Genomic DNA, 115,343 nt, shown 5'->3' on the forward strand with positions numbered 1-115,343 from the left:
GGAATTTGTTGCGATTATGGGGGCATCAGGCTCCGGTAAAACCACGCTAATGAATATTTTAACGGGCTTAGATACCGCTAGCGAAGGGAAAGTCATTTTAGATGGCGTTGATGCTGCCCAATTAGATGAAGTCGGTCGCCAACGTTTTCGCGCTGAAAAAATCGGCTTAGTATTTCAACAATTCCATTTAATCCCTTATTTGACCGCACTTGAAAACGTGATGCTGGCACAACATTATCACAGCGTGATTGATGAAGCATCTGCCAAAGCAGTATTGGGACAAGTAGGCTTAGGCCATCGCATTGACCACCGCCCTAGCCAACTTTCAGGCGGTGAACAACAACGTGTTTGTATTGCGCGTGCGTTAGTGAATCAACCGCCCGTTATCTTTGCCGATGAACCAACGGGAAATTTAGATGAGCAAAACGAATCTTTAGTGCTAGATTTGCTCACAAAACTTAATCAACAAGGGCGCACTATTGTAATGGTGACGCATAATCCAGAGTTAGGTGAACTCACCGATCGTGTTATTTATTTACATCACGGAAAATTTGTAAAGGAAGAAAACCATGCGAACAAATAAACTATTGAAATTAGTTGCCATAAGTGCGGTTATTTTTGGCGCCGTTTCTTGTAAAGATGAAATTGCCTCAGTAGGGCAAAAAGCACCTGATATTGCCGCCTATGATCTTCAAGGCAATCCTGCAAACCTTGAGAATTGGAAAGGCACACGCTTACTTATTTTTTGGTCAGAAACTTGCGGACGTTGCATCGCAGAGTTAAAAGAATTTGAAAAACTCGCAGAAGAGAATCCTGGCAAAGTTTCACTGATTGCGATTAATGTGGATAGCGATAAAATGGACACCAAAGCCGTAGTGGCTAAACGTGAACTCAATTTGCCTGTAATTAAAGATCAAATGAAAATTACAGCTGAACGTTATCAACTTATCGGCACACCAACTTCATTTGTCATTAGCCCTGAAGGAAACATTCAAGCTAAATATGAAGGCAAAATTCCCGAAGACGATTTAACTAAATTATTTAAAGGATAATCTATGAAAAGAATTTACACTACTCTACTCTCTTTAAGTTTACTCACTGCCAGCCAATTTGTATTGGCTGATGTTAATACGGAACAAGCTGAAAATTTTTATAAACGAACCTGTGCGACTTGCCATGGAAAATCCGCTGATAAGTCAGCATTGGGACAATCCATAATTATCAATACGCTTAATTCAGAGGAAATTTACACCGCACTTTCCGATCGTAAAAGTGGAAAAATACAAGGTGCAGGTAACATGGTAAAAAGCAGATTGAGTGAAGAAGAGATAAAAATGCTGTCTGAATTTGTGCCGACATTAAAAAATAAGTAAACAAAAATGCGGTCAATATTGACCGCATTTTTATCACAACCCTACATTATCTTTAATCCGTTCAGCAAACATACCGATGCTCAACGCAAAATAATTAGATTTATTCCAATCCAAAATAGTACGGAAATTATTTGAAACTAAAAATGCTCTGCCCGCTTCGCGATCAGGGCGAACTAACCAAAGCTGAGCATTTTCAAGTGTACTTAATTTTGCTTGCTCCTGTGGATTGGCGCTTTTTAAAATTAGCCCCATCGCTTGCCAATCTTTTAAAGAACGAGCTTTATTGCTTTCTGTACCAGAATAACTCAAATCAATAGGTTGCGTAAGCATCACCTCTACGCCCCAAGGCAAACTATTATCCCAACCTACTGTATGCAAATAATTTGCAATAGAAGCAAAAGTATCAAACTGGTTTTTCCAAATATCTTTTACACCATCATTATTTCCATCAGCCGCATAACGTAAGAAAGTGCTTGGCATAAACTGAGTTTGTCCCATCGCGCCCGCCCACGAACCTAACATACGTTCACGTTGAATATGATCTTTTTCAAGCATTTTCATGGCTGAGATAAATTCTTTCGTAAATAATTTTTCTCTACGACCTTCAAAAGCCAAGGTTGCCACTGCAGAAAGTACATCATATTTGCCTTGATAATGCCCGAAGCTACTTTCCATTCCCCATAACGCAAGCAAATACTCCTGCTGAACACCATATTTTTGGCTTGCTTTTTGCAATGGGGCTTGCACTTCCCAATAACGCTCAGCCGCGACATTGACTTTATTTTGAATTAGCACCCTATTGAGATAATTGCTCGTGCCATTAGGATTAGCCACTGGAGGTGAGTTAGGATCTCTTTTACGAATTTTACCAGCTTGTTCACGATCTAAATCTACGGCCTTTTGCATATAGAGAATATTATTTTGAGCATTTAATACCGATAATGATACGCCTTCAGCGGCTGCTTTACCTTTTAAAAATTGAACATAATCATTAAAATTTTCTGGCGTTCTTTGCTTAGTATAACTGGCACTATTCACCACAGGCTTAATATCAGACGAACTAGAACAACCAACTAAAAAAAGTACGGTGGATAATGCAGAAATTTTAAATAACATATTCAATTTCATCGGATTTCCTATTTACGTAAAAAAGTTTGATAAAGGTTTTTCAATAACGAGGTTGGCAATAAACGAGAACCAAAACGCAATGCAAAAGTAAATAATCCAGATAACAATCCTTGAATTCCCAAACGATATTTTAATTTGAACAAACGCCATTCTGCTTTGGCTTGATTGACCCCACGGCGGCGACTCACCATGCCATTTCCTACTCGTGCATAAACTAAAATATCAGGCAAATTCGCCACATATAAACCTTGTGCAACAAGTTTGATCCACAAATAATAATCTTCTTGAAGATCTTCATATCCACCACAATTAATGACCGCACTTTTTTGATATGCCACCGTCATGTGATTAAACGGACAACGTTTTTGCGTGAATTTGATAATTTCTTGAGCCGACGTTGGCACATTACGATATGCCACAATATCATTTACATTTTCACCAAATTCAGCAATTTGTCCGCCAAAAATGATGGTTTCAGGATGCTGTTCAATAAACGCCACTTGCTTTTCAAAACGCTCAGGCACGCAAATATCATCGGTATCCATACGGAAAACCCAGTCATAAGCACAATGCAATAAACCTTCGTTCAAGGCTTTGCCTAAGCCTCGATTTTGCGGCAATTTAACTAATTTTAATGGCAGTTTTGTTTCAAACTCCGTCACAACAGATTCTAATTCTGGCGTTACTGCGCCATCAAATACCAAGACAATTTCATCTGCTTGACGAGTTTGTGCCACAAGACTTTCAAAACACTCCCGCAAGAATTGAGGATTTTCCTTAATATATAAGGACATAAGGACTGAAAATTTCATTTTATTTTCCTACATAAACCGTTTTAAATTAATGGCTAATTTTGGCGAAATTAAAATAACCAACGTAATAATAAATTGCTTAATGCTTTTTGTTTTCTTAAAAATATCAAAATAATATTTTGCCGCTTTACGCGATAAATTCATGATATGGGGATAAGCCAAAATATAGCTCGCGTTAATATCAAAATTACGAGCTTGCTCTACCGTTTGCACATAGTGCTCACGAATATAATCAATGGCTTTCTGCGTATTAGTGGTATCCGTAGACACACTTGAACGTTTGGTATGGAAAGTACAATAAGTTAGAGGTTCATTAATTTTATAAGGGGTAAAACTTGGCTCTTGTAGCAGTTTTAACAAGAAATCATAGTCTTCCAAAGAACGAAGTGCGATCGATAATCCGCCTATTTTTAAAAACATCTCTTTTTTAATCGCAACCATTGGCATGCCACCAATCTTATTGGCTAACAAAATACGTTCTGTCGAGATTTCTTGAGGTTCAATCGGTTGAGTCACATAAGTAAACCCTTCATTGACCATTTCACACTTAGCTGGATGATAAATAAAATTAATGCCTGGATTTTGCTCAATCACTTGTAATACTTTTTCACATTTTTCCGGCATAAAACGATCATCATCATCGAGAAAAAGCACCCAATCTCCCTTTGATGCACGCACACCAATATTACGACTTTCTGCTGCACCTTGATTCGTTTCATTACGAATAACTGTAACTGGAAAAGAATAGCGTTGCTCAACGACGACTTTTTCTTTTGAGCAATCATCCACAATAATCACTTCAAAATGAGTCGATGTTTGTTGAGTTAAACTTTCTAATAAAGCTGGCACTTCTGCTTTTCGATTATAAGAAGGCACAATAATGCTTAACATAATTCCTTCCTTTAATTAGCCAAATTTTTCTTAATCGCAAAGATTTTTTTCAATGGATATTTCATTAATTTTTTAAACAAATTATTGGATAAAGATCCACGAATACTTTCTAAATTGCTTATCAATACAGGATTTTCAATGACCATAAGAGGGCGAACCACTTTATTTCTTATATTAAAATCCTGTTCAAATAGTAAAAAATCATCCGCTAACCAAAACGGTTTGTTTTGAGAAATTTGCTGAATAAATCTTCTTGCAGCTGATTTTTTAATAAGATAGCCCACCGTTCCTGCAAAATAACTTTTATAAGGGAAAGCGTAATTTACATTGCCTGTTTTTTTGCATAAAAAAGAAAAGGTTATCGGATAATTAATTTCTAAATCAAAATCATTGAAATCATTAATTTTTGACTGCCCAACCAATACAATTTCAGACTCAAGTTTTTCTGCTAAAAGTGCGGTTAAATTTTGCTGAAAATCTGGGTGGAATAAAGCATCGTCTTCACAGACTAACGCATAGCTATCTTCAGCGATATCATTGTCTTCAACAATTTTTTGGTATACAGAAAGATGGCTTAAGGTACAGCCAATCTCGCCCTTAGTGACATTACGGCCATAATGTGCTTTAAATTTTTCAATATTAAAAATAGAGGCTAATTCATCCCAATCTTTTTTCATGGTATTAATGGCAGAAAAAACGTGGAAATCCTCAGTGTTTTTTTGAGAAAAGAATAATTCCCGACGTTGAATATCTTTATCTAAAGAGATCAAATATTTTTTTAACATACAATTATTCCTTATAAAATCGCTTTCCATTCTTCAATAATTTTCTCAATGCCATAATATTCACTCATTAAACAAGATTTGTCTGACATTTGTTGATAAAGTTCAGGATTATTCATTAATAAATCTAAACCATTAACCATTTCCTCAATATTATTTTGTTCACAAAGAAAACCATTTTCTTTATGTTCAACTAATTGCTTTACGCCCGGAGAACAATTAAAGGCAACAATAGGTAAGCCAAATGCCATCGCTTCAATAACGACTAAAGGTAAGCCTTCTGTTTGTGAAGGTAAACAATAAATTGAACTACTTTCATAATAAAAAGCCACATCATTGGTACGAGGAATAAAATTAACGGAATCTTCAATATCCAATGCTTTAGCAAGATTTTTTAAATTCTCTTCTTCCTCACCCGATCCCACTATTTTTAAATTCCAATCGGGATGATTTTTTGCTAAAACTTGCCAGGCTTTTAATAAATAATCAAAACCTTTATAAGAAAATAAATGCCCTACAGATAAAATAGTTTTATTTTCCCATTTTGCTAATTTATTCTTTGGCAAAAGCGTATTTGGATTAGCAATACTGATTATATTGTTCGTTTTAAATTTTTCTTGCCACAGCGTTTTTTCTGATTCGGTTAATGTAACGACTTTATCACATCTTGTTGAAGCTAAATATTTACCGAGTGTGCGAACTAGACGATTGCCGGTAAAGTTAAAAGAATAATGCTCCCATAAAATATGCTTTACATGTAAATTGACCAACGCCAAAGCAGAAAAAAGCATAATCGCACCATCAACCACAATTAAGGTATCCAGCTGTAATTCTTTAACCAATTCTCTTAATTTTTTTGTGATAGAAAAATAATCTTTTTTCAATGAATAGGGCAATTTATTCATTGCGTAAATATTAATTTTTTCATCGACTTGGAAAAAAGGCTTGTTACCGCCAATGCTAATAAAAGAAACATCATATCCCTGTTTAGCAAGAGCATTAGCAACATTAATGGAAACGCGCTCTGTTCCCCCCGCACTTTCGATATTCATAATAAAGAAACCAATTCTTTTCATCTTAAATTTCCTTATAAATCGTTAATCCAAGGTCTGGAAATGAATCATAACAGAATTGCCATCTTGGAATACTCGTTCTAATAAAACGAATTTCTACATTAGGATGACTTAATAAATTAAATGCAACAGAACTGAAGAACGTGTAAATAATCACCTTTTTATCCGATAAATTCTTAAAGACATAATCTTCAAAAATGAGTTCTGATTCAACATAATTTACCCCATCCACTCGGTAATCTTCTGCTGGATGAGGAAAATAATAGTCAAAAGGAATCTGATCTTTTAATTTTTTTATTAATGAGACGTTTTCCTCTTTTGTATTTAACAATGGTTGCCCAATAAAAAATGAGACCTCGCCATCTATCTCACCATCTACTTTATTATCCCATAAGGAAATAGGTTCAATATTGGGAACAATATTTTTATAATTAGGATAAACCGTATAATGTTTTTTTATTTTTTTAAATAATTTATGCACACTATATCTATCGCCAATAAAGGCTTTAATCAGTTTATATTTAAATGTATCAGGCTCTCTCAATAAATTAGGATGTGGGAAAATATTATCTGAACCATCATCAAAGGTATAAAGCTCTTTAAATGAAACATGACTAAGATAAGTTTGTAGCCATAATGAATTAAGATTGGCGAGAAAAACCTTATCAAAACCTTTGTGTGTAATTTTATTCTTAAGCTGGCGCATTAATTTTAGGGAATCGAAACCCTTTAGATCTTTTCCCGTATCAATGTTCATCGAATCACTACAAACCTCCGCTAATTTACTCGCGTACAAGGTTCTTTTTTTATCCCATACACCACCAAACATGACGCCAAAGAATTGCTCGTTAGGATGTAATTCAATGATTTTTCTCGCAATTAATACTTGCAATGGTGTGCAACAAAGAATGAGATTCATAGGGTTTTACTCACTTTAGATGTCATAAAATAAAGAATAGGAATAATGGAAAGCGAACCAATGATTCCAGCATAAGGGATATATTTAATTTCTGTAAAAGTTAAAGCTACAAGGCTTACTACATAAATGATTGTAGATAAAACCGAACATTGGGAAATAAGTTTATTTTTTCCATAATAGAAAAGATAATTAACTAAAATCAAATAAGGAATACTTAATGTGGTCGAAATTAAAAATAAAATAAAATAATATTTCGTTCCCACAAATTGGCTTCCTAAAATCCAAACGAGCACATCTTCAGGAATAATCCACATGACTAAAGCAGGAATAGGTATCAGCAAAAAGGAAAATAGCGCCCATTTATGTAACTGTTGAATCACTAATTTTTTTTGTTTTAAGGCTTCATAAAAATAGGGAATGATCGCTTTATTAAGTGCTTGAATAGCAATAGAAACGACCAAAGCAAGTTGAGCACCCATGGCATAAAGCCCTAAATCTGTTTCACTGAATTTATGATAAATAAAAATACGGTCTAACTGCCCTTTTAAGAAAAAACTCGCATGATGCAAAATGAGCGGCAATCCAAATCCTAAAATATAAAATAATGCAGATTGATAATGTTTAAATTGATATTTTTTAGATGTTGCACTCTTTCTATAAAGAAAATAAGAAAAAAACCAGACGACTAAATTACTCAATAAAATGGCCAAAATTCTTTTTTCAACAAGATCATTTTGATAATTCTCGAGCAATGCGACGGTAAACACCGCCCCAGTAACAGTGAGTGAAAATTGAATAAAAGCATAAGACCAAGCCTTTTTCTGGCATTGTCTTACACTTAGCTGAACATTTAAGAAAGATTGAAAAATTGAGGAAAGTGCTGCGTAAAATAATATTTCAGACTGGGCAATCCAACAACTAATTAAAATAATGCAGCCAATTATTGTGGTATAAGCATAGCCTGTATTCACCACTAAATTTAATGAACGTTTTCCGTAAAAATAAAAATAACGGGAAATTGCGCCTTCTTGAGTTAAAGAAACCACAATCAAAAATAAACTTAAAAAAGTTTGATAATAAGAAAGTGAGCCATACCCTTCTACGCCCAATTTACGCGATAAATAAGGCAAAAGTAAAAAAGGAACTAACTTTGACGATAATTCCCCAACAAGGTAAATGACACTGTCTTTAAAAACTTTCATAAATATAACCGCACTTTTGTGAATTCGAGCGTTTGTTTATCAAAAAATAAGGGGGCTTATTTTAACAAAATCAACATAGACAAGCTATGACTAATCATTATAATGAAACCGCTCTATATCAAGGATCTTATCTATGTTAGAACTAGGAAAACTTCTTACCGCACTTATCGCACCACCTCTCAATACCTTTGTATTACTGATTATTGCAGTAATTTTTTATCGTATTCATTTCAAAAAATTAGCCAAATTTATTGCGCTTATCAGTTTCACGTGGCTTTATGTCATGAGTGCGCCTTTTACTAGTTCATTTCTAACAGATAATGATGACACTCCAGCCCTTACCCTAGATGACTATAAACAAGCTCAAGCCATCGTTATATTAGGCGGTGGATCTTACCCAACCAAAGAACTGTATGCAGAAACGACTTCTGGCGCACCGCAACTAGAACGTTTACGTTATGCGGCATTTTTACAAAAAGAAACGGGCTTGCCTATTTTAACCACGGGCTATTCTTTGATAGGCATTTCTGAAGGTGACTTAATGGCAAAAGAACTTAACCAATTCTTTAATGTGCCAACGCAATGGATCGAAAATAAAGCCCGTAATACGGAAGAAAATGCCAGTTTCACTAAAAATATTTTAGTGAAAGATAATATTCAAAAAATCATTTTAGTAACAAATCAGTGGCATATGAAACGAGCCAAATATCTTTTTGAAAAACAAGGATTTGATGTTCTTCCAGCAGCAGCGGCAAACTATGGCAGCAAAGGAAATCTATCTGCAAAATCTTTTGTTCCTGACTTAGGTGCGTTAAATAGCAATATGGTTTTATTAAAAGAGTGGATTGGTTATTGGAAAGCCCATTACGCACAATAATTTGCTTATAAAAACGAATCTTCTTTGATGAAAATCACAGCTTGCACATATATTTTCGGTTACCATAAAAACCACTCAATTTGATGTAGAGAACAAGTTATGAACGGAATCGAATTACGCATTAAAGGCAAAGTGCAAGGTGTGGGATTTCGCCCTTTTGTGTGGTTATTAGCAAATGAATATGGCCTAAAGGGCGATGTAAATAATGATGGGCAAGGCGTATTAATTCGATTTGTAAATCCAGAAAAAGATGCGCTTACACATTTTTTAAAAGATTTACAAGAAAAATTACCGCCTTTAGCACTGATCACAGATATTCAACAATGTGAAAAACACTGGGAAAATCTACCGCACTTTGCTGAATTTGTCATTCGAGAAAGCGAAAACAATGCGATGGACACACAAATTGTGCCTGATGCCGCCACTTGTCCCGCTTGCGTAGAGGATTTATTCAATCCTGAAAATCGTCGTTATCACTATCCTTTCACTAATTGCACCCATTGCGGGCCTCGTTTTACGATCATCAAAAAAATTCCTTATGATCGTAAAAATACATCGATGTCGGATTTTCCTTTCTGCCCAGATTGTGAACATGAATATAAAAATCCAGCAGATCGTCGATTTCATGCCCAACCTAATGCCTGCCCAGTTTGCGGCCCGCATATTTGGTTACAAGACAGCGAACATCAACTTGCAACACATCAAACAGCCTTAAAACAAACCGCACTTTTGCTAAAAGAAGGAAAAATTTTAGCAATCAAAGGGCTCGGCGGTTTTCATTTAGCTTGCGATGCACAGAATTTCGATGCGGTTCAATTACTGCGAGATCGTAAACATCGACCAAGCAAACCTCTTGCCGTAATGGTGCCAGGTTTAGATTTTTTACAAAATTTAACAGAAACCGAAATCAAACTACTCACTAGCACAGCTGCACCAATCGTTTTGTTACAAAAAAATAAAGTGTCCAATCTCGCAGAAAATATCGCCCCGAATCTAAATGAAATTGGGGTGATGTTACCGAGTAATCCATTACAGCATTTGCTTTTACGTGAAATCAATCAACCGCTCGTCATGACATCTGCCAATCCTAGTGGCGAACCACCTGTTTTAGATAACGAAAGTGCGGTGAAAAAATTAAGTAATTTAGCAGATTTCTATCTTTGCCATAATCGCGATATTTTGCAGCGCGCTGATGATAGCCTAGTGAGAGCCTCTTTTGATGGTGTAGAAATGCTACGCAGAGCACGTGGCTACGTTCCAGATGAAATGCTATTGAAAACGGAAAATACAAAAAATATCTTAGCGTTGGGTTCTGATCTTAAAAATACATTTTGCCTACTAAAACAAAATAAAGCCGTTGTTAGCCAACATATTGGTGATACCGCCAATGAGCTTGTGCAACAACAATTAGAAAATAATATCGACTTATTTTGCCAAATTTATCAATTCAAACCGGATTTAATCACGGTGAATGCTCACTCAGGTTATTTTTCATCAAAAACGGGAAAAAACCTCGCACAAAAATTATCGGTACCTTATGTGGAAGTTTTACATCATCACTCACATATTGCGGCTGTATTAGCTGAACATCATTGTGATGAAAAAGTGATTGGTCTTGCTTTAGATGGAATTGGAATGGGGGCTAACGGGCAACTTTGGGGCGGTGAATGTTTATTAGTAGATGGCGAACAATCTCAACATTTAGGTGGATTACCTGCCGTTGCTTTGCCAGGAGGCGATCTTGCAGCCACCCAACCTTGGCGTAATTGGCTTGCTCATCTTCAAAAATTTGTACCCAATTGGCGTGAAATTGCGGCTAAAACTTGTTCCAAATTGCCTTGGGAGCCTCTTTCCAATGCCATTGAACGTAATCTTAATTCCCCTCTTATTTCATCGGCTGGTAGATTATTTGATGCCGTAGCTTATGGGTTAGGTATTGTGGGTGACAAACTCTCTTGGGAGGGGGAAGCAGCTTGTTATTTAGAAGCGCTAGCCACAAAATCTGATTTTATCAAAGATGAAAAAAGTGCGGTCAATATTCAGGTTAAAATGCCAATCAAAAATAATCAATTGGATTTAGCCACATTTTGGCAAAATTGGCTGGATTACGATGATTCCAAAGAAAACAAAGCATTTATTTTCCATTATGCGCTAGCAAAAGGTTTTGCTGAATTAGCTTGTCAGCAAGCCAAACGCCACAATTGCAAAACCATTGTACTTTCAGGCGGTGTAATGCATAACCAATTATTACGTCGTTTATTGAAACAAGAGCTTGTGGAGTTTAATGTGTTAAGCGCACATCAATATCCAATGGGAGATGGCGGATTAAGTCTAGGGCAAGCGATGATCGCATCAAGATTGTCTGCTAATGCCAAATTCATTTTAACAAATGTTGCTTATTAACATATAAAAAAACGATCGCAAGTTAAGCGATCGTTTTTATGAATGAAGGCAATTACAATCGAGTAATTTCTCCTAAATCGCCCCCATCCTTCAAAAATCCATAGAAAAATTCCACCGCACTTTTTACAGCTTCACTCATCGGAAAACCAAAGGAAACAAGATCGGGCTGGATACCAATAAAAATAACCTCAGGAATATCTTCCTCTAATTGCTCGATTAAAAAATTAAGTGGCAAATTATGCGTGCTGACGAAGAACATTTCTGCAATGAGTTCTTTATCGATAATACGAATTTTGCCAACGGGCAATTCCATTTCTGTTGCATCAAAGATAATTAAACGCTTTGGTTTCATGGCACGGATCTGATGCACAAGATTTTCCGGTGCAGAACCACCATCAAGTGCGGTCCAATTTGGCAACGGATTTTCACTACAAAGCTGAGCAAGATAAGGGCCAGCGCCGTCATCGCCCATCATTGTGTTACCAACAGTTAGGATTACATTTTCATTCATCACGGCGTTTCACCATAATATACATCACAGGTTCACGCTGAATGGAAGCAAGCGTATCCATTAAAATATCGACCCATTTTTGATGTTCAGGCGAAAAATTGGATCTATTTTCATCTAGTGCCTTAGCCAATAAATTCACATGACTTGAATCAATCACAATTTCACCAAATTTCATTAAGCCCGCAAATTTACGTTTTGCATCCCCTTCAGGGAAAGTATCTACAAAACGTTGGTAATCGGCATAATCACAAATTAGCAATTTTTTAAAACAGTCAATTACTCCAACGTGGTGGCCAATCGCAAGGGAATAATACATTACTTGCTTGGCTTGCTCTGGAACTTGCTCATCGTTTTCAACAAAACGCTCATTGAGTAAATAGAAAAAAACTTGGGTTGTCATGGTACGTCCTATAAAACTTGTAAAGTAATTTCTTCGCTAATCAATACTGCCAAATCTCCCCTTCCCCCTCTTTGCTAAAGAGGGGGATTCTTCTTTAGCAATAAAATGTCTTCTCTCTCATTTTAGTTTTCTGTTGTTAATGCAGAAAACTAGATTGAAATAGACCGCTCTTATTCCTCTATTTTTCCAAAGAGAGGATTCTTCTTTAGCAATAAAGTATCTTCTCTCTCATTTTAATTTTCTGTTGTTAATGCAGAAAACCAGATTGAAATTGACAGCTCTTATTACTCTCTTTTCCAAATAGAGAATTCTTCTTTAGCAATAAAGTATCTTCTCTCTCATTTTAATTTTCTGTTGTTAATGCAGAAAACCAGATTGAAATTGACAGCTCTTATTACTCTCTTTTCCAAATAGAGAATTCTTCTTTAGCAATAAAGTATCTTCTCTCTCATTTTAGTTTTCTGTTGTTAATGCAGAAAACCAAATTGAAATTGACCGCTCTTATTCCCCTCTTTAGCAAAGAGGGGTAAGGGGAGATTTGGCAGAAATCAAAACGGAGCTATTAGTTTATTTAGCAATCGTTAGACTATCCCGAAAACGGCATACTAATTGCATGTAATCGGTTTACGATTTCACTCAAACGAGGATCCGCTTCACGTTCCAAAAATTCGCCAAGACGAACACCAAATGGAACCTGATCTTTTTCAGACATCATACTCATAAATTGATTAGCAATGTCTCCACCTTGTCGATAACCAGCCAAACGACGCGCTTCACGTTCTAATTCCACGCGTAAATCTAATGGAATATTTGGGAAACGTAATTTAGCCTCTGCATTAGGATCGGCAATTTCTTGTTTACCTTTGAGTTTTTGATCAAGTAAACCAAGTGCCATTGCAAAACCATAAATAGTCGCGGCTGGAGTTGGAGGGCAACCAGGAATATACACATCAATTGGTACAATTTGATCGCTACCGCCCCACACGCAGTACAAGTCATGGAAAATACCGCCACCACAACCGCACGCTCCATAAGAAATACAGATTTTTGGATCGGGTGCAGCTTGATAAGCACGCATTGCAGGTGTACGCATTGCACGAGTTACCGCACCAGTAAATAATAAAATATCCGCATGGCGAGGAGAGGCAACAACCTTAATCCCAAAACGTTCTGCGTCAAAGGTTGGTGTAATGGTACTAAAAATTTCAATTTCACAACCATTACAACCGCCACAGTCAACACGGTAAACATAAGCGGAACGTTGAATATTTTTCAACAAAGTTTGTTTCATTTTCGCAATGTTTTCATCCACACTAAATGGCGTTGAAATACCATTCACGGGCATTGGGATTTGTGTGTTCATCTTGCAATCTCCCTAACGTGATCAAATAACGCCAATTTCACGCGCATATTGGATTCCATATCGGCGGTTTTTTCCAAACTGTTTTGGCGTTTACAGGTTGGGCAAGTATTGAGCACCGCTAATTTATGTTTTACCAGTTCATCGTTATCCAACGTTTGTTTGAATAAATCCACGGCATAATTGAGTTCTTTATGAGAAACAAAAGGTTGACCACATTGATGACAAATCGTTGTAGTAAAGGTTGTTTCTTGATAAAGATCCTGTTTATTGCTGACTGATAATTCAAAATCTTGGCTTAAACGAATGGCTTTTGTCGGACAAACTTCTTCACAACGGCCACAGAAAATGCAGCGGCCTAAAAATAATGACCAAGTACGTTCGCCTGTTTCAGGATCAGTACGCATGGTAAGCGCATTAGCTGGACATGCCATTGTACAGGCTGCACAAACAATACATTGATCAGAGTTCAGTTCTGGTTTACCACGGAAATCAGGATCAACTTCATAGGGTTTAAACGGATATTTAGTGGTAACATCCCCCGCATTTAATACGGTTTTAAGTAATTTAAACATTGTGCGCCCCCTATTTTAATGGTGAATTTTTACGTTCAATGCCGTAGCGTTCGATTTCTTTATAAGAAACCGTTTGAGCTTTGCGTTTACGTACATCCACCACCGTCACACGGTCAGTACAAGAATAGCAAGGGTCAAGGCTACCAATGATAAGTGGCGCATCTGATACCGTATTGCCACGCAACATATAACGTAAAGTTGGCCAGTTTGCATAAGTCGCTGCACGACAACGCCAGCGATATAATTTTTGGTTATCGCCAAGCATTGACCAGTGAATATCTTCACCACGCGGCGCTTCCGTGATACCTAAAGCAAAACGTCCAGGGGTGTAATTGAAACCTTCAGTGATAATCGCACCAGTTGGCAAGTTATCTACCATATAATCAATGATATTCATGGATTCAAACACTTCATTTACCCGCACTTTCACACGAGAAATGACATCACAACCATCTTCAGTGAAAACATTGAATGGCACATCGCCATAACCTGAGAATGGATGAACTTTACGCACATCACGGGCAAAACCAGAGGCACGAATTAATGGCCCAACAGGACTGAAATCACGTGCTACTTGGCGTTCTAATTTACCTACGCCCACAGTACGTTGTTCCATATTTGGCGTATTGAGTAAAATGTCCACCAATGTTTTGATTTCTTCACGCATTTCTGCAATAAGCTTAATGCATTGTTCACGTTGATGTTTCAACATATCACGACGCACACCACCGATAAGGTTAATACCATAGGTTTTACGTGCACCAGTTAGTACTTCAGCCAAGGTCATGGATTTTTCACGCACACGGAAGAATTGCATAAAGCCTGTATCAAAACCGGTAAAGTGGCTAGATAAACCTAAGTTCAATAAATGACTGTGCAAGCGTTCAACTTCCAACAAAATTGCACGAATCCATTGTGCACGTTCAGGAATTTGAATACCTAACGCATTTTCGACTGAGTTAGCATAAGCAACGCTATGAGTAAAACCACAGATACCGCACACACGGTCAGCCAAGAAATTGACTTGATCGTAATCCATTCGGGTTTCTGCCAATTTTTCCATACCACGGTGTACATAGAATAAACGATAGTCCGCATCAATGATATCTTCCCCATCCACGAATAAACGGAAATGTCCTGGTTCATCCGAAGTGATATGTAACGGGCCAAGTGGAACAATACGTGCTTCGCCTTTTTCGTTAATAAACTCATAGGTTTCCGTTGCCGTAGTTGGATCTGGACGCAAACGGTAGTCCATTGAATCTTTACGTAATGGGTAAAGATCATCTGGCCAGTCATCTGGTAACACTAAACGACGTTGATCGGGAAGACCGACGGCTTTTAAACCGTACATATCGAATAATTCACGTTCGCCCCACACCGCCGCTTTGACTTTCGGTGTCACGGAAGGAAATTCGAGTGTGACTGGATCTACGAGTGCTTTAATCGTCACAAAAGTTTTGACGACACCTTCCATAGAAAGCACATAATACACTGCATAATGACCATGAATTGAGCGTTCATCGTTACCAAAAACTAATGGCAACCAGCCTTCATGTTGATAGTAAAGATATTCCACCACATCAGGTAACATATTAGTTTTCACTGTTAAAGTCACTTGATTCGGTGTAGACCACTCCTCATCTAAAATGGTATTCGGAAATTTTGCATTAACGGCTTCAATATAATTTTTGCCGAGCATTTTTACCGGATCGACCGATGTATTTTTAGTTAATTCCATTTTTTCCCCCAGTTGTCGATCATTTCGCTAAACTTTGCCAAGGTAAAACTAGCATATCGCCAAAGGACACATGTTCAGATCCAAGCACAATTCCTACCGCACTTTTTAGTAACTGCAAGATTGGCTCTGCAATATGGATACCCATTACAAACATTAACAACAATAGTATGGCCATTGCCGCCAAAGAGACTTTACTGACTTCGCCTGCTTCCACATTATCAGGTTGTTTGCCAAGCACTGTTTTTAATAGCATTAAGGCAAGTCCTGCAAGCACGATAGTGAGTAAAATTAAGCATAAAATAACTAACCAAGTTTTACCCGCTGTAATCCCTGCAACCACAACACTAAATTCACTCACAAATACGTTAAATGGAGGGATACTACCCAATGCCAACGCACCACCTGCGAAAAGCACCGCACTCACTGGTGCAACACGCCATAATCCACGCACTTGATTCATATCACGAGTTTTATATTTCAATAGAATATTACCCGATGCACAGAATAATAAGGTTTTCGCAAGACTGTGGTTGATGGTGTGAAGTAAACCTGCAAATACCCCAATTGGGCCACCAAGACCGAAAGCGAAACTGATTAAGCCCATATTTTCGATACTTGAGTAAGCAAGCAAACGTTTAATATCAAATTGCACGATGATAAATAACGCCGCCACAAGCACTGAAAGTAAACCAAAGATCAACATTAAAGTTTGTGGAAACTCTGCGCCAACCGCTTTTGAAACTAATGTGTAGTAACGCAACACCACAAGCATTGCACAGTTTAATAACACCGCTGATAAAATTGCACTCACTGGGCTTGGTGCTTCACTGTGTGCGTCTGATAACCAAGTATGCATTGGAAATAGACCGCACTTCGTGCCGAAACCAATCAATACGAAAGCGAATGCGATATACATCAACATTGGGTTTAAACCTGTGGCTTGTTGATTCACTGCTGACCAGAAAATCGCTTGGCTTGGATCAGCAAGCACGCCATTTGCATTAGCAAAGGTTAAAAGTGTTCCGTATAAACCGAAAGCGACGCCAACAGAACAGATGATGATGTATTTCCACGCAGCTTCAAGGGATGTTTTTTGTTTGTAAGTACCGACCAAAAACGCAGAGCTTAATGTTGTCGCTTCAATGGCAACCCACATTAAAATTAAGTTATTGGTGATAACTGACACAATCATCGTAAAGAAGAATAAGTGTAAGAAGCCGTGGTAATGTGCATAGGTTTTAAAATCAATATGCCATTCTTCCAATTCTGTGTTCATATAACCGATGGAATACACTCCAGCAAGTGAACCCACGACAGCAATTAAACCTAAGAAAATGGCAGAAAGACTATCAACATACACCCAGTTGTTAAATGCACTGATATTGCCTTTTTCCAACACGCCAGAAATGACCTGTACAGAAAAGAACAACATCAAAATTAACCCAGTAATATGGAATGCGGTACAAACTGTCCGATTTTTTGTTCCGCGTAGTGCAAAGCTTTCAAAAGCGATGACTAAAGGTGCGACTAATAACGCAATTATCCATTGTTCATACATAGCGTTACCCCTTCAAACTCATAAGTTGTTTAGCATCAACAGTGTTGAAAGTGCGGTAAATTTTATTCACCAACACCACCATAATGATGACCGCAAAAATCGCATCGGTGGCAATGCCGATTTCAACTAATTCTGGCGCATTGTTGGCAAGTAAAGCCAACGTTAAATGCGCACCGTTTTCCATTAAACAATAACCGAAAACTTGTTTCACAATATTGCGTTGGCTCACAATACACACTAAACCTAAAAGGAAGTGGCTAAGTGAGACTGACAACGCTGGTTTTAAATGTTCAACTAACGGTAAGTTCACTGGAATGACAACAAAGTAACATAAGCAAACGATGATAGATGTGATCGGGATCAACCAAGCGACATTCATTCCTGCAGGAGTTTGACTTTCATCAATTTTTCGTAAAGAAAAGATTAAAATTCCTGGCACTAATAATACTTTCGTGATGAATGCACTAATGGACCACATATAAAGTTCGTGAGCTTGCATTTCAAATGCCAAATAAACGAATAACACCACCAATACAAGAGACTGTAAGCCATAGCATAACGCGGATTTTTTTGCGGTTTTTGCCATAATGACACAAAGCGATGTAATGATGAGCAAACTCGCTAATACATTGATCATTAACATAATTCTCTCCTTAACCCGCAAGGCCTAACCAATAGGCAGCGATAAAGCTAGAACACACAGACATCACCATTAAAATCACTAAAACAAATGTCATAGAGAATGGCAATGGTTGTGCATTTTGCACGTTTTCAGATGGTTTACCGATAACACATTGACCAAATTTATAAAGCAACCAAACAAACGTTGCAGTAGATTCAATCAACGCAATCACCATTAACCAAGTTACCCATGAATATTCTTGTCCAAGATCGAAACCTGCGGCAAATAATGGGAATTTACTGAAGAAACCGTTAAACGGCGGCACACCAGCAATAGCCAATGCAGCAATACCAAATCCAGTACCAACCACAGGCATGGTGCGCATAATCCCTTGTAAACGAGGCATTGAACGTGTGCCTGTGGCATAACTCAATGAACCTGCAACTAAGAAGAATAAACTTTTCGCAAAGGCGTGGTTAAAGATATAAGCAATCGCTGCAACAAAAGCTAATTTAGAACCTAATGCTGCAAGAGAAAGCCCGATGAAAATGTAAGAAAGTTGAGTAATAGTTGAATACGCAAGTAAGCGTTTTAAATCCGCTTGTGGCAAGTACATTAAGAAACCATAAATCAATGTAATCATTGCCATCACAGTTCCCACCTCACCCACAATGTGCGGAATTTCACCAGCAGACATCACGGAACGAGCGAAAATATAGACGCCCACTTTTACCATTGATGCGGCGTGCAAATACGCACTGACAGGTGTTGGCGCTTCCATCGCATTTGGTAACCAAATTTGCATTGGAAGTTGCGCTGATTTACCCCATGCAGCAAACATCACGCCAAATAACACGATAGTTTTCGCTTCTGGCGCAAGATGTTCTAACGCCGTGATAGAGAATGTGCCAGATTGGCTAAATAAATAAGCCGCGGCAAGATATAAACCTAATGAACCTACGTGAGTGATAATCAACGCTTTCATCGCAGCCGCCATTGCTTTTTGGCTTTGATAATAGCTGATTAATGCCCAAGAACATCCCCCTGTGATTTCAAAGAAAAGCAACTGACCCGCTAAAGTTGATGAATACACCAAGCCCGCCATTGCACCGATGAAGATCAATAAGAAAGCATAAAAACGAGGTAATCCGTTATGCGGATGTTCACGGTTTTTATCGGTTAAATAACCACAAGAATATAAGCAAATTAAGAAACCTAACCCCACAACGGCAAAGGCAATTAAAGTGCTCACTGCATCTAAGGTCACGCCGAAGATTGCGGTATCACCAAATTTAACTAAATCATAGGTGACAGATTGTACGCCATTTGCATACCACTGCCCTGCCACAGCCAGTGTGCCAAGGGTAGCAAGTGCGGCAAAAATTGTGGCAATTTTTGGGAAAGATTGTTTGTTCAACCCCACAATAAACGCACCGACAAACGGCAAAATGATTGTAATTAGTGCTAAACGTTCCATATTTCCTCCTTACAATCCTGTGAAGTAAAACACAAACGCCAACACTGAAATGCCGAAACCGACCACAGTTAAACGTCCTGTTAGCATAAAACGGGTACGTGCCAATGTGTTTTCAAATACACATGCGGCGATAAATACCACGAGTAATTTCACAAAGAAAGAAACGATGCCTAAAATGACCGCACTTACCGTGAACTCTTGTGCTGCACCGAATGGGAAAAGCACACTCACAAAGATAGAGGCAACCACCATTGATTTTAAACTCAAACCGACTTTCAATAAGGCGAAAGAAGGGCCTGAATATTCAGTAAGTGGGCCTTCTTGAAGTTCTTGTTCTGCTTCAGCTAAGTCAAATGGGATTTTGCCCATTTCAATAAAGATCGCAAAAGCAGCGGCAACTAAGGCAATTACTGTTGCAACGGGATATTGCCAAGGTTGGCTAGAAAGTGCGGTGCTAATCACTGCAAAATTTGTAGAACCTGCAATTAAAGCAATCACAATGAATGCCAACATTAAGATTGGTTCAACAAGTACGCCTAATGTCACTTCACGGCTTGCACCTAAACTTGAGAAAGTACTGTTAGAATCCAAACCCGCAATTGAGAAGAAAAAGCGGAACAACGCGAACAAATAAATAACGGTGATTAAATCACTGCCTGCCCCAAACGGTGAGTGATGAGTAAACATGGGTAAACTCATCGCAACCACCATGACTGTGCTAATTAACACATAAGGCATAACACGAGATACCCAACCCGCATTATCTGGCCAAATATTTTGACGCGTCATTAATTTAGCAATGTCGCGATAATCTTGTAACAAGCCCGGACCACGACGAGATTGAATACGAGCCCGAATCATCCGTGAAATGCCTGAAAAGAGTGGTGCCAAAGCGAGAAGAATTAACGCTTGCACAATGGCTAAAAGGAACATTCCAGCGGAAGTGGAAATTTGTGAAGGTAATGAAATCATAATTTCCTCCTACATCAACGCAATGGAAAGTAATAACACAACCAAGGCAATCACGAAGTACACGCAATAAACGCGGAAGTCGCCTTGTTGTAGCCATTGAATTTTACGACCTAACCATGGGATAAAATGCGCAATCGGCATTGTTACTTTTTCTTCCCAGAATGGTTCTGTTTTGGTCGCACCTGAAATTAATGCATTGATACCTTTTGCACCAGCAGGCGCAGGATCAAGCACTTGACGCAAGGTATAAAGTGGTTTGAAGATAATACGAAGCGGACGAGTAAAACTACCCGCAGATGCTGCCATATCCATTTCGTAAGCATAACCACAAGCCCAAGGGTTGCCTTTTGCACGATCTGCCATACGATTGCCTTTGGTATAAGCGTAATACATAAACGGCAACACAAAAAATGCAATCAACATAATGCTCACCATTGGTGTAGAAAGCACCGTATTCGGTGTATTGCTTGCTACCACTACGCCATTTTCTGCTAAATTAAGCATTTCATTATGAGAAAGTGCGGTTGCAATATTGGCAATAATTGGAGTTACCACAGAAGCGCCAACGCCCAAAAGTACACAGAATAATGCCAAGATTGCCATTGCAATCACCATTGGTTTTGGCACTTCACGTGCATGTGCTGCTTTTTCGCTGCGTGGTGCACCACCAAAGCTAATACCATACACTTTCACGAAACAAAGTGCGGCAAGCGCACCTGTTAAGGCAAGCATAATGATTGCAACAGGACCAGCGATACGTAATACCACATCATTGTGTTGGCTTAGGCTGAATAAAGATTGATAAGTAAACCATTCACTCACAAAACCATTAAACGGAGGTAATGCAGAAATTGCCATGGTACCAATCAAGAAACAGAAAGCAGTAAATGGCATTAATTTGCCAAGTCCGCCCATTAAATCCATATCTTTTGAATGTAAACGGTACATCACAGAACCAGCACCCAAGAACAATAAGCCTTTGAATACCGCATGGTTAAGTAAGTGATATAAACCGCCAAGTAAACCGACAATAGCAAGTACAGGATTATGGATTGCCATACCAATCATACCGACACCTACACCCATCATAATAATGCCTATGTTTTCTACGGTGTGATACGCCAAAAGTTTTTTGATGTCATGTTCTGCTAAGGCATAAAGTACGCCAAGCACAGAAGAAACTGCGCCAAAAGCAAGCACAATCACACCAAACCACATATTGTGTGCGCCAAGTAGATCAATACCAACTTTGATAATCCCGAAGATACCGATTTTAACCATCACACCAGACATCATTGCAGAAGCATGAGAAGGCGCAGCTGGGTGAGCTTTTGGTAACCAGCTATGCAATGGAATCATCCCTGCTTTTGCACCGAAACCAAGAAATGCCAAAATAAATACCGTAAAGGCTAAAGGCATTGAAAGCTCGGTGTGGCGGAAGGCTTCAAATTCAAAGCTACCTGCGTAGCAATAGAAAATAAAGAAAGCGATCATAATCAACACAGAACCAGCGTGAGCAATGAAGAAATACAACAAGCCCGCATTGGTTGCGTTGTCATCTTGTTCGGTTAGTACTAAGAAGTAAGATGCCAAAGACATCATTTCAAAGAACACTAAAAAGTAGAAAGCGTTATCGCTGGTGACTAAGGCAACCATTGAGGCGATAAACAAATTCATAAAGAAGCCCATCGTGCCAGCGCCTTTACCAATGTATTCTTTCACATAGGAAAAGGAATAAAGTGCGGTGATAATAACCATTAAAGAAATGACACACACCATAAACGCAGCTAATCCGTCAATGCGGATTGAAAATTGGGCGAAGTCGAAAGGGGTTGAAAACACATCAACGACCGTATCGTTGCTGATAAGCACGGGAATGCAGGCAACAATGCCTAACAAGCCACCAAGTACACCGGTCACGCCGGATATATTGATTGAAAGTTGTTCATTTTTTCGCACAGCGAGAGAAATAAACGCACCAACGACATAAATCAACAAGGACGTGATGAGCAAACTGATTGAAGAACTCATAATTTCACTCCATTGATTAACGAGTAAACAAACAATAAACTTTTATCTTGGCACGACAGGAGAACCCACCATTGCCATTTCGCGTTTTTTGCGATTTGCTTGTTCGATACTCTCATCACTAATTAAGAATAAAGTTTTTGTTGGGCAAGTTTGAATACAAGCAGGGCCATCTTCACGGAAATAGCAAAGGTCGCATTTCACTGCGATAGCTTTTACACCTGGTTCCCATGCAAGCATATTATGAACATCAGTATTATTCGGTGCGGTGCGAATATCACGTTTTACCGCATCAGTGAAAGAGAAACTGTCGTAGTGGTTTGGTGCGTCTAATGGCGCGCTACCGTGTTGAGTAATCGCCCCGAATGGACAAGCAATGGCGCAAAGCTTACAGCCAATACACAAACCTTCGTTTAATTGAATAGTGTCATTTTCGTGCTTAATTGCATGCACAGGGCATACCGTAGCACAAGGTGAATCATCACAATGACGACATAAGATCGGCACAGTAATATCGTCGTTACGCATTACTTGTAACCGCGGAAAGGATTGTAATCCAAAAGCTTTGTGTACTTCGCTGCAAGCAGCCATACAGGTATTGCATCCAATGCAATCTTTCGGATCACCTATAACAAAACGGTTCATATTTTCCCCCAAAGTATGTATAGATAGAAACAGAAAGTAGGTGGAAGGCATTACACCAATACATCACAATAACCACTCTGGAAATAAGGATACTCCTTCAGAGTTACCCAGACTAGAGTAAAACGATTGTTTTATTGACTGAGATCATAAATTTTTTTGTTTTTATCGAAGGGAAAATTTGGTATTGAGATTGACTCTCAATTCAATTTGTTAAGATTGTAAGTAATTGAAACTATTAAACTAATTATTGAAAAACAATTGCTAATGCAATGTTAAAATCCTGTTGGCATTTTCTCATTTAGCACAAAAGTGCGGTAGATTTCTCGCAAGTTTTGGAGACTATTTTTAAGTGGATTTTCATCATAAAAATCCTCTTTTCTAAATGAGAATAAATAAAAAAGACATAAAAAACACCGCACTTTGCGGTGTTTTTTCATTATGTTTTCGCTACCAGCTGATTACCATTGGTAACCTACGCGAGCTGCAAGACCATTTTGCCCCTGATAGTTACCAGCTGCAATACCAACTAAGCTCTTACCTCGTGTATAAGCTTTCGGAATAGTTGCATCCTTTAAATGACCTACTGCATTCGTGATCGCATAACCATCATATATCTAATACATTTATCGTTAAAGGCACTGAAGATTTGCCTATCGGGGTGATTGTCAAGCCTGAGCCATTAATGACAGTCATATCTCCTATCGCATTGCTAAACGTAGCGCTAGCTAACCCCCAGCTAAATTGTTAGCTAATTTAAATCATAATGTTCCCTCATTTTTATAATTAACAACAATATTATTATCTGACAATTCTATTGCGGCCCCCTCTAGAAGGTTTAAACGACTCTCTTCCATACATCTTGACTCAATTTTTTAATACTGCATCAATCTTTTCTTAGCAAAATTATCACTTATAACTGTGGCCGCAACAGAATTGTCTCCCCCATATAGAAAAATTATCTCCAAAATTAGATTCTTTATCACACCATATAACTGTGATCCATTAATAACGTCTGTAAAAGAACTACAATAGCTACCGAATTATATCTCGTTGCAGTAGCACCACTCCTAATAACAATACTATTAACCTTATTAACACTTGAACTTGTATCAAGAGAAAAAGAAAGATCTCCTACTTGCACTTTTACTCCAGTAACTATATGCGGAAAATAAAAGGAAGTTAGAGTAAAAATTAGCTCAATTGTATCGATGCTAATATAAAATTTAAGTAAAAAAGCGGGTAATTTAGAGGAAGTTTTTAAGATTAAAGATTCTACACATTACAAATCAAATGAAACATGAATTGGTATAAATAAAATATTTAGCACAATAAAAAATCTGCCCTTAATCAGCTAGAATTTAAACTAACTTTTCAGGGCAGATGATTAAAGTGCGGTCTTTTTTATCAAGTTTTTTAATTATTCTTCGATAGAACGTAATAATTCGTTAATGCCTACTTTACCTAAAGTTTTTGCATCCACTTTTTTCACGATTACGGCGCAGTATAAGCTGTATTTTCCACATTTGGATGGAAGGCTACCAGATACCACCACAGAACCTGCTGGTACACGGCCGTAGTGAATTTCACCAGTCTCACGATCATAAATTTTGGTTGATTGACCGATGAATACGCCCATTGAAATAACACAGCCATCTTCCACAATAACGCCTTCTACCACTTCTGAACGAGCACCGATAAAGCAGTTATCACCGATAATGGTTGGGTTAGCTTGTAATGGTTCTAATACGCCGCCGATGCCTACACCACCAGATAAGTGAACGTTTTTACCGATTTGTGCGCATGAACCTACCGTTGCCCATGTATCGACCATGGTACCTTCACCAACGTAAGCACCAATATTTACATAAGATGGCATTAATACGCAGTTTTTAGAAATGTATGCACCTTTACGCACCGTTGCAGAAGGCACAACACGGAAACCTTCTTGAGCAAAACGTTCTTCAGTGTAATCCGCAAATTTTAATGCCACTTTGTCGTAATATTTTGTTTCTGCACCATCAATGATTTGGTTGTCATTAATACGGAATGAAAGTAAAACCGCTTTTTTTAACCATTGATGTGTTACCCATTCGCCATCAATTTTTTCTGCAACACGGTATTTACCAGAATCTAATCCTTCGATCACTTCTTCAATCGCTGCACGCGTTTCTGCATCAACGATTTTCGGTGTAATTTCTGCACGTTTCTCAAATGCAGCTTCAATAATTGCTTGTAAGTTTGACATTGTATTTCCTATGTTTTGTGTGAATAAGATGGAATCTGTTTTACCATATTTTCGCTTGCTGCGCAAAAACACCTAAAAAAATCACCGCACTTTGTATTAAAACAAACTGCGGTGATCCTAAAACATAATTGATTAAAAAATTGAAAGCGCTAAACCACAAACGACTGACATACTCAATACAACTGCAATCATTGCATAACCAAAATCACTCATGTTTTTCTCCTCACTAAAAATGGTGCCATATTGTAACAAGATTGTTTTAAGAAAATCACCTCTTTTACAAAAAAATTTCAATAAAAGTAACGAAATTTTTTACAAACCTTTATAATAGGCAAAAATTTTTGGGGATCGAAATATGGCAACAATTAAAGATGTCGCAAAAATGGCTGGCGTGTCCACCACAACCGTATCTCATGTTATTAATAAAACTCGCTTCGTTGCAAAAGATACGGAAGAAGCGGTGTTATTAGCAATTAAGCAGCTTAACTATTCACCCAGCGCTGTAGCGCGCAGTTTGAAAGTCAATACCACGAAATCCATTGGGATGATTGTGACGACCAGTGAAGCGCCGTATTTTGCCGAAATCATTCATTCTGTTGAAGAACATTGCTATCGACAAGGTTATTCTTTGTTCTTGTGTAATACACAAAATAAACCTGAAAAAGTCAAAAACCATTTGGAAATGTTGGCGAAAAAACGGGTAGATGGTTTGCTTGTAATGTGTTCTGAATATACGCAAGATTCATTGGATTTGCTTTCGTCATTTTCTAGTATTCCAATGGTTGTAATGGATTGGGGCCCAAATGCGAATACCGATGTAATTGATGATCATAGTTTTGATGGAGGTTATTTAGCAACCCAACACCTCATTGAGTGCGGCCATAAAAAAATCGGGATTATCTGCGGTGAACTCAATAAAACTACGGCAAAAACTCGTTATGAAGGCTTTTTAAAAGCAATGGCTGATGCGAATCTTGAAGTGCATAAACCTTGGATTTTCGAAGGGGCATTTGAGCCTGAAGACGGTTATGAATGTATGAATCGTTTACTGGCTCAAGAGGAATTACCAACTGCCCTATTCTGTTGTAACGATGTGATGGCACTTGGTGCAATTTCTGCACTGACAGAAAAAGGATTGCGCGTGCCCGATGATATGTCTGTTATCGGCTATGATGATATTCATGCTTCACGTTTCTATGCGCCTCCATTAACCACCATTCACCAATCGAAGCTACGATTAGGCAGACAGGCGGTGAATATTTTGTTAGAAAGAATCAGTCAAAAAGATCAAGGCGTTCAGCAATATAGCCGTATTGACATTGGCCCTGAGCTTATTATTCGAAAATCCGTTAAATCAATTTTATAAAACTTATTAAAAATAAACCGCACTTTTTAAATAATCTATAAAAAGTGCGGTTCTTTTTTATCTATTTTTTAGCTTTTCTTGATTATCTTCAAGGTTTCCTTGAATAGCATTTGCCCTATCTTCCGTTTTTAGCTATATCTATCGCCAACTTACGAATTTTATTTTTTACTTTTAGGAGTTCCTATGACACAAGAGTACCGCACTCTGCGCAATAACATTAGTATGTTAGGGCGTTTTCTCGGAGAAACTATCAACGATGCCCAAGGTGCCGATATTCTCGAATTAATCGAAAATATTCGTAAACTTTCTCGTAATTCTCGTGCGGGTGATGATAAAGCAAGACAAGAATTGCTCGACACGCTCGGTAGTATTTCTAATGAAAATATTATTCCTGTCGCACGTGCTTTCAGCCAATTTTTAAACCTCACGAACATTGCAGAACAATATCAAACAATTTCGCGTGAACATTCTCTAGCACAAAGTTCTTCTCAATCCTTAAGCGAACTTTTCAAACGCTTAAAAGAACAAAATGCCTCAGTGGAAGACGTGCATAAAACAGTCGAAAAATTATTAATTGAGCTTGTTCTTACCGCACATCCAACAGAAACAACACGTCGTTCACTCATTCATAAACACATTGAAATCAATAAATGTTTAAGCAAGCTAGAACATCATGATTTAACTGAAAAAGAACGCAATATTATTGAACGTCTATTACTTCGCTTAATCGCTGAAGCATGGCATACCAACGAAATTCGTACTGTTCGCCCAACGCCATTTGATGAAGCAAAATGGGGCTTTGCTATGTTGGAAAACAGTTTGTGGCAAGCTGTGCCAGAATTTTTACGTCAACTAAACGAAACTGCCCGTGAATTTTTAGGTTACGATTTGCCAGTAGGATTAAAACCCGTACGCATTTCCTCTTGGATGGGCGGCGATCGTGATGGAAATCCATTTGTTACCGCACAAATTACCAAAAAAGTGCTTTATTTTGCCCGTTGGAAAGCTGCTGATTTATTCTTACAAGACATCAGCAAATTAGCTGATGAACTTTCAATGGTGAAATGTAGCGATGAATTTCGTGCTAAATACGGCGAGCATTTAGAACCCTATCGCTTTGTGGTGAAAAATTTACGCAATCAGCTTACGGCAACATTAGCTTATTTTGATGATCACCTATCAGATCGCACACCGCGAGTATCCGAAAGCGAGATTATTTTAGAAGATAATCAACTTTGGGAACCGCTTTACGATTGTTATCAATCTTTAATTCAATGCGGCATGCGCATTATTGCAAATGGTTCATTGTTGAATATTTTGCACCGTATTAGCTGTTTTGGCGTGACACTTTCTCAAATGGATATTCGCCAAGAAAGCACACGTCATACCAATGCCATTGCAGAAATCACGCGCTATATTGGTTTAGGAGATTATTCTCAATGGACGGAAGACGATAAACAGGCTTTCTTAATTCGCGAATTAAGCTCTCGCCGTCCATTAATTCCGCAAAACTGGACACCATCGCCAGAAACCAAAGAAATTTTAGATACTTGCAAAGTCATTGCACAACAAAAACAAGGCGTAATAGCTTGTTATGTCATTTCAATGGCACGCAGTGCATCTGATGTTTTAGCCGTTCATTTACTCTTAAAAGAAGCGGGCGTGCCATATCATATTCCTGTCGTGCCATTATTTGAAACCTTAGACGATTTAGATGCAGCCGAAAAAGTGATGACTCAACTTTTCAATGTGGGTTGGTATCGTGGCGTGATCAATAATCGTCAAATGGTGATGATTGGCTATTCGGATTCGGCAAAAGATGCGGGAATGATGGCTGCCTCTTGGGCGCAATATCGTGCACAAGAAGCCTTAGTGAATTTAACAGAAAAGCTTGGCATTGAACTCACTTTATTCCATGGACGTGGTGGCACGATTGGTCGTGGCGGTGCGCCAGCACATGCGGCATTACTTTCTCAACCACCTCGTTCACTAAAAAATGGTTTACGTGTAACAGAACAAGGCGAAATGATTCGCTTTAAACTAGGTTTACCTGCAGTTGCAGTAGAAACCTTTGATCTCTACGCCAGCGCCATTTTAGAAGCAAATCTTTTACCGCCACCAGAACCGAAACCAGAATGGCGCACTATAATGGATGAGCTTTCCACTATTTCTTGCGATATTTATCGTGGCGTAGTTCGTGGTGATAAAGATTTTGTTCCTTATTTCCGTAGTGCGACACCAGAACAAGAGCTATCCAAACTGCCACTTGGCTCTCGCCCAGCAAAACGCAATCCAAATGGCGGCGTGGAAAGTTTACGCGCCATTCCTTGGATTTTTGCCTGGATGCAAAATCGCTTAATGCTACCCGCTTGGTTAGGCGCTGGAGCATCTATCCGTCAAATTATTGAACAAGGCAAAGGCGATATCATTCATGAAATGTGCGAAAACTGGCCGTTCTTTTCAACGCGAATCGGTATGTTGGAAATGGTATTTAGTAAATCAGATACTTGGCTTTCCCAACAATATGATCAACGATTAGTGAAAAAAGAACTTTGGTATTTAGGCAAAAATTTACGTAAGCAACTTGAAGATGATATTCAAACTGTGCTTTCACTTTCTCACCAAAGTGAATTGATGTCTGATTTACCTTGGATTGCAGATTCAATTGCATTGCGTAATATCTACACGGATCCACTCAATCTACTGCAAGTAGAATTGCTTCACCGTTTCCGTGAAAATCCAGAGCAAGTCAATCCCGATGTGGAACAAGCATTGATGATTACCATCACAGGTATCGCAGCTGGGATGCGCAATACGGGCTAGAAAGATGAAAAAAGTGCGGAAAATCTTCCGCACTTTTTTATTCAAATCGATCACTTAATAAAAATTGTAAAACCGCATCCATTCTCAAATGAGGAATACTCTCCCCTTGTTCTAAAGGCTGAGGTTCAAAACTATCGAAATCAAAGTGCGGTTGTTTTTGCCAAAATTCTGTTCTTGGTAATTTGCTCGGCACCGTTCCTGGATAAAGCGTAATCAGTTGTTTATCAATAGAACGAATCCCTTGAATTGCTTTAATTTCTTTTCCTTGCTGATTCACAATCACTTGCTTTGTGGTACGAACTGCCGCAATGGCGGTATATTCCGTATCGATTCCTTCAAATTCTACATGGCGACCGCCCTCTTGCACAATTTGACGCATTAAACTCACTAAATTAGGAATTTGATCACGAGTAATATGATCCGCCTTCGTTGCAATAAACATTAATCGATCAATTCGCGGAGAAAACAAACGATGAAGAAAATTTCTGCTGCCATAATGGAAATTATTAAATAACTGATTTAAGCCCATTTGCATATCTAAAAAGGCTTGCTGACTGTGATTTAAAGGCGTTAAACAATCCGCCAAAATAACTTGGCGATCAAAGGTAGAAAAATAATTTTCGTAAAAACCTTTCACAATTTTATTGCGATAATAATCATACCGTTTTGTCAGCACGGCAAAATAGCTATTCGATTTGGCTGTTTTTTTCAAGGTTTGCCATTGTTCTTCTGAAAGATGAATCAATGGGAAAAATTGCAATGCTGGCGCGCCCTCTAAATCACTCGGCAATACAAATCGCCCTGGCTGAATAAATTGCATACCTTGCGACTTACATTGGTGTAAATAATCCGTATAGCTTTTCGCAACCTTGGCTAAAACATCTTCATTTGCGACCGCACTTAAATCCAAATCCTGCAACATGGAAAACCAATTCTGCGCCAATTCTTCTCGAATGCCAGTTGTAACCTTGATTTGCTCTTGTGACCATTGTTGAAAATCTAGATTTAACAACGGCAAATCGAGCAGCCATTCACCCGGATAATCAAAAATATCCAGATAAAGCGTACCGCGTTCTTTCAAATGACGCAGCAAGCCAGATTGACGTTGAAAACGAATTGCTAAACGTGTTTCACTCACGCCACGAGTAGACTGAAACCATTGAGGCGGATTTTGTGACAAATCATTTAAATTACTTTCATAATCAAAACGTGGCACACTGAGATCTTGTTGGGATACGCGTTTCACCGCCAAGAGCGCACCATTTCTAGCCGCTTCAAACAAGGGCAAATGCTGTGATGAATTTTGATTAATGGAGAGAAGTTGATTGATTAAACTTGTAATAAACGCCGTTTTTCCACTCCGACTTAACCCTGTTACCGCTAAACGCAAAGTGCGGTCAAAACCACGATTAATAATTTGATTGATTTCGTTTTGAACCCTATTAAACATTCAATATCCTAGCCATTTTTACTAATATGCCTTACAATTTGGCACATAATTTATCACAATGCATTTGTTATGTTACGCAAAAATATTACGTTTTTCTGTTTTCTATTTGGTATTGGCTTGAATTCTCAACTTCAAGCAGCTCCGCGCGTACCAGAACACCTAACAGAAAACGGACTAACTTATTGTACTAATGCCTCTGGTTTTTCTTTTAATCCACAAACTGCAGATGCAGGCACCAGTATGAATGTCGTCACAGAACAAATTTATAACAAACTTTTTGAAATCAAAAACCATAGCGCAAATGTTACGCCTGTGCTTGCGCAATCCTATTCAATTTCACCAGATAACAAAGAAATTTTAATTAATTTACGCCGTGGGGTGAAATTTCATCATACGCCTTGGTTTACCCCAACTCGTGATTTTAATGCGGAAGATGTGGTGTTTTCAATTAATCGTGTATTGGGTCATGATACTTACTTGCCAACCTTAGCAGAAACAGCAATTACCTATAAAAATCCACAATATAAAGTGTTTCACGAGCAAGCAAGAAAAGTTCGCTTTCCTTATTTTGATAGCATTAAGCTTAATGAAAAAATTAAATCAGTGACCGCACTTTCACCTTATCAAGTGAAAATTGAATTGTTTGAGCCTGATTCATCGATCTTGTCGCATCTTGCCAGCCAATATGCCATTATTTTTTCACAAGAATATGCCTATCAATTAAGCGCTGACGATAATCTCACTCAATTAGATACTCACCCCGTGGGCACTGGGCCTTATCAAGTAAAGGATTATGTGTATAACCAATATGTTCGCTTAATGCGTAACGAAAACTATTGGAAAAAAGAAGCAAAAATTGAAAATATTATCGTGGATTTATCTACTGATAGAAACGGGCGACTCGTCAAATTTTTCAATAATGAATGTCAAATAGCCTCTTATCCTGAAGTGAGCCAAATTGGCTTATTAAAGAGCAACGATAAGCACTACTATATGCAATCTACTGACGGAATGAATTTGGCATATCTTGCCTTCAATTTTGAAAAACCATTGATGCAGGATCGCACCATTCGAGAAGCTATCTCACAAAGTTTGAACCGCGCACGTATTATTCACAACATCTATCACAATACTGCAACAGTAGCGAATAATATTATTCCTGAAATATCTTGGGCTTCTAGCGTAAACACGCCAGAATTTGACTTTGATTACAGTCCAAAAGTCGCGAAGAAAAAATTAGAAAATAAACATCTTTCGCTCAATTTATGGGTGATTAATGAAGAACAAATGTATAACCCCGCACCTTTTAAAATGGCGGAAATGATTAAATCTGATTTGGATCAAGTCGGCGTGAAAGTGAAAGTGCGGACAGTGACACGCACATTTTTGAGTGAGCAACTTCGCAATAAATCAGAAAACTACGATTTAATTTTAGCAGGATGGTTAGCAGGAAATCTTGATCCTGACGGATTTATGCGCCCTATTTTGAGCTGTAATACGCAAAATGAAATCACAAATTTATCTAACTGGTGTAACGAAGAATTTAATAATTTAATGGATCGCGCGATTGCCACCTCTAATTTATCTGAACGGGCTCGCGCTTATAATGACGCTCAAGAACTTATTCTACATGAATTGCCGATTATCCCTATCGCGAATGTAAAACGCATTTTGGTGGCAAATAGCATAGTAAAAGGCGTGGAAATGACACCTTTTGGTAGTCTTAACTTTTCTGACTTACGCTTACACAAGGAGAAACCCTAATGTTGTGGTCTGTTATTCGCCATACCCTTTGGATAACCTTGCTTTTGCTTGTGTTATCTTTGCTAAGTTTCGTGATTTTATTGCGAGATCCGCTTAATGCAGATCTCGTCACTCACAATATTTACACCAGTTATTTTAATTATTTAAGCACCTTATTACATGGCGATTTTGGGATTACTTATAACGGTGGAAAATCTCTGATAGATTTGATTCTAACGGTACTTCCACCTACATTAGAGCTCTGTTTTACCGCACTTTTATTGGCGTTCATTCTCGGCGTGCCGCTTGGCATTATAAGTGCGGTAAATTCTCAGCATATTTTTGCAAAGAGCTTAAAAAGCTTATCTTATCTAGGCTTATCAATCCCAATATTTTGGCTTGCACCTATTTTACTTTATGTGGCGGCGGTAAATCATTGGGAAATCGCTTCTATTGGGCAATACAATTTACTCTATGAAATAAAACCTATTACTGGTTTTCCAGTCATTGATGTTTGGTTTATAGATGTGCCTTATCGCACCAAAATTGTACAAAATGTTTTGCAACATTTAGCCTTACCGACATTAGTGCTTTGCATTTTGCCAACAATGGAAATTATCCGAATTATTCAACAACGAGCAGAATATGTTTTGAACCAAAATTTTGCCAAAGTTACCACAACACGGGGTTGGTCAAAATGGAAAATTCTCCATCAATATGTATTCCGTAATACATTTCCTTTGCTTATTCCACAAGTACCGCGCGTATTTACCCTAGTATTAACTCAATGTATGTTGGTAGAAACCGCTTTGGGTTGGCCTGGAATTGGTCGCTGGCTGATCGATGCCGTAACACAACAAGATTACAATAGTATTTCTGCGGGTGTGGTTGTCATTGGCGTTTGCATTATTTTGATCGACACATTTATTAAAGCGCTTACTTTCGTGCTCGATCCATTTAAAAAGAAAGGTTGGTATGCAAGATAAAGAACCTGAAGAATTTCGAGAAAATACCTCAATATTCCAAATATGGCTACTGTTTCGCAAAAATACCGTTGCGTTGTTCAGCTTTTATTTATTAACGTTGTTAATTCTAACCGCACTTTTCAGCGGTTGGATCGCACCTTATGCTCATAATATGCAGTTTGTCGGGCAAGAATTAATGCCACCATCTTGGGTCGAAAAAGGGCAAATCGCCTTTTTCTTTGGTACTGATGATTTAGGTCGTGATGTGCTGAGTAGATTAATTATGGGCACAAGTTATACGATTGGATCATCATTGCTAGTCGTACTTGCAGTTGCCTTAATTGGTGGAACGCTTGGCATTGTTGCGGGGATGTTGAAGGGCTTAAAAGCGCGTTTTGTCGGCCATATTTTCGATGCCTTTTTATCGCTCCCTATTTTGCTCATTGCCATCGTGATTTCCACTCTGATGGAACCGAGTTTATTGAATGCAATGTTCGCAACACTTTTAGCGATATTGCCGTATTTCATCCATGCAATTTATCGAGCTATTCAACAAGAATTGAAAAAAGATTATGTGCTCATGTTAAAACTTGAAGGCATTTCTAACTGGGAATTATTAAAAAGTACGATTTTGCCAAATATCACCGTAATCTATGTTCAAGAAATTGCACGAGCATTTGTTGTCGCCATATTGGATATTAGCGCCTTGAGTTTTATTTCCCTTGGCGCACAACGACCAACCCCAGAATGGGGCGCAATGATTCGAGATTCTTTAGAACTCCTCTATCTTGCACCTTGGACAGTATTACTCCCTGGCTTTGCAATTATTTTTACTATTTTATTAAGCATTATTTTTAGCAATGGCTTAACTAAAGCTATCAACCAATATTACGAATAATTTATGGCACTACTAGACATCCGTAACCTAAATATCGAAATACAAACCTCAAACGGTCTCGTTAAGATTGTGGACGGCGTAAACTTATCGATTAATGAAGGCGAAATTTGTGGGCTTGTTGGTGAATCAGGTTCTGGTAAAAGTTTAATCGCCAAAGTAATTTGTAATGCCATCAAAGAAAACTGGATTATTACCGCAGATCGCTTTCGCTTTCATGATGTAGAGTTACTAAAACTCAGTCCCAATAAACGCCGGAAATTGGTGGGAAAAGAAATATCCATGATTTTCCAAGATCCCCTTTCTTGTCTTGATCCAAGTCGGAAAATTGGTAAACAATTAATCCAAAATATCCCGAATTGGACATTTAAAGGCAAATGGTGGCAATGGTTTGGTTGGAAAAAACGCCGTGCCATTGAATTATTGCATCGTGTAGGGATAAAAGAACACAAAGACATCATGGCAAGCTATCCTAATGAATTAACGGAAGGTGAAGGACAAAAAGTCATGATTGCTATCGCAGTGGCAAATCAGCCCCGCTTGCTCATTGCCGATGAACCGACTAATGCATTAGAAGCAACAACAGCATTACAGGTATTTCGATTACTTTCTAGTATGAACCAAAACCAAGGCACAACCGTTTTATTGGCTAGCAATGACATCAGAAGTATTAGTGAATGGTGCGATCAGATTTCTGTACTCTATTGCGGGCAAAATACGGAATCAGGCCCAACGCAAATGTTGCTTGAAAGTCCTCATCATCCTTACACGCAAGCATTGATTAATGCCGTGCCTGATTTTACGCAGCCTTTGGGATTTAAAAGCAAACTAAGCACCTTAGAAGGTACAGTGCCAATTTTAGAACAAATGCCTATTGGTTGCCGTCTTGGTCCTCGTTGTCCTTTTGCACAGAAAAAATGTATTGAAAAACCAACTCGATTCAAAATAAAACAACATGAATTTTCTTGCCATTATCCAATTAATTTACGCGAGAAAACCTTCAAAGAAAAAGCAATGAGCGCACCATTAACACTTGCAAGCAAAGGAAATGAATAATGCCGTTATTACAAGTAGAAGATTTGACTAAAACCTTTAAAGGTCGCAAGCGTTTATTTGGTACGGGTGACTTTAATGCGGTAGAAAACGTAAGTTTTTCTCTTGAGCGCCAACAAACTTTGGCGATTATCGGCAAAAATGGTTCTGGGAAATCAACGTTAGTAAAAATGATCGCGGGCATTACACAGCCCACTTCTGGCAGAATTTTATTTGATGATCATGAATTGCAATTCGAGGATTTTCAATACCGCGCGCAACATATTCGAATGGTGTTCCAAGATGCTAATTCAGCGTTTAATCCTCGCTTAAATATCGGTGAGGCATTAGATGCGCCGCTACGTTTAGCAACAGATTGGGATGAAGAACGTCGCAATCAAAAAATCTTTGAAACACTGTTACTTGTGGGGCTTTACCCTGATTACACTAATCTAAAAATCAAAAATCTTTCTATCAGCCAAAAACAGCGTGTTGCTTTGGCACGTGCCCTGATTTTAGAACCTGAAATAATTATTATAGATGATGCACTTGGTAATTTAGATGCCTCGGTGCGCATTCAATTGCTAAATTTAACCCTTGATCTGCAACAACGTTTAGGCATCTCTTACATTTATGTAGGGCAAGACCTCGGCGTGATTAAACATATTGCAGACACCGTCATCGTGATGGATAAAGGGAAAATGATCAAGAGCGGTACGCCTAAAACGCTATTTACCGATCCACAAACAGGTGTAACTGGCCGTTTAGTGGAAAGTTATTTTGGAAAAATTTTGGATGAAAGTGCCTGGGTGAAGGAAACTCATACTAATTAAGGAAAGAAAAAATGAACACTCGTCCCTTTTATTTCGGACTTATATTTATCGCGATTATCGCTGTACTTGCCAGCTACTTAGGGAGTACCGACTTTTCTCATCACTATCATATCAGTTCCTTAATTATTGCCATTTTTCTGGGAATGGCAATCGGCAATACCATTTATCCTCAATTTTCTGCACAAGTGGAAAAAGGTGTATTATTTGCGAAAGGCGCCCTTCTTCGCACCGGCATTGTGCTGTATGGTTTTCGACTCACCTTTAGCGATATCGCCGATGTTGGATTAAATTCTGTCGTCACTGATGCAATCATGCTAATTTCAACGTTCTTTTTTACCGCACTTTTGGGCATTCGTTATCTAAAAATGGATAAACAATTGGTTTATCTGACTGGGGCTGGATGTAGTATTTGTGGTGCGGCAGCGGTTATGGCGACAGAGCCTGTTACCAAAGCAGAATCTCATAAAGTTTCAGTGGCGATTGCCGTAGTGGTCATTTTCGGGACGCTTTCTATTTTTACTTATCCATTTTTCTACACCTGGTCACAAGATTTAATTAACGCTCATCAATTCGGCATTTATGTTGGCTCTAGCGTGCATGAAGTGGCTCAAGTTTATGCGATTGGGGGAAATATTGATCCTATCGTGGCGAATACCGCCGTCATTACCAAAATGATCAGAGTGATGATGCTCGCACCATTTTTATTAATGCTTTCTTGGTTATTAACGCGTAGTAATACAGTATCAGAAAATACGCCACACAAAATTACAATTCCTTGGTTTGCTGTACTTTTTATTGGCGTTGCTATTTTTAATTCTTTTGATTTATTACCAAAAGAACTCGTGAAATTATTAGTTGAAATCGATTCTTTCTTATTAATTTCAGCGATGTCTGCGCTTGGCTTAACTACGCAAGCAAGCGCAATCAAGAAAGCAGGACTAAAACCTCTGATTTTAGGGATACTGATTTATTTATGGCTAGTGGTTGGGGGATTTTTAGTGAACTATGGAATATCAAAATTAATATAAAATTCACTTAAGATTGACCGCACTTTTAAAGTGCGGTCTTTTTTTATGAAGAATATTTTCAGATATGGTGATTTAAAATATGAAATTACGCTTTATTTTAAAGTGCGATTTAATAAACCATCCTCTAAAAATAAAGGACCAATTGGGCGTTTAGGAATATCAAACTTTTGTGGATAAATCACATCCACCAAATACAATCCATCGGGTTTTGCTGTTGGTGCGGCAAGCTGACGATTTTTCTGCTCAAGTAGCCATTGCATCCATTCAATCGGCTGATTTCCAGCACCGACCTCCATCAAACTTCCCACAATATTGCGCACCATATGATGCACAAAAGCATTCGCCTGAATATCCACAATAATATATTTTCTGATACGAGACACATTCAAATGATGCACATTACGCCAAGGCGTATGAGACTGGCATTGTGCAGCGCGGAAAGAGGAAAAATCATGTTCCCCTAATAAACATTGCCCTGCCTGATGCATTGTTTCGGCATCTAAATCTAAATGACAATGAGTCATTCCTCCCGCTAAAATAGCAGAGCGTAATTTATTACAATAAAGAATATAGCGGTAACGGCGTGCTGTTGCAGAAAATCTCGCATGGAATTCATCATCGACTTGTTTTGCCCAAGTCACTGCAATGTCATCAGGTAAATGAGCATTCGTACCAAAAGCCCAAGCCTTCTCTGGACGAATCGCATTGGTTTCAAAATGAACAACCTGCCCCGTTCCACTCACACCAGAATCCGTTCTGCCTGCACAAAATATTTCAATTTTTTCATTCGCAATACAAGAAAGCGCCTTTTCTAATTCTTCTTGTACACTACGGACTTTTTCTTGTCTCTGCCAACCATAATAATTTTGCCCGTTATACTCAATACCTAATGCGATTTTCATTTTTTACCTTTTGGCTTAATAAAGTGCGGTTATGGTAGCTCAAGTTTATTTGGAGCGCAAATTCACAAAATCGCTCCAGAATTAATTAACAAATAAGTGATAGCTTCTAAAAATCACAGCAATAAATGTGAAATTTTTGTGATAAAGATCTCATTCTGATAATCTATCATTAGAGTTTACACTCCAAATTCCCTATAATTAATCAACGAATTATGAGAAACTAAAAGGAAAATTATGAAAACATTGAGTGAATTTATCGTTGAACGCCAAGCAGAATACCCAAATGCAAAAGGGGAATTGAGTGGTATTTTGTCGTCAATTCGTCTTTTAGCGAAAATTATTCACCGAGATATTAATAAAGCAGGCTTAACAAATATTCTCGGCCAATCAGGTGTTGAAAACGTACAAGGTGAAAGTCAAATGAAACTTGATTTATTCGCCCATAACACGATGAAAGCCGCATTAATGGCACGTGAAGAAGTGGCTGGGTTTGCATCTGAAGAAGAAGAAAGTTTTATCGCATTTGATACGGAACGTGGACGCAATGCAAAATACATTATTTTAACGGATCCCCTTGATGGCTCTTCAAATATTGATGTAAACGTATCCGTCGGTACAATTTTCTCTATTTACCGTCGCGTATCTCCAATTGGCACACCGGTCACCTTAGAAGATTTCTTACAACCAGGGAATAAACAAGTTGCCGCGGGTTATATTGTTTACGGTTCATCAACTATGTTGGTATATACCACTGGTCATGGGGTTAACGGTTTTACTTATGATCCATCAATCGGAACATTCTGTCTGTCACACGAAAATATGCAAATGCCAAAAACTGGCCGTATTTATTCCATCAATGAAGGGCAATACCTCAAATTCCCACAAGGTGTGAAAAAATATATTAAATATTGCCAGGAAGAAGATAAAGCTACTAATCGTCCTTACGCCTCTCGCTATATTGGTTCACTTGTAGCAGACTTCCACCGCAACTTATTAAAAGGCGGCATTTATATTTATCCAAGTGCAACCAACTATCCAAATGGAAAACTCCGTTTATTATATGAAGGCAATCCAATTGCATTTTTAGCGGAGCAAGCTGGTGGTGTCGCAACAGATGGTTATCGTCGAATTTTAGATATCGAACCAACCGCACTTCATGAGCGCGTTCCACTATTTGTTGGTTCTGAAGATATGGTGAAAAAAGCGCAAGAAATGATGGAAGAATTTAAAGAATAATAAAAATCCCCTCGACTAAAAGAGGGGATTTTTTATCAATAAACTGATCAAAAAAACCGAACTTAATGTTCGGTTTTCTTTTTCATTACATGATACGACGCGATTGAGTGTAAGTTCTAGCCCAGTATTCTTCATCAAGGGAACTTATCGTCACACCTTGCCCTGTACTTGCGTGCATAAATTGGTTGTTACCAATATAAACACCGACATGGTTATTTTTACGGAAGAATACTAAATCGCCTTTTTTCAACTCTGATTTACTAATTTGTTTACCTAAATAACGCTGTTCAGCCGTAGAACGAGGCAATTCAATACCAAATGCTTCAGAAAAAGTTGTTTGCATAAATGCAGAACAATCAATACCACGTTTAGTTGTACCGCCCATACGATAACTAGTGCCTACCCATTCATTATAAACACCTGCTAAAGCCTTATCGCCCATCAATGCAGATGAACGGTTTGTTCTCACTTTGTGGAAAATACCTGCGCGATTACCTTTTTCTAAATGACCAATCAAACCAGTTAATTGAGCATCATCACTTTCTGAAATAACTTGCTGATTTGCCGTTCGAGGACCATTAGAACAAGCGGTTGCAAGCGTCGCTAAACCGATAATAACTAAAATTCTTTTCAACATAATTTAAAATAATTAAAAGATATAAAAATATAATTCTGCCTGAGACTATCAAAATTTGAATGAAATTGCCAGTAAAAATCCAATTTTAATGGGATTTTTGTGATCTTTTGTGCAATTTTATGTTTAATTTGTACCACCAACAGTAATTTCATCAATTTTTAGTGCGGGCTGTCCAACACCGACTGGTACACTTTGCCCCTCTTTACCACAAACTCCTATACCTAAATCAAGTTCGGATTTATCCGCAACCATAGAAATCTTTTGCATCACTCCAATGCCACTGCCAATTAAAGTTGCGCCCTTCACAGGTTTCGTAATTTTTCCTTTTTCAATTAAATAAGCTTCTGAAGTGGAAAATACAAATTTACCAGACGTAATATCCACTTGCCCGCCACCAAAGTGCGGTGCATAAATCCCCTGTTCTACAGAAGCAATCAAATCATCAAACTGACTTTGGCCAGCAAGCATATAGGTGTTGGTCATTCTAGGCATTGGTAAATGAGCATAAGACTCACGTCGTCCATTTCCCGTTGGAGCCACGCCCATCAAACGGGCATTCATTTTATCTTGCATGTAACCTTGCAAAATCCCGTCTTTGATGAGTACATTGCACTGGCTTGGCACACCTTCATCATCAATAGTTAATGAACCTCGACGATTTTCAATCGTACCATCATCCACAATCGTACATAACGGTGAAGTCACTTGCTCACCAATCTTACCTGTGAAAAGTGAACTTTCTTTACGATTAAAATCCCCTTCTAAACCGTGCCCTACAGCCTCGTGTAACAACACACCAGGCCAACCAGCACCTAATACAACTGGCATTAATCCTGCAGGTGCTGCAACTGCACTAAGGTTTACTAAAGCTTGACGAACCGCTTCTTTAGCAAATCGTACTGCTCTAGTATCGCCATCAATCACTTCAAAGAACCAATCTAAACCGAAACGCCCACCAGAACCACAACTGCCTCGTTCACGTTTGCCATTTTCCTCTACTAACACAGAAATAGATAAGCGAACTAAAGGGCGAATATCTGCTGCTAGCGTACCATCCGTCGCCATGACTAATACTTCTTCATAAACGGAACTAAGACTTGCTGATACGCGGGTTACGCGATGATCTTCTGCGCGTGCTGTACGATCAACTAAATGTAATAGCTCAATTTTTTTCTCTTTAGTCAAACTTTCCAAAGGATTAATCGCCGCATAACGAGCAATAGGATTTACAACATTAAAAGCGGATGGCGAAATCAAATTCCCCTGTTTGACTTGCGCGATTCCCTTTACCGCCTCCGCACATTGCTGCAAAGAAGCAAGATTAATTTGATCGGCATAAGCAAACCCCGTTTTTTCGCCAGAAACTGCCCGCACACCAACGCCACGATCAATATGAAAACCGCCTTCTTTTATAATGCCGTCTTCTAATACCCAACTTTCATCTTGGCTAAGTTGAAAATACAGATCGGCATAATCAATATTACGATGCGACATCATGTCGAAAATATTGAGCAATGCTTTAGTTGAAAGATTACTTGGTGTCAGTAATGTATTTGAAACTTGGTTTAACATATTTTTTCCAGTCTAAAAGTAAATATCTTGTAAGAGCTTGTGTCCGTTTGGGTCAACCGCACAGATTAAAATCGCATTAATAAAGTGCGGTTGATTTTGAGGTTATTTTTCCAAATGCGCTAATCCAAATTGATACAAAGCATTCTTCTTATAACCATACAACTCAGCAACAATAGCCGCCGCTTTTTTTAGCGGTAATTCCTCTGCAATTAATTCAAGCGCCTTCACCGCTTGTGGGGAGATTTCATCGTTATTGTCAGACTTTGGTTTGCCTTCAACAATCAAAACCATCTCGCCTTTTGTACGATTGAGATCTTCTAAAAGCCATTCTCGTAAATTTTTAATCCTATTACCCGTAATCGTTTCCCAAGTTTTAGTAATTTCGCGGGATAACACAATATATCGTTCTTCCCCTAGCACCAATTGCATATCTTCTAGCGTATCTAAAATACGGTGAGTGGATTCATAAAAAATCAAAGTGCGGTCTTCTTCTGCGATATTTTCTAATTTATCTCTGCGGGCTTTACTTTTCGCAGGTAAAAAACCCTCAAAACAAAATCTATCAGAAGCAATCCCCGATGCGCAAAGTGCGGTAATTGCCGCACACGCCCCGGGCAAAGGAACAACGCGGATTCTAGCCTCACGACATTGGCGCACTAAATGAAAACCAGGATCACTAATTAATGGCGTCCCCGCATCAGAAATCAAAGCAATATTGCTACCTTGCTTGAGTTTTTCCACCAAAATATGGGCTTTTTCTTGTTCATTGTGATCATGCAAAGCAAAAAAGGGCTTCTTAATGCCGTAATGGCTCAATAAAAGGCCACTATGGCGAGTATCTTCTGCTGCAATTAAATCCACTTGAGCAAAAGTATCTAAAGCACGCTGGGTAATATCCTGTAAATTGCCAATCGGCGTGGCAACAATGTATAAAATTCCGGTTAAATCAGTCATTTTTGTTTGCTTTTAAGTTATGAGATAAGTAAGATCTGCCACAACTATTGTCTGTTCATGATGGAGCAAGAATGTCTATTCTATTACAAGGCGGACGTTTTAAAAAACGTTTAATGCCAATTTTATTGTCAATGGCCTTAGCTGGCTGTTCAAATCTACTTGGCAGCAGTTTTACGCAAACTTTACAACAAGATGCGAATGCAAGTTCTGAATTTTATATGAATAAATTAGGACAAGCACAAGAACTTGAAGATCAACAAACCTATAAATTGCTCGCGGCTCGCGTGTTAATCAGTGAAAATAAAGTTGAACAATCAGAAGCTTTATTAAGTGAATTAGGTGAATTAAATGATGCGCAAAAATTAGATCGTGCATTAATTGAAGCGAGAATTTCTGCTGCAAAAAATGCTAATGACGTCGCGCAAAATCAATTACGTGCATTGGATTTAAATAAATTGAGCCCTTCACAAAAATCTCGTTATTACGAAACCTTAGCTATTGTTGCTGAAAACCGTAAAGACATCATTGAATCCGTAAAAGCGCGGGTAAAAATTGATGAGAATTTAACGGATGTACAACGTCGCCAAGATAATGTTGATAAAACTTGGGCATTGTTACGTTCAGCAAATACTGGTGTAATCAATAATTCTTCAGATGAAGGCAACGCGGCTTTAGGTGGTTGGTTAAACTTAATCAAAACCTACAATGATTATATTCGTCAACCAGTTCAATTAAGCCAAGCATTGCAAAGTTGGAAAAATTCTTACCCAAATCATGCTGCCGCAACGTTGTTCCCAAAAGAATTGCTTACATTGCTTAATTTCCAACAAACGAATGTGTCACAAATTGGTTTACTATTACCATTAAGTGGAGATGGACAAATTCTTGGTACAACCATTCAATCCGGTTTCAACGACGCTAAAGGTAACTCAACCATTCCAGTGCAAGTATTTGATACCTCAATGAACTCTGTACAAGATATCATTGCGCAAGCAAAACAAGCGGGGATTAAAACGTTAGTGGGTCCATTACTAAAACAAAATCTTGATGTGATTTTAGCGGATCCAGCACAAATTCAAGGTATGGATGTGCTTGCGTTAAATGCGACACCAAATTCTCGTGCAATTGGGCAACTTTGCTATTATGGACTTTCACCAGAAGATGAAGCAGAATCCGCTGCAAATAAAATGTGGAATGATGGAATTCGTAGTCCACTGGTTGCAATGCCGCAAAATGATTTAGGACAACGAGTTGGTAATGCCTTTAATGTACGTTGGCAACAATTAGCGGGCACCGATGCGAATATTCGTTACTATAATTTACCTGCGGATGTTACTTATTTCCTTCAAGAAAATGGTTCAAATTCAACCGCACTTTATGTGGTCGCTAATCCAGATGAATTGGTTGAAATGAAAGGCTATTTAACGAATAGCGCACCAAATTTACGTATTTATGCAAGCTCACGCTCAAGCTCCAATACAGCAAGCAGCAATCCTGAGTTTGTCGCTCAAATGAATGGTGTTCAATTTAGTGATATTCCATTTTTTAAAGAAACCAATTCACCACAATATCAAAAATTAGCCAAAACAACTGGCGGTGAATATCAATTAATGCGTTTATACGCAATGGGTGCGGATGCTTGGTTACTCATCAACCAATTTAATGAATTACGCCAAGTACCGGGATATCGCTTAAGTGGCTTAACTGGTATTTTAAGTGCGGGTACAAATTGTAATGTTGAACGCGATATGACTTGGTATCAATATCAAGATGGTGCGGTTGTACCGGTCGCAAACTAATGTTTTCTTTAAAACGTCAACAAGGGGCGAGCTTTGAGCATCAAGCTCGCCTTTTTTTAGAATCAAAAGGCTTAAAATTTATTGCGGCCAATCAAAATTTCAAATGTGGTGAACTTGATCTTATTATGAGTGACAAAGGAACCATCGTTTTTGTTGAAGTTCGCCAACGTTCTCATAATACCTTTGGCTCGGCAATAGAAAGCGTAGATTGGCAAAAACAACAAAAATGGTTAGATGCTGCAAATTTATGGCTAATGAAACAAAACATGAGTTTAGAAGACGCTGATTGTCGTTTTGATTTAATCGCCTTTGGCAAAACGCCCCAAGATATTCAATGGATTCCTAATTTTCTCGATTAATGGCTTTTTATGATGTTACAAAAAGTAAAAGATATTTATAGCGAAAGTATTCAAATTCAAATTGCTGCGTCTAGCATGCTTTCGGAAAATATTGCTAACGCCACTCAAATGGTGATGCAATGTTTGCTAGGCGGCAATAAGGTGATCGCTTGTGGCGTCTCGCGTTCTTATGCCAATGCACAGTTTCTCGTATCTAACTTACTTAATCGATATGATTTAGCAAGACCGAGTTTTCCCTCTGTTCTATTAAGTTTAGAAAGTGCGGTGGGTTCTTCTCTTGTTTTTGAACACTCGCCTGAGGAATTGTATTGTCACCAATTTAATACCGTTGCCAAACCTGGTGACTTACTTATCGCTTTTGCGCCTTTAGGAACAGAGAAAATCGTGCTAAACACTATTTCTCATGCAGTAAATAAAGAAGTTAATGTCATTGCACTCACTGGCTCTAATAACGATGCAATTCAAGGAATTTTAGCAGATAGTGATTTAGAAATATCAATTCCAGCGACAAAAGAAAGCCGAGTCCTAGAAAACCATCTTTTTGTTATCAATGCCCTTTGTGAATTAGTTGACCATACATTGTTCCCAAGTGCTTGACAGCAAAATCAATCAATCTCAAACTAGCGGTAATTTAATCTCAAAAGGAGTTAATTATGACATTATCCCCGTTAAAAAAACTGGCTATCGTGCTTAGCACAACATTCTTTTTACAAGGCTGCATCGTTGCTGCTCTTGGTGGTGGCGCCGCAGCAGCTAAAGTAGGCACCGATCCTCGAACTGCTGGCACACAAGTAGACGACGAAACACTCGAATTCAAAGTAGAAAATGCCGTTGAAAAAGATGCCCAAATCAAAACTGAAGGTCGTGTAAATGCCGTGTCTTACAATGGTCGAGTACTTTTAATCGGTCAAGTGCCTAATAGTGGTGTAAAAGACACTGCCGCAGATCTTGCAAAAGGCGTTGAAGGTGTCAATGACATTTATAACGAACTGACTGTTGGCCCGAAAATTTCTTTTGCACAAATCAGCAAAGATAGTTGGATTACCACTCAGGTCAAATCAAAAATGTTAGTCGATGGTCGAGTTAAAGCAACCGATGTTAAAGTTATTAGCGAAAATGGAGAAGTTTTCCTACTCGGTACATTGACTCATGCCCAAGCTGATGCAGCCGCAGATATTGCGAGCAAAATCAGTGGCGTGAAAAAAGTAATTAAAGTTTTTAAATATCTCAACTAATCTTTAAAGTGCGGTAAAAATTCAACGAATTTCAACCGCACTTTTCTCATTTTTACAAGTAAAAAATTTGATTTTTTGCTCTTTCGAAAAAACCATTTATTTTTAAATAAGTTACCTATTGTCAATAATTCAAGCAAAAAATTTATTGCTTGATCTCAAGCAAAAAACACATTACCTTGTGCGTAATTTTATTACAAACACTATATCTTGTGTTTAACATCGCCATAATAACAAGGGTCGTACAATGAATAAAAGCTTAATGGTAACCAAGCGTGATGGCACGCAGGAACAAATCAATCTTGATAAAATCCACCGTGTTATTACATGGGCAGCAGAAGGTCTAGACAATGTATCTGTTTCCCAAGTTGAGCTTCGCTCACACATTCAATTTTATGAAGGCATTCGTACTTCTGACATTCACGAAACCATTATTAAAGCAGCCGCAGATTTAATCAGTAAAGATACGCCTGATTATCAATTTTTAGCTGCTCGCTTAGCGGTTTTCCATTTACGCAAAAAAGCCTACGGTCATTTCGATCCCCCTCGTTTATACGATCACGTCAAAAAATTAGTACGCATGGGAAAATATGATCATGCCTTATTGGATGATTACACCCGTGAAGAATGGGACACAATGGACGGATTCATCGACCATTGGCGTGATATGACGTTCTCTTATGCTGCAGTGAAACAATTAGAAGGTAAGTATTTAGTTCAAAACCGTGTGACTGGAGAAATCTACGAGTCTGCACAATTCCTCTATTTACTGGTTGCCGCAAGTTTATTCTCTAAATATCCAAAAGAAACGCGTTTAGATTATGTAAAACGTTTCTACGATGCAACATCTACCTTCAAAATATCCTTACCAACACCAATTATGGCGGGAGTGCGCACACCTACTCGTCAGTTCAGCTCTTGCGTATTAATTGAATGTGATGATAGCTTAGATTCAATCAATGCAACGGCATCCGCTATTGTGAAATATGTTTCACAACGCGCGGGAATTGGTATTAATGCAGGTGCAATTCGTGCATTAGGTAGTGAAATTCGTGGCGGTGAAGCATTCCATACAGGATGTATTCCATTCTATAAATATTTCCAAACCGCGGTGAAATCTTGCTCACAGGGTGGTGTTCGTGGCGGTGCTGCGACACTTTATTACCCTATTTGGCACTTAGAAGCAGAAAGCTTACTTGTGTTAAAAAATAACCGAGGTGTAGAAGACAACCGCGTTCGTCATATGGATTATGGCGTCCAATTAAATAAATTGATGTATCAACGTTTAATTAAAGGTGGTGAGATTACTTTATTTAGTCCATCTGATGTACCTGGACTGTATGAAGCATTCTTTGCCGATCAAGATAAATTTGAAGAACTTTACGTAAAATACGAACAAGATCCAACTATCCGTAAACGCACCGTTAAAGCCGTTGAGATTTTCTCTTTATTAATGCAAGAACGTGCATCAACAGGCCGTATCTACATTCAAAACGTAGACCACTGTAATACCCACTCTCCGTTTGATCCACAAGTAGCACCAGTTCGCCAATCTAACTTATGTTTAGAAATCGCGTTACCGACGAAGCCGCTTGAACACATTAATGATGAAAATGGAGAAATCGCACTTTGTACGCTTTCCGCATTTAACTTAGGTAAGATTGAAAACTTAGATGAATTAGAAGAACTTGCCGATCTTGCAGTGCGTTCACTTGATGCATTATTAGATTATCAAGATTATCCTGTTGTGGCGGCAAAACGTAGTTCACTTGCTCGTCGCGCATTAGGTATCGGTGTCATTAACTATGCTTATTACCTTGCGAAAAATGGTGTTCGTTATTCTGATGGTTCAGCTAACGATTTAACTCACCGCACTTTTGAAGCCATTCAATATTATTTATTGAAAGCCTCTATGAACTTAGCAAAAGAGCAAGGTGCTTGCGAATACTTCAATGAAACCACTTATGCAAAAGGCATTTTACCTATTGATACCTATAAGAAAGATTTAGATGCCTTAACACAAGAGCCTCTACATTATGATTGGGAAAGCTTGCGTAAAGATATTCAAGAATTTGGTTTACGTAACTCAACATTAACCGCCTTAATGCCATCAGAAACATCATCGCAAATTTCAAATGCGACTAATGGTATCGAGCCGCCGCGTGGTCATGTAAGTATTAAAGCGTCAAAAGATGGCATCCTAAAACAAGTTGTACCTGAGTACGAAAACTTAAGCGACAACTACGAATTACTTTGGGATATCCCAAGCAATGATGGCTACTTACACCTAGTCGGTATTATGCAAAAATTCGTAGACCAAGCGATCTCCGCCAACACCAACTACGATCCAAAACGTTTTGAAGATGGTAAAGTGCCAATGAAAGTGTTGTTAAAAGATCTTTTAACCGCTTATAAATATGGCTTAAAAACCCTTTACTATCAAAACACTCGCGATGGCGCTGAAGATGCTCAAGAAGATCTTGATGACGGCTGTGCTGGTGGGGCTTGTAAAATCTAACTATTTACTTTCAAATTATTAGCGGGCTTTAGTCCGCTACTTGTAACCTATTAATTACTATTGGCAAAATTAAGGTTGCCAAAACGGGGAACAATATATGGCATACACCACTTTCTCACAAACCAAAAACGACCAATTAAAAGAACCAATGTTCTTTGGTCAAAACGTTAACGTTGCGCGTTACGATCAACAAAAATATGAGACGTTTGAAAAGCTCATTGAAAAACAACTTTCTTTCTTCTGGCGTCCGGAAGAAGTAGATGTGTCGCAAGACCGTATCGACTATGCCGCGTTACCTGAGCATGAAAAACACATTTTCATCAGTAACTTAAAATATCAAACCCTATTAGATTCTATTCAAGGCCGTAGCCCGAACGTTGCATTATTGCCGTTAGTGTCTATTCCTGAATTAGAAACTTGGATTGAGACTTGGACCTTCTCTGAAACCATCCACTCTCGCTCTTACACCCACATTATTCGTAATATCGTGAACGATCCATCTATTGTATTTGATGACATCGTGACCAACGAAGAAATCATCAAACGTGCGCGCGATATTTCTTCTTACTACGATGATTTAATCCGTGACAGCCAACTTTACAGCCTATATGGTGAAGGCACTTACACTGTAGATGGTAAAGAATGTGTGGTGACATTACGCAACTTGAAAAAACAACTTTATCTTTGCTTGATGAGTGTGAACGCACTTGAAGCGATTCGTTTTTATGTATCCTTTGCTTGCTCCTTTGCCTTTGCGGAGCGTCAATTAATGGAAGGTAATGCGAAAATCATTAAATTTATCGCACGTGATGAAGCGTTACACTTAACGGGTACGCAGCATATTTTAAATATTATGGCTGCAGGTCAAGATGATCCTGAAATGGCAGAGATTGCAGAAGAATGTAAACAAGAAGCCTATGATTTATTCTTAGCGGCTGCAGAACAAGAAAAAGACTGGGCTGATTATTTGTTCAAAGACGGTTCTATGATTGGTTTGAACAAAGACATTTTGGTGCAATACGTGGAATATATCACCAATATCCGTATGCAAGCGGTCGGTCTTCCATTGCCATTTGGTGCTCGTTCTAACCCGATTCCATGGATTAACGCATGGCTTGTTTCTGACAACGTACAAGTGGCACCACAAGAAGTGGAAGTGAGTTCTTACCTTGTTGGTCAAATTGACTCAAAAGTTGATACGAATGATTTTGGGGATTTCGATCTCTAATTAAAAACACACAAGAAAATAACCGCACTTTGGAATATTCTTTTTAAATATTTAAAGTGCGGTTAATTTTTTGTTCATTTTAAAAGGCTTTCTAACACAGAAAGCCTTTTATTTCTTAGATTTCCAATAATAATCTTGTTGGATCTTCCAATAATTCTTTAATCGTTACCAAGAAACCAACAGATTCACGACCGTCAATTAAACGATGATCGTAAGATAAAGCAAGATACATCATCGGGCGAATCACCACTTGACCATTAAGCGCAATCGGGCGTTCTTTAATAGCATGCATTCCTAAAATTGCACTTTGTGGTGGATTGATAATTGGGGTGGACATAAGAGAACCAAACACGCCGCCATTTGTAATGGTAAAATTGCCGCCAGTGAGATCTTCTACAGTCAATTTGCCATCACGACCTTTTTCAGCTAATGCTTTAATTTGTTTTTCGATCTCTGCCATACTGAGCTTATCGCAATCGCGAAGCACTGGAGTGACTAATCCACGAGGAGTCGAAACCGCAATACTAATATCAAAATAGTTATGGTAAACAACATCATCGCCATCAATGGAAGCATTCACTTCAGGATAACGTTTTAATGCTTCCACAACCGCTTTGATATAAAAAGACATAAATCCTAAACGAACACCATGCTGTTTTTCAAATTTTTCGCCGTAGGTTTTACGCAAAGTCATTATCGGTTGCATATCCACTTCATTGAAAGTAGTAAGCATTGCTGTACTATTTTTGGCTTCCAGTAAACGTTCAGCAATACGTTTACGCAAACGGGTCATTGGCACACGTTTTTCTGAACGTGCACTATAAGCTACCGTACTAATTGTATTTTGCTCAGTGGCAACTTCTTGTTTCGCTTGCAGTGCTTGTCTTTTTGCGATTTCACGTTCAATGTCTTCACGCGTTAAACGGCCGCCAACACCCGAACCTTGAATTTGATCTGCTTGTAAATCATGTTCTGCTAATAAACGACGAATAGCAGGTCCCTGATCCGCATTATGATTATGACTATTTTCAATTTCTGCATGTTGACGATCAGATGGTGTAGGTTCATTCGTTGCTTTTAACGTCTCTGAACTAACATCCCCTTCTTGAGCCGTAGAAATTTTGCCTAGCAACTGTTTACTCACCACAGTTTCGCCCTCAGCTTGAACAACTTCTGCCAGTACACCATCAGAAAGTGCGGGTACTTCTAGCACGACTTTATCCGTTTCAATTTCTACAATAACTTCATCACGTTTAACGGTATCACCTACTTTTTTATGCCAAGTAGCAACGGTTGCATCTGCAACTGATTCAGGTAGGTCTGGAACAAGAATTTCAATGGTCATTTTATTTTTCCTTATCTCTTAACTTAAAGTGCAACTTATTGCACTAAATTACTCTTTTACTTTTTATCCAGGATGCAACAAGTACACCTGTAAATTTATAAAAATATCTTAATTTCTAACCGCACTTTATAGGGTTAAGGCATCTTCCACTAACTGTTTTTGCTGTTTAGTGTGAAGCGACATATAACCCACAGCAGGCGAAGCTGAAGCTGGACGCCCTGCATATTTGAGTTTAACGGATTCTGGAATTGCTGATTCAAAATTATGTTTGCTGCAATACCAAGCCCCTTGGTTAAGTGGTTCTTCTTGGCACCATACATAATCCGTGACATGCGCATAAGGCTCAAGCACTTTCTTCACATCCTCATGCGGGAATGGATAAAGCTGCTCAATGCGGATAATCGCGACATCTTTCTGATTATTCGCACGACGTTGTTCAAGTAAATCGTAATAAACTTTACCTGAACACATTACCACACGTTTTACACCTTTAGGATCAAGCTCGTCAATTTCTCCAATTACCGTTTGGAAAGCTCCATTAATCAACTCATCTAAACTGGATACAGCCAATGGGTGACGTAGCAAAGATTTTGGAGAAATGGCAATCAATGGACGACGCATTTTACGTAACGACTGACGGCGCAACATGTGATACACCTGTGCTGGCGTTGATGGCACGCAGACTTGCATATTTTGTTCAGCACAAAGTTGCAAATAACGTTCAAGACGAGCAGAAGAATGTTCTGGCCCCTGTCCCTCATAGCCATGAGGCAATAACATAACTAAACCACACATTCTGCCCCATTTTTGTTCGCCAGAGCTAATAAATTGGTCGATAACAATTTGTGCACCATTAGCAAAATCGCCAAATTGCGCTTCCCAAATGGTTAACGTTTTTGGATCTGTTGTTGCGTAGCCATATTCAAAAGCGAGTACTGACTCTTCTGAAAGTACAGAATCCCATACTTCAAAACGACCTTGATTGGCGTGCAAATGTGTTAATGGTACATACCCCGTACCATCATTTTGATTATGCACAACGGCATGACGATGGAAAAAGGTTCCACGCCCCGCATCTTCACCTGATAAACGAACATTAACACCTTCATCAAGTAAGGTTGCATAAGCCATGGTTTCAGCCATACCCCAGTCGAGCAATTTCTCGCCTTGATACATTGCTTTACGATCATTATAAATTTTTTCTACACGAGGATGCGCACGTAAACTTTCTGGATATTCACATACACGTTTAGCAAGGGTTAAAAAACGCTCCTGTGAAAATTTACTTTCATACGGCGCAGTCCAATCATAGTTGAGATATTGCAACCAATCCATTTTTGCCGTATCCATTTCTCGCCATTCTGATACGACTCGATCACCGTTATCTAGCGCATCGCGATAATCATTCGCCATCTCGGTAACTTGTTCTTCAGTCATCACGCCTTCTGAAACTAAGCGATCTGCATAAACTTTACGAGGTGTAGGATGTTTTTTGATGATGCTATACATCATTGGCTGAGTAGCTAATGGCTCATCAGCTTCGTTATGACCATGACGACGATAAGAAATCAAATCAATAAAAATATCTCGTTTAAATAAATTACGATATTCCACAGCCATACGCGCAGCAAAAGCAACAGCTTCAGGATCATCACCATTAACGTGAATAATCGGCGCTTGAATCATTTTCGCGATATCAGTGCAATACTCTGTGGAACGTGTGTCATTCGGATTAGATGTCGTAAAACCAATTTGGTTATTAATCACAATACGAATCGTGCCGCCCACACTGTAACCTCGAGCATTTGACATATTCAATGTTTCTTGAACAACACCCTGCCCTGCTACAGCGGAATCACCATGTACTGTAATCGCTAAAACTTGACTACGCGTTGTATCATTAATACGAGTCTGTCTTGAACGTACAGATCCCACCACTACTGGGCTTACAATTTCCAAATGAGATGGATTAAATGCCAAAGTTAAGTGAACTCGCTTATCATCCACTGCAAAATCAGAAGAAAAACCTTGATGGTATTTCACATCTCCCGTACGTTCACTAGAATGTTTACCCGCAAATTCATCAAATAAATCCTCAGGCTTTTTACCTAATACATTCACGAGCATATTCAAACGCCCACGGTGTGCCATTCCCATTACCACATCATTTACCCCTTGGCGGCTGGCATGACGTATAATTTCTTTCATTAATGGAATAAATGCATCACTTCCTTCTAAAGAAAAGCGTTTCGCCCCTGGGAATTTTGCCCCTAGATAGCGCTCTAAACCGTCCGCAGCGGTAAGTTCACGAAGAAAATTAACACGTTCTTCAGATGTAAAAAGCGGTTTATCTAACACGCTTTCCATTTTACTCTGGAGCCAAGTTTTCTGTGCCATATCCTGCACATGCATAAACTCTAAGCCAATTGAGCCACAATATGTCTCTTTCAACATTTGAGCTAACTCACCAAGTTTAATGGTATCGCGTTTGTAAACGTAATGATTAATATTGAAGGTTTCATTGAGATCTTGTTCAATAAAACCATGATGACGATAATCTAATTCAGGGACGGAAGATACTTTCCAACGATAATAATTGAGGGGATCGAGATTAGCCTCTAAATGGCCACGAAAACGATAGGCATTGATAAATTGTAGAATTTTCACCAATTTTGCACCAGCAGCAGGATCTATTACTGTCACTGCTTCATTATGATTTTCTCGCGCCAAACGACGAAAATAATCTCGTACTGGTGTATGAGGCTGTTCAAGTGCGGTCATTTTTGGTAAAGAATCAAAAGTGGCTCGCCAGCTTTCCTCCACCGACTGAGGATCACTCAAATAGCTTTCATAAAGCTCTTCTATATAAGATTGATTTGCACCGCCTAATGCTGTGCTAGCTAACCAATCATCAAATGCCTTGTTTTGCTGCATAATTACCTCTTTATTATGATTATTTGGAACGATATTTTTCGCTCCGTTTTTTATGCATTATACATAGGATTGAAAAGGAAATAAGCCTCTTATCAGAAATTGTTACAGATTTGTGATCTGACTCAAACTCTTTCCTTTTTCAGATAAAAAAAGCCAATAAAAAATCAGCTCTTTTAGAAAATAAGAATAAAATTTACCACACTTTTAACTTTAACGATTTAAAAATGGGTTTGTCTGCTTTTCTCGGCCAATGGTTGTATAAGGTCCATGCCCAGCAATAATAATCAGATCATCATTCAAGGGTAATAGTTTTGTTCGAATTGAAGAAATCAATGTTTCATAATCCCCGCGAGGGAAATCGGTACGACCAATTCCACCTTGAAATAATACATCGCCCGTAAATGCCACTTTTTTCTCATGTTCAATAAAACCAATATGCCCTGGTGTGTGCCCCGGTAAATGTAAAATCTCGAAATTAAAGCCATCTAATTTTAAAATTTCACCTTCTTGATTAAACCAACGATCAGGTAAAAAGGCTTCTATATTTGGTAAACCAAAACGTTGAGCTTGTTCTAGCAAACTCTCAAATAAAAATTTATCTTCTTCATGAGAGCCCCAAATTTCAACACCAAAATGTTGTTTTAATTGCATGGCTGCGCCAACATGATCTAAATGACCGTGGGTAAGCAAAATCACTTTAAGATTTAGATCTAGTTCTTCTATACGCTGAATTAGGCGTTCGGCTTCGCCGCCCGGATCAATGATTGCTGCATTGTTGTCGTCATCCCAAATTAAAGAACAATTTTGTTGAAATGAGGTGACTGGGATAATTTCGATATTCATGTTTGCTCCTTATAATCGATAAAATTGTTGAGTATTCAAAAGCATTTTCTCTTGAACATAATGTAATGGCAAAGATTTTAATTCCGCTACTTTCTTCGATACTGCAAATAATTGCTCAGAAATGACCGCACTTTCAAATCCTACATGTGGCCAAGGACTATCCGTTTCAATCATCAAACGGTTTAATGACAAATGTTGAGCAACATATTGCGTTTTAGGATTCCATAAAATATCAGGCGTTAGGCTCGCAAAATATGGTGTAGATAAAAATTTATGAAAAGATTTTTCATCTGTCTTAAACCAATGAAAATGAGCTCGTTGGATATTATGTTTCTGTAATAATTCAAGGGCAATATCCACATCATTATGCACAATATGTAAATTTAACGGCAAATCCCATTTTTTCGCTATCAGAATAAATCGTTCCAGTAATTCAATGTAAGGTGCGTCATCCAAATTTGAATTTTCACGTTTAGAATAATGTGGCAATCCCACCTCGCCAATCGCAGAAATTAAAGAATAATGGTCATCAATCCATTGAAATAATTCTTCTTGCTCTTCTAAATTGAGCAAAGGCTGTTCAGGATGAAAACCAGCTGCAATATAAAGTTTCTCGGGATAAGCCTTTTTTAAATTCAATAGCTTTTTAGCACTTTTTAGATTCGTACTTACCGCAAGCATACCTGTAATCTTTGAATCCCCAAGTGTTTTCTGGATATTCTCATCAGAGAGTTGATCTAAATGAAGATGACTGTCAAATAACATAGTATTTTCCAATGAAAAACCGCACAAAAGTGCGGTCAATTTTAAATTTATTTTATACCCCTTTCCAGGTTCTAACAGGGCCTGTATCCACATGAATAAAATTACTTGTTGGATAATAACCTACACCACCATTTCGAAGACTTTCTGCGGAAGATTTCACTTTAATCAAAGGTACACCCGCAATACGGAAATCAATTGCTTTTCCTTTAATGTGATAACTATTACTTGCTACGCCTTTACTTTGACGATGGCGCATCGCATTTGTTGCAGCGGAACGATACCCACAAATAATTTCAATTTCAGCATTGCGTATCCCCAAATTACTTTGAATGTTATAAAACTTGTGGAATAAATTTGGATCCATTCTACGAACTTGATTTGTTCGTTTATCGCGCATAAAATGATCTAATTTTTTTAATATTGCACTTGAGAAACCTTTTTGTGCAAAAAATTCACCACTTAATCGCTCTCCCGTATTAATGTTACGGAACGTCAAGATACGAGGCTTAGGTGTTGAAACCACTGCTAATACAGAATTTGGTAAAACTGATGCACCTAAAACAATTCCACCGAGCGACAGCCATTTACGTTTCTGTTTATCAACCTTGTTCATCATCTCTCCTTTCTATATTTTGATGGATTATTAGAGATATTTTTTGACGACATTCCAATTAATGTCACTGAAATTCATCAATCCATCGTATTTATAAATATCTGGCAATACTTGAATTTTTCCATCATCAACCCAGGATGTTACATAGTATATAAACACTGGGTTTTCTGAACGAATTGGGGCAGAAACAGTTTTTTTACTCTCTAAAACATTCTTTTTACGTTCATCAGACCACCCCGCTTCTTTTAATAAAATACTAGCAAGTTGATCGGACTTTTCCACACGCACGCAACCAGAGCTTAATGCACGATCTTTACGACTAAATAATCCATGATTTGGCGTATCATGTAAATAAATCGCATCTGAGCTTGGCATATTAAATTTATAATTACCCAATGCGCTATCGCCCGCGGCTTGTCGAACTCGATAAGGGAATTTATTACCAATAGATGCCCAATCAATAGAAGCTGGATCAACAACATTTCCCTGACTATCTAAAATTGAATAATTATGTTCTGCAATATAATTTGGATCCGCTTTCATTTTTGGCAATAAATCTTCATTAATTAAGCGAGTAGGGGCATTCCAAGGTGGATTAACAACAACATTACTCAATTTGCTATACATCACTGGCGTACGCCGTTGATCCTTACCAACAATAACACGAGACTCCAAAATTAAATTACCATCACGATAATACTGCAATTTATAACTTGGAATATTTACAAAGATGCCATTATGAAAATCAGGAATTACTCGTAAACGCTGTGCATTAATTGCAAGTTTCTGCCCAACCTCTGATAAGCCTGATGCTGATACCATTGATGATAACGCTTTAACAGTTTGATGATATAAGTGATTATCACCCGATAAACTTTGTACAAAACCTAAAAGTTGACCATTTTCTACCGCACTTAACCAACGTTGAATATGTTCATCTGCAGGTTGTTGGACTTTATAAGCACTAGGCGAATACAGCCAACGTTGAGCTTGAACTCCAACATTTTGAGTATAATACAAATAATCTAGCAATATATCGCTCAATAAAACATCATAAGCTAATCCGCCTTCTTGCTCGATCAATTCAAAGGATTCTAAGGATTTTGCTGAACGTTTAGAAATACCGCTAGCCACCATAGCTGCATAATCCTGTAATAATTGGCGAGCCGCAGCATTATCTTTCCATAATGGTGTATATTTACGTTCTGCATATAAACGAGCTAACAAAGGCTTAAACTGTAAAGCATGCTCGCCTATTTCATGGGTTAGCGACATCTCTAAAATCGATTGCTTTTCCTGTAATAAGCGCGCTTGATCTAATTTAATTTCTTCTTCTAGCTTTTGTTTTTCTTCTGGAGATAAATGCGAAACATCAATTCCATGAGTTTGCGCAGATTTCCCATTGTTTGCAAAATCTGCTAAAGCGCATCCTGATGTCATCATTGACAATGACAACACAAATACTGAGAGCTTTGCAGTGCTTTTAAACATAGCCATTCCTTAAACATTTCCTAAAAACAACCGCACTTTATCTAAATTCTAAAACAAAGTGCGGTTAACATAATTTTATTTTTTCTCTTCTACTTTTTCTGTTGGTTTCTGAGCTTCTTTACCAACATCTTGCGCACTTGAATTCAACATGACAAAATCCGCAGCCATCTTTTCCGCCTCTTTTAAGAAGAAATCTGGCGCTTCATAATCTTTCGGTAAATCATCAATATCATTTAATGCTTTTTTACCTTCTCGTTTAAAACGATCATTAATATCTTTTAAACGTCTTGCATCATCTTTATCGTTTTCAGCTTTACGCGTTTGATAATTCAACGATAAGAATTTGCGATCGCGGCGCTCATTACGGATTTTTAAATCTTCATTCAATGCAATAAACTCAGGATCTTTAGCTATACGCTCAAGATGTTTTTTATTTAATACATCAACGTCTTTGCGCGCATTACCAACTTCTTTATAAGTTGCAGATGGAATTTTATCCCACGGCAATGCATTATCTTCTTTATCTTCACCGTATTCTTTCGCATCGATAATTTCAGGGAAATTAATATCTGCTGCGACACCTTTTAATTGTGTTGAACCGCCATTAATTCGATAGAATTTTTGGATAGTATATTGCAATAAACCTAACGGCGTCTGATCCAAATCATACACAAAATTTAAAGGACGACTTTGCTGAACGGTACCTTTACCGTAAGTATTTTGTCCAATAACAATACCGCGATTGTAATCCTGCATTGCCGCTGCAAAAATTTCTGATGCCGAAGCGCTGTAACGGTTAATCATCACAAACAAAGGACCTTTATATTGTTGCTCGGCATCATCGTCTTCATGTACACGAATTCGTTGATAGGCATCACGTACTTGCACAACAGGACCATTCGTAATAAACAAACCACTTAAAGCAACCGCTTCTGTTAATGCGCCACCACCATTCTCACGCAAATCAATAATTAACGCATCGGCTTTTTGTTTCTCTGCTTTAACCAATAATTTTTTAACATCATCAGTTAAACCAATATAAAAACTTGGCACTTTGATTACCGCAATATTTTTACCATTGGCTTTATCCATGGTTAATTTTGCAGCTTGATCTTCAATACGCACTTTATCGCGAACTAAAGTAATAATACGGGATTTTCCACCTTTAGACGGCTCAATTTCTAACCGCACTTTTGTGCCTTTTTTACCTTTGATTTTCTCAACGATATCTTCTAAACGCCAGCCTACGATATCTTCAATCTCGCCTGTTGCTTGTCCCACACCGATAATTTTATCTCCGGGATGTAATTTTTTACTTTTCTCCGCAGGTGCGCCAGGAACAAGTGACTTAATACTTGTTTCATCATCTTCTGATTGTAACGTTGCCCCAATCCCCTCAAGAGAAAGATTCATGCTTTCATTAAAACTTTTCGCAGTTCTTGGTGCAAGATAGCTTGTATGTGGATCAATTTCACGAGCAAATGCATTCAAATAGGTTTGCAGAATGTCATCTGCCTTTGTTTGAGTTAAACGGCGAATTGCCAAATTATAACGTTTAGTGAGTTTTGTTTTAATTTCTGACCATTTTTTATCTTTTAATTTAAGATTGATAATGTCATTTTTTACTCGTTCTTCCCAAAGTTTGTTGGCTTCCTCTTCATTTTTCGGAAATGCCGCTTTTTCACGATCAATTTCAATTTGATCCTGGCCATTCAAATTAGGCTCTTTATCTAATAAAGACAAGGCATAGGCATAACGTTCATAACGACGCTTCATCATTACATCATAAATATCAAAAGCAGCAGAAAGATCACCTTGATTTAACTGGTCATCCAACTTAGCACCATATTTTTGACGAAGTTCATCTACATCAGATTGCAAAAAGGTGTTATGGCTAAAATCAATATTTTTAATATAACGATCAAAAATCTTTTCAGAAAAAGCATCATCCAATGAGATCTTTCGATAATGCGATTGGGTTAATCGAGTCGTTGCACGCTTAGTCGCCAACTGATTCTCTTCGCTTGCTGTTGGAATAGTAATATCGCTCAGTTTTAATTTAGGCTGCACAGCCAAAGCAGGCACAGAGCCGATTAACAATGCCGATAACAATGCGCTAGTAATCACATTTTTTGAAATATTAGATCTCATAACCTTTCCCGAGTAGAATTAAATCATTATGCAAATAAACGATCTGCAGCTACGCTCATAACCAAACCGTTTTCAAGCTCAACACGAGCTGAATCTTTTAGAACTTCCACTACTGTTGCTTTTTTCGCATGATCACCAGCTTTCACTTTCACCACAGAACCAACAGAAATTTGTGAAAAATCAACCGCACTTAATGACGGCTTATTGAAATGTTTAGCATTTTTATTTGCAGGTTTACGTGGACGTTGTTTTTGTTGAGCTTTTTTCGCTGCAGCTTCGGCTTTACGTTTTTCAGCAACGCGTGCTTTAGCTTCAGCAAGCTGTTGAGCTGCATGGGCTACATGCTCCGCTTCTAATACTCCGGCTGGATTACCGTGTAAATCTACGCGCACTGCGCCTTCGCGACAGCCATGTAAATAACGCCAATTTGATGTGTATTGACGAAGAGCCTGACGCAACTGAGTTTTGCTTACATGCTCATCATCTTGTAATGCTTCCGCTAAATCTTGGAACAGACCAATTTTTAATGGTTTTGCTTCGCCTTCTAAAATAAAGCAAAGAGGGAATTTTTCAGCCAAATACGCAATAATATCTTTTGTATTGGTTAGTTTTTGTGAATTTACTTGCGCATCAGTAGCCTGAACGCCAGATTGAGAATCAGTCATATTAGTTATCCTAGGGTAAATATAAACCGACTTAGTTTATCGCACTTTTTACAAAATTTACAATGAATCAAAACATTGTGAATAAATTTCGCACAAAAATAGTCAAGATCACTTCCCATATATACTTAAACAAGGCTAAAATGCGCCGTTTTTAACAACCGAATAAAAGATAATCTTTCGTGCAAGAATCAAACCTCACACAAAAATCATTTCAAATTATAAAATGCGAAGAATGTGATGCTAGCGTAGAAACACCTTTGATATTAAATAAAGATGAACAAGCTGAATGTCCACGTTGTCATCACCATTTAGCGACAGGTGGGCGTTGGTCAGTGCATCGTTGCGCTATGGTTGCTTTATCGATTCTTATTTTGATGCCATTTGCCTTGGGGTATCCCCTATTAAGTCTTCATTTATTAGGTGTAAAAATTGATGCTTCTATTTGGGAAGGTATTTGGAAAATGTCAGTGGCAGGCTATGAATACACTGCTTTTATGGTGTTTATCTGTGCCGTTGTCATGCCAATTACCTTTGCAATTTTAGTCATCATGCTCTGGATTGCAAAAATTTTGCATATTAAACCTCGTAGTGTTTTGCTTTTTTTAGGTTATATAAAACCTTGGGTTATGTTTGATGTATATTTAGTCGCGCTAGGTGTGACGATGTTCAAAGTACGTGAATATGCAACACTGGAAATTAATGTTTATTTAATTCCTTTCATTTTCACCGCACTTTTGACAACCTTACTTTTTATAAAATTAAACCTTAAAGCATTGTGGAAAGAGTTTTATCCAGAAAATGAACCAGCTTATGATGCAAAAAACATTGAATTATGTGATGCTTGTAACTATACATTTTCAAAAAATGGTATTCATCACGATAAAAAGAACACCCCACGATGTCCTCGCTGTTTATCGCCTGTTCATATTTCAGATAATATTAAGTTACAACGCACTTGGGCAAGTTTAATTGCTGGGATTATTATGCTTTTCCCAGCAAATTTATTACCCATATCAGGCATTTATTTAACAGGCGCGCTCTCTGAAGATACATTGATATCTGGTGTAATTTCTTTTGTTAATATGGGCAGTTATTTTGTTGCTTTCGTGGTATTCTTTGCGAGTATTTTTGTCCCAATCAGTAAAGCTGTAATTCTACTTTATTTACTAAGTTGTGTTCATTTTAAATGGCGACACTCTATAAAATGGCAAATACGTTTATTGCATATTGTGCATTTCGTTGGGCGCTGGTCGATGCTCGATTTATTTGTATTAGCCTTAATGATGTCACTAGTAACACGCGGTGAAATTATTAATTTTACCGTTGGCCCTGGCGCATTTTACTTCGGCGCTGCCGTATTTTGCAGCATGATTTCAACCTCACAATTTGATAGTCGATTAATTTGGAAAATTTATGACAGAGAAAAATAGTTCTTCAATGAAAGATCAACATACAGAAATGACTGCGGCAGTACGAAAAACTCGTCGTATTTCTCCATTTTGGTTACTTCCCTTTATTGCATTATGTATTGGGGCAATTTTATTCTTCCAAATTGTTAAGGAACGTGGCACAAGCATCACGATTACCTTTACCAATGGTTCAGGTATTGTTGCGGATAAAACACAAGTTCGCTACCAAGGTTTGCAAATTGGTGTAGTAAAGAAAGTAAATTTCACAGATAACCTGCAAAAAGTGGAAGTTGTAGCCAATATCAATCCTGAAGCATCAAGTATTTTGCGTGAAAATACAAAATTCTGGCTTGTTCAACCAAATGTTTCACTTGCAGGCATTTCAGGTTTAGATTCTCTCGTATCAGGCAATTACATCACTCTTCAACCGGGTGATGGCGATCGCGAAGATGAATTTATTGCAGAAGAACAAGGCCCCATTGCCCAAGTTTCTCCTGGAGATTTATTGATTCACTTAATTTCTGATGATTTAGGCTCAATTTCTATTGGTGCATCCGTATATTTTAAAAAACTACCTGTAGGAAAAATTTACGATTACCGCATTAATAAAGACAATAAAGTACAAATAGACGTGGTGATTGATAAAGCCTATGCACAGTTTGTGAAAAAAGATTCACGTTTTTGGAACATAAGCGGCATTAACGCCAACATTAGCCCGTCAGGCTTAAATCTAAATGTAGAAAGTTTAAATGCGGTTGTACAAGGTGCTGTTTCTTTTGACTCTCCAGCTGACAGCCCAAAAGCAGATGAAAATAGTCACTTCACCCTGTATACCAATTTAAAAGCCGCAAAACGTGGGATTGAAGTCAACGTAAATATTCCCGCATCCGCTGGTCTCGTTGCAGGACAGACCGAAGTTTATTCTCAAGATAATCCTATTGGGATTCTTTCTAAAATAAGTGCGGTTGAAAATAACGATGAAATTTTAGAAGGCAGTTTATTGATAGATCCAAACCAAACCTCTTTATTTAAAGCGAATAGCAAAATCGTACTTCGCAATAAAAAAACGGATCTTGGTAATTTAGCAGATCCCAAAAAATTCTTTCGTGGCGAATATTTTGATGTCATTGCTGGAGATGGTGAAACTAAGCATCAGTTTGATGTCATTAAAGAAAATGAGTTATTACTCAATGCACCTAATACATTAGTTTTAACACTCACCGCACCAGAAAATTACGGTGTAAGTGAAGGTCAAAATGTGTTTTATAACAACATGCCAATCGGACAAATTGTTTCACAAAAAGTGGATGTAAATGGCGTGCAATTTAAAGCAGCAATTGCATCCGAATATCGCAATTTAATTCACGAAAACACACAATTTGTCGCAGCAACAAATTTTGATATCAGCGTTGGATTAGACGGATTGCGTTTTGAATCCGCGACACCAGAAAAATGGTTACAAGGTGGCGTAAGGGTATTAACGAAACAAGGTCAGGGAAAAGCTAAAGATAGCTATCCGCTTTATCAAAATATCAGCAATGCTGAACATGGCATCATAGGAAATATTCTTACGCCAACGATAACCTTACATACCCAAACGTTACCAAGCATTGATAAAGGTTCTCTCGTACTATATCGTCAATTTGAAGTGGGGAAAATTTTAAATATTAAACCTAAAACTAATAGCTTTGATATAGAGGTTTATATTTATCCCGCCTATCAACATTTGCTGACCGATAAAAGCCGATTTTGGGTGGAAAGTGCGGCAAAAATTGATATCACACCTAAAGGAATTAGCATTCAAGCGACACCTCTTGCGCGTTCCTTAAAAGGTGCGATTAGCTTTGATAATAGTGGTTCGGGCAATAATCGAACACTTTACGCAAATGAAAGTTATGCAAAATCCATCGGGCTTGCAATCACCTTAATGGCAGATGATGCAAGCAATCTGAGCAAAGGAATGAGTCTGCGCTATTTGGGTTTAGACATAGGGCAAATTGACAGTATTCAGCTTGATGCAAAATCTAAACGCATCACTGCAAAAGCGTTAATAAACCCGAACTATATGAATATAATTGCAAAAGAAGGTTCTAACTTTACGATTATCTCACCACAAATTTCAGCCGGTGGAATAGATAATCTTGATAGCTTATTACAGCCTTATATCGATATTGAAATTGGGAATGGTAAACCAAAAACACAATTCAATTTAGCTCAAACAGCGCCACAACGTAATAAATTTAGTAATGGTACACCATTTATTTTAGAAACACGTGATGCCATGAATTTAAGTGAAGGTTCACCAATTCTTTATCGAGGCGTAGAAGTGGGTACCGTGAAAAAATTTGAGCTTAACAGTCTTGGTGATCGCGTCTTAGTGCATATTGCAATTATGCCGAAATATAGTCATCTTGTTCGACAAAATACAGAATTTTGGATTGCATCAGGCTATGACTTTACCTTAGGCTGGAAAGGTGCAGCATTTAATACAGGAAGTGTTCAACAGTTGCTAAAAGGTGGTATTTCTTTCTCCACACCAGCAGAAAAAGAAATTCAACCACAGGCGCAGTCAAACAAACGTTTCTTACTTCAGATAAAGCGTCCTGAAGAAGTGCAAACTTGGGGAAGCGGCGCATTACCACAATAAATAAAAAATGGATTAAACGGTAAAAGGTTTAATCCATTTTTTATTATCGATTTAAATAGTCCAATAAGTTTTTCCACTGTAATAGCATATCTTTTATACCCAACTCATACATTGCTTGCAATTTATTGGGATCTTTTTCAATACGCTTAATCTTCAAATCAACAGAAGGTCGAATAACAAAAATATCGCCTTTTTCTGCTAGCTTAATCACATTTTCAACTTGTCGATTGTACATGGCATAACGCTGATTTACTGCATCGGAAAAATGTGGATAACGTCGATAAAACCATTTGGCAACCCAAGTCATTGGCTTAGATTTTCTATAATATAAAGTGCGGGTAAGAATGACAATGATTTTATCGTATCCTAACTTCTGCATTTGTTCGACAGGAATAGAGTCAGCAATAGCGCCATCCAAATAAGGAATTCCGTGTATATCGACAGGACGAGAAACATAAGGCATCGCAGAAGTAGCACGCAACACCTCCATTTGCGCCAAAGGATCTATTAATTTGACATATTCCGCTTGAGCGGTTTGTAAATTAGTCACAGCCACATAAAAATCAATATCTGATTCTTTAAATGTTTTATTATCAAACACATCATATTTGAAAGGTACTTCATAAAAAGCAAAATCTTTATTCACGATATTGCCCGTACTCACCAAACTTTTAAAACTGATATAACGCTTATCTGATATAAATTTCTTATTATAACGAATTGTCCGCCCTTTTTGCCGAGAAGGATAATTAACACCAAACAATGCACCTGCAGAAACAGAAATGATACCATCAACCCAAAAATCTTTATCTAAGAAGGTATCTAGCACACCTGCGGTGTACATGCCTCGCATCGCCCCACCTTCTAATACTAAGCCAATTTTCATTGATTTTTTAACTTCTTCCATTTGAAAACAACACATAAAAATATTGCGTGCCATTTCTGAACACGCAATTATTTGAACAATCTGGATTAATCCCGTTTCCGACTCAGCAACCACCAAATCATCACAATAAATAGCAAACTTGGCATTAGCGCACCGAAAACAGCAGGCATGTTATAAACAACGCTCATTTGCCCGAAAATTTCATTTACTACATAAAATAAAAAGCCAAAACAGATGCCCGTTACAATTCTAGCGCCCGCTGTCACACTGCGTAGCGATCCAAAAATAAAAGATAATGCCAATAACATCATCACACCAACAGACACCGGTTGGAAAATTTTCCGCCAGAATGTAAGTTCAAAGCGACTCACATCCTGACCTGTTTCACGTAAAAATGAAATGTAACTATACAAACCTGAAATAGACAGTGATGTAGGACGTAAAGAAACCGCGCCTAATTTATCTGGAGTTAAATTTGTTTCCCATTTTTCCGATAAGCGATTACTTGTCGTGATTTCATCTTTGCTAATCATAGAATGGTTCACTTGACGTAAAGTCCATTTACTTTCATCTTCCGAATAACTTGCTTGGTTAGCATGTTTCAACTCCGTCAAATTACGATGCTGATCAAAAGTATAAATATAAATATCGTTTAATTTTGCGTCATCCGTCACACGTCGAACAAACACAAAATTATTACCATCTTTTGCCCAAACCCCATTTTTCATGGAAAGCATTGAACCACCAGAAAGTGCTCGAGCACGCATATCACGTGCGAACTGTTCTGTTTGCGGAATCCCCCACTCACCAATCACCATGGTTAACAACACTAATGGTAATGCGGTTTTCATCACTGCCATACCAATTTTAAAACGAGAAAATCCAGCAGCTTGCATCACAACGAGTTCGCTTCGACTTGCAAGATTACCTAAAGCCATTAGGGCACCAAGTAATGCCGCCATAGGAAAGAAAGTTTCAATATCTTTTGGAATGGTTAACCCAGTAAAAGCCACCGCTTGCCAAATATCATAAGTACCTTTACCCACACTACGAAATTGTTCCACAAATTTGATAATGGCAGAAAGCCCAACCAATGTAAGCAAAGTAGCAAAAATTGAGCCAAGAATACTTTTTCCAATATAACGATCGAGGGTATTCATCATTTTGCTTATCCTTTTCTACTGAATAAATGGCGGAATTTATACATCGCAGCGCTATCCCAACCGTTTAACACGATACCAAGCAACAAAAAGCCAATATTAACAAGAGGCATAAAAATAGCCGCATCTAATTTTCCTGCAGCCCCTGCAGATTTAAAGGAACTTTGTAATAAAAAATAAATTAAATAGAGTAAAAGTGCGGGTAAAATTTTGGCAAATCGACCTTGTCGAGGATTTACACGACTTAATGGCACAGCAATTAACGCCATTAATGGAACTGCCAGAATTAATGTAATACGCCAATGCAATTCAGACTTCGCAGAAGATGAATCTAAACCGATAAGTTGAGGCAATGTTAATTCTGCGACTTCATCATTCGTATTTTCTGTTTCCTGATGCCCCAAATAGGCTTGATATTCATCAAAATGCGTAATGCGGAAATCTGGCAAAACAGACGTGCCTTCAACTCGTTGAGTATTTTGTAAATTCAGAATTTGATCGCCATTTGGCAGCGCTTTTAATTCGCCTTTTTCAGCAGTCACAACTGATGGTTTCGTTTGTCCTTTTGGTGCCGTTTGGAACAAATACACGTCATTAATTTGATTTCCCTTAATACTATCAATAAATAAAACAAAATTGTTGTTATTCGTTGCTATAAACTGACCAGAAGCAAGCGCCCCCATTGTTGGATTCGCTTTGGCATCTTCCACAATTGCCGCTTGTTTTTGAATTGACCAAGGCGAAAGCCACAAGACGTTATAAGCAGCAAGTCCCGCAGTAATCAATGAAAGCATTAACGCCACACGCACTAAAACACGCTGTCCGACACCACAAGCACGCATCACCGTTATTTCACTTTCCGCATAAAGACGACCAAAAGTGAGTAAAATCGCAATAAACAAACATAATGGCAACATTAATTGCGCCATAGCAGGCATGCCTAGCCCAAGCAAGGAAAATACCAAATCAGCTGGCACTTTACCATTAGCCGCAGATCCCAGTACGCGCACTAACTGCTGAGAGAAAAATATCAGCAATAAAATGAACAAAATAGCGACTTGGCTCTTAAATACTTCTTTCGTTAAATATCGAATTAAAATCATCTTATTTCGTTTGTTTTTCTAAATCTAAAACGGGGGAAAACTGGATAAAATCGGTCGCGTATGATACCTTATTTTCGCTGAATTAAACAGAAATTTAAGGATATCAAATGAAATATCAAGCAAAAAACACCGCACTTTCTCAAGCAGCTGATTCCATTGTTTTAGGCGTATATGAGAACAATGAATTTTCAAAAAGTTTCCATGAAATCGATCAATTAACCCAAGGCTATTTAAACGATTTAGTGAAATCAGGTGAGCTAACTGGCAAATTAGCCCAAACCGTTTTACTTCGTGATCTTCAAGGTTTATCTGCTAAACGCGTATTAATCGTTGGCTGTGGGAAAAAAGGAGAACTCACGGAGCGTCAATATAAACAAATCATCCAAGCTGTATTAAAAACACTAAAAGAAACCAACACGCGTGAAGTTGTTTCTTATTTAACTGAAATTGAATTAAAAGATCGCGATCTTTATTGGAATATCCGCTTTGCCATTGAAACGATTGAACACACCAATTATCAATTTGATCATTTCAAATCTCAAAAAGCAGAAGCCTCCGTTTTAGAATCCTTCATCTTTAATACGGATTGTGATCAAGCACAACAAGCCATTGCTCATGCCAATGCGATTAGCTCAGGTATAAAAGCAGCACGCGACATCGCAAATATGCCACCCAATATCTGCAACCCCGCTTATCTTGCTGAACAAGCAAAAAATTTAGCAGAAAATTCTACCGCACTTTCTTTGAAAGTTGTGGATGAAGAAGAAATGTCAAAACTTGGAATGAATGCTTATCTTGCCGTCTCAAAAGGCTCTGAAAACCGTGCTTATATGTCTATTTTGACATTCAACAATGCGCCAGATAAAAACGCCAAACCCATTGTACTTGTAGGCAAAGGATTAACCTTTGATGCAGGCGGTATTTCACTTAAACCTGCTGCTGACATGGATGAAATGAAATATGACATGTGTGGTGCTGCCTCTGTCTTCGGCACAATGAAAGCCATTGCAGAGTTGAACTTGCCATTAAACGTTATTGGTGTTTTAGCTGGTTGTGAAAATCTGCCTGATGGCAATGCTTATCGCCCAGGTGATATTCTCACTACCATGAACGGTTTAACCGTAGAAGTGCTCAACACCGATGCGGAAGGTCGCTTAGTCCTTTGTGATGCACTTACTTATGTTGAACGTTTTGAACCTGAGCTTGTTATTGATGTTGCAACCTTGACTGGTGCTTGTGTGGTTGCCCTTGGCCAACACAATAGCGGCTTAGTTTCTACAGATAACGAGCTTGCCAATGCACTACTTCAAGCCGCAACAGAAACCACTGATAAAGCGTGGCGTTTACCATTAAGCGAAGAATATCAAGAGCAACTGAAATCACCTTTCGCCGATCTTGCCAACATTGGCGGTCGCTGGGGTGGCGCAATTACTGCTGGCGCATTTTTGTCTAACTTCACGAAAAAATATCGCTGGGCACATTTAGACATTGCTGGTACAGCTTGGTTACAAGGCGCAAATAAAGGCGCAACTGGCCGCCCTGTTTCTTTATTAACACAATTTTTGATTAATCAGGTTAAATAACCACAAAACTGGCACACGTTGCACCTTTAAATCGATTACTCTGCTAGTTCGGTTTGCTCGTGTGCCATCAGTTCCTGACCCACATCATCAAGCAAACTTAGATAACGTTCATATTGTTTCAACATATCGGCAATCAATTCATCTTGATCCATATATTGAACATCGTAACCGACTCGTCCATCAAAGAAATAAGTGTAAGGCTCGTAAGTAACACTATGCTGAATGTGCGGTAGATTTTCATCGTTAATTAATTGCTCTGACACTTCTCGCCCAACAGATTTAATACCATACATAAAATCTCGCATTGATTCTTTATGAATTACCAATTCCAAAGCTGGCTCTTCTTGTTCAAATAATGTGTTGATTTCTACACTTAAATTATATTTTCCTGTTAATTCTTGACGTAATTCTCGCATAGCGGGTAACGCCGTATTTTTAAGGAAACGTAAAATATCTTTCTCTTGAGTTTGGTTCATCATTTGCTCTAAATGTGATTTCCATTTATCGCCGCTCCAGAAAATACTAGTTGGATTGACTTTAGTAGAAAAATATTTTTTATCCGCAATTAAGCCTTTCCATAAACTAAAACACATTACCAACATCAATAAAGCAAAAGGCAAGGCAACAATTAATGTCATTGTTTGCAAATTAGCAAGTCCACCAGATTGCATAAGAACAATCGCGACAACTGACATCAAAGTTCCCCACATTATCGCTTGCCATGCAGGCGAGGCTAAACTTTTATCTCGAGATGCAATGTTATTTAACACATAAATACCTGAATCCGCCGAAGTGATAAAAAACAATGAAATCACTAATAAGCTCACAAAGCCTGTTATTGTTGGTAAAGGCAGATAATTTAAAAATTTAAATAATAAAATTTCTGGGGAAGAAATAAATTCGCTAAGCCCGCCCGCAGCAATGCCATCATTTAGCCATACTGCTGTATTACCAAAAACAGTAAACCATAAAATACCAAATAAACTTGGAATAACTAACACCCCAAAGATAAATTCACGAATAGTTCGCCCTTTAGAAATACGCGCAATAAATAAACCCACAAACGGAGCCCAAGAGCACCACCATGCCCAATAAAGAATCGTCCATCCACTAAACCAACTTGTGTGTTCTTGCTCATAAGCATAAGTTTTAAAGCTGAGTTGCACTAAATTACTAAAATAATTACCAATGTTGTCGCTAAATGCAGATAAAAGATATAACGTAGGCCCTGCAATTAAAACAAAAAGAAGTAAACAAAATGCTAAAGTTAAGTTAATTTCACTTAATATTTTCACGCCTTTTCCAACACCAGAAATAGCAGAAAAAACAGCTAAACTCATCACTACAATTATTATTCCAACTTGTAAAGTAAAGTTATTTTTGCTTACCCATCCCATTTGCTCCAAACCAGCGCCAAGCTGTGATGACCCAAAACCTAGCGTAGTAATGATCCCAAATAATGTTGCAAGTAACGCCATAATATCAATCATATCGCCGATTTTTCCATTAATACGATCTTTTAATAACGGATAAAAGCAAGAACGTAACGATAAAGGTAATTTATAACGAAACCCAAAATAAGCTAATGCTAAAGCAATGGTGCCATATACTGCCCAAGCGTGAATACCCCAGTGGAACAGGGTGTGAAGTAAAGCTTCTTGTTGTTTATGTTCGGCTGGACCCGTTGTAATATCAGAAAGATAATGGGTTAATGGTTCTGCTACGCCAAAAAACATCAGCCCAACCCCCATTCCAGCGGCAAATAACATCGCAAGCCAAGATAAGAAACTAAATTCAGGTTCTTCTTCATCCTGCCCTAGTTTTATATTGCCAAGACTACTTACTGATAAAATTAATAAAAATCCTAAAAACACTGAAAAAGTGAGAACATAAAACCAACTAAAATTGGCAAAAATGCTAGTTTTAGCTTGATTCAATAATGCTTGAGTTTGTGCTGGGACAATTAAAATCATCACCATAAGTAACAACACAAAAAATAATGTAACGCCAATTACCAAAGGATTAAATGACGTTCGCTTTGTCATAAATTGAAATAAAGACAAACTTTTCCCCTTAACGATTAAGTGAATAGATTAAAAAATAGATTTAATAAACATTGCCTAGAGGCAAAAATGTGTAATGGAACCACTACAAATGACAGCACATAGAAGTGCGATTTTGAAGGAAACGTTCAGTAGGAATTGAAGGTTTGTTTCCTAAAAGCCAATATATAATAGCAAAATGCAGTTATTATTTCAAATTAGTGAAGATTTGTTTAAAAGTGCGGTGAAAAATCAAATATTTTTCTTTATATAATTTTCTAAAATAAATCTTGATAAAGAGAAGGTGGGATGAACTTTATTAAAATAGAATATTTATTTAATAAAAACCGCACTTGGAGAAAAACAAAGTGCGGTCATTTTTACTACATCACCGACACCGCTTTAATTTGAACATAGACATCTTGCCCAATAGAAAAACGCAGTTCATTTTGCGCCCATTTACTGATACTTGCCCAAATCTTATGTCCATCCACCAGCACCGCAATATCCACTCGAGAATCTTGTATCTCAATTTGTGCAACTTGGCCACGTAAAATATTACGAATACTTGTTTGTTCTGGCTTTTGCAGTGTGATAGAAACATCTGAACTATAAATACAAACTCGCACTCGCTCGCCTACATTTGCAGGCACTTGATGAATCCAAAGTGCTTGTTTGCCTAGGGAAAGTGCGGTCATTTTATAAGGAGGATTATGCAAATAAACGGGCAAGGCAAGTACACTACTCTGTTCGCTTTCCCCTTTCCAAGGGGCAAAAATAGGACTATTCCAAATTTTTTCTACGCTGTCATAGGCTTTCACGATGCCGTTTTCCATCAGTACGACCCGATCAGCTAAACGTAACAGTTCGTCCAAGCTATGTGTAACATATAAAATCGGGATATTAATTTCTTTAGAAAGACGTTCCAAATATTGCATTAGCTCGCGTTTGCGGGGAACATCAAGGGCAGAAAGTGGTTCGTCCATCAGTAAAATGTCGGGCTCAGCCAACAATGCTCGACCGATTGCGACACGCTGCTTCTCACCACCAGAAAGCGTGAGCGGATAACGCTTTAATAAATGAGTAATACCGAGAAGATCGACAATATAATTAAAATCATCTTGCGAGACATTTTTCATGCCATATCGCAAATTACCTTTCACGGTATAGTGAGGAAATAAACGCGCATCTTGGAATACATAGCCAATTTTACGCAAGTGGGTCGGCAATGATTCTTGCGTTTCCATATTCACTAAAGTGCGGTCATTTAAACGGATGAATCCTTCGTCTGGTTGTATCAAGCCACTGACGAGATTAATCAGCGATGTTTTGCCTGAACCAGACAAACCGAAAATGGCTGTCACACCTTGATCTGGCACTTGTATATTCGCTTGCAAGGCGAGTTGCCCTAGCTGTTTTTTTACATTAATCTGCAACATTTCCTTGTCCTAATTTTTTCTGCATTCGCTTACTCAACCATTCAGACAGTAATAAAGAAATCAATGAAAGAATGATAGCAAATAAACATAAGCGAGCGGTTTGTTCTTCTGCACCGGGTGTTTGAATAAAAGAATACATCGCAAGTGGAATCGTTTGAGTTTCGCCTGCAATGTTTGATACAAAGGTAATAGTCGCGCCAAATTCTCCCAACGATCGTGCAAAACCAAGAACGAGTCCAGCTAAAACCCCTGGTAAAGAAAGTGGCAAGGTTATTGTAAAAAATACACGCCAAGCGGAAGCGCCCAATGTTTGCGCCGCTTGCTCCAATTTAATATCAATATTTTCTAAAGAAAGTCGAATCGCGCGAACAACCAATGGAAAGGCAACCACTGCAGAGGAAAGCACCGCCCCCTTCCAACTAAAACCAAAAGATAAGCCAAACCACTGATATAAATACTTACCAATGAAACCATTGCGCCCCATTGCCACAAGCAATAGATAACCAATAACCACAGGTGGCAACACTAAAGGCAAATGAATTACGCCAGTAATAAGGGATTTGCCATAGAAGTTTTTACGCGCTAAGAGCCACGCCACAAAAATGGCTAACGGCAAACTCCAAAGCATAGAACTGACTGCAACACTCAGGCTTAAATTAATCGCTGAGATTTCCATTGGAGTCAGATTGAAAAATGAAAAAATTTGGGTAAGCAAAATGAATCCTTATACAAATAGCCTCTCTTTAAATCCCTTGTTTATGGGAATATCCCACATTGATGAGAAGTAAGATGCTCTATAATAACAAAAGGGCAGAAATATCCGCCCTTCATGACTATTAAGATTCTATCTTATTTTGCAGAAAAACCATACCCTACAAGCACTTTCTTCGCAGCATCTGATTCTAAATATTTCAAGAAATCACGAGAATCCGCATTATCATGACCTTTTACAATAGAAACGGGATAAACAACCGGTTTATGACTATCTGCCGGGAACACTGCAACCGTTTTAACTTGTTGGCTAATTTTTGCATCAGTACTGTACACTATACCGTAAGGTGCTTCTGCACGTTCAACTAAAGCTAATGCGCCACGAACATCTTTAGCACGCGCTAAATGATCTTGCACTTTATCCCATAAATTTAATTTGGTTAATGCTTCTTCTGCGTATTGACCAGCAGGTACGTGCGCAGGATCGCCTACAGATAAATAGCTATCTTTTAATGCATTGATCCATTCACCTTTAGCAATATCCACAGAATTTACCGCACTTTTTGCTGGTGCGATTAATACTAAATCATTACCCACTAAAACTTTTTCGGTTTCTTTTACGGTTAAATCTTTTTCAGAAAGATATTTCATCCATTTATTGCTTGCAGAAACAAAAATATCTGCTGGTGCACCTTCTTCAACTTGTTTTGCTAAAGTTGAAGAAGAAGCGAAAGAAAATACTACTTCATTTTTCGGATTTTGTTTTGTGTAATCTTTTGCAACTTGTTGTAAAGCATCTGTCATTGAAGCCGCTGCAAATACAGTCACTTTAGCGGATGCTGCAAAAGAAAAGCCCAATCCTGCGATTAGAAGTGCGGTTGAAATTTTAGTTAATTTTTTCATGAATCATCTCCTATGGTAGAACGTTATTTACTTTATTATATATCAATAAAAGTATATAAAGAAAGTGTGAAACATAAAAAAGAACTACCCATTTTTAGTAAAAACCTATTAAACAATGAGATGATTTTGCTTTTAAAAGATCGTCATAGCGAATCTTAATATTAGTTCCAGAAGAAATTTTATCTCATTCTATTTTTCCAGTAGAATACTCGAATCATCACTGGGGAGAACCGAAATGAAAAACACCGAAATTTTACTCACCATTAAACTTCAACAAGCACTTTTTATCGATCCAAAACGAGTGCGTTTACTCAAAGAAATTCAACAATGCGGTTCGATTAATCAAGCAGCGAAAAATGCAAAAGTGAGCTATAAAAGTGCGTGGGATCATTTAGAAGCGATGAATAAAATCAGCCCTCGCCCATTGCTTGAACGAAATACAGGTGGAAAAAATGGCGGAGGCACGGCGCTTACCACTTATGCCGAGCGTTTGCTCCAACTCTACGATTTATTAGAACGTACGCAAGAACACGCTTTTCATATCCTACAAGATGAATCTGTGCCGTTAGATAGTTTGCTCACGGCAACCGCACGTTTTTCTTTACAAAGTAGCGCACGCAATCAATTTTTTGGGCGAGTGGCACAACAACGAATCATTGACTCTCGTTGTGTTGTGGATGTGAATGTACAAGGATTACCAACGCCGTTGCAAGTTTCTATTACCACAAAAAGCTCTGCTCGTTTGAAACTGATTACAGAAAAAGAAGTGATGCTGATGTTCAAAGCGCCGTGGGTGAAAATTAGTGAAAAACCACTGGAGAATCAATCTAATCAGTTCCCTGTAAATATCAAATCACTAAATGAAGAGGAAGCGATCCTTCAATTTGCTGAAAGCGATATTGAATTTTGTGCCACAGTCCACCAGCCGAATCAATGGCAAATCGGACAACAAGTTTGGATTCACATTGATCAAGAGCAAATTATTTTAGCAACGCTGGGCTAATTCCAAAGTGCGGTAAATGTTGGAAGAACATTTTAATCTCATAAAAAAACAGGCTTGATGCCTGTTTTTTCTTATCGAATAAAACCCAAAACTAATTAGAAAGATTTTTTACAATCAGCGTAATCCCATCCACACGTTCAACTTCAATCAATGCGCCAACAGTGAGATTATCGCCTTGAATACGCCAAGTTGTGTCACCAAAAGCGCCTCTACCAATTCCATTCGCGCCAAGTTCTTGAACAATGCCTTGTTTACCAAGTAAGGCATGATCGCGTTGATTTAATGTTGAATGAGATTGATCATGGCGATCTTTGCCATGTTGATATTTCCACCAAATCACAGAAAGTATACAAGCTAATAGCGCGTAAAAAATAGCAAGTGAGACAAGAGAAAGGCTTGGAAAAAGAAATTGCACAAATGCCGTCACTAAAGCCGCTAATCCCCACCATAGCAAAAATATCCCTGGTGTAAGCACTTCACCAATAAGCAAAATAAAGCCTAAAATCAGCCAGTGCCAAAGTGTCCAATTTATTAGCCAATCCGCCATAGATTCTCCTATTTGTTGTAAAGGCTTTTTATTACAAAAGTGCGGTGATAAGCGATTAAAAAAATCGGTATTATGTAGCAGTTGCACAAAGATTTAATTTGTTGTTTCTGCTACATTTTCTTATCTTTTATGTACGAAAGGTAAGAATAGTCAATGACAAAACAAAAATCAACTTTGGAAAATGCGCTTGAAGAAGCGATTGAAGAAATTGAAACCGAAAAGAAAGAAATTGTAGCGCAAATCAAGCAACTCCATAAAGAATTAAAAGATCTTGATCGGAAGATTTCAGACTATCGTGTAGCATTAAATCACGCAAAAGGTCGGGAAGAACCGCCTTTACCGTCAAACCCCAAATTTAGAAATCTTCGTTTCCAAACTTCTCCTCAACAGTTGATTGCTCAGGTACTAAAACAAGAGCCTTCAAAATGGTTAAGTGTGAAGGAGATTACATATCTGGCGATGAAGTTAGATGGGCAAGAGATTGAAGAAGTCATACCGTATAAACAATCACAAACGATTGCTTGTACATTAAACTATTTAAAGTATAAATCGTTAGTGGAAAAATGCTTAATAGATAACTCACAACATTGGCGATTGAGAACACTTGAGCAAGGATAGTAAATAGCGGTAGAAATACCGCTATTTTTGTTTCCATTGCCAGTGAACCTCATTTCGGTTGATTTGAACTCTATTAATCCATTCCCTTTTATAAAACTCATTCAGTTGTTTACGCACGAAATCAAGATGCTTTTCAGACGGTGTATCAGGATTTTGTTCAATATCAAAAATGCGCTGCGTAAACTCGGCAATTGTAAAGGTTTTATCTGGTGCTTCTCGCATCATTTGTACGATGTATTTACGAATTTTCCCTTTAAAGAGCTTATATTTGGAACGATACACAAAGTTGTCCGTATTATAAAGGGCTACATCAGTTTCCTGTTGAGTAAGCTCAATAGCACGTTTTAATGTGGCAATGTTCGCATCAAGTAACGCAAGATGATGTAATACTTGTTTACGCTCAAATTCAAACTCTTTGAGCTTCTTATCTAGGTTGTATGCCATATATCTATTGCCAAATCACTTCTTGATGAATAATTTTTCGTTGCCAATAACCGCACCATTCATTGTTATCGTTGGTGGTTTTCAAACATCGGCTTAATACATCAATAAACTGCGCTTTATTTGAGGTACGGCGATTGTCCTCACGGTAGGCAATTTCATTAGCATAGTTAAGTAAGTATTCATTGCCGATACGGTGAACTTGTCCGTAGTACATACGTTTGAAGCGACTGAATAAACTTTCTGCCTGATTGTTCGTTACGCCCAAATCACTGCGATATTCTTCCTTATGGTTTACAGTTCTCAAGTTATAGTAAGGCAACAAGACATCATAAGCAGTGCTTTCATCGGTATTGATTTGCGTATTCGGTTTAATAAATTTATCGGCAAAACTTTTCACTACCGATTGCGATTCCGTATGCGCCACAAAAACGTGAGAGCGTTTTGCCCCACAATGCAGCACATTACTGGCTTTTTCTTCTGGTGAATAATGCTCACGTGCAACCATTACACAACGTTTATCAGGATTCTGATTTTCCTTTAAACGATAGTCAATGCGGTCAGATTTCTTATTTGCTTTACGTGGTGCAGGATGAACATAAGTGCCGTCCATATCCACTACGCCTGAAAGGGGTTTCATATCACGACTTTCTAATAATGCTTTACGGAATTTATGCGATAAAACAAATGCCGTGCGAGGATTAAGTTTTGCATTACGAGCTAATTGAAGGGAAGATAAGCCTTTGACTGCATTTACCCATTCCATTAAAGCATAGAGATAAACCTTAATCGGTTTCTTGCGATTGGCAAAAATGGTGCCTGAAGTGACACTAAAAGTGTGATTACAATGTTTGCAGCGCCATTGTTTACGTGTAGAAATATAATAAGGCTTGTGTTGTACCCCACATTTAGGGCAAGTGATGAACTCTTTTCCACCCCATCTTAATTCACAAAGCAAATCATACGCTTCTTCTTCCGAGAGTTGTGCAATCTCGTAGGAAGAAAGCGTGCGAGCTTTGCTAGAAAGTAAGAAATGCTGAGTCATCGTCTTGTTTAAAATTTATGTTAATAGAGATTTTAAATATGCTCAAACGTGATAAAATGCGTTTAAACTAAAAACAAATATACGCTCATTTGCGTAATTTGTCAATTGTAAATTGAAAATGGAACGCTCAAATGTGCATATCAGAAAGATTAAGACAAGTTTGTGAGGCTAAAAATTGGAAAATTACGGACTTCGCAGAACAAACAGGAATAGCCTATCGTACGATGCAAGGTTATATCGGTGGTGAACGTGAACCCAATGCAGAAGGAATGTCAGGCATTGCTAAAGCAGGAGTGAATTTGAATTGGCTCGTGAGTGGTGAAGGTGAGATGTTTCAAGCTGTAACGCCAAAAAATACTATCTCAGAGCAAGAAGAAAAACTGATTGCAGACTATCGTACTATGCCTGAAAATTTAAAGGATGCCTTTGCTATTTCTTTTAAAGAAATATCAGAAAAACAATAAATACTAATTTGACACTAACTCAATAAGGAACAAAAATGTCTATACAAGCCTACAAGCCTACAAGCCTACAAGCCTACAAGCCTACAAGCCTACAAGCCTACAAGCCTACAAGCCTAGTTTAATCTTGTCTTTTCAAACTTCCAACATTTTTTTTGGGAGTTTGAAATGTTAAAAAATACTTCTGCCAAAAACAACAATCTTCATGCGGCAAAACGCGGCAAAAATGACGAGTTTTACACGCAACTTTCTGATATTGAGCGCGAACTGCAACACTACACCGGTCATTTCAAAGACAAAGTGGTTTATTGCAACTGCGATGACCCACGAGTAAGCAATTTCTTTCATTATTTTTCCTACAATTTTGAACGCTTGGGGCTGAAAAAACTGATTGCCACATGCTACAAAAACCAGCATTCCGATGTATTCAGCCGAAACGACAGCGAGCAAGCCGTTTATTTGATTTACGAGGGCGACAAAGATGGCAACCGTGTTCCATCGCCCGATGAAGTTGAAGTGAAACCCTTACAGGGCGACGGCGATTTCCGCAGCGCGGAATGTATCAATCTGCTGAAACAAGCGGATATTGTGGTTACCAATCCGCCGTTTTCGCTGTTTCGGGAATATGTGGCGCAATTGGTTGAATATGATAAGAAATTCATCATTATCGGCAATCAAAACGCGATTACTTACAAAGAAATTTTTTCGTTAATCAAAGAAAATAAAATTTGGCTCGGTTACAAAAGCGGCGATATGGCATTTCAAGTGCCTGATTATTATGAAATGCGCGAAACACGCAGTTGGCGTGATGAAAACGGTAAAAATTGGCGCAGTTTGGGCAATGCTTGTTGGTTTACCAATTTAGACCATTCTAAACGCCATGAACCATTGATTTTATGGAAAACCTATACGTCCGAAGAATATCCGCATTACGATAATTATGATGCGATTAACGTTAATAAAGTTATAGATATTCCGATTGATTTTGACGGTGCAATGGGTGTGCCGGTTACATTTTTGGATAAATACAATCCTGAACAATTTGAGATTGTTGGACTTGACCGTTATGTTGAAGATAATCCCAATTATGGAAAACGGTTTACTTTAAATGGAAAAGAAACCTATGCTCGCATTCTTATTAAACACAAACATCCCAAAAAAGGCTAAATCATGAAAATCCAATTAAAAGAAATCTCCATCCGCGAATTAACACAAGATTATCAAGATAATGATGAACAGGGTGTATTCGGTTTTTCAGGCTGCCTGAATATCCGTCCGCCGTATCAGCGCGAATTTGTTTATAAAGACAAACAGCGTGATGAAGTGATTCGCACGATTATGAAAGGTTTTCCCTTAAATGTGATGTATTGGGCGGTGGGCGAAAATGGCGAATTTGAATTGATTGATGGACAACAACGCACAATATCTATTTGCCAATTTAGCCAAAGTCTGTTTTCGGTAGAGTTTGAAAAAGACAAACCACTTAATTTTGGTAATTTAACCGATGACCAACAAAATAAGTTTTTGGATTATAAATTGCAGGTTTATCAATGCACTGGCACAGATAGTGAAAAATTAGATTGGTTCAAAACCATCAATATTGCTGGCGAAAAATTAACCGAACAAGAATTGAGAAATGCGATTTATTCTGGTTCGTGGGTTTCGGCTGCAAAAAAATATTTCAGCAAGCGAAATTGTGTGGTTCAACAGCAATTTGGTGATTATTTGAAAGGCACGGCAGAACGCCAAGAGTTTTTGGAAACGGCGATTTCGTGGATTGCAGCGCGTGAAGATAAAACGATTGAGCAATACATGAGCGACCATCAAAAAGATGAAAGTGCAAGCGAATTGTATCAATACTTTCAAGAAGTTTTTGCGTGGGTAAAACGAATTTTCAGTAATCACAGCAAAGAACGTGTGAAACTAATGAAAGGGCAAGAATGGGGCATTTGGTATAACAAATACAAGGATAAACCATTTAATGCTGAAGAATTGGAACGAAAAATTATTGATTTGATTGACAATGATGAAGTGCAGAAAAAGAGTGGTATTTATCATTATCTATTGTCAGGTCAAGAAAAGCATTTGAATTTACGCGCATTTAGTGACAAAGATAAACAGAAAATGTACCAAAAACAAAATGGTGTATGTCCGCATTGCCAACAAAAATTTGAATTGTCGCAAATGGACGCAGACCATATTGTGCCGTGGTCGCAAGGTGGTAAAACCATATTAGAGAACGGACAAATGCTGTGTAAGCCATGCAATCAAACCAAATCTAATAAGTAGTTCAACATACTGCCATAAACTCATTTGGAACAAATAAAAAGTAGAAAGCCACCCATAATGGCTTTTTAAAATATAATCAACACATCGTTAAAACACAGCCAAACAAATAAAATATAAAATGAATAATGATATTTTATCTATCTTATAAAGAATAACTTTCTATACATATAAGCAATCTCGAAAGAGGTTGCTTTTTTCTTCTTGCAAATCGATCAAACTTTGATCTAAAATCCTCCCGTTTTTAAGCAAATCTTCTCGTTTGCTTTTTTTATATTTAATTTGTTCAACCAATTTAACAAGAGAAACGCGACTTATTGGGCATAAAGCAATAAGTCAGGAGCTAATTATGAATGTTGAACAAATAAATGAAAAAGATGCAAACGCCACCACAATTACTTTCTGCCTATCGCAATTTATCTATCTCTGCGATTTATGATTTATCTGATAGTGAAGCCCTTATCTTTCTGAAAAATGCTCGTTGGGGAAATTCTCACTGTTTTCATACGGTTGAGTGTCCTCGTTGTCAGATTACGCATAAAGCCTATTTTATTTCCTCTCGTAAGCAATGGCAGTGCAAGCATTGCCAACATCGTTTTTCCGTAAAAAGCGGCACGATTTTTCAGCACACCAAACTTTCCCTAAGAAAGCTACTGTTATCGGTTTATTATTTCACTATCAATAGTAAAGGGATTTCTGCGCTTAACTTATCTCGTCATATTGGCGTGCAATATAAAACGTCATGGGCATTACTACATAAATTTCGTGAAGCAGTTGAAAAAACGCAAGATTACACACCACTCACGGGCATTATTCATATTGATGGTTGTTATGTGAATAACTACCTTCGCCCCAAAAATTTTAAACATAAGCGAATTGATAGACGTAAGAGATGTCACCAACGTAAAGATAAATCCTGCGTTATGGTTTTTCGTCAACAAGCTGCAAATCAGGAGATAATAAAAGGAGCCGACCGCACTCTCGTTGCATTAGTTAAAGAGGAAAATGCTGATGATATGCTTGCTTTAACACATCGCTTAGTCGCACCAAAATCTACAATTTGTGCTGATGAAAATCCTGCTTATGATGGCTTGGCATTTCACTATGATTTATGCCGAGTAAACCATTCGCAAGAATATTGCTCGATTGACGGCACCACCAATAACCTAGCTGAATCCTTCTTTGCAAGATTTAGAAGAATGATTATGGGTGTGTATCATAAGATGGGAAATAATTACATGATGCACTATGCGAATGAAACCGCATGGCGTGAGGATTTTCGTTACCAGTCAGATAAAGACAAATTTGACAACGTACTAAAACGCTGTTTGAAAGCCAGACCTTCACGAGATTTAACTGGCTACTGGCAGGGAAATAAGAAACCTGCGGCAAAATTCGGATTGGAAAGTTTATGTTTAGAAGCCTCAAACGATAACCAATATTTAGCCGTAGCCTAAATAATTTAAAGCAACACAAGGAGCAATAATGGAAACCATGACACACACTCCACTTAACGTGGATTTAAAAAAGATGGACTATGAAACATTCAAAACTTTTATGCGAGAACTGGCTCAGATGTATTCAAACGTAAAAGATGATGCCTATCTGTTGTTCTATCACAATTTGCGAGATCTTGCGAAAGAAGTCGGTACTTTACCCCGTAATCCGCTGATATTTTATGGAGCCTATGAAATCGCTAATAATCAGGTAGTTGTAGCAATATTTGAAATGCAATTTACCGATGAAGTGTTTGAAACCGAAGATGGGAAACCTTATCAGATGCTTTCTATTATTAGTAGTTTTGCAGAAGATAAAATCTATCTACGTTGCCCGACTAAAATTAGAGAACACTTAACCCAACCTGAATACGTTGCTCTCTGCGAACAGGCTTACCCTGCAATGATGGAACAAATGCTGCTAGAGGAGCAACGAGAAAGACTGTTTAGAAGAAAACGGAAAAGTGAGTAACGTAAAAATAAGTAGAATTCTGTAAAATACATTTATAAAAAATAATGCCCTTATCGAAATAAGGGCATTTTTGTATAGTTTTGTTTAAATTTTGGTCTTTGTGCAACTGCTACATAATACCGAAAAAAATCACCGCACTTTATCTAAATTAAGATTTTTTATCGCCCTTTAATAACTCCGCAATACCAGCAACAGAACCAATTAAATTGCCAGCTTCTAATGGCATAAGCACGACTTTACTGTTTCCTGAACTACCAATTTCTTTCAATGCTTCTGTGTATTTTTGTGCAATAAAGTAGTTAATCGCTTTGGTATCACCACTGGTAATGGCTTCTGATACCATCTGCGTTGCTTTTGCTTCAGCTTCCGCTGCACGTTCTCGAGCTTCAGCTTGTAAAAAGGCTTCTTGTCGCTCCCCTTCTGCTTTTAGAATTCTAGCTTGTTTTTCACCTTCAGCACGGAGAATCTGAGCTTGGCGAATCCCTTCAGCCTCTAATACTTCAGCACGTTTATTTCGTTCTGCTTTCATTTGAGCATTCATTGAATCAATCAGTTCACGAGGCGGACGAACATCACGAATTTCAATACGCGTTACTTTAATCCCCCATGGATTTGTCGCTTCATCCACAATAGCCAATAATCGACTATTAATAGAATCACGTTGGGAAAGCATTTCATCAAGCTCCATCGAGCCGAGCACTGTTCGAATATTTGTCATGGTTAAATTGATGATAGCTTGTTCCAAATGGTTTACTTCATAAGCCGCACTTCGAGCATCAATCACCTGCACAAAACAAACCGCATCAATAGAAACATTGGCGTTATCTTTAGAAATCACTTCTTGTGAAGGAATGTCTAAAACTTGTTCCATCATATTAATTTTACGACCAATACGATCAACAAAAGGCACCACTAAATTTAACCCTGGCATTAATGTTCTTGTGTAACGACCGAAACGTTCGATTGTCCAGTTATAACCTTGTGGTACAGTTTTCACTGTAGAAAACAAAATTAATGCGACTAATATCACAAAAATTAATGTGGAAATAGCGAATCCATCAAGCATATTTTTTCTCCTTTATTAGGGTAGATTTAATGAAAAAAGTCTATCAAATCCACCCGCACTTTTATAGCCTATTTTGTATAAAATTAAGGCAATTTTGCCACCACTGCATAGCCTTCAATTAAGCCTTCCACTTCATAAGAAGCACCTGCGGTAATGAAAGCTGCCTCACCTTGCTTCAAAGAAAGTGCGGTCGTTTCTGAGCGTAAATTTAACTGGCCATTCATCACCAATAAAATACTCGCACTTTGTGCTTTTAAATGATGAGTTTCACCACATTCATATTGAATATTTTGCAAAGCGAAATCTTGCGCCGGCGTAGCATAAGTAAATATACGCGCGTCTTGAGGTGCCGACGGGATAATTTTAGGCTCCACTTCACGACAATCGACAATTTTAAGCAATTCTGGAAGATCGACATATTTAGGCGTTAAACCACCGCGAATTACATTATCTGAACAAGCCATCAGTTCAATATTTTGCCCTCGCAAATAAGCGTGCGGAATGCCAGCATCTTGGTAAATTCCCTCGCCTTTTTTGAGGTGCACAATATTAAACAAATAGAAGCAAATTAAACCTGCATCTAATTTATCTAAAGAAATATTCATTGCATCAATGGTGTAAAGCACCCAATAATCTGGATTAGTTAAATCCAGATTATTAGCCTCATAATCTACTTGATTCGCCAACAGAATTGGGGAAAGCCATTGGTGTAATTGGGCCTGTTTTGCTTGCATAATATCGGCATAGAAAGCATGTAAATCTTGTTCATGCAATTTTTTTGCAAGCGGGACTAAAGATGATCGTGCCTCTAAAGTTTCGATAATATCTGATTTATTTTTAAAACCATGCAACAACCAGAAATCAGATAAAGCAATCATCATTTCAGGTTTATGATTGTTATCTTTATAAGTTCGTGTTGATGCTTTTAACTCAATGCCTTTCGCATTTTCTTCCGCAAAACCTATTTCAGCTTGCGTTTTTGTTGGATGAAGTTGAATGGAAAGAGGTTGGGCGACATCAAGAATTTTTAATAAATAGGGTAATTCATTACCAAAACTGGCTCGGCTTTGTGTGCCAAGTGCGGTAGGATTTTTCTGTAAAAATTCAGTAAGTAATACATTTTTACCATCGACTCCAATGGTTGAAGGCGCAGAATGATGTGCACCTAACCACCATTCAGCATAATATTGATTTTCTTCTGCAGGAATATTCAGTAATTGAGGAATATATTGATGCCCTCCCCATACATAATTTTGGAGTGAGCCAGTAAGTTTATAGATCATTTTTAATTTTTCCGTTGAATCCTATCTACACCACAGTTTTATTTACATAAATAAAAAATCCGCACAAAGGCGGACTTTTTTATCGTAAAGAAATTATTTAGTTAAGCTTAATACCACTGACTCTCCAGCGACCACTTCACCTGATTTTTTCACGATGCAAGAAACTTCATCCATATTGGAAATAACAACGGGTGTTAATACAGATTTTGCTTTTGATTCTAATAAAGGAAGATCAAATTCAATCACAGTATCTCCACGTTTAACTGATTGACCTTCTTGCGCAATACGAGTAAAGCCTTCACCTTTCAGCTCAACGGTATCAATACCAAAGTGTACAAATAATTCTACACCTTCTTTTGATTCCATTGAGAAAGCATGGTTGGTTTCAAAAATTTTACCAATCACACCATCAACTGGCGCAACGATTTTGTTACCAGTAGGGCGAATAGCAACACCATCACCCACGATTTTTTCAGAAAAAACCACATCGGGAACATCTTCAATATTTACAATATCACCAGAGATAGGTGCATAAATTTCAACTTCCACAGATTTGTTTTCTTTTGAACCGAATAACTTGTCAAATAAGCCCATTTTAATCTCCTATCAATTCATAGATGGCTGTTATTTTAACGTAAAATCAAACAATTTTGTTTAATTTAATGCATTTTCCGCCAAAAATTCTTCGATTAACTGCTCAATTTCCGAAGCGGTCGGTTTTTGTAATGCGGCATTAGCAAGGGCTTTTGCATCTTGGAAATTCACATTACGGATTAATTTTTTAATTCGAGGTACAGAAATAGCACTCATACTAAATTCATCTAATCCCATACCAAGTAACAATAAGGTTGCACGTTCATCACCAGCTAATTCACCGCACATTCCCGTCCATTTGCCCTCTGCGTGAGAAGCATCAATTACTTGTTTAATTAAACCAAGCACAGATGGCTGCATTGGATTATAAAGATGTGAAATTAACTCATTGCCTCGATCCACTGCTAAAGTATATTGGGTTAAATCGTTAGTTCCAATACTGAAGAAATCTACTTCTTTTGCTAAGAATTTTGCATTTACGGCAGCGGATGGCGTTTCAACCATTACCCCCACTTGGATATATTCATCAAACGCTTTACCTTCTGCACGCAATTCCGCTTTTAATGTTTCAATAACCGATTTTAATTCTCTAATTTCTTCTACGGAAATAATCATCGGGAACATCACTGCCAATTTGCCAAATGCCGAAGCACGCAACACCGCGCGTAATTGTGCATTTAAAATTTCACGGCGATCTAACGCAATGCGAATCGCACGCCATCCCAAGAATGGATTCATTTCTTTTGGTAAATCTAAATATGGAAGCTCTTTATCACCACCAATATCCATAGTACGAAGCACGGTTAAACGCCCGTTCATTGCTTCTACGACTTCTTTGTAGGCGATGAATTGTTCTTCTTCCGTCGGAAGTTGTTCACGATCCATAAATAAGAATTCAGTTCGGTATAAACCAATACCTTCTGCACCATTACGATCTGCCCCTTCACAATCACGGATTGTCCCGATATTGGCAACCACATCAACTTTATGTCCATCCAAGGTGATCGCTGGAAGATCTTTTAATTTAGCTAACTCTGCTTTTTCCTGAGAAATTTTAGCTTCAAGTGTTTTTAATTCATCAATCTGAGATTGTGTTGGATTAATATAAACTTGATTATTTATCGCATCTAAAATTAAGTAATCACCTGTATTGACTAATTCGGTCACATTATTTGTGCCTACAATCGCTGGTAATTCTAAAGAACGCGCCATAATAGAAGTATGAGATGTTCTACCACCAATATCAGTGACAACCCCTAATACTTTTTCAAGATTAAGTTGGGCGGTTTCTGATGGGGTCAGATCATAAGCAACAAGAATTGATTCTTCTTGAATATCGCCAAGATCTACTATGTACATGCCCAAAATATTTTTAATTAAACGGTTACCAATATCACGAATATCGCCAGCACGCTCTTTTAAATATTCATCATCGATCTCCGACAACATTGTGACTTGTTGATCAATAATTTTGCTCGCTGCAACTGCGGCATTGACTTTATTTGAACGAAGATAATCAAGAATTTCTTCTTCTAATTCTTCATCCTCAAGAATCATCAAGTGGCCTTCAAAGATCGCGGCTTTTTCTTCACCTAAAGAAATTAATGCGCGCTCTCTGATTGAATTAAGTTGTTCCACCGCCAATGCACGACCTTCATAAAATCGAGCGACTTCTGCGTCAATTTGATCATCAGTAATTTTTTGCGTATCAAGAACAATCTTTTCTTCTTTAAGAACAAGTGCCTTACCAAAGGCAATACCAGGTGATGCGAGAATACCAGAAATCATAGATACCTTCCGAAATAATTAAAAAGGAATAGATAAACAATAGCCATAAAATTTCACAATTTTATGGCTAAGTAAGAATTATTCTAAAGTTGGAATCAAAGCGACTAAATGCTCAACTGCCTGCTGCTCATCTTCGCCTTCAGCAGAAATGGTAATCACTGTTCCCTGTGTTAAACCTAGTGTTTGTAACTTAAACAAGCTTTTTGCACTTGCGCTCTTACCGGCAGATGTTACTGTGATATCGGAAGAAAATGCTTTCGCTTCTTTCACAAATTGTGCTGCTGGACGAGTGTGTAAACCGTTTGGCGCAGTGATTTCAACATCTTTTGAGTACATAATGCTACCTCTCTACTAAATAATAGTTAAAAAATACAAAGATAAAATCTGCCTTAGTATCCTTGTTCAAAAGCGAATAATCAAGAATAAACACTAAAAAAATTGAATTAGATCATAAAAAAACTCAGGATTTGTTTATTTATCATCCAGCTTGCGCAATCGTTAAACTGCTGAAAAATGACGTTGTGATTTTGTTTCACTTAAACTTTCAATTAATCGGTGATAATTATCATAACGAACAGGCGAAATTTTTCCTTGCTCCACTGCTTCACGCAACGCACACCCAGGATCGCTCAAATGTTTACAATCACGGAATTTACAGGTTCCCAAAACATATTGAAATTCTCGATACCCTTTTGTGATTTGCTCGGCATCTAAATGCCAAAGCCCAAATTCTCTAATCCCTGGCGAATCAATTAAATTACCACCTTGCGGCAAATGGTAAAGACGTGATGATGTCGTCGTATGCTGCCCTAAGCCTGATGTTTCGCTCACATCCCCTACTTGAGCGTTTACTCTAGGCAAAATATGATTAATTAAACTCGATTTACCAACACCAGATTGCCCAACAAAAATCGCCGTGCCTTGTGCCAAAAGTGCGGTTAATTTTTCCATATTTTCACCGCTCTTTGCTGAAATCATTAAAATCTCATAGCCAATATCTTGGTAAATTTTAAGATCTTTTTCAACTTCTTGACGCTGTTCTTGTGACAATAAATCCACTTTATTCAAAACAATGAGAGGCGTAATCCCCGCGATTTCACACACAACAAGATAACGATCGATAATATTTAAGGAAAGCGTTGGCAATACTGCTGATACAATAATAATACGATCAATATTCGCCGCAATGGGTTTCAAACCATCATAATAGTCAGGGCGGGAAATTTCATTTTCTCGGGGGTGAATTGCCTCAATCACGCCGCTCACACCTTGTAATTGTTCATTGCCTTTACGCCAAACAACTTTATCTCCCACCACCAAACTCGACAAGGTACGACGCAAATTACAACGATAAATTTCGCCTTGTTCATTTTCGACATCTGCATGAATCGAATAACGCGTGACCACAACACCTTCTTGTGATTCACCAAGCATTTCATCTGACCATTCAATCTCTTTTTTCTTATGGCGATGTAATGTTTTCGCATTATTCGATTGAATTCTTCTAGTTTGGTTCTGAGTTAATTTACGTTTAGCCATAAAAGTGAGGTCGTTTTTTCCCTTGTTTTTGGTAAAATGAAAAAAATTTTTGCATAGGATACCTGATATTATGTCATTCGATAAACAAAATCTTATTTGGATTGATTTAGAAATGACCGGTTTAGATCCGGAAAAAGAACGTATTATTGAAATTGCGACTATTGTGACAGATAAAAATTTAAATATTTTGGCAGAGGGCCCAGTATTGGCTGTTCATCAGTCTAATGAATTACTCAATAAAATGAATGATTGGTGCCAAAAAACACATAGTGAAAATGGCTTAATTGAACGCGTAAAAACCAGCAAACTCACCGAACGTGCAGCAGAATTACAAACCTTAGACTTTTTAAAAAAATGGGTTCCCAAAGGTGCGTCGCCAATTTGCGGTAACAGTATTGCCCAAGATAAACGATTCTTAGTGAAATATATGCCTGATTTAGCCGATTATTTTCATTATCGCCATTTAGACGTGAGCACATTAAAAGAACTTGCTGCACGTTGGAAACCTGAAATTTTAGAAGGCTTTAAAAAAGAGAATACGCATTTGGCGCTAGATGATATTCGAGAATCGATTAAAGAGCTGGCTTATTATCGCGAACATTTCATGAAATTAGATTGACGAAAACTTCAACAAAAAATTTCTTTTTATGAAATTGCCCTTGCAAGCCCTAAAAATATTTGTATAATGCGACCTCATTCACTGATGTGAACTGCGGGAATAGCTCAGTTGGTAGAGCACAACCTTGCCAAGGTTGGGGTCGCGAGTTCGAGCCTCGTTTCCCGCTCCAATTTCACATTATAGAAGCATTATTGCGGGAATAGCTCAGTTGGTAGAGCACGACCTTGCCAAGGTCGGGGTCGCGAGTTCGAGCCTCGTTTCCCGCTCCAAATTTCAATCCCTAGCCAAAAGGCTGGGGATTTTTTCTATCTATAAGAATAGATCGTCAAAATGTTAAAAAGCGCGGCGAATTTTCTCAAAAATAAAGGCTTGTGATTTAATAACACAAGCCTTTATTTTTTATGCTTTCTTCAATCGTTTTGCGCGACGTTTCATTCTTCTGACCCAACGAGTTATTCGCCATGCACGCGTAATTGAATAGACATAAAGGAAAAATAAAATGAAAAAGCCGACAAACATCGCCCACTCATTCACATAATAAACTTCCCCTAAAATACCGATAGTTGCACAAATTGCAGAAACAAACGTAATCAATAAAAAGGCTTGTCTTGATGTTAAACCTGCTCTCACCATTAAATGATGAACGTGTAAACGATCTGGGCGGAATGGGCTTTTACCTTTACGTACACGGCGATAAATAATCGCAACCATATCAATCAAAGGAATCGCAATAATCCAAAGTGCGGTTACTGGATTCATAGGATGCCCTTTTCCTTGCGTACTCAATAACAAAATCCAAATAATGGTAAATCCAATTAATGTACTCCCCGCATCCCCCATAAACACCTTATATTTTGGGCCAAATGGAATCCCTAGATTGAGCATCAAATAAGGTAAAATCGACACGATTAAAGCAAAACTCCAATGCGCCATATCCATTTGCCCATCTCGATACATCAAGAAACCAATCGCGGCAAAAGAAACGCAAGAAAGCCCACCGAGCAATCCATCAATACCATCAATCATATTAAAGGCATTAATAATCGCGATAGTGGCAAAGACGGTAATAATCAAACCAATTGAACCCAGCGTTAACTGGAAAGGCCCTAAAATTTGACCTAGATGATCAAGATAAACATTCCCAAGATCGATCATTAAAATAGCCAGTATTGCTTGAATCCCAGCTCTTAAGAAAGGACTGATATCAAATCGATCATCTAAAATCCCAATCGCCAATAAAACAAAAATACTGAACAAATAGAGATACGGTAATCGAAGTTGATCCCATTCCATCAGGTAATAGCAAAGATTTCCAACAAAAAGCGATACGCCACCGATTAGCGGAATTGCGCCTTGATGACGTTTACGATAGTTTGGCTTATCAACTAATCCAATCCAATTGGCAACTGGTCGCATCACAATCAATGTTAAAAATGCGCCAAGGAAAGTAACAAAAATACTCAGCATAGTGTGACCCTAAAATGTTTTTGTAAAGGATAACATAAGGCAAATTTACCTAGAAATATATTTTTATAAAAAGGACTATCCAATATTTCGATACAGCACGTTACGTAATATTTCTCTTTGTTGAGAATCCAGAGCTTGTCCAAATTGGTTCGTCAAAATAAAAAAGTCCTCAGCTTTCTCGCCCACAGTGGTAATTTTCGCATTCAATAAATTGAGATTTAACTCACTGAAAATCTGGCTCACTTGGGCTAATAAACCCGGTTTATCCAACGCAACCAGTTCCATTTCAGTATGCTCTTTTTTGTTTTCATGTAAAAAACGCACGTCTGTTTGTACAGTAAAATGTTGAAGCTGACGATTCGGCGCAATAGAAAGTGCGGGTAATTTTTCACTTTGAAGGGCTAATGTTAGGGCTTGCTCTAGTTCTCGGCGACGATCAAATTCCACTAATTCACCGTTAAGTTCTGTGATGATAAAGCTATCAAAAACATAACCATCTTGTGTCGTAATAATCTGCGCATCATGGATACTGAATTTTTTTGCGCCAATGGTACTCACCACTTTATTAAATAAGTGCGGTTGATCTTGGCAATAAATAAACACTTCCGTGCCGCCAAGTGAAAAGCGATTACTAATTTTCACTAATAATGATTCAGCGAAATCCACCAACAAACTTGTATGCCACGCAATTTGTTTTGGCGTATTACGCACAAAATAATCTTCAGGACAACAAGCCCATAATTGCTCAATAAAGATTGGTGCAATATCTGAATAATCCTGCGTTAAAATTTGTTGTGCAAGTTTTCGGTTTTCTTCCGATTTTTCTGAATAATCAAGCAATTCTTTCATGCCTTGTGCAAATTGCTGTTCGGTAAATTCATATAAAGAGGCAAAAAGCGAACGTTTCCAGCTATTCCATAAATTGCTGTTGGTAGCACAAATATCCGCCACCGTTAAACAGGTGAGATAATCTAATCGAACTTGATTTTGCACAGCTTCCGCAAAATTCATGACGACTTCAGGATCATGAATATCACGGCGTTGCGCCGTAATTGACATCAGCAAATGGGATTTTACGAGCCAAGCAAGGGTATCAATTTCTCGACGATCTAAACCATGTAATTGCGCAAAGTCTGCCACATCTTCTACGCCAAGCTCTGCGTGATCACCGCCCCGCCCTTTTGCAATATCGTGGAACAACGCCGCAATATAAAGTAAAGAGCGGTCAGAAAGTTGACTAAAAATTCGATGAGCAATGGGATGTTCTTCCGCACTTTCCTGTGACAGAAAACTTTCCAATTTCAACATCACGCGCAATGTATGCTCATCCACCGTATAAATATGAAATAAATCAAATTGCATTAAGCCCTCAATGGCTTGCCATTGCGGAAGATACGCAGTTAATACGCCATATTGGTGCATCGGCATAAACGCACGCTTAATCGCATTAGGTTGATTAAACAAACGTAAAAATTTTTCTCGAGCCTCAGGGATTTCACATAATTTTTGTGGTAATTGCTCTAAGGAAATTTGTAATTGACGCAAGGTATCTGAATGAATATCAGCCTGTTCATACTGCGTTAAATAAAAGAATATATCTAAAATTCGCGCTGGTTTTTCTTGAAAAACAAGGCTATTACGCAAACATAAGGATTGGTTAATCAGTTGAAAATCATCGTCTAATTGGTCAATCACAGTATCCTGATTTGATGAGAGCACATTTTCTCGATAATGCTGAATCAGCAAATTACTAATCAGCGAAATTCGGTGCAATGCTTGGAAAAAACATTTCATCATTTTTTCCACAGCTTGATTGCCTTCCCCTCGGAAACCCAACAATTCACTGACTTTAATTTGACGATCAAACAACAGACGATTATCGTAACGTTTCAAAATCAAATGCAAAGCGAACCGCACTTTAAATAAAAATGCACGACTTTCTTGTAGTTGCTGATATTCTTGAGGATAAATAAAACCACTTTGTAAAATGGCCTCAAGGGTCAGCGCCCCCGAATGGCGCAAAGCCACCCAATACAACAAATGCAAATCACGCAAACCACCAGGGCTATACTTAATATCTGGCTCAAGGTTATAAGCCGTATTGTGATAACGCTGATAACGTTCTATTTGCTCTTGCACTTTGGCGTTAAAAAAATCCTCTTTCGACCAAAAATCAGCACGTTTTACCAATTCATTTAGCGCATCAAAGTGCGGTCGATTTCCAGTGAGAAATCTTGCTTCTAATAAATTGGTGGCAATCGTAATATCTTGTTTTCCTTCCGATTCGCATTGTTCTAAGGTTCGAACACTATTTCCCACCTCAAAGCCACAATCCCATAAAAATTGGATAAATTGAGTAATTTTTTCTTCAATTTCTGGGCTAGGTATTTGCTCGACCAAAATTAAAAAATCTAAATCCGACAAAGGAAACATCTCACGCCGTCCATAACCGCCCACCGCAATTAAAGAAATGCCTTGCTGTTCACTTAATCCTATTTCCTGCCAAAGTTGAATCAATAAGGAATCATAAAAATCACAGCGATTTTCAATAAGCTCAAAAATGGAATAACGAGAAAAATTCTCGAGCTCAAATTGCTTGAGATTTTCTCGTTCAATTTTGACCGTACTTGGCGTTAAAGGAGAAGATAATGACAAAGGAAACAGCATGTTGATTGCCTTTTAGTGGTTCGAGGTGGCGTTATTATAAAGAAAAATAAAAAGGGCGTATATCTACGCCCTTATCTTATAATTTAATATCAATTACACATTCACCATAATCCGTGAAATTCGGCCTTCCGCAATTTCTTCATCACGAATAGTCATTACTTCACAACCTGTTTCGGTGACAACAATTTGATGTTCGTATTGTGCTGAATGACTACGATCTTTGGTTTTTACTGTCCAACCATCTCCCATCACGCGCACTTCTTTTTTGCCCGCGTTAATCATTGGCTCAATCGTAAACACCATACCTGGTTTTAAAATCACACCGCCATCATCTGCGTAATAATGCAATACTTGAGGTTCGCAGTGAAATTCTGTACCAACACCATGTCCGCAATATTCACGCACAACGCTGAAAGTTTGACTTTCAGTATATTTTTGCACGGCTTTACCTATTTCATTTAAACGAATACCTGGTTTTACTGTACGCAATCCCACATATAGAGCTTCTTGTGCCGCTTCCACTAATTTTTTACTACGAATATTCGTTTCTCCGCCCACGATATACATTTTTGAGTTATCACCAAAATAACCGTCTTTAATCACCGTGACATCAATGTTCACAATATCGCCATTTTTAAGCACTTTATCTTCACTTGGAATACCGTGACAGACGACTTCGTTAATGGAAATACAGGTAGCCTTTGGGAAACCGTGATAATTCAAACACGCAGGGATAACCTTTTGTTCATTCACCATATATTCATGGCAAATTCGATCAAGTTCACCTGTAGTTACGCCTGCTTTTACGTAAGGTTCAATCATCACTAGCACATCAGAAGCCAATTTGCAGGCCTCACGTAGTTTTACAATTTCTTTTTCTGTTCTAATTGGAATAGCCATTTTATTTCACCTTTTTTGAAAAAAATTTTGCCAGATTATAGCACGATTTCTAGGAAAAAACTGGATTACACTTGAATGGAGTAAATGGTTATTAGATAATAACGGAATTCAAATTTTCGGGAAGCGGGAAATAATTATGACAGATAACATTGCAGTACCATTGATATTTACTGATGCAGCAGCGAATAAAGTAAAAAGTTTAATCAGCGAAGAAGAAAATACCAATTTGAAATTACGCGTGTATATCACGGGTGGTGGCTGTAGCGGTTTCCAATATGGTTTTACTTTTGATGAAAAAGTGAATGAAGGTGATTTAACGATTGAAAAATCAGGGGTTCAACTTGTGATTGACCCAATGAGTTTACAGTATTTAATCGGTGGTACCGTCGATTACACTGAAGGTTTAGAAGGCTCACGCTTTACTGTAAATAATCCAAATGCTACCAGCACTTGTGGCTGTGGTTCATCCTTTAGTATCTAAGATGGATTTTCAATTTACACATTATCAAGGCAATGTATCCGTAAAATGTTCGATGGAACACATTGCTCTTGCTAACTGGTTCAATACAGAAGTGCGGTCAAATCCAAAGGCGATTTTGACCGCACTTTCTACTGTGCAATCACTCTCTGAAAATCAAGAAGAGATCTTAATCGGCGCAGAATATACATTGTTTTTAGATGCTGATGAAGTAATGATACGAGCGAATAATCTCGCCATTGAAACAGATGAAATTTTGGAAGACGATTTTCATTATTATGATGAAGAAAGCATTGCTTTTTGTGGCACGCAAGATTTTATCCATTTCCTCGAAGCTTATGTTGATTTTATCTCTTAACCGACTATGACCATCGAAAACGTTCAAAAAAATCCCGAAGAAAAAACACCTAAAAAACGCCGTTCTTTCAAAAGCTTTCTATTAAAAGTAGCGTTTAGTGGTGCGGTATTAACCGTATTTTATGGCGGATATTTAGATTGGCAAATCCGTTCCAAAATGGACGGGCAAATTTGGCGTTTGCCCGCTGAAGTGTATAGCCGCATTGAAAGTGTGAAAATTTCAGATAATCTCGCTTTCGATGAAGTGATTCAAATTTTATTAGATAACGAATATCGCCAAACTACCATGGTAGCCGCACCAGGCGATTTCAAATTGGAAGATGATACCATTGTGGTTCTTCGTCGAGCTTTCCCTTTCCCTGATAAACCAGAACCACAACGAGTTTTACGTTTACGTTTTGTCGATAACAAACTTAATCGAATTGAAGATCTCGTTGCCGTAAAAGCAATCGATGAATTTCGCCTTGCGCCAAAATTGATTGCGATGTTGGAATCTGATAATGAAGATCGCCTTGCAATTCCTTTACAAAATTACCCGCGCTTATTGATTGATGCCCTAATTTTAACAGAAGATCGCCGTTTTTATGATCATCATGGTATAAACCCTGTGGGGATCATGCGAGCATTAATTACCAATATTCGTGCAGGACAAACGGTACAAGGTGGTAGTACGCTCACTCAACAACTCGTGAAAAATTTATTTTTATCAAGCGAACGTACGATTACCCGTAAAGCGAACGAAGCCTTGATGTCATTGCTGTTAGATTGGCGTTATGATAAAAACCGTATTCTCGAAACCTATCTTAATGAAATTTATCTTGGACAAAATGGCGATACGCAAATTCACGGTTTTGAATTAGCCAGCCAATTCTATTTTGGTCGTTCGATTCGTGAAATTAGCTTAGATCAAATTGCACTTTTAGTCGGAATGGTCAAAGGCCCTTCACTTTATAATCCTTGGCGTAATCCTCAAAATGCCTTAGAACGTCGTAATGTTGTTTTAAAGCTCATGCTTGAACATAAAATGATCGGTGATGAACTTTACCAATTATTAAGCCAACGACCTTTAGGTGTTCAACAAAAAGGACAAATATCCCGTAAATATCCGTCATTTATTCAAACTTTACAGGCGGATTTACGTCGTGAACTAGGCGAACATAAAATATCCAGTTTACTTGGCGCACGGATTTTCACCACAATGGATTTAAAACAACAAGCCCAAGCAGAAAATGCAGTGGTGAATACAGTTTCACAACTACAACTGAAAACTAAAAATCCATATTTAGAAGGCGCCATGATTGTTGCGGATTACCGTGTGGGTGAAATTCGTGCGGTAGTGGGTGGTTTACAAACGCAATATGCTGGCTTTAATCGTGCATTAATGGCAAAACGTCAGATTGGTTCTTTAGTCAAACCATCAATTTATTTGACCGCACTTTCTAATCCAGAACAGTTCCGTTTAAATACCCCAATTAATAACCAGCCAATTACGATTAATGTTAAAGGTAGCCCGCCGTGGCAGCCGCGCAATTATGACAAAAAATATAGTGGTTCTGTGATGTTAATGGATGCCTTAGCTCGTTCTTTAAATATTCCGACGGTGAATATTGGGATGAAAGTGGGCTTGAGCAAAGTCATTGATACACAAAAAGCGATGGGATGGGACAATGTAGAAATTCCAAAAGTGCCCGCTATGTTACTCGGCGCTTATACTATCTCACCTTATGATGTAACTAAACTTTATCAAACTATTGCGAATCAAGGTGGACGGATTGAGATCACAACTGTTGATACCATTGCGGATCGTCAAGGAAATATCATTTATCAACATGATAAAACCGCAAAACAAGTGGTCCCACAAGAAGCCGCATTCCAAACGTTATTTGCGATGCAACAAACTGTTGAACGGGGTACAGCTCGTAGCTTGCAAAATGATTATGCGGATTTACGTTTAGCTGGTAAAACAGGGACAACAAATGATGCGCGTGATACTTGGTTTGTGGGGATCGATGGAAAAAATATCAGCACAGTTTGGCTTGGTCGCGATGATAATGGCGAAACAAAACTTACTGGCGCATCAGGCGCATTACAGATTTATAAAGATTATTTAAGCCATACTTATATTGAGAAATTGAAGCTAAATAAACCTGCGAATATGAAATGGGTTGGTATTACCCAACATGGCAGCTGGGATTGTGACAGCAATCGAGCAATCCCAGTTTGGGTGAATAATGGACAAAATTTCTGCGGAGGCACATCAAATGCTTCTCCATCGCCAGCCACTCCACCAGCTGAAACCGAAATTGCTCCTCGACAAGAAAGCGTCTGGGATGTATTGGATAACCCAAATCCACCCGCACAATAATTAATCGCGGTATATTTCTAATAGTAAGCAAATATTTTGAAGCGAAAAAACTACACATCCCCTGAAATTTCAGGGGATTTTTTTATTTCTTTAAAAAAATAGCAAACGTTTGCTTTAAAAGTGCGGTACAATACGCGCCAGTTTTTACTTTCATACAGGTGCAAAACGATGACACAACAACTCCCCACTCTAAGTCTAAAAAAAATCTATTCAGGTAAAGTACGCGATCTCTATGAAATCGATGATAAACGCATGCTAATGGTTGCTTCTGACCGCTTATCTGCGTTTGATGTTATTCTAGATGATCCCATTCCACGAAAAGGCGAAATCCTGACTCAAATTTCCAATTTTTGGTTTAACAAACTTGCTCACATTATGCCGAATCATTTCACTGGTGAGAGTGTTTATGATGTATTGCCAAAAGAAGAAGCTGATTTAATCAAAGATCGCGCTGTAGTTTGTAAACGTTTGAATCCCATTAAAATTGAATCTATCGTACGTGGCTATTTGACTGGCAGTGGTTTAAAAGATTACAAACAAACTGGAACCATCTGCGGATTAAAATTACCTGAAGGCTTAGTTGAAGCCAGTAAATTACCAGAACCTATTTTCACCCCATCAAGTAAAGAAGCCGTTGGCAATCATGATATAAATATCAGCTATGCAGAATGTGAAAAACTCATCGGGGCTGATTTAGCCGCACAAGTAAAAGAAAAAGCAATCGCACTTTATACTGCTGCTGCAGAATATGCACTGACTAAAGGCATAATTATTTGCGACACAAAATTTGAATTTGGTTTAGATGAAAATGGCACGCTCACCTTAATGGATGAAGTATTAACCCCTGATTCTAGCCGTTTTTGGTCTATCGATACTTACCAAGAAGGGATTAATCCGCCATCATTCGATAAACAATTTGTACGCGATTGGTTAGAAAATAGCGGCTGGAACAAACAAGCTCCCGCACCGAAAGTACCAGAAAATATTATTCAGAAAACGGTTGATAAATATCAGGAAGCACTGGATTTATTAACAAAATAGAGATCAAAATCCCTGCTATTTACAGCGGGGATTTTTATGCATGATGACAACTAAAGATTTTCAGCCTTAATATATAAAAGGCTAGACAAACATAAAAAGTGCGGTTATATTTAAGTGACTTTTTATTCAAATAAAATGATTAATTATGCAATCTAATTTATAAACAAGGAAAAGATATGTCAAATACAATTCTACAACATTTACCTGAAGGGCAAAAAGTCGGTATCGCGTTCTCTGGCGGATTAGACACCAGCGCTGCATTACTTTGGATGCGTCAAAAAGGTGCAGTACCTTATGCATACACCGCCAATTTAGGTCAACCTGATGAAGATGATTACAGCGCAATCCCTAAAAAAGCAATGGCATATGGTGCAGAAAATGCTCGCTTAATTGATTGTCGTTCTCAACTTGCTCATGAAGGCATTGCGGCAATTCAATGCGGTGCATTCCATATTTCAACAGGCGGAATTCCTTACTTCAATACGACTCCACTTGGTCGCGCAGTAACCGGCACAATGCTCGTTGCGGCAATGAAAGAAGACGATGTGAATATTTGGGGCGATGGCTCTACATTCAAAGGGAATGACATCGAACGTTTCTATCGTTATGGTTTATTAACAAACCCGAATTTAAAAATCTATAAACCTTGGTTAGATCCACAGTTTATTGAAGAACTCGGCGGTCGTTTCGAAATGTCTCAATTTCTTATCGAAAATGGTTTTGACTATAAGATGTCCGTTGAAAAAGCCTATTCGACCGATTCCAATATGCTGGGTGCAACCCATGAAGCAAAAGACTTAGAGCAATTAAGCACAGGCATGAAAATTGTTAAACCAATTATGGGTGTCGCATTTTGGGATGACAAGGTAGAAATTAAACCAGAAACAGTAACTGTCACGTTTGAAGAAGGCGTCCCTGTCGCATTAAATGGTAAACGTTTTGATAATGCTGTTGATATTATTCTAGAAGCCAATCGTATCGGTGGGCGTCATGGTTTAGGAATGTCAGACCAAATCGAAAACCGTATTATTGAAGCCAAATCTCGTGGTATTTATGAAGCACCAGGAATGGCATTATTGCATATCGCTTACGAACGTTTAGTAACTGGTATTCACAATGAAGATACCATCGAACAATATCGTATTAATGGTATCCGTTTAGGCCGTTTGTTATATCAAGGTCGTTGGTTTGATCCACAAGCATTAATGCTGCGTGAAACAGCACAACGTTGGGTGGCAAAAGCAATTACGGGTACAGTAACCCTTGAACTTCGTCGTGGTAACGACTTCACTATCTTAAATACCGAATCACCAAACTTAACCTACGAAGCAGAGCGTTTAAGTATGGAAAAAGTGGAAGATGCACCATTTGATCCAATTGATCGTATCGGTCAATTAACTATGCGTAATTTAGATGTATCGGACACCCGAGGTAAACTTGGCATCTATGCACAAACAGGTTTATTAAGCGCAATTAAAGATTCAGTCTTGCCACAATTAGGCAAGAAATAAGATAAAAGTGAGGTAAAAACTGACCGCACTTTTCCGCTTATAAAAATGGCTACTTCATGTAGCCATTTTTTATTCACCCATCTTTTCTAATTCACCTTGAGAAAATGCTTGCAGCTTATGGATTTCATTTTTCGCTTTGTCAGAAAGCACTTTATTATCCTTTAGCATCTGCTCTGAACGGGCCATAATAAAACGTAAATAATCATAGTTTTGCGTCTTTTCAAATAAAGCCTTTGCTTGATACATATCAGCAAAATCCTTATTTGCTTGGGTAAGTAACATCTTTTGCCCAACTAAAACAATTAGTGCTAATGCCAATGCAATGACAGTGCCATAGCCATTTGTTGGATAATAAAGCAACCCACCTATAACAAATAATCCTGAAACAAGTCGAGAGCTGTTTTTAATATAAGTTTCACTGGGTGGAGCTTGGATAAGTTCAGATAATTTCATTCAAATTCACCATAAAAAATAAGGGCGTTATCATCGCCCTTATTATTAACTTTCGCAAGGATTATGCAAGAATACCAGCCCAGTAACCTAAAATCCCTACACCAAATAAACCAAAGATAATCACCATTGCATTCACTTTTTTACGTAATAAATACATACATAAGAAAGTCAGTAATAAGGCTAATAAACCTGGAAGTAGATCATTTAATACGCCTTGCAAGGTGACCACAACTTCTTCACCTAATTGGTTTTTATAGCGTGTAAGTTCTAATGGGACATTAATACTTGTCCATTTAGAAACAAGCGAGCCCATGACAAAGAGACCAAGAATAGAAGCCCCTTGAGTGATTTTTTGCAAACGTCCACCACCCATATCAGAGACGATTTCTGTGCCTTTTTCATAACCATATTTGAAACCATACCAGCGCGTAACAGCACGGATCACATTGATTAAGATAAAAAACAATAATGGACCTAAAATGCTACTGGTTAAGGCAATTCCAGCACCAAGTGCGGCTAAAACTGGACGTAAAGTTCCCCAGAAAATAGGATCGCCCACACCAGCTAGTGGCCCCATAAGTCCGACTTTTACACCGCTAATTGCTGCATCATCCACATCTTTTGCACCATTCGCGCGCTCTTGTTCCATTGCGGCAGTCACGCCCATAATTGCAGACCCTACCCAAGGTTGAGTATTAAAAAATTCAAGATGGCGTTTAAGTGCTGCAGCTTGATCTTCTTTTTTGCTATATAGGCGTTTGATTGTTGGGATCATCGAAACACAAAATCCCATTGATTGCATACGTTCAAAGTTAAATGAACCTAAAAGGAACGTTGAACGGAAATAAGTACTTAAAATATCACCCTTGGTAAGAGTTACTTTTTGTTCTGACATAATGCGCTCCTTATAGACCTTCTAATTCGTTATCAGCAAGTTTTCTTTTGCTTGCCACTGGCATTGCGACCTGGTTAAAACGCGGATTTAATTGGATATAAAGCATTGCTAAACAAGTACCAAGAATACCCAATCCAACTAAGTTGTAATTAGTAAAGGAAGCAATAACAAAACCAAGGAAGAAGAATGGCATTAATGCACCTGCGCGCATCATATTAATCACCATTGCATAACCCACTACGACGATAAATCCACCCGCAATTTGTAAGCCACGAGTAATCACTTCAGGAATTGCATCTAATGCGCTAGTTACAGCATCTGTACCTGCGACCAAACCAACTGCTAATGCTGGAATTGCAACACGCAATGCTTGTAAGGAAAGCCCTGCAAAATGGCAAAGTTCAATCCCACGGAAATTAGCTTGCTCAGCAAATTTATCCGCTTTATGTTGTAAGAAGATCGTTAGTGTACGTACGAAAATAGTAAGCACTTGACCTGCAGCAGCAACTGGTACCGCGATAGCAATCGCCGTACCCACAGATTGACCGCCTTTAATAACAAGAATCGCGGAGATCACACTAGCAAGTGCTGCATCTGGCGCCATAGCAGCTCCAACGTTCATCCAACCTAGCGCGATCATTTCTAATGTACCGCCAAGGATAATACCGGTTTCAAGATCGCCTAATACCAAGCCAATCATCGTACAAGCAAAAAGTGGACGGTGGGTTTGGCGCTCATCTAATACGCTCCCCATACCGCAAATTGCCGCGACAAGCACGACTAAAATGAGTTCCATTGTTGACATAAAATGCGCTCCTAGAATTTAATTGAATCAAATTTTTCGCGAGTAAGTTCAACAGGCTTATTCACAGCCACTTTTTGAAGGGAAAGCTTCACGCCCATATCAAGTAATTTTTTGAATGCAGCGACATTAGATGGATTCACTGTGACTGCATCAGAAAGCTGTTTATTGCCTTCTTTATGCGTCATTCCACCCACGTTAATGGTATCAATACGCAAACCACCTTCGATTAAACGCACTGCATCTTCAGGCTTGGTTACAAGCATTAAAATATTACGGCTCGCATATTTTGGATTGTTGTAAACCTTAATCGCTTTATCCACAGGAATTACATAGGCTTTCAAATGTGGCGGAGCAATTTGAAGAAGCAATTCCTTACGCAATTCATCATTTGCCACTTCATCACTAATAGCAAAAATGGCTTCGCATTTCACTGCTTTTGCCCAAGAAGTAGCGACTTGACCATGAATTAAACGATCATCAATACGCAGTAAGTTGACACTCATACGTCCATTAGGATCGTATTGAGTATTATCTTCTTCGCTTTCTTGTTCTTCTTTTGCTTCCTCTTTTAGAGTTTCAGGTTGAGCGAAAGAGGCAATGTCATCTGGTTTCCGATAACTTTTCACTGCCATTACGCCAACTTCCTTGGCGACATCAGCAAGTGCTTCCGCTGATTTTGCATCATCCTTGGCATCTAATACTTCTAATAACATTGGTAAACTTACGCCAGTGACAATATCGTCTTGAGGGCGTTTTGCCGCTACTCGGGCTGCCGCGTTATACGGGCTACCACCAAATAAATCTACCAAAAATAACACGCTATCTGATGGCGAGCATTCAGCAATAATAGCCTCATACTTTTCCACCAAAGTGTCTTGCCCTTCTCCTGGAACGAATGTTACACCGTGGAGTCCTTCCACCTCACCGAACACCATTTCAGAAGAATTGACCAACTCAGCAGCAAGCTTGCCGTGAGCTGCAACGATTACTTGAATCATTGGATACTCCTAAGGTTGAAATAAATCGTCAAAAGCATAGAGTAAACAGTTGCCTAACTCAAGATAATTATAAGTGCTTGTACCATTAAAATTGACATACATCAATTATTTAGAACACAAAAAGGTATTGTAAACAGGATAATTTGGTATGCTTTATGCTTAATTACACTTCATAACTTTTGGATAAAAAGTGCGGTGTAAACTAAGAAAGTTTTTAAAAAGAAAAAACCGATTTTCAATCACTGAAAACCGGTTTAAAGAAGAACAATTTTATTGAACGATTTCGCCGACAATACTGCGCGTTAATTCTTTCACTTCCGTAAGTTTCACTTTCACAATATCACCTATTTTGTAAATACACTCACCTTTAATATAAAGGGCAATCTCATCAGAATTTACCTGCATTTCGTCTTTATTATTATGTAAAGTTGAAGCAGGTATAAACATTGAGGCGCCATTTTCTAATAATTGCACACGTAATCCACCACGCATCGCATCTTGCACCTCTGCATCAAATTCAGCATTTTCTGCGACTTTATCAGCAAGATAGCGACAATATAACCAGTCTGCGATATCACGTTCAACCAAGCGATTTTGGCGGCGTGCTTCTTGTAAACGGGCCAGCACCTCATCTTGTGGCTTATTACAAGTTTGTTGTGTCAATACTGCTTTAATTAAACGATGGTTCACCATATCAGAATATTTACGAATTGGAGATGTCCATGTCGCATACCCTTCTAAACCAAGACCAAAGTGCGGTGCTAATTCCGATTTAAATTCAGCGAAAGTTAAATAACGACGTAAACGGAATTCTAAATAATCGCCTTCAATCGGTTCAATATCGTGGCGCATTTGGCAATAACCGTTTAATGTTGCCAAATTTTCTACCGAATAACGCTCCGCAAGTTCAGCTTGGTTTTGTTCATTGGCTAAATTTGCCATTAAGAAATTGTGCGCATTCTCTAAGAATTTCTTATCAAAACCGCTATGCGTATTGAAAATACCAGTTTGTGCTTGTTCGTCTAAGAATTGTGCAGCACAGATATTGGCAATAATCATGGATTCTTCCACAATTTGATTTGCAATACGACGATATTCTGCTTTGATTTCTGCCACTTTGCCATTTTCAGCGAGCACAAAAGAATAATCCGGTTTTTCTTTAAATAACAAAGAATGAGTCTTACGCCATTGAATGCGTGCTCTAGTAAATTGATGTAACCAATTAATTTGTTGTGTAATTTCTGATGTTTCGGGCTGCCATGCGTTATCTGCCTGTTCTAAATAATCCGACACTTTGTTGTAAGCCAATTTCGCTTTAGATTGAATATAAGCCGAAACAAAATGCGGTTTAGCCGTGATATTGCCTTCAAGATCCGTTTCGATATAACAAACAAGGGCTGGACGCGTTTCATTTGCGATTAACGAACATAATTCATCAGATAATTCGCGTGGCAACATTGGGATGTTAAAGCCTGGTAAATAATTGGTGAAACAACGCTGTTTCGCATCTTTTTCAATTTGAGAATCTAATGCAATATAAGCGGTTGGATCCGCAATCGCGACAACTAATTTCCAACCTGTTTGTTCACCATTTTGTTCGATAGGCTCGATATATAAGGCATCGTCCATATCCATTGTGCTTTCAGAGTCAATCGTGACAAAATGAAGTGCGGTCAGATCTTCGCGAGTTTGTTGATCTAACATCTCATAACTTTCTGCACCTTGCACAGGATGACGAGATTGCTCATGACGTGCCAATGTGACCCACCAAGGGGCTAATTCATCATCAGCACGGCAGATAAATTGATTAATGGTGGCATAGAAAAAGCGATCATCACGTAGTGGGTGTGTTTTTAAATTTGCTACAACCCAGTCGCCTTCTTGTAATTCTTCTTTGACGGATTTAGCTTGTTGCGCGCCAATGGGTTGGTTGATACTTGGGTGATCAACCAAAACTTGCAATTTTTTGTCTTTATTGAACCGCACTTTGGCAATAAAGCGCGTGAGCATTGGCTCAATTAATTCTTCAGGTTCAGCTTGCTCTTTATCGCCTTGTTTTTCGATGGTGGCTTTAATTTTGTCACCGTGCATCACTTTTTTCATTGCAGGTGGGGCAATAAAGTAGCTTTTTTTATCGCACTCTAAAAAACCATAAGCTTTATCAGTACGTTTTACCACGCCTTCAACGTGTTCTTTGCTATCGTGGATTTGTTGCTTAAGTTGTGCGAGTAATGGATTATCTTGGAACATAGTTATATTTAAAAAAAGAGAAAAGGCAGACTGAAAAGCCTGCCTAAAAAATAGATTGTACGAAAAATTATTCTTCGCCTAATTCGCCCATTGCAGTGATGCTGAAACCTGCATCTACGTGAACGATTTCACCAGTGATACCCGATGCTAAATCAGAGCATAAGAATGCTGCTGAGTTACCCACATCTTCGATAGTAACAGTGCGGTGTAACGCTGCAGTTTTCTCAAATGCAGAAAGCATTTTCTTTAAGTTTTTAATACCTGATGCTGCTAAAGTACGGATAGGACCAGCAGAGATCGCATTCACACGAATACCTTCTTTACCTAAATCCGCTGCCATTACGCGAGTTGCCGCTTCAAGAGACGCTTTCGCTAAACACATGACGTTGTAGTTAGGAATTGCGCGTTCTGCACCTAAGTAAGAAAGGGTTAATAACGCCGCATTTGGATTTAAGTAAGGACGTGCCGCTTGTGCCATTGCAACGAAGCTGAAAGCACTGATGTCGTGAGCAATACGGTAGCCTTCACGAGTTGCTGCGTTTACGTAATCGCCATCTAATTGATCGCCAGGTGCGAATGCGATAGCGTGTACGAAACCATCAAATTTTTCCCAACGTTTGCTTAATTCTGCAAAGCAGTTTTGGATGCTTTCATCGGTTGCCACATCTAAAGGAAGCACGATATCAGAACCAAATTCTTTAGCAAATTCTTCTACGCGCGGTTGTAATTTATCGTTTAAATAAGTGAAAGCAAGTTCTGCACCTTGTTCTTTCATTGATTTTGCGATCCCATAAGCGATAGAACGATTGCTTGCAAGACCGGTGACTAAAATGCGTTTACCTGTTAAGAAACCCATAATTTTTCCTATATTGTTAGCGTAAAAAACTTGCGTAGTATAAGCGAAAATTTGTCTTTGTACAAGCAGACCAATTTTTCTAATAAAACCAACCGCACTTTATTTACAAATTCGTTTGAGCAAAAACCTAAAATCAGCGAAAATAGCCCACATTTTTAATTGAATGAAGAAGAAACAATGAGTTATCCATTAGAAGAAGTTAATAAACGTCGCACTTTTGCAATTATTTCCCACCCCGATGCAGGTAAAACAACCATCACCGAAAAAGTACTTTTATACGGAAATGCGATTCAAACTGCAGGTTCTGTAAAAGGCAAAGGCTCGACTGCGCATGCCAAATCCGACTGGATGGAAATGGAAAAACAACGTGGGATTTCGATTACCACTTCCGTAATGCAGTTTCCTTATAATGATTGCTTGGTGAACTTACTTGATACTCCGGGGCACGAAGATTTCTCTGAAGATACTTACCGCACTTTAACTGCTGTGGACAGCTGTTTAATGGTTATCGACTCCGCAAAAGGGGTTGAGGAACGTACAATTAAACTAATGGAAGTAACTCGCTTACGTGATACGCCAATCATCACCTTCATGAACAAACTCGACCGCGATATTCGCGATCCAATGGAATTGTTAGATGAAGTGGAAAATATTCTGAAAATTCGTTGTGCGCCAATTACATGGCCGATTGGTTGCGGAAAATTATTTAAAGGCGTTTATCATATCGCTAAAGATGAAACCTATCTTTATCAATCCGGTCAAGGCTCAACCATTCAAGAAGTTCGCATTGTGAAAGGTTTAAATAGCCCTGAATTAGATGCCGCTGTTGGCGATGATTTAGCACAACAACTTCGCGATGAATTGGAATTAGTGCAAGGCGCAAGTAACGAATTTGAACATGATGCCTTCATTAAAGGAGAACTTACGCCTGTATTTTTCGGAACAGCATTAGGTAACTTCGGGGTGGATCATTTCCTTGATGGTTTAACACAATGGGCGCCAAAACCACAATCTCGTCAAGCTGATACAAGAACAGTCGAAAGTTCAGAAGAAAAATTCTCTGGTTTCGTATTTAAAATTCAAGCTAATATGGATCCAAAACACCGCGACAGAGTTGCCTTTATGCGCGTCGTTTCAGGCAAATATGAAAAAGGCATGAAACTAAAACATGTTCGAATTGGCAAAGATGTGGTGATTTCTGATGCCTTAACCTTTATGGCAGGCGACCGTGCTCACGCCGAAGAAGCTTACGCAGGTGATATTATTGGTTTACATAATCATGGTACGATCCAAATTGGCGACACCTTTACGCAAGGTGAAACCTTGAAATTTACCGGTATTCCAAACTTTGCGCCTGAGCTATTCCGCCGTATTCGCTTGAGAGATCCTCTCAAACAAAAACAATTACTTAAAGGTTTAGTACAACTTTCAGAAGAAGGGGCTGTTCAGGTATTTCGCCCATTAATGAATAACGATTTAATTGTAGGTGCGGTGGGTGTCTTGCAGTTTGATGTGGTGGTTTCTCGTCTAAAAACTGAATATAACGTAGAAGCGATTTATGAAAATGTGAACGTTGCAACCGCACGCTGGGTGGAATGTGCCGATGCGAAAAAATTCGAAGAATTTAAACGCAAAAATGAGCAAAATTTAGCTTTAGATGGTGGAGATAACTTAACCTATATTGCGCCAACAATGGTAAATCTGAATTTAGCTCAAGAACGTTATCCTGATGTCGTTTTTTACAAAACTCGTGAACATTAAAACGACATTAAAACGACAAAGTGCGGTGAAATTTCACCGCACTTTTCCAGAAAAAAGCGTTGAAATTTAATTCAACGCTTTTCTTTTATTTAGAGACTTTTTCTTGTCTTAATCGCCAAAGTTGATAAACATTCACAACGGCTAAAAATGCATTTAATAATGCAACAGGATAGGCGGCGATAATTACGCTATAGATAACAAATAAAATTGCTCCAATGCTGTTCACTATGCGTAAATGTACGATAGATTTAAACAAAAACGATACTGCAACAAAAAAGGTTGCGATATAACCCAATAATTCAACTAAATTCAATTCCATAATTCTGTTCTCTTCAATTAAAAATAAAAACGGGCGCCATGATAAAAGATTTTTAAAACAAGGAAAAGATCAGAAAAAAAAGCAACCGATTGCAAGCTGAAATTATTTTTTCTTATCAAAAATAAAGGTATTTTCACCATCATTAGTGCATAAAAAGCCGGAGACGAGTACGCACATCTAAATTTTGGGAGCTTATCCAATTTGGGGGAATTAGATAACATTAGCTCGCTCAACACGCACTTTGTTACCGGCTAAATTCTTTTAAGAATCCTGATGGTAATGCTATGAACAAGAAAGAAATTTAATAAAACGAGGTTCTATCTTTTATAATAACTAGAATTCCAATTTCTATTATTCTAGAAATTGGATTGATTATAAACTATGAAGTAACTTTAGATTCAAGAGGATTATAGAGAAATGAAAGTTATGATTTTATTCTAAATAAAGACAAGTTGTACTAAAAGCATATAGAAAAGCGTACCAACAGCAATAGATAGAAACATATTTTTCTTCCAAAAATGCAACCCTAGCACCACTATGCCTGCAAGAAAATCAGGGATACCATGATAACCAGTTAAAACATCAACATTCTTATAGCAATAAACTACAAGCATACCAAACATAGCTGGAGGTAAAACTTTCCCAAGATAGCGAATATATTGTGGAATCGGACGATTAGCTGGAAAGACAAAAAATGGTAATAAGCGCGTAAATTGTACAGTAAGCACACAAATTCCAATCGTCATAATCTGTTCTGTAAGTGTCATTTTAGCGACTCCAATTTTGTGTCTAATTTAGGTCCACGCATAGTTAGAATTAACCAGATACCAATTAATGTTGGAATTAAGAAATATTCTTTGCCTACAATTAGTAAAAAAGCGAATGCAATCCCTAAACCTAAGAGAGAACTTTCATGGGATTTTTCCTTTATCCAATTTTCTGCAAAAATGACTAAGAAAAGAGCTGTCATCGAGAATTCCACACCTTTTAAATCAAAAGGTAAAACAGAGCCAAATAAGTTACCCATTGCAGCACCAACCACCCAATAAATATGCAAATATAAGCTTACAAAAAACATATACCAACCTTTATCTAAGTGCGGTGGAATTTTTGCCATATAATTTAAAGAAAAAGATTCATCGACAAGGGTAGTAATTAAATACCAACGTTTATGACCAATGTGTACGCCATATTTTTCTAACATTGATATGCCATAGAAAATCTGACGAGTACTGATCATCAAGGTAATTAATAACACACTGATTGGAGAAAAAGGCGCGATAAGTGCTCCAGCAGCAATAAACTCAACAGAACCAGCATAAATAAGTAAAGCCATCAAAGTAGGATATAAAAATCCGAAACCTAGTGCCTTCATATAAATACCGTATGCCACACCAAGAAATAAAAATCCGGCAATCATTGGCGCACTATAAGGAAAAGCAGCTTTAGCCGCCGCACTAATCGGGTGAGACTGCTGATTTTGTTGAAAAAAATTCATTTATTACTTCTATAAATCTAAAACGGATAGCCCTGGTAAAGTTGAAAAACTTTGAGCTTTTACGGTTTGATAAAAATCTTCTAAATAAGAAAGGGATTCATCTTCTTTGCGAATAGCCGCATATAGATTGCTATATAAACCTTCTTTTGTGACTTTTCTTGCCACGACATAACCCTTTTCCAAATAAGGTAACGCAGCCCAATAAGGGATAGTCGCAATGCCACGACGACTCGCTACTAATTGAATCATAGCAATAGTCAATTCAGTTGTGCGGCGAGTAGGATTGATTCCTTTTGGTTTAAGCACTTTACGCAATAGATCTAACATATCATCAGGAACAGGGTAAGTTACCCAGGTTTCATCTGCAAAATCTTCCGCATCCCAAATGTCTTTTTCTGCTAAAGGGTGATCTTTTGAGCAAATTCCAACCATCTCATAAGAAAAGAGCGGTTTAAAAATTACATCATCATTATGCTCTACTTCTGATACTATCGCCCAATCTGCTCGGTGAGAAAGCAATAAACCAACAGGATCCGTATGAAAACCAGATACAATATCCAACTCAACTAGCCCCCAATGACGACGAAATTCGTCCATAGCTGGCATTAACCAATCAAAACAAGTATGACATTCAACAGCTATACGAAGTTGTCCCGCATCCCCATGTTTAACCCGAGCAAGATCACGCTCAGCATCTACGACTTTTGGCATCACTTCATTAGCAAGACGAATTAAACGCTCTCCCGCCGAAGTAAAACGAAGTGGATTACTTTTACGCTCAAACAAAGGCAAACCAAACTGTTCTTCTATTAATTTAATTTGGTGAGAAAGGGCTGATTGGGTTAGATATACTCGTTTTGCTGCTAAAGAAACGCTACCCGTCTCTTTTAAAGCCAGTAAAGTTTTAAGATGTCTAAATTCTAGAAAGGTTGGTTTCATTAATAATATTCATACACAATAGAAAATTAGATGATAGATATAATACCTTAAAATACGGAATATTCGAATTAATATTCTATAGAGAAAACAAAAACCCCATATCTTTCGACACGGGGTACTTCTGTTTTTACTTAATTTAGATATATATTTGGTAACCTGGCGGTGCCCTACTCTCACATGGGGAAGCCCCACACTACCATCGGCATTACAGCGTTTCACTTCTGAGTTCGGTATGGTGTCAGGTGGTTCCACCGCACTATCGCCGCCAGGATAATTCTTTGATAACGTTTATTTTAAATTCTATCTATGTTCTTCATTGGCCACAAGCTGAACGTTTAGTTAATTTCTTTTTCTTTCACTCTGTTTTCCAAAAACACTTGAGCGTTGTATAGTTAAGCCTCTCGGGCAATTAGTATGCGTTAGCTCAATGTATCACTACACTTACACACCGCACCTATCTACGTCTTAGTCTTAAACAACCCTTACAGATTTATAATCTGGGAGAACTCATCTCTTGGCAAGTTTCGTGCTTAGATGCTTTCAGCACTTATCTCTTCCGCACTTAGCTACCCGGCAATGCGTCTGGCGACACAACCGGAACACCAGTGGTGCGTCCACTCCGGTCCTCTCGTACTAGGAGCAGCCCCAACCAATTCTCCAACGCCCACGGCAGATAGGGACCGAACTGTCTCACGACGTTCTAAACCCAGCTCGCGTACCACTTTAAATGGCGAACAGCCATACCCTTGGGACCTACTTCAGCCCCAGGATGTGATGAGCCGACATCGAGGTGCCAAACACCGCCGTCGATATGAACTCTTGGGCGGTATCAGCCTGTTATCCCCGGAGTACCTTTTATCCGTTGAGCGATGGCCCTTCCATTCAGAACCACCGGATCACTATGACCTACTTTCGTACCTGCTCGACTTGTCTGTCTCGCAGTTAAGCTTGCTTATACCATTGCACTAACCTCACGATGTCCGACCGTGATTAGCAAACCTTCGTGCTCCTCCGTTACTCTTTGGGAGGAGACCGCCCCAGTCAAACTACCCACCAGACACTGTCCGAGACCGCGTTCCGCAATCTTCGTTAGAACATCAAACGTTAAAGGGTGGTATTTCAAGGACGACTCCATAATCACTGGCGTGACTACTTCTAAGTCTCCCACCTATCCTACACATCAAAATTCAATGTTCAGTGTCAAGCTATAGTAAAGGTTCACGGGGTCTTTCCGTCTAGCCGCGGGTACACCGCATCTTCACGGCGATTTCAATTTCACTGAGTCTCGGGTGGAGACAGCCTGGCCATCATTATGCCATTCGTGCAGGTCGGAACTTACCCGACAAGGAATTTCGCTACCTTAGGACCGTTATAGTTACGGCCGCCGTTTACTGGGGCTTCGATCAGGAGCTTCTCTTTCGATTACACCATCAATTAACCTTCCAGCACCGGGCAGGCATCACACCCTATACGTCCACTTTCGTGTTTGCAGAGTGCTGTGTTTTTAATAAACAGTTGCAGCCAGCTGGTATCTTCGACCGGTTCAACCTTCGCCCGCGAGGGACTACAATCTACGCCGGCGCACCTTCTCCCGAAGTTACGGTGCTATTTTGCCTAGTTCCTTCACCCGAGTTCTCTCAAGCGCCTGAGTATTCTCTACCTGACCACCTGTGTCGGTTTTCAGTACGGTTTAGATAAACCTGAAGCTTAGTGGCTTTTCCTGGAAGTGTGGTATCGGTTACTTCAGCTCCGTAGAGCCTCGTCATCATCTCTCAGTGTTTAATAGAAGTCCGGATTTGCCTAAACTTCCCACCTACCAACTTAAACGCACATATCCAACAGTGCGATAACCTAACCTGCTCCGTCCCCACATCGCAGTTTATCCAAGTACAGGAATATTAACCTGTTTCCCATCGACTACGCTTTTCAGCCTCGCCTTAGGGGCCGACTCACCCTGCCCCGATTAACGTTGGACAGGAACCCTTGGTCTTCCGGCGAACGGGTTTTTCACCCGTTTTATCGTTACTTATGTCAGCATTCGCACTTCTGATACGTCCAGCAGCCCTCTCGAGCCACCTTCATCCGCTTACAGAACGCTCCCCTACCCAACAGACTTACGTCTGATGCCGCAGCTTCGGTGCTATATTTGAGCCCCGTTACATCTTCCGCGCAGGCCGACTCGACTAGTGAGCTATTACGCTTTCTTTAAATGATGGCTGCTTCTAAGCCAACATCCTAGCTGTCTAAGCCTTCCCACTTCGTTTCCCACTTAATATAGACTTTGGGACCTTAGCTGGCGGTCTGGGTTGTTTCCCTCTCCACGACGGACGTTAGCACCCGCCGTGTGTCTCCTGAGTATCACTCTTTGGTATTCGTAGTTTGCATCGGGTTGGTAATCCGGGATGGACCCCTAGCCGAAACAGTGCTCTACCCCCAAAGGTGTCCGCTCAAGGCTCTACCTAAATAGATTTCGGGGAGAACCAGCTATCTCCCGGTTTGATTGGCCTTTCACCCCCAGCCACAAGTCATCCGCTAATTTTTCAACATTAGTCGGTTCGGTCCTCCAGTTAGTGTTACCCAACCTTCAACCTGCCCATGGCTAGATCACCGGGTTTCGGGTCTATACCTTGCAACTATTCGCCCAGTTAAGACTCGGTTTCCCTTCGGCTCCCCTATTCGGTTAACCTCGCTACAAAATATAAGTCGCTGACCCATTATACAAAAGGTACGCAGTCACCCTTTCAGGCTCCCACTGCTTGTACGTACAAGGTTTCAGGTTCTATTTCACTCCCCTCACCGGGGTTCTTTTCGCCTTTCCTTCACAGTACTGGTTCACTATCGGTCAATCAGGAGTATTTAGCCTTGGAGGATGGTCCCCCCATCTTCAAACAGGATATCACGTGTCCCGCCCTACTTATCGTTAACTTAGTACCACAGCCTGGATGTCGAGTACGGGGCTATCACCCTGTGTCGCTAAGCTTCCCAGCTTATTCCTCTATCTCTGCTGCTATCATTAACAGGCTCTTTCGCTTTCGCTCGCCGCTACTGACGAAATCTCGGTTGATTTCTTTTCCTCGGGGTACTTAGATGTTTCAGTTCTCCCGGTTTGCCTCACCTACCTATGTATTCAGTAAGTGATAGTAGATTCTTCATCTACTGGGTTTCCCCATTCGGATATCTTGGATTAAACGCCTCTTATCGACTCATCCAAGCTTTTCGCAGATTAGCACGTCCTTCTTCGCCTCTGATTGCCAAGGCATCCACCTTGTACGCTTAGTCACTTAACTATACAACCTCAAATGTTTTCAATCACTTTAAGTTTTCACTTGAAAGTGCGGTCAATTTGATGCGTATCTTCATTCAACTAAACACTTGATTGCTTTTGTTCAATCAAGATTTTATGCAAAACAGGTTTTATTTTTAGATTTCCCTTTTCAGTTCCCTCTTTCACTTTCCTGCCTTGCCTACTCAGACTTTCTCTCGAAAATCTCTTGTTTTCAGCTTGTTTCCAATTTTTTAAAGAACAGTAAGATAATCTAACAAAGTTATCTTTAATTGGCGTCCCCACGGGGATTCGAACCCCGGTTACCGCCGTGAAAGGGCGATGTCCTAGGCCTCTAGACGATGGGGACATCAATTAAAGATACTCTATCTTATTCTTATCTTTCA

The 115,343-nt window shown here is 38.4% G+C and carries 98 protein-coding genes, 3 tRNA genes and 2 rRNA genes (1 of these 103 running past the window's edge); 39 read left to right on the top strand and 64 right to left on the bottom strand.

From position 1 onward, the window contains the following. The 3 genes in view from AC6H0J_RS07520 to AC6H0J_RS07530 are tightly spaced (at most 3 nt apart) and all read left to right on the top strand, a layout consistent with a single transcriptional unit that may run on beyond the window. Nucleotides 1–583 carry the 3' portion of an ABC transporter ATP-binding protein gene (locus tag AC6H0J_RS07520; RefSeq protein WP_005626210.1) on the top strand. It extends 92 nt beyond the left edge of the window, so only the last 583 of its 675 coding nucleotides appear in the window; its start codon lies off the left edge, out of view; the stop codon is at nucleotides 581–583. Further along, nucleotides 570–1,052, top strand: a complete 483-nt coding sequence (locus tag AC6H0J_RS07525; protein WP_005626213.1) for a TlpA family protein disulfide reductase — start codon at nucleotides 570–572, stop codon at nucleotides 1,050–1,052. The genes AC6H0J_RS07520 and AC6H0J_RS07525 overlap by 14 nt, the downstream gene beginning before the upstream one ends. Nucleotides 1,053–1,055: 3 nt before the next feature. Then, nucleotides 1,056–1,373, top strand: a complete 318-nt coding sequence (locus AC6H0J_RS07530; protein WP_005626216.1) for a c-type cytochrome — start codon at nucleotides 1,056–1,058, stop codon at nucleotides 1,371–1,373. A 33-nt stretch (nucleotides 1,374–1,406) separates the two neighbouring features. On the opposite strand, the gene AC6H0J_RS07535 is transcribed toward AC6H0J_RS07530, so the two are convergent. The 7 genes from AC6H0J_RS07535 to lsgA are packed head-to-tail and all read right to left on the bottom strand — an operon-like array spanning nucleotide 1,407 to nucleotide 8,180. Further along, the gene (locus AC6H0J_RS07535; protein ID WP_005626220.1) at nucleotides 1,407–2,501 is read right to left on the bottom strand and encodes a lytic murein transglycosylase; all 1,095 of its coding nucleotides are present in this window, start codon (nucleotides 2,499–2,501) and stop codon (nucleotides 1,407–1,409) included. 8 nt (nucleotides 2,502–2,509) lie between these two features. Then, nucleotides 2,510–3,313, bottom strand: coding sequence for a lipooligosaccharide biosynthesis galactosyltransferase LsgF (gene lsgF, locus AC6H0J_RS07540; RefSeq protein ID WP_497513376.1), 804 nt, complete (start codon nucleotides 3,311–3,313; stop codon nucleotides 2,510–2,512). Between the two features lie 9 nt (nucleotides 3,314–3,322). Continuing rightward, complete coding sequence (lsgE, locus tag AC6H0J_RS07545; RefSeq protein WP_118816820.1) at nucleotides 3,323–4,204, bottom strand: lipooligosaccharide biosynthesis N-acetyl-glucosamine transferase LsgE; 882 nt, start codon at nucleotides 4,202–4,204, stop codon at nucleotides 3,323–3,325. A gap of 11 nt (nucleotides 4,205–4,215) precedes the next feature. Next, on the bottom strand, nucleotides 4,216–4,989 hold the full coding sequence (gene lsgD / locus AC6H0J_RS07550) for a lipooligosaccharide biosynthesis galactosyltransferase LsgD (RefSeq protein WP_118816819.1): 774 nt from the start codon (nucleotides 4,987–4,989) through the stop codon (nucleotides 4,216–4,218). Nucleotides 4,990–5,000: 11 nt separating this feature from the next. Continuing rightward, nucleotides 5,001–6,062: a lipooligosaccharide biosynthesis family 4 glycosyltransferase LsgC gene (lsgC, locus tag AC6H0J_RS07555; protein ID WP_118816818.1), complete on the bottom strand. Its 1,062-nt coding sequence runs from the start codon at nucleotides 6,060–6,062 to the stop codon at nucleotides 5,001–5,003. A gap of 1 nt (nucleotide 6,063) precedes the next feature. Next, nucleotides 6,064–6,978: a lipooligosaccharide biosynthesis sialyltransferase LsgB gene (lsgB, locus tag AC6H0J_RS07560; RefSeq protein WP_118816817.1), complete on the bottom strand. Its 915-nt coding sequence runs from the start codon at nucleotides 6,976–6,978 to the stop codon at nucleotides 6,064–6,066. Next, nucleotides 6,975–8,180 (bottom strand): lipooligosaccharide flippase LsgA, encoded by a 1,206-nt coding sequence (lsgA, locus tag AC6H0J_RS07565; protein ID WP_497513379.1) that lies wholly within the window; start codon nucleotides 8,178–8,180, stop codon nucleotides 6,975–6,977. Before lsgA ends, lsgB begins: the two co-directional genes overlap by 4 nt. A 133-nt stretch (nucleotides 8,181–8,313) precedes the next feature. On the opposite strand from lsgA, the gene AC6H0J_RS07570 reads away from it, so the two are divergent. Together AC6H0J_RS07570 and hypF are read left to right on the top strand one after the other, a co-directional pair. Next, nucleotides 8,314–9,057 carry a YdcF family protein gene (locus tag AC6H0J_RS07570; RefSeq protein WP_005626096.1) on the top strand — a complete coding sequence of 248 codons (744 nt, stop codon included), beginning with the start codon at nucleotides 8,314–8,316 and terminating at the stop codon, nucleotides 9,055–9,057. A 99-nt stretch (nucleotides 9,058–9,156) separates the two neighbouring features. After that, on the top strand, nucleotides 9,157–11,460 hold the full coding sequence (gene hypF, locus AC6H0J_RS07575; RefSeq protein WP_118816815.1) for a carbamoyltransferase HypF: 2,304 nt from the start codon (nucleotides 9,157–9,159) through the stop codon (nucleotides 11,458–11,460). Between the two features lie 52 nt (nucleotides 11,461–11,512). Here the strand turns inward: hypF and hycI are convergent, their stop codons facing one another. The 12 genes from hycI to dapD form a co-directional block, all read right to left on the bottom strand. Further along, complete coding sequence (gene hycI, locus AC6H0J_RS07580) at nucleotides 11,513–11,971, bottom strand: hydrogenase maturation peptidase HycI (protein ID WP_005626092.1); 459 nt, start codon at nucleotides 11,969–11,971, stop codon at nucleotides 11,513–11,515. Then, nucleotides 11,964–12,371 carry a formate hydrogenlyase maturation HycH family protein gene (locus AC6H0J_RS07585; RefSeq protein WP_005645452.1) on the bottom strand — a complete coding sequence of 136 codons (408 nt, stop codon included), beginning with the start codon at nucleotides 12,369–12,371 and terminating at the stop codon, nucleotides 11,964–11,966. Before AC6H0J_RS07585 ends, hycI begins: the two co-directional genes overlap by 8 nt. A gap of 586 nt (nucleotides 12,372–12,957) precedes the next feature. Beyond that, nucleotides 12,958–13,734 (bottom strand): NADH-quinone oxidoreductase subunit B family protein, encoded by a 777-nt coding sequence (locus AC6H0J_RS07590; RefSeq protein ID WP_005626090.1) that lies wholly within the window; start codon nucleotides 13,732–13,734, stop codon nucleotides 12,958–12,960. Continuing rightward, a complete protein-coding gene (locus AC6H0J_RS07595; RefSeq protein ID WP_005626087.1) occupies nucleotides 13,731–14,306 on the bottom strand; it encodes a formate hydrogenlyase complex iron-sulfur subunit in 576 nt (191 codons plus the stop codon). The genes AC6H0J_RS07590 and AC6H0J_RS07595 overlap by 4 nt, the downstream gene beginning before the upstream one ends. Before the next feature lie 10 nt (nucleotides 14,307–14,316). Next, nucleotides 14,317–16,047, bottom strand: coding sequence for a hydrogenase large subunit (locus AC6H0J_RS07600; protein ID WP_005626084.1), 1,731 nt, complete (start codon nucleotides 16,045–16,047; stop codon nucleotides 14,317–14,319). 19 nt (nucleotides 16,048–16,066) lie between these two features. Continuing rightward, complete coding sequence (locus AC6H0J_RS07605; protein WP_005626082.1) at nucleotides 16,067–17,605, bottom strand: hydrogenase 4 subunit F; 1,539 nt, start codon at nucleotides 17,603–17,605, stop codon at nucleotides 16,067–16,069. A gap of 4 nt (nucleotides 17,606–17,609) precedes the next feature. Further along, nucleotides 17,610–18,248, bottom strand: coding sequence for a hydrogenase 4 membrane subunit (gene hyfE / locus AC6H0J_RS07610; RefSeq protein WP_005626080.1), 639 nt, complete (start codon nucleotides 18,246–18,248; stop codon nucleotides 17,610–17,612). Nucleotides 18,249–18,258: 10 nt separating this feature from the next. Continuing rightward, nucleotides 18,259–19,704, bottom strand: coding sequence for a hydrogenase 4 subunit D (locus AC6H0J_RS07615; protein ID WP_005626079.1), 1,446 nt, complete (start codon nucleotides 19,702–19,704; stop codon nucleotides 18,259–18,261). Between the two features lie 9 nt (nucleotides 19,705–19,713). Further along, nucleotides 19,714–20,676, bottom strand: coding sequence for a respiratory chain complex I subunit 1 family protein (locus tag AC6H0J_RS07620; RefSeq protein WP_005626077.1), 963 nt, complete (start codon nucleotides 20,674–20,676; stop codon nucleotides 19,714–19,716). Between the two features lie 9 nt (nucleotides 20,677–20,685). After that, the gene (gene hyfB / locus AC6H0J_RS07625; protein WP_005626075.1) at nucleotides 20,686–22,707 is read right to left on the bottom strand and encodes a hydrogenase 4 subunit B; all 2,022 of its coding nucleotides are present in this window, start codon (nucleotides 22,705–22,707) and stop codon (nucleotides 20,686–20,688) included. A gap of 42 nt (nucleotides 22,708–22,749) precedes the next feature. After that, on the bottom strand, nucleotides 22,750–23,349 hold the full coding sequence (locus tag AC6H0J_RS07630) for a 4Fe-4S dicluster domain-containing protein (protein ID WP_005626073.1): 600 nt from the start codon (nucleotides 23,347–23,349) through the stop codon (nucleotides 22,750–22,752). 1,417 nt (nucleotides 23,350–24,766) lie between these two features. Then, complete coding sequence (gene dapD / locus AC6H0J_RS07635) at nucleotides 24,767–25,594, bottom strand: 2,3,4,5-tetrahydropyridine-2,6-dicarboxylate N-succinyltransferase (protein WP_005626071.1); 828 nt, start codon at nucleotides 25,592–25,594, stop codon at nucleotides 24,767–24,769. Nucleotides 25,595–25,949: 355 nt separating this feature from the next. Here dapD and purR point away from each other — a divergent pair, with 355 nt between their 5' ends. Together purR and ppc are read left to right on the top strand one after the other, a co-directional pair. After that, nucleotides 25,950–26,960 (top strand): HTH-type transcriptional repressor PurR, encoded by a 1,011-nt coding sequence (gene purR / locus AC6H0J_RS07640; protein ID WP_118816813.1) that lies wholly within the window; start codon nucleotides 25,950–25,952, stop codon nucleotides 26,958–26,960. A gap of 183 nt (nucleotides 26,961–27,143) precedes the next feature. Beyond that, nucleotides 27,144–29,783 carry a phosphoenolpyruvate carboxylase gene (ppc, locus tag AC6H0J_RS07645; protein ID WP_497513385.1) on the top strand — a complete coding sequence of 880 codons (2,640 nt, stop codon included), beginning with the start codon at nucleotides 27,144–27,146 and terminating at the stop codon, nucleotides 29,781–29,783. 37 nt (nucleotides 29,784–29,820) lie between these two features. Here the strand turns inward: ppc and AC6H0J_RS07650 are convergent, their stop codons facing one another. After that, nucleotides 29,821–31,233 (bottom strand): YcjX family GTP-binding protein, encoded by a 1,413-nt coding sequence (locus AC6H0J_RS07650; RefSeq protein ID WP_497513387.1) that lies wholly within the window; start codon nucleotides 31,231–31,233, stop codon nucleotides 29,821–29,823. 69 nt (nucleotides 31,234–31,302) lie between these two features. Between AC6H0J_RS07650 and AC6H0J_RS07655 the strand changes: the two genes are divergently transcribed. Genes AC6H0J_RS07655 through AC6H0J_RS07680 form a run of 6 tightly spaced genes read left to right on the top strand, consistent with a single transcriptional unit; the run spans nucleotide 31,303 to nucleotide 37,729 of the window. Then, nucleotides 31,303–32,997, top strand: a complete 1,695-nt coding sequence (locus tag AC6H0J_RS07655; RefSeq protein WP_046953022.1) for an ABC transporter substrate-binding protein — start codon at nucleotides 31,303–31,305, stop codon at nucleotides 32,995–32,997. After that, nucleotides 32,997–33,962 carry an ABC transporter permease gene (locus AC6H0J_RS07660; protein WP_497513389.1) on the top strand — a complete coding sequence of 322 codons (966 nt, stop codon included), beginning with the start codon at nucleotides 32,997–32,999 and terminating at the stop codon, nucleotides 33,960–33,962. The genes AC6H0J_RS07655 and AC6H0J_RS07660 overlap by 1 nt, the downstream gene beginning before the upstream one ends. Beyond that, nucleotides 33,952–34,839, top strand: a complete 888-nt coding sequence (locus tag AC6H0J_RS07665; protein WP_005635811.1) for an ABC transporter permease subunit — start codon at nucleotides 33,952–33,954, stop codon at nucleotides 34,837–34,839. Before AC6H0J_RS07660 ends, AC6H0J_RS07665 begins: the two co-directional genes overlap by 11 nt. 3 nt (nucleotides 34,840–34,842) lie before the next feature. After that, the gene (locus AC6H0J_RS07670) at nucleotides 34,843–35,892 is read left to right on the top strand and encodes a peptide ABC transporter ATP-binding protein (protein ID WP_046939221.1); all 1,050 of its coding nucleotides are present in this window, start codon (nucleotides 34,843–34,845) and stop codon (nucleotides 35,890–35,892) included. Next, nucleotides 35,892–36,701 (top strand): peptide ABC transporter ATP-binding protein, encoded by an 810-nt coding sequence (locus AC6H0J_RS07675; protein ID WP_497513391.1) that lies wholly within the window; start codon nucleotides 35,892–35,894, stop codon nucleotides 36,699–36,701. Before AC6H0J_RS07670 ends, AC6H0J_RS07675 begins: the two co-directional genes overlap by 1 nt. A gap of 11 nt (nucleotides 36,702–36,712) precedes the next feature. Beyond that, entirely contained in the window at nucleotides 36,713–37,729 is a 1,017-nt protein-coding gene (locus tag AC6H0J_RS07680) for a YeiH family protein (RefSeq protein ID WP_497513393.1), read from the top strand. A 92-nt stretch (nucleotides 37,730–37,821) separates the two neighbouring features. Here the strand turns inward: AC6H0J_RS07680 and truA are convergent, their stop codons facing one another. Beyond that, nucleotides 37,822–38,631, bottom strand: a complete 810-nt coding sequence (gene truA, locus AC6H0J_RS07685) for a tRNA pseudouridine(38-40) synthase TruA (RefSeq protein WP_497513395.1) — start codon at nucleotides 38,629–38,631, stop codon at nucleotides 37,822–37,824. 234 nt (nucleotides 38,632–38,865) lie between these two features. On the opposite strand from truA, the gene fbp reads away from it, so the two are divergent. Beyond that, on the top strand, nucleotides 38,866–39,867 hold the full coding sequence (gene fbp / locus AC6H0J_RS07690) for a class 1 fructose-bisphosphatase (RefSeq protein WP_065249671.1): 1,002 nt from the start codon (nucleotides 38,866–38,868) through the stop codon (nucleotides 39,865–39,867). Between the two features lie 85 nt (nucleotides 39,868–39,952). Here the strand turns inward: fbp and AC6H0J_RS07695 are convergent, their stop codons facing one another. From AC6H0J_RS07695 to rsmI, 3 genes are all read right to left on the bottom strand, one after another. Further along, nucleotides 39,953–40,504 carry an NlpC/P60 family protein gene (locus AC6H0J_RS07695; protein ID WP_497513398.1) on the bottom strand — a complete coding sequence of 184 codons (552 nt, stop codon included), beginning with the start codon at nucleotides 40,502–40,504 and terminating at the stop codon, nucleotides 39,953–39,955. Between the two features lie 123 nt (nucleotides 40,505–40,627). Next, nucleotides 40,628–42,076 (bottom strand): metalloprotease TldD, encoded by a 1,449-nt coding sequence (gene tldD, locus AC6H0J_RS07700; protein ID WP_497513400.1) that lies wholly within the window; start codon nucleotides 42,074–42,076, stop codon nucleotides 40,628–40,630. A gap of 102 nt (nucleotides 42,077–42,178) precedes the next feature. Further along, the gene (gene rsmI / locus AC6H0J_RS07705; protein ID WP_497513402.1) at nucleotides 42,179–43,030 is read right to left on the bottom strand and encodes a 16S rRNA (cytidine(1402)-2'-O)-methyltransferase; all 852 of its coding nucleotides are present in this window, start codon (nucleotides 43,028–43,030) and stop codon (nucleotides 42,179–42,181) included. Nucleotides 43,031–43,101: 71 nt separating this feature from the next. Between rsmI and AC6H0J_RS07710 the strand changes: the two genes are divergently transcribed. From AC6H0J_RS07710 to nrdB, 6 genes are all read left to right on the top strand, one after another. Further along, nucleotides 43,102–44,829: a penicillin-binding protein activator gene (locus tag AC6H0J_RS07710; RefSeq protein ID WP_497513403.1), complete on the top strand. Its 1,728-nt coding sequence runs from the start codon at nucleotides 43,102–43,104 to the stop codon at nucleotides 44,827–44,829. Beyond that, nucleotides 44,829–45,188, top strand: coding sequence for a YraN family protein (locus AC6H0J_RS07715; protein ID WP_497513405.1), 360 nt, complete (start codon nucleotides 44,829–44,831; stop codon nucleotides 45,186–45,188). Before AC6H0J_RS07710 ends, AC6H0J_RS07715 begins: the two co-directional genes overlap by 1 nt. 12 nt (nucleotides 45,189–45,200) lie before the next feature. After that, nucleotides 45,201–45,785, top strand: a complete 585-nt coding sequence (locus tag AC6H0J_RS07720; RefSeq protein WP_497513595.1) for a D-sedoheptulose-7-phosphate isomerase — start codon at nucleotides 45,201–45,203, stop codon at nucleotides 45,783–45,785. Between the two features lie 56 nt (nucleotides 45,786–45,841). Continuing rightward, nucleotides 45,842–46,423, top strand: a complete 582-nt coding sequence (gene dolP / locus AC6H0J_RS07725; RefSeq protein WP_497513407.1) for a division/outer membrane stress-associated lipid-binding lipoprotein — start codon at nucleotides 45,842–45,844, stop codon at nucleotides 46,421–46,423. Between the two features lie 244 nt (nucleotides 46,424–46,667). Next, nucleotides 46,668–48,938 (top strand): class 1a ribonucleoside-diphosphate reductase subunit alpha, encoded by a 2,271-nt coding sequence (gene nrdA, locus AC6H0J_RS07730; protein WP_497513409.1) that lies wholly within the window; start codon nucleotides 46,668–46,670, stop codon nucleotides 48,936–48,938. Nucleotides 48,939–49,035: 97 nt separating this feature from the next. Further along, on the top strand, nucleotides 49,036–50,166 hold the full coding sequence (nrdB, locus tag AC6H0J_RS07735) for a class Ia ribonucleoside-diphosphate reductase subunit beta (protein ID WP_065249677.1): 1,131 nt from the start codon (nucleotides 49,036–49,038) through the stop codon (nucleotides 50,164–50,166). Between the two features lie 115 nt (nucleotides 50,167–50,281). Here nrdB and odhB read toward each other — a convergent pair whose 3' ends face one another. The 8 genes from odhB to proQ all read right to left on the bottom strand — a co-directional run bounded on the left by odhB (nucleotide 50,282) and on the right by proQ (nucleotide 60,973). Further along, nucleotides 50,282–51,511 (bottom strand): 2-oxoglutarate dehydrogenase complex dihydrolipoyllysine-residue succinyltransferase, encoded by a 1,230-nt coding sequence (gene odhB, locus AC6H0J_RS07740; RefSeq protein WP_497513411.1) that lies wholly within the window; start codon nucleotides 51,509–51,511, stop codon nucleotides 50,282–50,284. A gap of 126 nt (nucleotides 51,512–51,637) precedes the next feature. Next, nucleotides 51,638–54,445 (bottom strand): 2-oxoglutarate dehydrogenase E1 component, encoded by a 2,808-nt coding sequence (sucA, locus tag AC6H0J_RS07745; RefSeq protein WP_497513413.1) that lies wholly within the window; start codon nucleotides 54,443–54,445, stop codon nucleotides 51,638–51,640. A gap of 210 nt (nucleotides 54,446–54,655) precedes the next feature. Continuing rightward, complete coding sequence (locus tag AC6H0J_RS07750) at nucleotides 54,656–55,288, bottom strand: MBL fold metallo-hydrolase (RefSeq protein WP_497513415.1); 633 nt, start codon at nucleotides 55,286–55,288, stop codon at nucleotides 54,656–54,658. A 9-nt stretch (nucleotides 55,289–55,297) separates the two neighbouring features. Continuing rightward, nucleotides 55,298–56,053 (bottom strand): TatD family hydrolase, encoded by a 756-nt coding sequence (locus AC6H0J_RS07755; RefSeq protein ID WP_497513416.1) that lies wholly within the window; start codon nucleotides 56,051–56,053, stop codon nucleotides 55,298–55,300. 52 nt (nucleotides 56,054–56,105) lie between these two features. Next, entirely contained in the window at nucleotides 56,106–56,666 is a 561-nt protein-coding gene (mepK, locus tag AC6H0J_RS07760) for a peptidoglycan L,D-endopeptidase MepK (RefSeq protein WP_497513418.1), read from the bottom strand. A gap of 30 nt (nucleotides 56,667–56,696) precedes the next feature. After that, a complete protein-coding gene (locus AC6H0J_RS07765) occupies nucleotides 56,697–58,157 on the bottom strand; it encodes a L,D-transpeptidase family protein (RefSeq protein WP_497513420.1) in 1,461 nt (486 codons plus the stop codon). Between the two features lie 75 nt (nucleotides 58,158–58,232). Then, the gene (gene prc / locus AC6H0J_RS07770) at nucleotides 58,233–60,308 is read right to left on the bottom strand and encodes a carboxy terminal-processing peptidase (RefSeq protein ID WP_497513422.1); all 2,076 of its coding nucleotides are present in this window, start codon (nucleotides 60,306–60,308) and stop codon (nucleotides 58,233–58,235) included. A gap of 26 nt (nucleotides 60,309–60,334) precedes the next feature. Next, nucleotides 60,335–60,973, bottom strand: a complete 639-nt coding sequence (gene proQ / locus AC6H0J_RS07775; protein ID WP_497513424.1) for an RNA chaperone ProQ — start codon at nucleotides 60,971–60,973, stop codon at nucleotides 60,335–60,337. 179 nt (nucleotides 60,974–61,152) lie between these two features. Between proQ and AC6H0J_RS07780 the strand changes: the two genes are divergently transcribed. Both AC6H0J_RS07780 and AC6H0J_RS07785 read left to right on the top strand, forming a co-directional pair. After that, a complete protein-coding gene (locus AC6H0J_RS07780; RefSeq protein WP_497513426.1) occupies nucleotides 61,153–62,403 on the top strand; it encodes a PqiA/YebS family transporter subunit in 1,251 nt (416 codons plus the stop codon). Further along, nucleotides 62,387–65,029, top strand: coding sequence for a PqiB family protein (locus AC6H0J_RS07785; RefSeq protein WP_497513428.1), 2,643 nt, complete (start codon nucleotides 62,387–62,389; stop codon nucleotides 65,027–65,029). Before AC6H0J_RS07780 ends, AC6H0J_RS07785 begins: the two co-directional genes overlap by 17 nt. A gap of 43 nt (nucleotides 65,030–65,072) precedes the next feature. On the opposite strand, the gene AC6H0J_RS07790 is transcribed toward AC6H0J_RS07785, so the two are convergent. The 3 genes from AC6H0J_RS07790 to lptF form a co-directional block, all read right to left on the bottom strand. Then, nucleotides 65,073–65,915, bottom strand: coding sequence for a patatin-like phospholipase family protein (locus tag AC6H0J_RS07790; protein WP_497513597.1), 843 nt, complete (start codon nucleotides 65,913–65,915; stop codon nucleotides 65,073–65,075). A gap of 86 nt (nucleotides 65,916–66,001) precedes the next feature. Next, entirely contained in the window at nucleotides 66,002–67,078 is a 1,077-nt protein-coding gene (gene lptG, locus AC6H0J_RS07795; protein WP_005628434.1) for an LPS export ABC transporter permease LptG, read from the bottom strand. Nucleotides 67,079–67,083: 5 nt separating this feature from the next. Then, nucleotides 67,084–68,178, bottom strand: coding sequence for an LPS export ABC transporter permease LptF (gene lptF / locus AC6H0J_RS07800; RefSeq protein WP_118816796.1), 1,095 nt, complete (start codon nucleotides 68,176–68,178; stop codon nucleotides 67,084–67,086). Nucleotides 68,179–68,285: 107 nt separating this feature from the next. Between lptF and AC6H0J_RS07805 the strand changes: the two genes are divergently transcribed. Next, on the top strand, nucleotides 68,286–69,761 hold the full coding sequence (locus AC6H0J_RS07805) for a leucyl aminopeptidase (RefSeq protein ID WP_005628430.1): 1,476 nt from the start codon (nucleotides 68,286–68,288) through the stop codon (nucleotides 69,759–69,761). A gap of 35 nt (nucleotides 69,762–69,796) precedes the next feature. Here AC6H0J_RS07805 and AC6H0J_RS07810 read toward each other — a convergent pair whose 3' ends face one another. From AC6H0J_RS07810 to modA, 4 genes are all read right to left on the bottom strand, one after another. Further along, nucleotides 69,797–71,824 (bottom strand): BCCT family transporter, encoded by a 2,028-nt coding sequence (locus AC6H0J_RS07810; protein WP_005628427.1) that lies wholly within the window; start codon nucleotides 71,822–71,824, stop codon nucleotides 69,797–69,799. A 362-nt stretch (nucleotides 71,825–72,186) separates the two neighbouring features. Then, nucleotides 72,187–73,242 carry a molybdenum ABC transporter ATP-binding protein ModC gene (gene modC / locus AC6H0J_RS07815; protein WP_005628425.1) on the bottom strand — a complete coding sequence of 352 codons (1,056 nt, stop codon included), beginning with the start codon at nucleotides 73,240–73,242 and terminating at the stop codon, nucleotides 72,187–72,189. Then, nucleotides 73,229–73,957: a molybdate ABC transporter permease subunit gene (gene modB / locus AC6H0J_RS07820; protein WP_005628423.1), complete on the bottom strand. Its 729-nt coding sequence runs from the start codon at nucleotides 73,955–73,957 to the stop codon at nucleotides 73,229–73,231. The genes modC and modB overlap by 14 nt, the downstream gene beginning before the upstream one ends. 134 nt (nucleotides 73,958–74,091) lie before the next feature. Continuing rightward, on the bottom strand, nucleotides 74,092–74,856 hold the full coding sequence (gene modA, locus AC6H0J_RS07825; RefSeq protein ID WP_497513431.1) for a molybdate ABC transporter substrate-binding protein: 765 nt from the start codon (nucleotides 74,854–74,856) through the stop codon (nucleotides 74,092–74,094). A gap of 235 nt (nucleotides 74,857–75,091) precedes the next feature. Here modA and AC6H0J_RS07830 point away from each other — a divergent pair, with 235 nt between their 5' ends. Further along, nucleotides 75,092–75,859 carry a TOBE domain-containing protein gene (locus tag AC6H0J_RS07830; protein WP_112109861.1) on the top strand — a complete coding sequence of 256 codons (768 nt, stop codon included), beginning with the start codon at nucleotides 75,092–75,094 and terminating at the stop codon, nucleotides 75,857–75,859. A 91-nt stretch (nucleotides 75,860–75,950) separates the two neighbouring features. Here the strand turns inward: AC6H0J_RS07830 and AC6H0J_RS07835 are convergent, their stop codons facing one another. Further along, nucleotides 75,951–76,406 (bottom strand): NfeD family protein, encoded by a 456-nt coding sequence (locus AC6H0J_RS07835; RefSeq protein ID WP_005628415.1) that lies wholly within the window; start codon nucleotides 76,404–76,406, stop codon nucleotides 75,951–75,953. Nucleotides 76,407–76,559: 153 nt separating this feature from the next. Here AC6H0J_RS07835 and AC6H0J_RS07840 point away from each other — a divergent pair, with 153 nt between their 5' ends. Beyond that, a complete protein-coding gene (locus AC6H0J_RS07840) occupies nucleotides 76,560–77,024 on the top strand; it encodes a hypothetical protein (protein WP_005695404.1) in 465 nt (154 codons plus the stop codon). 21 nt (nucleotides 77,025–77,045) lie between these two features. Here AC6H0J_RS07840 and AC6H0J_RS07845 read toward each other — a convergent pair whose 3' ends face one another. Together AC6H0J_RS07845 and AC6H0J_RS07850 are read right to left on the bottom strand one after the other, a co-directional pair. After that, nucleotides 77,046–77,468 (bottom strand): hypothetical protein, encoded by a 423-nt coding sequence (locus AC6H0J_RS07845; protein ID WP_497513434.1) that lies wholly within the window; start codon nucleotides 77,466–77,468, stop codon nucleotides 77,046–77,048. A 4-nt stretch (nucleotides 77,469–77,472) separates the two neighbouring features. Beyond that, nucleotides 77,473–78,510: an IS1595 family transposase gene (locus AC6H0J_RS07850; protein WP_118816794.1), complete on the bottom strand. Its 1,038-nt coding sequence runs from the start codon at nucleotides 78,508–78,510 to the stop codon at nucleotides 77,473–77,475. A gap of 131 nt (nucleotides 78,511–78,641) precedes the next feature. Here AC6H0J_RS07850 and AC6H0J_RS07855 point away from each other — a divergent pair, with 131 nt between their 5' ends. The 5 genes from AC6H0J_RS07855 to AC6H0J_RS07875 all read left to right on the top strand — a co-directional run bounded on the left by AC6H0J_RS07855 (nucleotide 78,642) and on the right by AC6H0J_RS07875 (nucleotide 83,225). Then, nucleotides 78,642–78,974 (top strand): helix-turn-helix domain-containing protein, encoded by a 333-nt coding sequence (locus AC6H0J_RS07855; protein ID WP_118816793.1) that lies wholly within the window; start codon nucleotides 78,642–78,644, stop codon nucleotides 78,972–78,974. A gap of 165 nt (nucleotides 78,975–79,139) precedes the next feature. Then, nucleotides 79,140–80,138 (top strand): adenine-specific methyltransferase EcoRI family protein, encoded by a 999-nt coding sequence (locus AC6H0J_RS07860; protein ID WP_118816792.1) that lies wholly within the window; start codon nucleotides 79,140–79,142, stop codon nucleotides 80,136–80,138. 3 nt (nucleotides 80,139–80,141) lie between these two features. Continuing rightward, nucleotides 80,142–81,260 carry a GmrSD restriction endonuclease domain-containing protein gene (locus AC6H0J_RS07865; RefSeq protein ID WP_118816791.1) on the top strand — a complete coding sequence of 373 codons (1,119 nt, stop codon included), beginning with the start codon at nucleotides 80,142–80,144 and terminating at the stop codon, nucleotides 81,258–81,260. Nucleotides 81,261–81,625: 365 nt separating this feature from the next. After that, the gene (locus AC6H0J_RS07870) at nucleotides 81,626–82,714 is read left to right on the top strand and encodes an IS1595 family transposase (protein ID WP_118816790.1); all 1,089 of its coding nucleotides are present in this window, start codon (nucleotides 81,626–81,628) and stop codon (nucleotides 82,712–82,714) included. 28 nt (nucleotides 82,715–82,742) lie between these two features. Next, nucleotides 82,743–83,225 (top strand): hypothetical protein, encoded by a 483-nt coding sequence (locus AC6H0J_RS07875; protein WP_118816789.1) that lies wholly within the window; start codon nucleotides 82,743–82,745, stop codon nucleotides 83,223–83,225. A gap of 148 nt (nucleotides 83,226–83,373) precedes the next feature. On the opposite strand, the gene AC6H0J_RS07880 is transcribed toward AC6H0J_RS07875, so the two are convergent. The 6 genes from AC6H0J_RS07880 to rsgA form a co-directional block, all read right to left on the bottom strand. Further along, complete coding sequence (locus tag AC6H0J_RS07880) at nucleotides 83,374–84,291, bottom strand: SPFH domain-containing protein (protein ID WP_005628412.1); 918 nt, start codon at nucleotides 84,289–84,291, stop codon at nucleotides 83,374–83,376. Between the two features lie 83 nt (nucleotides 84,292–84,374). Continuing rightward, a complete protein-coding gene (manA, locus tag AC6H0J_RS07885; protein ID WP_118816788.1) occupies nucleotides 84,375–85,574 on the bottom strand; it encodes a mannose-6-phosphate isomerase, class I in 1,200 nt (399 codons plus the stop codon). A 93-nt stretch (nucleotides 85,575–85,667) separates the two neighbouring features. Continuing rightward, complete coding sequence (gene crr, locus AC6H0J_RS07890; RefSeq protein WP_118816787.1) at nucleotides 85,668–86,168, bottom strand: PTS glucose transporter subunit IIA; 501 nt, start codon at nucleotides 86,166–86,168, stop codon at nucleotides 85,668–85,670. Between the two features lie 60 nt (nucleotides 86,169–86,228). Then, nucleotides 86,229–87,956 carry a phosphoenolpyruvate-protein phosphotransferase PtsI gene (ptsI, locus tag AC6H0J_RS07895; RefSeq protein WP_005628406.1) on the bottom strand — a complete coding sequence of 576 codons (1,728 nt, stop codon included), beginning with the start codon at nucleotides 87,954–87,956 and terminating at the stop codon, nucleotides 86,229–86,231. Nucleotides 87,957–88,034: 78 nt separating this feature from the next. Beyond that, the gene (gene ptsH, locus AC6H0J_RS07900) at nucleotides 88,035–88,292 is read right to left on the bottom strand and encodes a phosphocarrier protein Hpr (RefSeq protein ID WP_005628404.1); all 258 of its coding nucleotides are present in this window, start codon (nucleotides 88,290–88,292) and stop codon (nucleotides 88,035–88,037) included. A gap of 162 nt (nucleotides 88,293–88,454) precedes the next feature. Beyond that, nucleotides 88,455–89,495, bottom strand: a complete 1,041-nt coding sequence (gene rsgA / locus AC6H0J_RS07905; RefSeq protein WP_005628403.1) for a small ribosomal subunit biogenesis GTPase RsgA — start codon at nucleotides 89,493–89,495, stop codon at nucleotides 88,455–88,457. A gap of 70 nt (nucleotides 89,496–89,565) precedes the next feature. Here rsgA and orn point away from each other — a divergent pair, with 70 nt between their 5' ends. The 3 genes from orn to AC6H0J_RS07920 all read left to right on the top strand — a co-directional run bounded on the left by orn (nucleotide 89,566) and on the right by AC6H0J_RS07920 (nucleotide 90,383). Continuing rightward, a complete protein-coding gene (orn, locus tag AC6H0J_RS07910) occupies nucleotides 89,566–90,114 on the top strand; it encodes an oligoribonuclease (RefSeq protein ID WP_046953499.1) in 549 nt (182 codons plus the stop codon). A 93-nt stretch (nucleotides 90,115–90,207) separates the two neighbouring features. Beyond that, nucleotides 90,208–90,283, top strand: a tRNA-Gly gene (locus tag AC6H0J_RS07915). Between the two features lie 24 nt (nucleotides 90,284–90,307). Further along, nucleotides 90,308–90,383: transfer RNA gene (locus AC6H0J_RS07920), tRNA-Gly, on the top strand. Between the two features lie 130 nt (nucleotides 90,384–90,513). Here AC6H0J_RS07920 and wecA read toward each other — a convergent pair. The 3 genes from wecA to map all read right to left on the bottom strand — a co-directional run bounded on the left by wecA (nucleotide 90,514) and on the right by map (nucleotide 95,148). Then, nucleotides 90,514–91,581, bottom strand: a complete 1,068-nt coding sequence (wecA, locus tag AC6H0J_RS07925) for a UDP-N-acetylglucosamine--undecaprenyl-phosphate N-acetylglucosaminephosphotransferase (protein ID WP_005628399.1) — start codon at nucleotides 91,579–91,581, stop codon at nucleotides 90,514–90,516. Nucleotides 91,582–91,656: 75 nt separating this feature from the next. After that, nucleotides 91,657–94,248 (bottom strand): bifunctional uridylyltransferase/uridylyl-removing protein GlnD, encoded by a 2,592-nt coding sequence (gene glnD, locus AC6H0J_RS07930; RefSeq protein ID WP_114892593.1) that lies wholly within the window; start codon nucleotides 94,246–94,248, stop codon nucleotides 91,657–91,659. Nucleotides 94,249–94,341: 93 nt separating this feature from the next. Then, nucleotides 94,342–95,148: a type I methionyl aminopeptidase gene (gene map, locus AC6H0J_RS07935; protein ID WP_046953542.1), complete on the bottom strand. Its 807-nt coding sequence runs from the start codon at nucleotides 95,146–95,148 to the stop codon at nucleotides 94,342–94,344. A 136-nt stretch (nucleotides 95,149–95,284) separates the two neighbouring features. On the opposite strand from map, the gene erpA reads away from it, so the two are divergent. From erpA to argG, 5 genes are all read left to right on the top strand, one after another. Next, on the top strand, nucleotides 95,285–95,629 hold the full coding sequence (gene erpA / locus AC6H0J_RS07940) for an iron-sulfur cluster insertion protein ErpA (protein WP_005628395.1): 345 nt from the start codon (nucleotides 95,285–95,287) through the stop codon (nucleotides 95,627–95,629). Between the two features lies 1 nt (nucleotide 95,630). Then, nucleotides 95,631–95,984, top strand: coding sequence for a YacL family protein (locus AC6H0J_RS07945; RefSeq protein WP_497513441.1), 354 nt, complete (start codon nucleotides 95,631–95,633; stop codon nucleotides 95,982–95,984). A gap of 6 nt (nucleotides 95,985–95,990) precedes the next feature. Further along, nucleotides 95,991–98,348, top strand: coding sequence for a penicillin-binding protein 1B (mrcB, locus tag AC6H0J_RS07950; RefSeq protein ID WP_497513442.1), 2,358 nt, complete (start codon nucleotides 95,991–95,993; stop codon nucleotides 98,346–98,348). Between the two features lie 168 nt (nucleotides 98,349–98,516). Beyond that, nucleotides 98,517–99,389: a phosphoribosylaminoimidazolesuccinocarboxamide synthase gene (locus AC6H0J_RS07955; protein WP_005632612.1), complete on the top strand. Its 873-nt coding sequence runs from the start codon at nucleotides 98,517–98,519 to the stop codon at nucleotides 99,387–99,389. 176 nt (nucleotides 99,390–99,565) lie between these two features. Beyond that, nucleotides 99,566–100,900 carry an argininosuccinate synthase gene (argG, locus tag AC6H0J_RS07960; RefSeq protein ID WP_005628389.1) on the top strand — a complete coding sequence of 445 codons (1,335 nt, stop codon included), beginning with the start codon at nucleotides 99,566–99,568 and terminating at the stop codon, nucleotides 100,898–100,900. Between the two features lie 69 nt (nucleotides 100,901–100,969). On the opposite strand, the gene AC6H0J_RS07965 is transcribed toward argG, so the two are convergent. The 6 genes from AC6H0J_RS07965 to AC6H0J_RS07990 all read right to left on the bottom strand — a co-directional run bounded on the left by AC6H0J_RS07965 (nucleotide 100,970) and on the right by AC6H0J_RS07990 (nucleotide 107,157). Next, complete coding sequence (locus tag AC6H0J_RS07965; RefSeq protein WP_032825702.1) at nucleotides 100,970–101,353, bottom strand: hypothetical protein; 384 nt, start codon at nucleotides 101,351–101,353, stop codon at nucleotides 100,970–100,972. Nucleotides 101,354–101,414: 61 nt separating this feature from the next. Continuing rightward, nucleotides 101,415–102,248: a PTS mannose transporter subunit IID gene (gene manZ, locus AC6H0J_RS07970; protein WP_005628387.1), complete on the bottom strand. Its 834-nt coding sequence runs from the start codon at nucleotides 102,246–102,248 to the stop codon at nucleotides 101,415–101,417. 10 nt (nucleotides 102,249–102,258) lie between these two features. Then, nucleotides 102,259–103,053, bottom strand: a complete 795-nt coding sequence (locus AC6H0J_RS07975; protein WP_005628385.1) for a PTS mannose/fructose/sorbose transporter subunit IIC — start codon at nucleotides 103,051–103,053, stop codon at nucleotides 102,259–102,261. Nucleotides 103,054–103,064: 11 nt separating this feature from the next. Then, complete coding sequence (locus AC6H0J_RS07980; protein WP_046953545.1) at nucleotides 103,065–104,051, bottom strand: mannose/fructose/sorbose PTS transporter subunit IIA; 987 nt, start codon at nucleotides 104,049–104,051, stop codon at nucleotides 103,065–103,067. Nucleotides 104,052–104,321: 270 nt separating this feature from the next. Further along, entirely contained in the window at nucleotides 104,322–106,301 is a 1,980-nt protein-coding gene (gene rnb / locus AC6H0J_RS07985) for an exoribonuclease II (RefSeq protein WP_497513447.1), read from the bottom strand. A gap of 67 nt (nucleotides 106,302–106,368) precedes the next feature. Next, nucleotides 106,369–107,157, bottom strand: a complete 789-nt coding sequence (locus tag AC6H0J_RS07990) for an enoyl-ACP reductase FabI (RefSeq protein WP_497513448.1) — start codon at nucleotides 107,155–107,157, stop codon at nucleotides 106,369–106,371. Nucleotides 107,158–107,334: 177 nt separating this feature from the next. Here AC6H0J_RS07990 and prfC point away from each other — a divergent pair, with 177 nt between their 5' ends. Beyond that, nucleotides 107,335–108,918, top strand: a complete 1,584-nt coding sequence (gene prfC, locus AC6H0J_RS07995; protein WP_005644678.1) for a peptide chain release factor 3 — start codon at nucleotides 107,335–107,337, stop codon at nucleotides 108,916–108,918. A gap of 85 nt (nucleotides 108,919–109,003) precedes the next feature. Here the strand turns inward: prfC and AC6H0J_RS08000 are convergent, their stop codons facing one another. The 7 genes from AC6H0J_RS08000 to AC6H0J_RS08030 all read right to left on the bottom strand — a co-directional run bounded on the left by AC6H0J_RS08000 (nucleotide 109,004) and on the right by AC6H0J_RS08030 (nucleotide 115,306). Beyond that, nucleotides 109,004–109,237 carry a YgjV family protein gene (locus tag AC6H0J_RS08000; protein WP_005628380.1) on the bottom strand — a complete coding sequence of 78 codons (234 nt, stop codon included), beginning with the start codon at nucleotides 109,235–109,237 and terminating at the stop codon, nucleotides 109,004–109,006. Nucleotides 109,238–109,674: 437 nt separating this feature from the next. Beyond that, complete coding sequence (locus AC6H0J_RS08005; RefSeq protein WP_005629158.1) at nucleotides 109,675–110,004, bottom strand: branched-chain amino acid transporter permease; 330 nt, start codon at nucleotides 110,002–110,004, stop codon at nucleotides 109,675–109,677. Next, the gene (gene azlC / locus AC6H0J_RS08010) at nucleotides 110,001–110,735 is read right to left on the bottom strand and encodes an azaleucine resistance protein AzlC (RefSeq protein ID WP_497513450.1); all 735 of its coding nucleotides are present in this window, start codon (nucleotides 110,733–110,735) and stop codon (nucleotides 110,001–110,003) included. Before azlC ends, AC6H0J_RS08005 begins: the two co-directional genes overlap by 4 nt. A 9-nt stretch (nucleotides 110,736–110,744) precedes the next feature. Next, on the bottom strand, nucleotides 110,745–111,674 hold the full coding sequence (locus AC6H0J_RS08015; RefSeq protein WP_005644704.1) for a LysR family transcriptional regulator: 930 nt from the start codon (nucleotides 111,672–111,674) through the stop codon (nucleotides 110,745–110,747). Nucleotides 111,675–111,828: 154 nt separating this feature from the next. Next, nucleotides 111,829–111,944 (bottom strand): 5S ribosomal RNA (gene rrf, locus AC6H0J_RS08020). Between the two features lie 118 nt (nucleotides 111,945–112,062). Next, nucleotides 112,063–114,961 (bottom strand): 23S ribosomal RNA (locus AC6H0J_RS08025). Nucleotides 114,962–115,230: 269 nt separating this feature from the next. After that, nucleotides 115,231–115,306, bottom strand: a tRNA-Glu gene (locus tag AC6H0J_RS08030). Nucleotides 115,307–115,343: the final 37 nt, after the last annotated feature.

Source organism: Haemophilus sp. THUN1691, assembly GCF_059704425.1.

Coding starts and splice junctions, on each gene's coding strand:
- lsgE (WP_118816820.1), bottom strand. CDS start 4,204: ATGTTAAGCATTATTGTGCCTTCTTATAATCGAAAAGCAGAAGTGCCA.
- AC6H0J_RS07680 (WP_497513393.1), top strand. CDS start 36,713: ATGAACACTCGTCCCTTTTATTTCGGACTTATATTTATCGCGATTATC.
- AC6H0J_RS07755 (WP_497513416.1), bottom strand. CDS start 56,053: ATGTTATTTGACAGTCATCTTCATTTAGATCAACTCTCTGATGAGAAT.
- crr (WP_118816787.1), bottom strand. CDS start 86,168: ATGGGCTTATTTGACAAGTTATTCGGTTCAAAAGAAAACAAATCTGTG.
- AC6H0J_RS07665 (WP_005635811.1), top strand. CDS start 33,952: ATGCAAGATAAAGAACCTGAAGAATTTCGAGAAAATACCTCAATATTC.
- AC6H0J_RS07530 (WP_005626216.1), top strand. CDS start 1,056: ATGAAAAGAATTTACACTACTCTACTCTCTTTAAGTTTACTCACTGCC.
- AC6H0J_RS07715 (WP_497513405.1), top strand. CDS start 44,829: ATGTTTTCTTTAAAACGTCAACAAGGGGCGAGCTTTGAGCATCAAGCT.
- hyfE (WP_005626080.1), bottom strand. CDS start 18,248: ATGTTAATGATCAATGTATTAGCGAGTTTGCTCATCATTACATCGCTT.
- modC (WP_005628425.1), bottom strand. CDS start 73,242: ATGTTGCAGATTAATGTAAAAAAACAGCTAGGGCAACTCGCCTTGCAA.
- tldD (WP_497513400.1), bottom strand. CDS start 42,076: ATGTTAAACCAAGTTTCAAATACATTACTGACACCAAGTAATCTTTCA.
- AC6H0J_RS07980 (WP_046953545.1), bottom strand. CDS start 104,051: ATGATTCAAGTAATCGTTGCAGCTCACGGCAAGCTTGCTGCTGAGTTG.
- lsgD (WP_118816819.1), bottom strand. CDS start 4,989: ATGTTAAAAAAATATTTGATCTCTTTAGATAAAGATATTCAACGTCGG.
- ptsI (WP_005628406.1), bottom strand. CDS start 87,956: ATGATTTCTGGTATTCTCGCATCACCTGGTATTGCCTTTGGTAAGGCA.
- sucA (WP_497513413.1), bottom strand. CDS start 54,445: ATGCAGCAAAACAAGGCATTTGATGATTGGTTAGCTAGCACAGCATTA.
- lptG (WP_005628434.1), bottom strand. CDS start 67,078: ATGATGAATACCCTCGATCGTTATATTGGAAAAAGTATTCTTGGCTCA.
- azlC (WP_497513450.1), bottom strand. CDS start 110,735: ATGAATTTTTTTCAACAAAATCAGCAGTCTCACCCGATTAGTGCGGCG.
- mrcB (WP_497513442.1), top strand. CDS start 95,991: ATGACCATCGAAAACGTTCAAAAAAATCCCGAAGAAAAAACACCTAAA.
- AC6H0J_RS07655 (WP_046953022.1), top strand. CDS start 31,303: ATGTTACGCAAAAATATTACGTTTTTCTGTTTTCTATTTGGTATTGGC.
- lptF (WP_118816796.1), bottom strand. CDS start 68,178: ATGATTTTAATTCGATATTTAACGAAAGAAGTATTTAAGAGCCAAGTC.
- AC6H0J_RS07835 (WP_005628415.1), bottom strand. CDS start 76,406: ATGGCGGATTGGCTAATAAATTGGACACTTTGGCACTGGCTGATTTTA.
- AC6H0J_RS07600 (WP_005626084.1), bottom strand. CDS start 16,047: ATGGAATTAACTAAAAATACATCGGTCGATCCGGTAAAAATGCTCGGC.
- manZ (WP_005628387.1), bottom strand. CDS start 102,248: ATGTCAGAACAAAAAGTAACTCTTACCAAGGGTGATATTTTAAGTACT.
- AC6H0J_RS07965 (WP_032825702.1), bottom strand. CDS start 101,353: ATGAAATTATCTGAACTTATCCAAGCTCCACCCAGTGAAACTTATATT.
- AC6H0J_RS07975 (WP_005628385.1), bottom strand. CDS start 103,053: ATGTCAACAATGGAACTCATTTTAGTCGTGCTTGTCGCGGCAATTTGC.
- lsgC (WP_118816818.1), bottom strand. CDS start 6,062: ATGAAAAGAATTGGTTTCTTTATTATGAATATCGAAAGTGCGGGGGGA.
- AC6H0J_RS07670 (WP_046939221.1), top strand. CDS start 34,843: ATGGCACTACTAGACATCCGTAACCTAAATATCGAAATACAAACCTCA.
- AC6H0J_RS07805 (WP_005628430.1), top strand. CDS start 68,286: ATGAAATATCAAGCAAAAAACACCGCACTTTCTCAAGCAGCTGATTCC.
- AC6H0J_RS07850 (WP_118816794.1), bottom strand. CDS start 78,510: ATGACTCAGCATTTCTTACTTTCTAGCAAAGCTCGCACGCTTTCTTCC.
- AC6H0J_RS07945 (WP_497513441.1), top strand. CDS start 95,631: ATGGATTTTCAATTTACACATTATCAAGGCAATGTATCCGTAAAATGT.
- wecA (WP_005628399.1), bottom strand. CDS start 91,581: ATGCTGAGTATTTTTGTTACTTTCCTTGGCGCATTTTTAACATTGATT.
- AC6H0J_RS07695 (WP_497513398.1), bottom strand. CDS start 40,504: ATGTTGAAAAGAATTTTAGTTATTATCGGTTTAGCGACGCTTGCAACC.
- AC6H0J_RS07590 (WP_005626090.1), bottom strand. CDS start 13,734: ATGAACACACAAATCCCAATGCCCGTGAATGGTATTTCAACGCCATTT.
- lsgF (WP_497513376.1), bottom strand. CDS start 3,313: ATGAAATTTTCAGTCCTTATGTCCTTATATATTAAGGAAAATCCTCAA.
- lsgA (WP_497513379.1), bottom strand. CDS start 8,180: ATGAAAGTTTTTAAAGACAGTGTCATTTACCTTGTTGGGGAATTATCG.
- AC6H0J_RS07605 (WP_005626082.1), bottom strand. CDS start 17,605: ATGTATGAACAATGGATAATTGCGTTATTAGTCGCACCTTTAGTCATC.
- nrdB (WP_065249677.1), top strand. CDS start 49,036: ATGGCATACACCACTTTCTCACAAACCAAAAACGACCAATTAAAAGAA.
- AC6H0J_RS07990 (WP_497513448.1), bottom strand. CDS start 107,157: ATGGGTTTCTTAACAGGTAAACGCATTTTAGTCACCGGTCTTGCAAGC.
- AC6H0J_RS07870 (WP_118816790.1), top strand. CDS start 81,626: ATGAAAAAGATGCAAACGCCACCACAATTACTTTCTGCCTATCGCAAT.
- manA (WP_118816788.1), bottom strand. CDS start 85,574: ATGATCTATAAACTTACTGGCTCACTCCAAAATTATGTATGGGGAGGG.
- AC6H0J_RS07710 (WP_497513403.1), top strand. CDS start 43,102: ATGTCTATTCTATTACAAGGCGGACGTTTTAAAAAACGTTTAATGCCA.
- AC6H0J_RS07790 (WP_497513597.1), bottom strand. CDS start 65,915: ATGAAAATTGGCTTAGTATTAGAAGGTGGGGCGATGCGAGGCATGTAC.
- ppc (WP_497513385.1), top strand. CDS start 27,144: ATGACACAAGAGTACCGCACTCTGCGCAATAACATTAGTATGTTAGGG.
- AC6H0J_RS08005 (WP_005629158.1), bottom strand. CDS start 110,004: ATGACACTTACAGAACAGATTATGACGATTGGAATTTGTGTGCTTACT.
- AC6H0J_RS07875 (WP_118816789.1), top strand. CDS start 82,743: ATGGAAACCATGACACACACTCCACTTAACGTGGATTTAAAAAAGATG.
- nrdA (WP_497513409.1), top strand. CDS start 46,668: ATGAATAAAAGCTTAATGGTAACCAAGCGTGATGGCACGCAGGAACAA.
- purR (WP_118816813.1), top strand. CDS start 25,950: ATGGCAACAATTAAAGATGTCGCAAAAATGGCTGGCGTGTCCACCACA.
- AC6H0J_RS07750 (WP_497513415.1), bottom strand. CDS start 55,288: ATGAATATCGAAATTATCCCAGTCACCTCATTTCAACAAAATTGTTCT.
- hypF (WP_118816815.1), top strand. CDS start 9,157: ATGAACGGAATCGAATTACGCATTAAAGGCAAAGTGCAAGGTGTGGGA.
- proQ (WP_497513424.1), bottom strand. CDS start 60,973: ATGACTGATTCTCAATCTGGCGTTCAGGCTACTGATGCGCAAGTAAAT.
- AC6H0J_RS07955 (WP_005632612.1), top strand. CDS start 98,517: ATGACACAACAACTCCCCACTCTAAGTCTAAAAAAAATCTATTCAGGT.
- AC6H0J_RS07840 (WP_005695404.1), top strand. CDS start 76,560: ATGACAAAACAAAAATCAACTTTGGAAAATGCGCTTGAAGAAGCGATT.
- AC6H0J_RS07855 (WP_118816793.1), top strand. CDS start 78,642: ATGTGCATATCAGAAAGATTAAGACAAGTTTGTGAGGCTAAAAATTGG.
- AC6H0J_RS07570 (WP_005626096.1), top strand. CDS start 8,314: ATGTTAGAACTAGGAAAACTTCTTACCGCACTTATCGCACCACCTCTC.
- AC6H0J_RS07620 (WP_005626077.1), bottom strand. CDS start 20,676: ATGATTTCATTACCTTCACAAATTTCCACTTCCGCTGGAATGTTCCTT.
- AC6H0J_RS07720 (WP_497513595.1), top strand. CDS start 45,201: ATGTTACAAAAAGTAAAAGATATTTATAGCGAAAGTATTCAAATTCAA.
- AC6H0J_RS07535 (WP_005626220.1), bottom strand. CDS start 2,501: ATGAAATTGAATATGTTATTTAAAATTTCTGCATTATCCACCGTACTT.
- dolP (WP_497513407.1), top strand. CDS start 45,842: ATGACATTATCCCCGTTAAAAAAACTGGCTATCGTGCTTAGCACAACA.
- AC6H0J_RS07765 (WP_497513420.1), bottom strand. CDS start 58,157: ATGTTTAAAAGCACTGCAAAGCTCTCAGTATTTGTGTTGTCATTGTCA.
- AC6H0J_RS08015 (WP_005644704.1), bottom strand. CDS start 111,674: ATGAAACCAACCTTTCTAGAATTTAGACATCTTAAAACTTTACTGGCT.
- AC6H0J_RS07830 (WP_112109861.1), top strand. CDS start 75,092: ATGAAAAACACCGAAATTTTACTCACCATTAAACTTCAACAAGCACTT.
- orn (WP_046953499.1), top strand. CDS start 89,566: ATGTCATTCGATAAACAAAATCTTATTTGGATTGATTTAGAAATGACC.
- rsgA (WP_005628403.1), bottom strand. CDS start 89,495: ATGGCTAAACGTAAATTAACTCAGAACCAAACTAGAAGAATTCAATCG.
- AC6H0J_RS07525 (WP_005626213.1), top strand. CDS start 570: ATGCGAACAAATAAACTATTGAAATTAGTTGCCATAAGTGCGGTTATT.
- rsmI (WP_497513402.1), bottom strand. CDS start 43,030: ATGACTGATTTAACCGGAATTTTATACATTGTTGCCACGCCGATTGGC.
- truA (WP_497513395.1), bottom strand. CDS start 38,631: ATGAAAATCGCATTAGGTATTGAGTATAACGGGCAAAATTATTATGGT.
- ptsH (WP_005628404.1), bottom strand. CDS start 88,292: ATGTACTCAAAAGATGTTGAAATCACTGCGCCAAACGGTTTACACACT.
- AC6H0J_RS07595 (WP_005626087.1), bottom strand. CDS start 14,306: ATGTTTAAATTACTTAAAACCGTATTAAATGCGGGGGATGTTACCACT.
- modA (WP_497513431.1), bottom strand. CDS start 74,856: ATGAAAAAATTAACTAAAATTTCAACCGCACTTCTAATCGCAGGATTG.
- AC6H0J_RS07865 (WP_118816791.1), top strand. CDS start 80,142: ATGAAAATCCAATTAAAAGAAATCTCCATCCGCGAATTAACACAAGAT.
- AC6H0J_RS07650 (WP_497513387.1), bottom strand. CDS start 31,233: ATGTTTAATAGGGTTCAAAACGAAATCAATCAAATTATTAATCGTGGT.
- AC6H0J_RS07860 (WP_118816792.1), top strand. CDS start 79,140: ATGTTAAAAAATACTTCTGCCAAAAACAACAATCTTCATGCGGCAAAA.
- AC6H0J_RS07845 (WP_497513434.1), bottom strand. CDS start 77,468: ATGGCATACAACCTAGATAAGAAGCTCAAAGAGTTTGAATTTGAGCGT.
- hycI (WP_005626092.1), bottom strand. CDS start 11,971: ATGAATGAAAATGTAATCCTAACTGTTGGTAACACAATGATGGGCGAT.
- AC6H0J_RS07630 (WP_005626073.1), bottom strand. CDS start 23,349: ATGAACCGTTTTGTTATAGGTGATCCGAAAGATTGCATTGGATGCAAT.
- glnD (WP_114892593.1), bottom strand. CDS start 94,248: ATGCTGTTTCCTTTGTCATTATCTTCTCCTTTAACGCCAAGTACGGTC.
- AC6H0J_RS07615 (WP_005626079.1), bottom strand. CDS start 19,704: ATGGAACGTTTAGCACTAATTACAATCATTTTGCCGTTTGTCGGTGCG.
- prfC (WP_005644678.1), top strand. CDS start 107,335: ATGAGTTATCCATTAGAAGAAGTTAATAAACGTCGCACTTTTGCAATT.
- AC6H0J_RS07660 (WP_497513389.1), top strand. CDS start 32,997: ATGTTGTGGTCTGTTATTCGCCATACCCTTTGGATAACCTTGCTTTTG.
- map (WP_046953542.1), bottom strand. CDS start 95,148: ATGGCTATTCCAATTAGAACAGAAAAAGAAATTGTAAAACTACGTGAG.
- prc (WP_497513422.1), bottom strand. CDS start 60,308: ATGAGATCTAATATTTCAAAAAATGTGATTACTAGCGCATTGTTATCG.
- rnb (WP_497513447.1), bottom strand. CDS start 106,301: ATGTTCCAAGATAATCCATTACTCGCACAACTTAAGCAACAAATCCAC.
- erpA (WP_005628395.1), top strand. CDS start 95,285: ATGACAGATAACATTGCAGTACCATTGATATTTACTGATGCAGCAGCG.
- AC6H0J_RS07675 (WP_497513391.1), top strand. CDS start 35,892: ATGCCGTTATTACAAGTAGAAGATTTGACTAAAACCTTTAAAGGTCGC.
- odhB (WP_497513411.1), bottom strand. CDS start 51,511: ATGACCATTGAAATTCTTGTTCCAGACCTACCTGAATCAGTTGCAGAT.
- AC6H0J_RS07880 (WP_005628412.1), bottom strand. CDS start 84,291: ATGCTTGATGGATTCGCTATTTCCACATTAATTTTTGTGATATTAGTC.
- fbp (WP_065249671.1), top strand. CDS start 38,866: ATGAAAACATTGAGTGAATTTATCGTTGAACGCCAAGCAGAATACCCA.
- mepK (WP_497513418.1), bottom strand. CDS start 56,666: ATGAACAAGGTTGATAAACAGAAACGTAAATGGCTGTCGCTCGGTGGA.
- argG (WP_005628389.1), top strand. CDS start 99,566: ATGTCAAATACAATTCTACAACATTTACCTGAAGGGCAAAAAGTCGGT.
- dapD (WP_005626071.1), bottom strand. CDS start 25,594: ATGTCAAACTTACAAGCAATTATTGAAGCTGCATTTGAGAAACGTGCA.
- AC6H0J_RS07585 (WP_005645452.1), bottom strand. CDS start 12,371: ATGACAACCCAAGTTTTTTTCTATTTACTCAATGAGCGTTTTGTTGAA.
- lsgB (WP_118816817.1), bottom strand. CDS start 6,978: ATGAATCTCATTCTTTGTTGCACACCATTGCAAGTATTAATTGCGAGA.
- AC6H0J_RS07785 (WP_497513428.1), top strand. CDS start 62,387: ATGACAGAGAAAAATAGTTCTTCAATGAAAGATCAACATACAGAAATG.
- AC6H0J_RS08000 (WP_005628380.1), bottom strand. CDS start 109,237: ATGGAATTGAATTTAGTTGAATTATTGGGTTATATCGCAACCTTTTTT.
- hyfB (WP_005626075.1), bottom strand. CDS start 22,707: ATGAGTTCTTCAATCAGTTTGCTCATCACGTCCTTGTTGATTTATGTC.